Consider the following 101221-nt stretch of genomic DNA (forward strand, 5'->3'; position numbering starts at 1 on the left):
GACGCTGGCAACAGCTCCTTTTTGCGAACCCGGAACTGGCAACGTCCGTGACGGGACTGGCGGAAGACCGTGACGGCAATGTTTGGCTCAATGGATCGAAAGCCATCACCCGCGTTTCTTCGAGTGAGATCGCGAGTGCGATAGCAGATGCGACACACCGCATGGCAGCGCAAGAGCTTCACGAAGGCGAGTTTCGCGGCTCCGATAAGTTTTACTTTTCTCGTAACTCAGCACAGCTGGATAGAGAGGGCAAGCTCTGGTTCGCAACTGCGAATGGGCCCATCTATATCGACCCCAAGCGCTACCTCCGCAGCACCCGTCTGCCTGAAGTATCCATTCTCGGAATCGATTCAGATGGACGCGCGATTGACAATGCACGTGTTCCGCCCAATCCAAGAACAATCGAGATTCGGTATTTCGGCATTGATCAGGCCGATCCTCAAAATGTGGTTTACCGGTATCGATTAACAGGCTTGGATCCAGCGTGGCAACAAGCCAGCAGCAGAGCGGTGGCGATCTATACGCACCTGCCCCCGGGCAAGTACCGGTTCGAGGTGATGGCCTCCGATGGCGATGGACGGTGGACTGAACCCAAAGCTGCGTCGTTCGTAGTTATTCCCAGCGCCTATCAGACCTGGTGGTTCGACACGCTCTGTGTTGTCGCTGGTCTCTCGTTGATATGGCTGGGCATGACAATTCGCGTGCGCTTCGTCTCGGACCTGGTACGAATGCGGGCCGAGGAGCGGGCCGATGAACGAATCAGGATCGCGCGTGAGTTGCATGACACGCTGCTGCAGGGCGTGCAGGGACTTCTGCTAACGTTTCACGTCGCTGCGGATAAGCTGGCCGGTGACGTCGAATCGAAGCCGGTTCTGGATAGGGCTCTCGTTCGAGCAGAGCAGATCGTCGAAGAAGGACGGAATCGCGTGAGCGCCCTGCGAGCCGAGCATCTTACGGATGGAGAACTGCTCAGCTCTTGGCAGAGCCTATCCCGCGATCTGAACACCGCTGCCGTCTTCTTTGTGGCCCAGAGGAAAGGATCCGCGCAGGAGCTTCAGCGAGAGGTGATGGACGAACTGTACTACATTGGTCGTGAAGCTGTGACGAATGCGTTTCGCCACTCCCAGGCTGGGAGGATCGAGGTGGAGTTGCGGTATGCGCGTTCAGATCTCACGTTCAGCTGCAAAGATGATGGCGTGGGGTTTGAACGCTCGAGATGGCAGTTCTCGCACGAGAGAAGTCATTGGGGGATTCGTGGGATGATCGAGCGCGCCGAAGTTCTTGGGGCGGAGTTTCAGTGCGCCAGCTCTCCTGGCCAGGGAACTCTGATTACGGTGCGCATCCCGTCACGCCGCGCGTACGTTGACAAACGGTCACGATGGAAGCGCCTGGTCCGTCGCTCGAGTCTGAACCCGAACAACAGATACTCGAAGTAGGGGTCCTGGTTTAGCCGGTCTCATTACCAGAAAATCGCCGGCTCTTGTTCGAGGAGGGCCGTCACCTTCACCAGGTCGCCATGCGCGTTTGCCGCAAAGTCTGCACGAGTGTCGCAGCAATCTGCGGCTTGGCCGTGGGCGGAGTGTTGTTCTGCATGCCTGTTGCATGCACGGTTTGCTGGGTCAGCATGGCTGTTCCGAACACGGCCGTCGCAACCTTTGCGAAGTCCTTACGCGACTGTTCACTCATCCGTTCCCTCGGAGGAGAGTTCATCATCTCCCTAGTCGCCAACTTAACCGGCATGCGACAGCCGCGCTTCTTTCAGACTGCTTTTTCGAGTGATCACCTGTCATGGATTAAGCCGCCCACGATTGGAGGTGGCTAGCGCGTGGCGGCGATCACCACGCAAACGCTCCGCTCTCATAGCGGTCCACGCCCCGAAGAAGTCAGCGCCAGTGCTTTGATCGAGAGCGTGCTGTAGATCTACCAGGGTGACCGATCAAGCCAAAAGTTCAGTGCGGTATTTTGGAGCGATGGCCTTGACCTTCTCCAAGAACTGAGCCATCTGGTTTTCGCTCAGTGCTAGAGGAGCACTTGTGCGTGTCGCAACGGGTACTCCAACTTCTTAAAAGAACCTGTCGTTGCCAGCCGGTGAGCATATACAGAGCATCCGGACGGGCATTGAAGATGTGTTGTGGAACTGGTGAGGAACGTTCGGCGAGCTTACTGCCCGCAATCTCTGCAACGCGAGTCGATCCTTTGACAGCGATAGCAAAAGCGAACGGCATCGTCCTTCTATCCGAAGAGGAGACCGCGAAAAGGCTGCCTCATTATCCCGGGATCGGTGCAAACCCCAGTAAAGCGGAATAACCAAGATCAGGTTGGTGAGTTTTGGCTGCTCTGAGGGTCGCCATCGAGGCTAGCCTCAGGGCAGCGCAATCTCTTACTTGCTCGCGCTGGAAATCGCTTCCTTTTGGTAGGTTGCTAGAAAAACGTCCAGGAGCGTTTCTCCTTTGTCCACTGCCGCACTTCCGCCGGCCATGACGATGTCTATGTCGCAGAACCGCCGGGATCGAGAAGTTGTACATGGAAGTGCCAAGCACGATCTCATCGGCGCTAATAAGTTCCGCAATCAACTTGTTAGAGAGATGCATAGAGCTGCCGCCATCTCCGCCGTATGCTGCTCCTCGGCTGTATAGGCCCCGAAGATCCATGGCAGATCAATAAACGGAAGATGGGTCTTCAGCAGATCACGATCCACCACCTTCGCTCCGCTATGCGTCTTGGTCCACGCCTCAACAAAAGTGGTCGTAAGCCGCCGGGAAATGGAGTACTCGCCCCGCGGACTTGTTTCGATTCGTAAAAGATGTGGCATGTCAGCCTCGATTCTTTGGCCTGCGTGATGTGAGCCCGCTGCTTCCGCGGACGTAACCTGCGTTCAAGGAAGTTAAATACTGCAGCTCCTCGCGAGGACATGCCCGTGTTCCAGAGCAGAAGACCCTTCGATGCTTAAATTCAGCCTGCACCCTGGCGCGTCCTCGGCGTATTCTAATGTCGAAGAATCTTGACGTCGAGTAAACTGTCCGTTGGTGTGAGTGTCGCCAGCATAGGAGTGCCAACTCTTCGAATGTTAGGGCTGCGAGTGCGGCTACAGAGGAGCAGCGAGCGCGCCACTGCGCGATGTTGCTTGATGTCAAGGCAAATGCTCTGTAGCATGCGCATGTGCGTCCGAGTGATGACGGTCAACGCGGACAGCACAAGATCGGCAATACGGTCCCAAGGGGCGGCTGCGTTTGATCAAGGAGAGTCTGAGGTCGTTCGCGGGCGTGCTGTCGGGCTACGCGCTTGCGCTGGCGCTTGTCGGCGTAGCGCTGGGGCTCTCACTCTCTCTGGAAGTGAGGTTTGGAAACCCCTTCTGGCTTCTGTTTCCTCTGGCTGTGGGTGCGAGCAACTGGTTCAAAGGGCGTGGGCCTGGGTGGCTGGCAACGGGCCTGAGCATGGTTCTGGTCCTGTACTACTTCATTCCTCCGCTACGGTCCCCACAGATACGGCGTGAGGATATCCCGTTCGCCCTGGCCTTCGTGCTAATACAGGTGCTCGCCAATGTGGTCGTCACATGGCGCAAAAGGACGGAGAAGTCCCTGGCTGATGCGAATAGTGCGCTCACGCGCCAGATTCGCGAACGGGAACGTGCAGAGGAATCGCTGCAGTTGGCGCGGACTGAGTTGGCGCGTGTGACACGCATCACCACTATCGGGGAGCTGGCCGCCTCGATCGCACATGAAGTGAATCAGCCCATTGCAGCCGTTGTGGCGAATGCGGATGCGTGCGTGGCATGGTTGAATAGCGAACGTCCAGATCTTATCGAGGCGAAATCAGCGGCATCGCGCGCGGTCCAAGGCGCCACCCGCGCCTCTGAGGTGATCAGTCGGATTCGCTCGCTCATCAGCAATACCCCTACCAATCGCGAACCTGTCGATCTGAATCAGGTGATCGTGGAGATGTTGGCGCTATCGGGGGACCAACTGCAACGGAACGAGATCAGGGTAGTCACTGATTTGGCCCGGAATCTGCCGCTCGTTCGGGCAGACCAGATTCAACTCCAGCAAGTGATTGCGAATCTCGTTTCGAATGGAATTGAGGCGATGAGCCAGGTAAGCGGGCGGCCTCGCCGGCTGACGGTGCATACCTCGATGGAGAACGACACACGTGTCTACACGAGCGTGGCAGACACAGGGGTTGGTGTGGCGACTGAAGCTATGGCGAAGCTCTTCGAGCCCTTCTTTACGACACGCGCGCAGGGCATCGGGATGGGACTAGCGATCAGCCGGTCGATTGTTGAGGCGCATGGCGGACGGCTCTGGGTGGAGTCTGAGTTTGGCCAGGGATCGACCTTTGCTTTCACGATACCGGTCGGTGCTGGAGAGGCCGGATGAAAGAGCCCGATCCGATCGTGTACGTCATTGATGATGACGCACTCATTCGCGCTGGCATGCAGAGCCTCATCCGATCAGTAGGACTCCGGGTGGAGACCTACGCTTCGCCAGCTGATTTTATGAAAGCGAAGCGGCCAAATGCGCCGGCGTGCCTGCTTCTGGACGTGCGCATGCCCGGGGTAAGTGGGCTTGAGTTTCAGCGTAGCCTGGCCGAATCGGATATCGCCATCCCGATCATCTTCATCACCGGATACGGCGACATCCCCATGACTGTGCGGGCGATGAAGGATGGGGCGCGTGAATTCCTGACCAAGCCTGTACATGGACAAGACCTGCTGGATGCCGTACAGAAAGCGATTGCGTATGACCGCGAACTGCGGGCGCAGCAAGCCGAGCTCGCGGACTTGCGCGAGCGCTTAGGTTCGCTGACGCCACGCGAGAGGGAAGTGATGCATCTCGTCGTGGCAGGGCTGCTGAATAAACAGATCGCGGATGAATTGGGTATGAGCGAGCTGACGGTGAAGACTCATCGTGCACACCTCATGGAGAAGACGCGTGCTGAGTCGCTGGCGCATCTGGTGCGGATGGTCGAAAAGCTGCGGTCGGCCCAGCGGAAGTGATCAGCGGTCTCGTCCTAAAGCAGGATGGGATTGGCGTGCTCGAGCGGGTAGCCTTGGTCTTGTCGAGGGCGAAAGCAAGCGACAGACTGGACGGTTATCATGGGCGAGCACATTCAACGGATCGGAGTCATCGCCATCGTGGACGACGACGAAGATCTTCGTGAGGCGCTCCGCAGTATCCTGAAGGCAGCAAGCTTTGCGGTCGATACGTTTCCGTCGGCGGAGGCGTATTTGAAGTCGCCTCACCAAGCCGATACCAAATGCCTTGTTTTGGATATCCGCATGCCAGGGATGAGCGGCATCGAGCTACAGGCGCGCCTGCGCGACCGCGGCGACGACATCCCTATCGTGTTTATCTCCGGCCATGGGGACGCGGCCATTCGCGACCGGGTGATGAAGGCGGGCGCTTCTGGATTCCTCAGAAAACCGGTCCGCAGCGATGCCTTGCTGAACGAAATTCATCTGGCGCTCCAGCGAAAGCCGAAAGGCACAGCCGCGGGAACGTAGAGGCAGGCAGCGGCTTCAGCCCTGGTTTGGGGCGTTCGGTGCCGTCGGTGCCGAGTATTCGTTGGCAGGACACACCTGCTCAGAGTCTGAGCGCCTGAGGCAAACAACTTGCTTTGGGTTGGCGATGATCCCCGCAACGTTGCCCTGATCCAATGCGAGTGACGATTTTGTCTGCTCCTGCTCAACCCGCAACCGTTCTTCAAACGTATGGAATGCGAGGTCAGCCGTGATCGAGATGATTTTCCACCTGTGGTTTTTGCTTTATGCCTATGACACCCTCACGACCTGCCCTCAAGACAGGCCCCACGGTCGTCTACTCCAGCAAACCGTTCGCGGAGGCATGCGCGCGACAAGGAGTTCGGCGCGACAACTCACCCGATGGAGCGTTCAAGCATAGTCGTGTCCGTTTAGGCCTTCAGCTTTGGCCTGAAGCTGCTCACATCATCGCCGCCCACTGTGCTGCCGTCCTGATCTGATCTGTACGGGTTGCCGTGGAAGTTCTGGGGGAGCAATGAGTCACGAATCGTCCAAGCCGCGCGATCTGCAAGCTCTGTCGAAGTATCGCCCCGAAGTTGCTTTTCCTTTGCTGACGGAGGAAATGGTGCAGCGCTTACGGGCTTATGGCACGGTAGAACACGTCACCGCAGACACCCAAATTTTCGCAGTCGGGCTGCGTCAGGCCGACATGTTTGTCATCCTGAAGGGCACGGTACAAGTCTTTGCCCTTGACGAAGACAACAAGCGAACACTGGTCGCAACGCAGCGCGCGCACGAGTTCACCGGCGAGTTGGATTTGATCACCTCGCGCCACACCGTCGCGAATGGGTATGCAGCCACGGATTGCGTGCTGCTACGCGTGCGACATGCAGAGCTGCGCGAGGTGATGGCTGCGGAAGGTGACATTGCCAACCTAATACTTCGAGCGGCGATCTGGCGGCGCATCGCTTTGATCGAGGAGTCTGTTTCGGACATCGTGTTGCTTGGCGAAAGCAAGGATGCGCGCACCATTGAGCTACAGCGGTTTCTGACGCGAAATAGTCAACCTCACCGGCTAGTGAAGTGCACGGGGCGCCTTTCCGGAGAGGAAGACTGCGGAGTGAACGGAGGGGAGTGCAATGCATTCCCGGCTGTGGTGCTGGCGGATGGCACGGTCTTACGGCGTCCGAGCATAGCGGTGCTTGCGGATGCACTTGGGATTACGGACGCGATCCAGCCTGAGTCCACATATGACGTGGTCATTGTCGGCGCCGGCCCGTCCGGACTGGCAGCAGCTGTGTACGGAGCCTCGGAAGGCCTCTCGATCCTTGTTGTCGAGGGGATCGCGCCAGGCGGACAGGCCGGCACAAGTTCACGGATCGAGAATTACCTTGGCTTCCCAAGCGGAGTATCGGGCCTCGAACTTGCCACCTGTGCACAGATCCAGGCGCACAAGTTTGGCGCACGCATGGTGGTTTCCCGTAATGTCGTGTCGTTGCAGCAGGCGCATGGCTGGCACCGACTGGAGCTCTCTGATGGCACCGCCGTCCGCTGTCGTGCCGTTGTGATCGCCACGGGCGCGGCCTACAGCACATTGGCGTTACCCAGATATGACCGCTTCGAGCACCGCGGGATTCACTATGCCGCGACCGGTATGGAAGCGAAGCTTTGCAGGAATCGTGAACTTGTAGTCGTAGGTGGAGGAAACTCCGCAGGGCAAGCAGCCTTGTTTCTCTCCACCTCCGCTACGCGTGTGCATCTTGTGGTGCGACGTGACTCTTTGGCAGCCACTATGTCGCAGTACCTCATCGCGCGGATCAAATCCTCCTCGCGCATCACGGTGCATACGGAAACTGAGGTGGACTTCCTCGACGGGAACGCCTCATTGGAGCGCGTCGGCCTAGTTAACCGCCGGACAGAGGAGCGGCAGGTGTACATGGTGGAGAACATGTTTGTCATGATTGGTGCACGGCCAAACTCAGCATGGTTGCAGAACATAATAGCTCTCGACGAGAAGGGGTTCGTGCTGACCGGAAGTACACACGGGTTTGAAGAGAGCCCGTACGCGACAAACGTGAGAGGAGTCTACGCGGTGGGTGATGTGCGTGCCGGATCGGTGAAGCGAGTTGCGTCGGCCGCGGGCGAGGGATCTGCTGTCGTAACAGATATCCACCGTTATCTTGCAGAGCAGGCCGAAAAAACGAATCAGCTCAACTCAGCACTAGACACTTTTCCTTCCTGGACAGTGAATCACAATTCGGGAAGCGCCCACTCGAATGCGTGCATATCTTGACGTCAAGGACTACCGGACGTAACCTGATTTTGCGGCAAGGGCCGCCCTTGGCAAACGCTGTCAAATACCTGTCTCGAGATTGGTGCCGGGCTGTCAACTGGTGCCGTTTAACTCCGCCCCGATCATCCACCACAAGGAGAAACAAATGCCAGCAGTGCTGATGGTCCTTACTGGAGCCACGGTTTGGACGATGAAGAACGGCTTCCCACACCCAACAGGCTTCTGGTCGGAGGAGTTCGTAGCCCCACACCAGAAATTCACAAAGAATGGATTCGCGGTACATGTTGCAACCCCCGGCGGTGTCAAACCCACCGTGGATCCACTCAGCTTCAGTGTGGCGTACAACAACAATGATCCGGAGTCGGTCACCGCGCAGAAGAAGTATTTGATGGATGTGGACAGCTTGCTGAGTGCGCCGTTGCGCCTGGAAGACGTAAAGTCCGAAGCCTACGATGTGGTCTTCCTGGTTGGGGGGCACGGCCCGATGCAGGACATGGCCGTACATCCCACTGTCGGCAAGCTCCTCGCACAAATGCTGGACAATCCGAGCAAGATAGTTGCCGCCGTTTGCCACGGCCCAGCCGGCTTCCTCTCCGCACATCGCGAAGATGGAACATGGCTCTTCAAGGATCGCCAGCTAACCGGATTCAGCAACGAGGAAGAGAACCAGGCGACTTTTGCCGGAAATGCTCCATGGCTCTTGGAGGACCGCCTCCGGTTGGCAGGCGCGCGGTACCTGTCGCTACCGGCATGGACGCCGCACGTCGTCGTCGATGGGAACCTGATCACAGGGCAGCAACAGGTCTCAGCTGGGGTGACTGCGGACGCCGTACTGAAACAGCTAAGGGTCGGTGTTTAACCTTAAGTTCATGTGTCGAGAAGCGGGTCGAGGGCATGTAAGCTTCGACCCTTTTCCACAGTTCAAGACTCAGACGCTCTGAGCTGATTGCTAGCGATGCCTCTTCACCGCCGCTTGTAAGAGATGTGATATAGCTTAGAGATATACTTGACGTCAAGACTAACTTGCAAAGGAGAGCTAGTGGCTGACCAGAGCGTGCTGACTACCGAACACCGATTCACCATATTCGAACAACTGAACCAGCATCAGCGTCGTATCGACACCCCTTGGGGACGTGAGTCCGTCGACAAATACCTGGACCTTTACTGGCCGGAGGGAAGCTTCGTTGTCAACGATCTGCGTCATTCGGTCTTTACAGGAGCCGAAGGCTTGAAGCAGATGTTTGACTATGCTCATAGTGTCTTTCCGCTGGACAAGTGGTTTCATACTATGGGGTGTTTCGAAATCGAGGGGAATGGAACGTTTGCAACGGCACAGTGGCGCTGGTGCGTGAACTGGAAGGCTGAGGGCCAAGGAGTAGTTTCGACTGGCACCTACCGGGACAAGTTCGAAAGGCGAAATGGCATATGGAAATGCCTGGAACGTGTATCGGACATAGATCCAAACTGGCCGGCAGCCCTGTTCCAGCCCTGGATAGATCGCGGCCACGAGACATTCCGCGCTTCCTGATGCTCATGCGAGCAACGCAATAGCCACATCGGCTATCTAGGAGAAACGATCGCCGCTGCTCTATGAATGTGTATCGGCGGCGGTCGTTCTTCTTTTCTCAACAAGCCTGCACGATCAGGGTTGAACAACGGAACGGAGGACGACCTCGCCCACGTTGACGTCGTTTGGCTGTTCCAGTACATAGGCGACGGCATGCGCTACTGCTTCAGGGCGCATAGCGAAGTTTTCGGCTGCTCTCTTCAACTGCTCTTTCGTCTCCAGGCTCCTCACGTGGTCACTGAAAGCCGTATCGGTAAACCTGGTGAGATCACGCTTACTCGTATCTTTCCCGCCAGTTCTTGTCTTAGGCCGTCAGATATCGCCAGAACAGCTGCTTTGGTAGCCGAATAAACGACTTGATTGGGAACTGTCTTCCGGGCTGCTGTAGAACCAGTGTGAATAAAATATCCAAACCCTTGCTGGCGAAATACAGGGAGAGCAGCAGCAATCCCGAACAATACGCCCTTAAGATTTATGTCAATCATGCGCTCCCAATCATCCACGGCAAGGTCATCCAAGGGTCCGATTGGCATTGCACCAGCATTGCTGAAGAGCGCATTGAGGCGACCGAAGGTTTCCTGCGCTAGCGCCACCAGAGCCTCCAGGTCTGCTCTCTTGCTTGCGTCCGTGACTCGATAACGTGCATGACCGCCCTTGGCGACGATGTCTTCAACTACCTTCACCAGTTGTTCTTCGTGTCTCGCCCCGAGTACTAGCTTTGCTCCCATTTGAGCGAGATAAAGGGCTGTCGCCTGGCCGATCCCGCTGTCGCGCCCGTAATCGCTACCATCTTGCCGTTTAGCATTGATCCCCCGGTTTACTAGATGCACCGGACCTCGCTAAGCGTCAGCTTTCTGTGCTCACGCACGCATCAGTTTGTCCATGACTCACAACGCTGCGTTCATCCGTAAGAAACAAACCCTTCAGCCAGACGCGAGTCATGTGACAGTCGCTGAAGATACTCCGGAAGAGACGACGTGCAGCAGATCACTACCGGAGCGTTTCGGTGTAGATGGGATTGCAGGTATTGGCGATGATGGGATGGTGCTCGGGAGAGGTCCTTCGATCTCTCCCGGGCCGTTCCTCTTGGTGTTTGCCCAAGTCACTAAAAGATCGCGATAGCGTCGATCTTCGGCTGGTCCGCAGAACCGACCGTGAACTGGATGTTGATGGTGTTCTTGCCATCCGGAGTTGCGGAGAAGTTCTGTTCGATCGCCTTATTAGTGGCGCCGGCGTTTGCGAGGATGTCGAAGTCGGTGAGCTTCTGGACTCCATTGATCAGCACGTTGAATTTGCGTTGTCCGGCAGAATTCCAATAGGTTTCCGCAAAATGTAGCTGGACAGTGTAGGTACGTCCAGCCGTCAGTCCGCCGACCGTGTAGGTCATGGCTCCATACCGTTCCGTCTGGTAGACGGCCTGTGGTGGCACTGGGGAAGGGATCAGCGAAGTGTCAATGGTGGCGGAGACAGGCGTCGCGACTGTGCCGCCGGTGAAGTCCACATCGGCGATCCATGTGCCGGCAGCATTGCCCCCAGTGTTGATATAGATGGGCGCACCGCTGGCTCCTCCCGCAGACTGTGTCGTAGCAGCGGCTTGGTTGGACGAAGCGGACTCTCCCGCAGAGTTGGCTGCGCGCACGATGAAGTAGTATGTCGTGGAGCCGGCCAGCCCGGTGACTGCGACATTTGTGACGGTGACATTGGTTGCCAGACGGTTGGATGAGGACGGGGTGAAGCCGCCGGTCGTGGAGTAGTAGATGTTGTATGTCACTCCGGATGTGCTGCTGGCGCTCCAGCTCAGGTTGATTTGGCTGGTGGACGAAGCAGTGGCCGTCAGACTGGTGGGCGCGGCCGGTGCGGCAGGCGGAGGAGTGATGGTGCTGGTGCCACCACTCAGGCTGACGCTGCCGAACTCACTGCTGATGCTGCCCGCGGGTACTGCCAGTGTGTAGCCATCACTGAATGCAACAGAGATAGAGCTGGTGCCAGGGTTGTAGGCGCTGTGGGTCACTGCGCCAGTGGTGGGGTTTCTGAAGACGGAGTAGAGCGGCGTATTGGCTGTGACGTTATAGTTGACCTGACCCAGGCTGAGCAGCTCGTTGAGCCAGTAGTATTCATGCGCGCGCGTCTCGCCGTCGAAGGTATAGGTGGTATTGTTCCACTGGTTCAATGCGTCCAATGGATTCACGAAAGCTTCAAACTCCTCCATCAGATCTGGCCAGTCCGGGCCGACACTGTTCCCATTGGCGGCGTACAACTCGTTGTAATTGCGCTGCACGTATGCGGGATCGCGGCCCAGGTACATAGAGCCGCCGGTGAAGGGAAGGAATTCAATGCCGTGTTCGAAGTCTGGCTGCGCGCCGAAGAAGGTGCCGGTGTCGCCTTTACCGTCGAAGACATTCGCAATCGTGGTGTGGTTGAAGCCGGCAGGAAAGCTAGGCACCGGGCCGTCATTGAACCAGTAATCCTGCACCGAGTTTGTTTCTAGCGTGTAGAGCCAAATCCCGGTGTCTCTCACCTGCGTATTGCCAGTGGCGGCACCGTAAAGGATGAGGCCGACCCATGCGTTGACCGCTTCCGAGCTTGACTCCTCGTTTACGCCATCGCCAAAAGGTGCCTGCCCGGACGCCCACGCGTGGCCGCCATACACATCGAAGTAGCGCAGGTAAGGGTATTGACTGCTGCTGCGATCGGTATTCGCGATGTCCTGCCGCAACTGTTCCACCATGCCACCCCAGTTGTTGCTGGCAATCCAGTTGGGGTCTGTCAAGCCAGTGAGAGCAGCTGCATGGATCCAGTATCCGTAATGAAAGTGATGGTCATTCAGAGCGTCATTGGAGCCGTAGCTGGCAGGGTAGCCAATCAGCGTGCCCCAATTACTGTCGTAGTAGAAGAGGTCAGAGCTCTTGCCAGCAGGTGCCTGAAACCACGACTGCATCTTGGCTTCAAGCGTACTGCGGAAGTTGTTCAGGGCGTTGGTATCGCCGGCTGTCACTGCAAGCGGCAACAACTGACCGATGCGGCCAAACTGTTTGCCCAATCCATAGGTGTCGTCGGCGCCGAAGTGGTTCGACTCGCTGGCCACGCTGTCCAGCAGACCCGTTAGTGTGGCTTTGTTGAACCCGGTGGTGGGCGGCAGGAAAGGCAGCACGCCGTGGTAGGTGTCCGTTGTCGTGAAGCTTGTGGAGTTGTGCACCTTGAGCGTGCCGCGCGGGCTGGCGTAGGTGTAGGCCGTGTTGGCGCCGCCGCTCAGAGACGAATATTGGTGCGGGTAGAGCGCCATCAGGAAGCCGGTTTGGGTGCCTTCCATTGCCTGCGTGGAGACAACATAGTTTGTAGTCACGGCGCTGTTGGCGGGGTTATAGCTGAAGCTCACCTGTGTGTTGGTGGGAAAGGAGAATGCATAGCTGGCAAAGGTGCTGAGCGCCGCCTGGCTGGGCAGCAGTGCGAGCGAGAAGTAGTTGTGTCCGCCGGGCAGGTTGCAGGTGAGTGTGGCGCTGCCGATACCAGACCACGTGCCACCGGTGGGGCAGAACAGGCCGTAGTTGTTGCCCCCGATGCTGACGCCGAGCGTGGCGCCGTTCTGGCTGAAGACGGTTGGCTGTCCGGAGAAGGTGACGACCGGTGCAGAACCGTTGGTGCGGATATAGACGAAGGGGAAGCCGCGACCCGTGGTCGCCGTCATCGCAGGGCCCCACGAGAAGTCGACGGACCAGTCATGGGCGGCGCTGACGTTCACCGCTGAGGCATTCAAGCCGGTGACGCCAACCGTCAGGTCGTTTTGGAACGGCTGGTAAAAGTAGTTGCCGCCATTGATGACGCCGTTGTAGTAGCCCAGCTTCAATCCATTCGCGTTGCTCTGCATCGCAAGTGGCTGCGGGATCATGTACACAGGGCCGCCGTTTGACAGAGTACCAAGCGGGTTCCAGTACTTTGAAGTCCAGAACTTGTGCGTGGGCACGGGCCCAGTGGTGGTCTTGTAGACAGTGGATTGCGGTGCTGTCTGGCCGGAAGGCAGAGCCGTCGTGTAAGAACCCGCTCCTACGGGGACAGTCTGTGCGAGCGAAGGCGCGACGGCACATAGCAGGAACAACGCCAGGTACGCGACGAAGCTGGAGGGCCGGAGACGAATCGGGAGAGACATGGGGGAGGGGGCTCCTTCGGATGCTCACTTCCTTGCTGTGCCTGTCGAAACGCAGCGGCAAGGTGGCTGCGAGCTTACAGAAGGCTGCACGTGGCTTGTCAAGTGTTCTCGTAACAGTTTCATATATATGTGTGTATCCGCTGAAGCGTGCTGGATGATTGCACTGAACCGTGGGCAGACGATTGTCCCAGCCACCCATCGAGCACATGGAGAAGCAGCCGAGGAAGCCGTCACCTCGCCAGCCGCTCACCTCGCCGATGTGGCTGACCGACCAGAGCCGGACGAGCGCTGACCGGAACAGACACATGCGTAGGAACGAGAGCTAGCTGGCGAAGGCACGCTGCATTGAAAGCCGGGCGTTCCGAAGCGTGTCGATTGGATTGCTGGTGGGGTAAAACTCCATGGCGATCCAGCGGTGGTATTTCAGTCGGGCCAAGGTGCGGTAGACGTTGGAGTAGTCGATCTCGCCGGTGCCTGGCTCGTGGCGGCCTGGCACGTCTGCGACGTGGATAAGACCAATCCAGTCGATGTTGTTCTCGATCTTCTCAATCAAATCCCCGAACGCGCGTTGCTCGTGGTAGAGATCGTACAGGACCTTGAGATTTGGGCGATTCACTGCGCGCGCAATTGCAAAGGCGTCCGTCACGGTCTGCAAATAAATCGTAGGGTTCTCCAGTGGATCGATCGGTTCGATGACAATCTCGATGTGCGCCTCAGTGGCGAGGGTGGCAGCACGCGTGAGATTTGTGATCGCCGTCTGCTGTTGAGACCCCATGCTGAGTCCTCCTACTCGAGGTCCGGAGAGAAGAATGACTTGGGGACAGCCGAGCGCCTCTGCGGACTGCAAATGTGCCTTGAATTGAGCAAGGAACGCGTCAGTATCAGCGGGAACCGCAAAGCCTGCCTGAACGCCGCTCATTGCATCCACAACAAGTCCTAGGGATCTGAGGCGAGTGACAAACTGGCGATGCTCAGTGGGCGACCAATGGTGAAATTCGCCAACAAGCTCGACCCCCTGGTAGCCTGCGGCAGCCACTATCTCTACCGCGTGCTCGAACGGCGCTATCTTCGTCAGCGTCCAAAGCATGCATGATGTGCGCACTCGGGGCGCAGGGGTGGTGCCGTGCGCGAAGCGAAGCGCCGTGGATGTGAGGACTCCCTGCGAAAGCAAACGACCGAACTGGCGACGATCCATTGATGCACCACTCCTCTGCGGCTCAGGCTCATCGGCCCACACGCGAGCATACGAGTTGCACGGCTGGAAGTGTATGCGAAGTCTCATCGCGTGGCGCATCTTCACATGGTGGGAAGCAGAATGGTGAAAACGGAGCCGCTCCCGGGTGTGCTGCTGACCTCGAGGTGTCCTTGATGGGCTTCGACAATTGCGCGACTGATGGCCAAGCCCATGCCTGTCCCGCCAGCGACGGAGTGACCGGCTCTGCCACGGTAGAAGCGTTCGAAGATCAGCGGCTGTTCCGAAGGATCGATTCCGTGGCCCTGGTCTGTCACGCTGATGGTTACCTCATCGCGCGTGCGACCAGCAGAAATGGTGATGGGCGTGCCCGGTTCGGAATACTTAGCCGCGTTCTCCAGCAAGTTGCAAAGAACCTTCGCCAGTAGATGCGGATCGACTCTCACTGCGATGGACGGGATGATGTCCTTTCTGACAGTGTGTTGTTCCTCCACCCAGGCGCATGCATCGAGCGCCCGTTCGATCAGATCACTGACCGGCGACGGAGCGATACGGAGCCGTACGCTGGCTGCATCGAGTCGTGCCATCTCGACCGCCTCCGCAACCAGGCGGTTCATTCGGTCGCACTCCTCATCGATGATGGAGAGCAACTCATGGCCATGCTGCACTGGCAGCCCGGACTGCAACAGTGCAGTGGCGGCCCCTTTGATCGATGTGAGTGGGGTTAGCAACTCGTGGGTGACGGAGTCGATCATCAGGGCTCGTAGACGCTCATTCTCTTTCGCCGCTTCTCCGCGAGCTAGCGTATCGAGTGCCTGGACGCGATCGATCGAGATACCCACCAATCCGCCGATAGCATCGGCGGTGGCCATGGAGAGGCCGACATCTCGCAGAAGTAAAAGCCCGGTCGCCCGCACCCCGGAGCGGACCGGGATCCGGAGAGTCGAGCCCTCAGTGTGGGCCCTGGGCAGGGATTCGACCAGGTTGCGAAGCTGCAATAGCTCGAGCCTCGAGAGATCGAAATCGCCGGCCGGATGCAGGCCGTCGCCCTCCGCGAGAAATAAAACGGCACCACGCGCACCCGCGACGTTGGCGACTGCTGCCGGGATGAAGGTGAGCAGGGAAGCGACGCCATCGGTCTGCATCAGTTCGCTGCTGAGACAGAAGAGAATCTCCAACTCGCGGCGCTGCGCTTCGGCATCCGCAGCCTGCTCGCGTGCACGCTCTGACAGGCGGCTTGCGATCACGGCTGTTGCGAGGAAAGCGAACAGGGCAAGCCAGTTCTGGGGATCGCTGATGGTAAAGGTGCCCACTGGGGGCAGGAAAAAGAAGTTATAAAAAGCTGTGGCTGCGATCGCGATCGCAACGGCATAGCGCAGTCCCCATTCGGCTGCAAGCACCAGGATAAAGAGCAACAGTGTCAGTGCGACTGTCGTCGGGTTCACGTGAACCCAACGATGATAGACGAGCACAATCGTGCCTAACCCACCGATTGCTAGGGCCCAGCGTGCCGTCGTCGCTCTGCTGCCGGAGTGCATGGCGCGATTGTACGGCTGGTCCGTTGTCGGACCGGCAGCAGGTGGCGGTGCAGGTAAGATGGGGTGACTGGGAGCTACATGTGAAACGCATTCTCGTCGTCGACGACGAACGGCAGATCGTGCGTATGCTGCGGGCTTCGCTTGAAGCTGCAGGCTATGACGTAAGCACGGCTGAGAATGGCGTGAACGCGTTGTCCGCGATGCGCACGCAAGGTTCTCCGGACCTGATCGTCACGGACCTCGCGATGCCCGAGATGAATGGCCTGGAACTGACCCGCGCAGTACGCCGGATCACGCAGGTGCCGATCATTGTGCTGAGTGTGCGCGACAGCGACGCGATGAAGGTGGAAGCGCTCGACGAAGGTGCTGACGATTACCTGACGAAGCCGTTCAGTGTGCCAGAGCTGCTGGCGAGGATCCGTGCGCAGCTACGCAGGGCAGACTCCAGCGGTCTGAGGGTGTCAGCCCGCATTGAACTGGGTGAGTTCAGCATCGATGAGGATGCTCACATCGTGGAGGTGCGAGGAGTGGCTGTTCACCTGACGCCGAAGGAGTTTGATCTTCTACTGCTGTTCGCACGCTCACCCGGCCGCGTGCTCACCCATAAATCGCTGTTGAAAGCAGTGTGGGGCCCCTCTGCGGAGGGTCAGCCTGAGTATCTCCGAGTTTTAATCGCAGCTCTTCGCAAGAAAATCGAAGTGCCGAACGGCACGAGATATATCCATAGTGAACCGTGGGTCGGCTACCGTTTCGACCCCAGGTCATTGCCCAACGAATTCTGATCTACCCCTCTTTATGAACTCTTAACGGCTTCTCTACGGACTTTCAACGACCACTGCTTGTTGAATCAGTAGCGAGGTCGTAATGAAACTCCCCTTGATGATCTTGTGGCTGTTGTTCGGCAGTGCGGACCCATACTTTGCACAGTCGGTCAACGCTCAATCGACGTTGACTGCGGAGCAGCGCGATGCAGAGATACGAGAGTTGCACCAGCAGCTGAACGCCATCTCTGCCCGGCTGAATGCGCTCGAGAGCACCGCGGCGCCAACTCTGCCCCCTGGTACCGCTTCTACATCGGCTAAACCAGAGACGCCGAGCAGCGTGTCGACCCTGGCGGTTGAGGATCGTTCAAATCTGGCTTTTCTCCGAGGAACGAACCTGAGCTTGGGGCTCGACGGCTATTACGGGTATAACTTCAACTCGCCGACTGGCCGCGTCAACCTGCTGCGCGCTTATGATGTAACCTCAAATAGCTTCAACATTAACCAGGCTAGCATCATCATCGAGCATTTGCCCACACCTGCCGAACGCATGGGCGGACGTCTGGACCTGCAGTTCGGACAAGCTACAGAGACGCTCCAAGGATCCCCTGCCAACGAACAACGTCCACAGGTTTGGCGGAATCTTTTCCAGGCTTACGGCAGCTATCTGGCGCCGGTCGGTTCGGGATTGCAGATAGACTTCGGAAAGTGGGCTAGCTCGCTTGGGAACGAAGGCAATTACACCAAGGACCAGATCGCGTACTCACGTGCTTACAGCTTCTATTACTTGCCGTTCTATCACACGGGCATGCGCGCGAGCTATAACGTCACGACGAAACTCAATGTGGCGTACTGGCTGGTGAATGGTGCAAACGACACAGAAGACCTGAACGGCTTTAAATCGCAGGCCTTTCTGTTCACTATCAAGCCTTCCAGCACTCTCAGTTGGAACGTGAACTACTACTTCGGACAGGAAGCCCGGGATGTGCAGGCCACACTCAATCCAGGTCTGCCGTCTTCTCCAACGCAGCCTGGGCTGCCAGCGCAAAATATTTCGCCTGCTCCGAACGGCCGTGAGCATATCTTCGACACGTATGCGACCTGGGCGCCGATCAAGAAGCTGACACTCGTGCCAGAGGCTGACTTCGTTGTGAGCCGGACGTTTGCTGAGCAGAAGCCCGGGCGTGTTGCCATCGGCAGCCTCGCGGCGAAGTACGCCTTACCTTACAGCTCAAACATTGGGGCGCGGTTCGAGTATCTCGATGATCGTGGTGGCCTGTTTAGTGGATCGACTCAGGCATTGAAGGAAGGCACGATTGTGCTGGACCATCTGCTCGCGCCTTCCTTCCTGATTCGCGGAGAATACCGCCGAGACTTCTCCAACCAGCGCTTCTTTCTGACGGACAGACCCAGTGTCCTGTCTCAGGCACAGACAACGGCCACTCTCGGGCTCGTCTACTGGTGGGGTACAAAGCAGGGTAGTTGGTAAGGAGAAACCGATGGTGGACGTAATCCTGCTCGTTTGCCTGGCGCTTTTTTTTCGTGTTGGCTCTGCTCTACATCCGTGCCTGCGCTTCCTTGAAAGGGGACCGGCGATGATTCTGAACGTCAGCCTGCTCGGACTCTCATTTTTACTCCTGCTCTATCTCTTGTACGCCTTACTTCGCCCGGAGAAGTTCTGATGTCATTGAATGGCTGGTTACAGATCGTGCTGCACATGGCTTGCGTGTTACTGCTCGCCAAGCCGATGGGAAGCTATCTCACCCAGGTATTCGAAAGACGCAAGACATTTCTTGACGTATTTCTTCTGCCCTGTGAGCGCGTTCTGTACCGAGTCACGCACATCAACCCTGAGCACGAGATGCGCTGGACAGAATACGGTGCGTCGATGCTCGTGTTTAGCGCAGTCACCCTACTGCTGACTTATGTCGTTGAGCGTTTACAGCAATGGTTGCCGCTAAATTCCCAGCACCTGGCCGGTGTGGAGCCAGTGCTTGCGATGAATACTGCCATTTCATTCACAACGAACACGAATTGGCAGAGCTATACACCGGAAACCACGATGAGCTATCTGACACAGATGCTCGGACTGGCCACCCATAACTTCTGGTCGGCGGCGGTCGGCATGGCGCTGGCGATCGCGTTCATCCGCGGCATTGCACGGCGCGAGACGGATCGCCTGGGAAACTTCTGGGTCGACCTCACACGCGGCTCGTTCTGGGTGTTGCTGCCGATCTCGTTCGTCTTTGCGCTTGCGCTTGTGTCGCAGGGGGTTGTGCAGAACTTCCGCCCCTACGACACGGCCACGTTGGTCGAGACGCAAAAAGTCATGGGCGCCGACGGTAAGGCCGCACTCGTCGCGACGCAGACCATTGCGCAAGGCCCCGTTGCTTCGCAGGAGGCAATTAAGATGCTCGGCACCAATGGTGGAGGATTCTTCAACGCCAACAGCTCGCACCCGTTTGAAAATCCCACGCCGTTGTCGAACTTTCTGCAAATGCTGTCCATCTTCCTTCTGCCTGCCGGGCTCGCAATCACGCTGGGACAGATGGTCAGATCTCCTCGGCATGGATGGGCGGTATTGGCTGCCATGGTTGTGTTGTGGGCTGGCGGAGTTGCGACCTGCTACTGGGCAGAGGTGCAGCCCAACCCTCTTCTGCATGGAGTCGATCAGCATGTGTCGCTGACGCAGTCCGGCGGAAATATGGAAGGCAAGGAGGTGCGGTTTGGCATTGCGAACTCAGCCCTTTTCGCTACAGTGACCACGGACGCAAGTTGCGGTGCGGTGAACAGCATGCACGACAGCTTCACACCGCTCGGCGGCATGGTTCCCATGGTGAACATCCTGCTGGGCGAGATCGTCTTCGGTGGAGTGGGTGCAGGGCTCTACGGAATGCTGGTGTTCGTCATCATGGCGGTGTTCATCGCTGGGCTTATGGTTGGCCGCACGCCGGAATACCTGGGCAAGAAGATCGAAGCCTTCGATGTGCAGATGGCAATGCTCTATCTCCTGATCTTTCCGTTCGTCATTCTCGGCTTTGCTGCGGTCGCCGTGCTGATGCCAAATCTCGGACTCAGCAGCCTGACGAATCACGGTCCGCATGGACTGGGCGAAATTCTCTACGCCTACACGTCGGCAACGGGCAACAACGGCTCCGCCTTTGCGGGCTTGAATGCGAACACGCACTGGTTCAACGGTTCGCTTGCAGCAGCCATGTTCATCGGACGCTTTCTCATGATTGTGCCGATGCTGGCAGTGGCCGGTAGTCTCGCGCGCAAAAAGATCGTACCTGCGTCTGCTGGTACGTTCCCGGTTACAACGCCCCTATTCACGGTCTTACTAACGGGAGTGATCCTGATCGTCGGTGCTCTGACCTTCTTTCCTGTGCTGTCGCTCGGTCCCATCTTGGAGCATTTGCTGCTCCGTGCCGGCCACACCTTCTAGGGGATCTCAAGGAGAGATCACGTCTATGTCTCCACACGCACATCGCCGCTCGCTGGCTGATCGCAGGATTGTGCAGCGCGCCGCTCTCGATGCTGTCCGCAAGCTGAATCCACGGCTCATGATGAAGAACCCTGTCATGTTCGTCGTCGAGGTGGGCAGCATTCTCACCACGGGCCTACTGATTGCAGAGCGGGTAGGGCATCGCGGTCACTTCGGCTTCAATCTGCAGATCACATTGTGGCTGTGGTTCACCGTCCTCTTTGCAAACTTTGCGGAAGCAATGGCAGAGGGACGTGGGAAGGCGCAGGCCGATGCGCTGCGAGCTGCAAAGTCAGAGACGGTTGCGCTTCGGATTTCGGGTGAGCGCCTGGAGGAGGTGCCAGGCTCGCAGCTCCGTGTTGGTGATCTGGTGCGAGTTGCCGCAGGCCAACTGATCCCTGGAGACGGTGAGGTCGTGGATGGTGTCGCATCCGTGGACGAGTCGGCAATTACCGGCGAATCGGCGCCCGTGATCCGTGAAACTGGCGGTGATCGCAGCGCAGTCACGGGGGGGGACGCGTGTGCTGTCCGATGTGATCACGGTCAAGATCAGCTCGAATCCAGGAGAAACGTTTCTGGATCGCATGATCGCGCTGGTCGAAGGAGCAGAACGGCAGAAGACACCGAACGAGATCGCTTTGAACATCCTGCTCGCCGGGCTCACCATCATTTTTCTGCTCGCAGTTATCACGCTCCAGCCATTCGCCATCTACTCGGGCGCACCGCAAACCGTGTTCGTGCTGATCTCGTTGCTCGTCTGTCTGATCCCTACCACGATCGGTGGACTGCTATCAGCCATCGGCATCGCCGGTATGGATCGATTGGTGCAACACAATGTGCTCGCCACCTCCGGCCGAGCAGTGGAGGCTGCAGGCGATGTGAACACGCTGCTGCTCGACAAGACCGGGACCATTACGCTTGGGAATCGCCAGGCAGCAGAATTTCTCCCCTCGCCGGGAGTGAGTGAAGAAGCCCTGGCGGATGCTGCACAACTCTCGTCGCTTGCAGACGAGACGCCCGAGGGCCGATCTGTTGTCGTGCTTGCTAAGCAGCGCTTCAACCTGCGCGGCCGCGATCTCGCCGAGGTGAACGCTCACTTCGTGCCCTTCTCGGCAACGACGCGTATGAGTGGGATAGAGGTGGAGGGCCGCAGCATTCGAAAAGGTGCCGTGGAGGCGATCGCGCGCTATCTCCAGCAGCACAGATCATCGTTGCCGGCAGAGGTGCGGAGCACGGCGGAATCTGTCGCCAAGACAGGCGGAACCCCGTTGGTGGTTGCGGAGAACGGTCGCGCACTCGGCGTCATTCACCTGAAGGATGTGGTCAAAGGGGGCATGCGCGAACGCTTCGACCAACTGCGCGCGATGGGCATTCGCACCGTGATGATCACCGGTGACAATCCGCTCACCGCCGCAGCCATCGCTCGGGAGGCCGGAGTGGATGACTTTCTGGCCGAGGCGAAGCCGAAAGACAAGATGGACCTGATCAAGCGCGAGCAGGCCGACGGCAAGCTTGTCGCGATGACCGGCGATGGCACGAATGACGCGCCAGCGCTTGCCCAGGCCGATGTGGGTGTCGCCATGAACTCCGGAACGCAGGCCGCGAAGGAGGCGGGCAACATGGTCGACCTGGACTCGAATCCGACCAAGCTGATTGAGATCGTTGCGATCGGCAAGCAGCTACTCATGACTCGCGGTGCGCTGACGACGTTCTCAATATCAAACGACGTGGCGAAATACTTCGCCATCATCCCCGCCATGTTTGCGGGTGTCTTTCCCGTTCTCAACGCGCTCAACATCATGCGTCTGCACAGCCCGGAGTCGGCCGTGTTGTCGGCGGTGGTCTTCAATGCGCTCATCATCGTCGCGCTGATTCCGCTTGCTCTGCGTGGCGTCAGCTACAAGCCACTCTCGGCGGCTGCATTGCTGCGCCGCAACCTGCTTGTGTACGGGCTCGGCGGCATCGTTGTCCCGTTCGTCGGGATCAAGCTGATCGATGTCGTACTCACCGTTCTCCGTCTCGCCTAGGCATGGACACCATGAAAGCTCATCTGATTTCAGCCATTCTCTACACGATCGTCACGGCCCTTCTGCTGGGCATCGCATATCCGCTTGCAGTCACAGCGGTCGCGCACGTCGCCTTTGCGAACAAGGCGGATGGTCAACTCATTCGCGATCACGGCACCATCATCGGCTCGGCCATCATCGGCCAGCCATTTACAGGGACGGGCTACTTTCACAGCAGGCCATCTGCAGCCGGCACCGGCTACGATGCCTCCTCATCCTCGGGATCGAATCTGGCCCAGACGAACAAGGTGCTCATCGGTCGCATTACTGCCAGCGTCTTGACTGAGGGCCACGGAGATGCAATTCCCATCGACCTTGTAACAGCATCGGGCTCGGGTCTTGATCCGGATATCACGCCTGCGGCGGCGTTCTACCAGGCTTCTCGCGTTGCGCGTGAACGTCATCTGCCGGTTGAGCAGGTTCGTGCGCTGGTCGATTCCCGAATCACGCCGCGCCAGTTTGGCCTGCTGGGAGAGGCGCGCGTCAACGTGCTCGCGCTCAACCTCGCCTTGAAGGCTCTAGCGGAAAGTGCTGGTCCTCAGGCCAGGTAATCGGATGACACGGGCGCTTCGAGTCGACTCGGCCTCCGAGACTTACAATGGTGCCGCACCGCGCAATGCGCGCCCGGAGACTGCATGAAGCTTTCGCCCCTCTGTTCTTTTCTCTTGATCGCGGCCATGGCCGCGTTCGCCTCTCCCTCGCAGGCTGCTGATCCAATGCGTGTGAAGACAGACAAGGGTGAACTGCAGGGGAAGTTCTCGGACGACAGTCAGGTCCGCATATTCCTTGGTGTGCCATACGCCGCTCCGCCGGTTGGGCCGCTTCGTTGGAGGCCGCCACAGCCGGCAGGGAAGTGGAAGGGCGTTCGGAGTGCGCAGAGCTATGGCAGCCGCTGCATGCAGGCGAATGCGTTTGCGGACATGGTCTTTCACGATCCTGGACAAAATGAAGACTGTCTGACGCTCAATATTTGGGCGCCGAACAGCGCGAGCGAGGGCGCGAAGCTCCCGGTGATGGTCTGGATTTACGGTGGCGGCTTTTACGCAGGCAGCACGTCGGAGCACCGCCAGGATGGCGACACCTTTGCGCGCAGGGGCGTAATTCTCGTCTCCATGAACTACCGCTTGAACATCTTCGGCTTCTTTGCGCATCCTGCACTCGCCGCAGAATCGCCGCAACACGCGGCAGGCAACTATGGCCTGATGGATCAGGCCGCCGCGCTGCAGTGGGTGAAGCGGAATATTTCTAAGTTCGGCGGAGATGCCAGCAACATCACCGTCTTTGGCGAGTCGGCGGGCTCCTTCTCCGTCAGCGCGCAGATGGCGTCGCCCATGGCGAAGGACACGCTCGCGCACGCAATTGGCGAAAGCGGCGCCGCCTTCTCCCGCGGCACGCTGCCGTTTCCAACACTGGCTCAGGCCGAAGCTCGCGATGAAGCCTTTGCGCGCGATGTGCTCGGTAAGACGTCACTCGCTGATCTCCGCGCGATTCCTGCGACGGATCTGGTCAAGGCCATCGAGACGCAGAAGGCTCCCGGTGTTCGCTTCAATCCCGATGTCGACGGCGAGTTCCTGCCCCAGTCGGTGCCTCTGATCTTCGCTGCCGGCAAGCAGGCGCATGTTCCGCTGCTCGCCGGATGGAATCGCGACGAAGGCGGTCCACCGCGCGAAACCGTGACCCTTGATACCTATCGCCAGACCGCCCAGAGCATGTGGGGTCCACAGGCGAGCGACTTCTTGAAGGACTATCCTGCGACTACCGACGAAGAAGCGCGCCGCGCTGCTGCCGATATGGCGGCCGATCTGTTCATCGCGGCATCGACGTGGGAGTGGATCGACGCGCAGGTGAAGACCGGGGGCGCCCCCGTTTACCGTTACCGCTTCGATCATCCCTCGCCAGGAGACCGCTACCACCCCGCGACCGCTGGCGCATTCCACTCAAGCGAGATCGAGTATGTCTTCGGCAACCTGTTCTTTCGTCCCGCTGCGCCGTGGAAGGACGAGGACTACAAATTGTCTGAACTGGTGCAGAGCTACTGGATCAACTTCGCGCGCACCGGAAACCCGAACGGCGCCGGCGTTCCGGAGTGGCCCGCCTACAATGCTGCCGACAACTGGCCAGTAATGCATCTGGACGCAACGCCAGAGGTCCGGCCTGATACCACGCGCGATCGGTACCTCTTCCTGCGCACTGCCACCCCAACCGCACTCCCGAAATAGAGGAGCGGCCCGTTCCAATCGCATTCATGCTTCCGAGCAGTACGTCATGCTACGATTTTCTTGATTAGTGCGGGAACTTGCTGCCTGCTGATCCTGGAACCCAACCCATGAACTCTGCAGTGAAGACGCGCCGTGCGAAGCTCTCCGTTGTGCTTCCCGTGGCTCTGTTTGTCTTCCTGCTTGCGTTTGCTGTCTTCGGATGGGGCCTCCATTCGAAGCTCTCGCTCTACAAGATCGACGCGCAGTCTTCCTCGCAAACACCTGTCGCCAAGCTGCTCTCCGAGCGAGAGCGTGCGAGCGTAAGCGCGACCGCCGAGCATCTTCCTGTGCCGCCGGTGACAAGGCGTGCGGGCGCATGTGCTTGTGCGATGTTTGTCATTCCCGAGCTGCTCGTTTCTGATGCCTGGCGTCGTGAACTGGCTCCGTCAAAGCAGCAATCTGTCGTGCGGAACGGTCCCGCTCTGCTCCGACCTCCTCCCGCCCTGGGCTAGCCGCCTGCGCAGCTCTCGCTTAGCCGAGTGGCCGCGTAAACCGCTCCTTCGTTACGCCTGAATGCCAGTAGTCCGCCTGGGCTCTCTTACGGCGATCCTGTGCGCTGCCTCTCCACGGCTCCGCAACGGGATCGATCGTCAGCAGATTCGCAGATCGCGCTGGCCAGAACGGAATAGGTTGCGTGCAAATGCCTGTCTTTCGAGTGTCGCAAGCCCTCGTCTCGTCTCTCGTCGTCACTGTGGCATTGGCTGGCTGCAAGGATCGCAGCGCTGTAGCGGATACAAGCAGTCAGCCGCCCGCGGCAGTGGTTTCTCCAGTGCAGCGCGGCAATATATCGCACGTGCTCAGTCTTGCGGGTCAGTTCCAGCCGTACCAGCTGATCGATGTGCACGCGAAGGTGTCGGGCTACGTACGTCGTATCTACGTGGACATCGGAGACCGGGTCCACGCGGGCCAGACGCTCGCCGTGCTCGAAGTTCCTGAGCTGAATGCGCAGTACCGCGGCAGTCAGGCGCAACAGCAGCGTAGCCGCGAAGAGATCACCGTCGCCGAGCACGAACTGAGGCGCGCGAAGGCGACGTACTCTGCAGTCCAATCCAACTTCCAGCGCCTCGAGCAGGCATCCAGGGCTCAGCCTGGCATCGTTGCGCAGCAGGAACTGGATGACGCCCGCGCCAAGTCGGAGAGTTCGCTGGCTCAGATGGACGCAGCGCAGTCCAGCCTCTCGGCAGCACGCCGGCAAGCAGACGTTGCTACGGCCGATATGGAGCGTGTCGGTGCACTGCAGTCTTATTCTTCTGTCACCGCTCCGTTGAACGGAGTGGTGGTGTGGAGATACGCCGACACCGGCGCTCTGATCCAGGCAGGCACTGCTTCCGAGACGCAAAGCCTGCCGCTCATCAAGCTCTCACAGAGCGATGTTCTGCGCTTGCGGCTGCCAGTCCCGGAGGATGCCGTCGGCTACATTCACAACGGCGACACGGTGCAGATTCGCGTGGATGCACTCCACCGTTCCTTCACCGGGAAGATCGTTCGTTTCACCCGCAACATCAGCCTGGATACCCGCACCATGCAGACCGAGGTCGACGTTCCGAATGCCGACCTGAGCATCGACCCCGGCATGTACGCCAACACTTATGTGCAGCTCGCACATAAGGAGAACGTACTGACGATCCCTCTGCTTGCGGTTGAGCGCAATGACGGTGCAACAAGCGTGCTGGTGGTCGATCGCGACAACCGCGTGCATCAGCGTTCCGTGGAACTTGGCATTCAAGGCTCCCGACTAATCGAAGTCACGAGCGGTCTCAAGCAGGGTGACCGCGTGGTCTTGAATGGCGGCGGCCGCTTCGCAGATGGCCAGACCATCACGCCACGTGATGAGGTGCAGCCAGCCAGCGATGTCACGCATGAAGAAGGTGGCATGACGGACCCGCAATCCGGGGAGGGAAGGAACTCATGACGAAGTTCGCTCTCCGCTATCCGTTCTTCATCCTCATGATCTCGCTCATGGTGCTCCTGGTCGGCGTGGTTAATGTGATCTCGATGCCGGTCGATCTGTTCCCATCAATCGACATCCCCGTCGTGGTGGTCGCCACGTTCTACTCCGGCATGCCCCCACAGCAGATCGAAGCCGACATCACCGACACCTTCGAGCGCTTCTTCACGCTGGGTGCCAACATCGACCACATTGAGTCGCGGTCCCTCTCCGGTGTCAGTCTGATCAAGATCTACTTCCGCCCCGGCACGGATGCGAACTCGGCCCTCAGCAACATCTCGAACCTGGCCATGGCTGATCTGCGGCGACTGCCTGCCGGCACACTGCCCCCGGTCGTGCTCGGCATGACCGCGTCGAGTCAGCCAATCTGCCTGGTTACGCTGAAGGGTGATGGGCTGAACGAGACACAACTGAAGGACTTGGCACAGTTCAAGGTACGAAATCAGATCGCGAATGTGCCCGGCGCCTCCGTGCCCCAGCCATTTGGCGGTCGATATCGCCAGATCCAGATCTACGTCGATCCGCTGAAGCTGGAGGCTCACAACATGAGCCTGATGGACGTGGTGAAGAGCGTCAACGAATCCAACCTGATCCTGCCCGCGGGTGATGTGCGCATCGGCACGAAGGATTACAACCTCTACGCAAATAGTCAGGTTCCCAGCCCGCAGCAGATCAACTCGATGCCGCTGCGCTCCTCCGGCAATGCATCGGTGCTGGTCGCCGACGTCGGACATGCGGAAGACTCGGGCGCCATCCAGACGAACATCGTGCGCATCGATGGTCAGCGTTCGGTGTATGTTCCCATCCTGAAACAGGCTGGCAAGAGCAACACGATCCAGATCGCCAACGGTATGCGTGCCGCCATCCAGCGGCTAGTCGATATTCCGCCCGTGCTGCGTACAGCCGTCGTGTTCGACCAATCGGTATTTGTAAAAGGTGCGATCAGCAATCTCCTCAAGGAGGCGCTGATCGGCCTGGCGCTTACCGGGATTATGATTCTGCTTTTCCTGGGCAGTCCGCGTGCGGCCGCAGCATCTCTGCTGTCGATTCCGATGTCGATTTTGCTTTGCCTGGTGGTGATGAACGCATTCGGTGGCACCGTGAACACCATGCTGCTGGGTGGCGTCGCGCTGGTGCTCTCAAGACTCATCGACAACTCGGTGGTGGTGCTCGAGAACATCATCCGCTTCATGGAGGAGGGATTCAGTCCCGAGAACGCCGCAGCCGATGGCGGAACTGAAGTCTCGCTGGCCGTACTTGCGGCCACCGTGGCGACCTCGATCGTGTTCTTCCCGGTCTTTCTCCTCAACGGAGTGAGCCGCTATCTCTTCACCGATCTGGCGCTCGGAGTGGTGATCTGTATCTTCGCGTCATACTTCTTTTCCATGACGCTGGTGCCGCTGTTCTGCGCCAGGTTCATCCACCTGCACGTGCACGAAGCGAAGGTCCACAGCCGGAGCGTCTTCCAGCGTGTGGTCGATCGCTTCAACATCGGGTTCCAGCGCCTGCTCGATCGGTATGAAGCGTTGGCTTATCGTGCAATGCGGCGGCCCGGCGTCACCGCAGCCATCCTGCTGGGTAGCACTGCGCTGGTTCTCATTGTGCTCACCCCGATCCTGGGACGCGCCTATTTCCCTCGAACCGATCCGGGGCAGTTCGTCATCAACGTGAAAATGCCAAGTGGCACACGGATCGAGCTGAGCGACCAATACGTCGGCCGCGTTGAGGACGAGATACGCAAGGTCGTCCCAGCGCATGACCTCGGCATGATTGTGTCGAACATCGGCATCACGCCCGACCTGTCCTCGATCTACACGCCGAACGCATCCATGGACACGGCTTTCATTCAGGTCAATCTAAACGAAAATTACACAACTGGCAGTTACGCATACATCGATCAGGTCCGCCGTCGCCTGTCATCTCGAATGCCGGAGGTCCAGACCTACTTCCAGGCAGGTGGACTGGTCGACTCTGTCATCAACCAGGGACTTCCCGCGCCGTTCGATATCCAGATCAGCTCGAACGACCAGACTGCAGCGTATGCGAAGGCGCAGGCCATCGCTCAACAGCTGCGGCAGCTCTCGAGTGTCGGCGATGTGTACATCCCGCAGGACCTGAAGTACCCCGGGCTGCAATTGAACATCGATCGCGAGCGCGCCAGTCTGATCGGCCTATCCCCGAAGGACGTCGTGGACAACGTGATCACCGCGCTCACATCGAACGGCGTCATCGCACCCAGCTACTGGATCGATCCGCAGACCGGCAACAACTATATGCTCACCGTCCAGTACTCAACCCAAAGGATCGGGCACATGAACATGGAGGAGTTCCAGAACATACCTTTGCGTGGCGAAGGCCACACTGGTTACACACCACTGCGCTCCGTAGTCTTCACCAGAGAGATCGATACGCCGACCGAGGTCGACCATTACGGACTGCGTCGCGTCATCGATGTCTATGTCCAGCCGCGCTCGGAGGCGCTCAATGGCGTCAGCACACAAGTGCAGCACATCCTTGACGGCGTTCAAAGGCCCAAGGGCATGCGGATCAGCATCAACGGTGCAGTGCGCAGCATGACGGATTCATTTCAGCGCTTCGGCATCGGCCTTGTGCTTGCCATTGCGCTGATCTATCTCGTCCTCATGGCGCAGTTCGCCTCCTTTCTGGATCCGTTCATCATCCTGATGGCGATTCCACCCGGACTGGCCGGCGTGGTGCTCATCCTTCTTGCGACCGGATCGACGCTGAACATCATGTCGCTGATGGGCGTGATCATGATGACCGGCATCGTCGTTTCTAACTCCATCCTCATCGTCGAGTTTGCCGGATCACTACGCGCTCAGGGCAAGTCACTGCTGGACGCTGTCGTGCAGTCTTGCAAGATCCGCATGCGGCCGATCCTGATGACCTCACTTGCTACGCTGCTTGGCATGATTCCCATGGCACTCGGCCTGGAGGCGGGCAGCGAGCAGTACGCGCCGCTTGCTCGTGCGCTGATTGGCGGCCTCGCCGTCTCTGTCGTCGTCACCATGTTTCTGGTCCCGGCTGTGTATCTGCTGGTGCATGGCCAACGTTCAGGGCCGATCCAAACGTCAGCGCTGCCGGAGGAGGTCTAGCATGCGAAGCATCACGCGCGCTTTGGTCAGCGCCGGACTCTCGATCACCTGTGCGACGGCCGCACTCTCACAAGCAGCTGATCCGCCAAAGCAACAGGCTGCAGCGCAGGTCGTTCCATCACCCGCGCGTCCGCCCGGCACACGCTTGACCCGCGGCGATGCGGAGCGAATGGCACTCGCAAATAATCCGCGCGTCAGCATCAGTCACCTGCTCACGCTGGCGCAGCATCAGGTGGTGCGTGAGGTGCGAGCAGGAGAACTTCCACAACTCACTGGCTCGATCACGGCGCAGGACGCGAATCAGGCCAGCCGCGTCTCTTCTGGCTCTCTGTCCGCATCACGTCTCTTCACTCGCGTGGGTGGCGGCGTCAGCATGTCGCAACTCATTACCGATTTCGGACGAACCAACAATCTGGTCGCTTCCTCCAAGCTGCGGGAGCGAGCGCAACGTGCCAATGAACTCGCCACGCGTGAGGACGTCATACTCGTCACGGACCAGCTCTTTTACGAGGCGTTGCAGGCAGAGGCATTGCTGCAGGTCGCTGCGCGCACGGTCGCTCTGCGGCAAACCACACAGACTCAGGTGAGTGAGCTGACGAAGAACAGCCTCCGGTCCACCCTTGACCTGACGTTTGCGAACGTCAACCTGGCGCAGGCACAGCTGCTGCAGCTCGACGCGCAGAACAATGCGGCGGCCAGCATGGCTTCCCTGGACGAGGTGCTTGGCCTGGATCACCCCGTCCCTTACTCGCTGGTGGACGAGATGACGCCGAATCTGCCGCCACCACCGGATGAGACCACATTGCTGGACCTCGCGATAAAACAGCGGCCCGACCTGCAGTCGCTCGACCTCACGCGTCAGGCGGAGGAGCGCTTTAGCCGCGCGCAGGCAGACCAGCATCTGCCCACGTTGACTGCGCTTGGCACCGTAGGAGGATCGCCCGTGCGGCCGGACCAGTACTACGTGTCGAGTTGGGAGGGTGCAATCGGGGCGAATCTGAGTATTCCGATCTTCTCCGGCTTCCTCTATTCAGCAGAGTCGAAGCAGGCCAGGTACCGCGCCCAGGCTGCGGGCCAGCAGACGCGCCAACTGAAAGACAGAATCGTGCGCGACGTGCAGACCGCTTGGCTTGACGCGAACAACGCGTTCCGGAGAATTGCTGTCACCGAGCAGCTGCTCAATCAGTCCAACCAGAGTCTCGCCCTCGCCCAGACCCGCTACCGTCTCGGTCTCTCGTCCATCGTCGAGCTGAGCCAGGCGCAGTTGCAGCAGACGCAGGCTGAAATCGCAAACACGAACGCCCAGTACCAATACCGCTCCACCTTGGCTGCACTCAACTTCGAAACTGGAGTGCAGCCTTAGAGGCGAGATCGCCGATTCGATGTTTGGATCCGTGATCATCGAATCCCGCCGAGGGCCACATTAGCAGGCGGACAAATGGCGGCGCGCTCGCTCCAAGCGCAGCCTCTCCTCCCGCACAGACCCGGCACTCGGAAAGAAGTCCCAGTTGGAAACCACCGCGAGGCGAACTACACTCGCGTTTGCTTCGGGGGTGTACTGATGGACGAGTCCAAAATCCTGCGCGACACGATGGGAACGTTGGACCAGTTCCAGATTGAGATCCCCTCGTGGGGCTTCGCGAATACTGGAACACGGTTCGGCAAATTTCTGCAAGCTGGCGCTGCCACGACGCTTGAGGAGAAGTTCGCCGATGCCGCCGAGGTGCACGCACTCACCGGGGCTACGCCGCAACTTGCGTTGCACGTGCTCTGGGATGTGCCAGGTGGGCTGTCGGACGCAGGTACGATTCGCCGATTGGTTGCGCGATATGGAGTGCGTGCTGGCTCCATTAATCCCAACCTGTTCCAAAATCAGGAGTACAAACTCGGTTCCATCTGCAATCCGGACCCCGGCATTCGGCGCAGCGCGATTGATCACCTGGTCGAGTCGGTGCGCATTGCCAGGGAGCTCGACTCCGCGGATATCTCGCTGTGGATCGCGGATGGGTCGAACTATCCCGGCTCCCAGAGCATTCGCAAGCGAATCTCTTGGCTGGAGGAGGCGATGGCTGCGACCCATGCGGAACTTGCGAAGACACAACGCATGCTGATCGAGTACAAACCGTTCGAGCCGGCCTTCTATCACACGGACATTGCAGACTGGGGCATGGCCGTGCAACTGGCACAGTCCGCCGGCCCGCAGGCGCGCGTGCTCGTCGACACGGGACACCACTATGCCTCGCAGAACATCGAGCAGATCGTCACGTGGCTCCTCCACCTCCGGCTGCTGGGAGGCTTTCACTTCAACGATCGCCGCTATGCTGATGACGACCTCACACTCGGTTCGATCGACCCATACCAGATCTTCCGCATCTTCCATGAAATCTTCATGGAGCCGGATCGCAGCCAGGTTGGGCAGATCGCGTACATGATCGACCAGAGCCACAATCTGAAGGGCAAAATGGAAGCGATGGTGCAGACGGTCGTTGCCGCGCAGGAGCTCTATCTCAAGGCAGCTCTGGTGGATCGAGAACGTCTTGCAACCCTGCAGTCTGAGGGCAGAATCGTCGAAGCCGAAGAGTGCCTTCGCTCCGCATTCTGGACCGACGTTCGTCCGGCTGTCGCCGAATGGCGCTCCAGCCGTGGGCTGCCAGTCGACCCCCTGGCAGCGCTCCGCGACAGCGGGTATGTCGCACGCACTGAGCGCGAACGCGGCGCGAGAAATGCCGCACTGTTGACGACGTATGCCTGATCCCAGTCCGCAGATTTGTTTGTGCTTGGGACCACCGTTATCATGTGCTTCACCGCGCGGCGACTGAATGCCGCGCTCGGCACCCAGCAGAAAGCAGGATGAGTATGTCCGCCAGTCTCGCTCGCCCTCACATAGAGCTCGCGCACCTCGAAGACCGCTGGGACGAAAACGTCGCGCGTTCAATGGACGAACCGGAGCTGTTGCGTTACCGCTCCAACCTGCTTGGATCCGATCTGCGCATTACAAACTTTGGCGGAGGCAACACCAGTTCGAAAGTACAGATGTCCGACCCGCTGACGCGTGCGAAGACGACCGTGCTTTGGGTGAAGGGAAGTGGCGGCGATCTCGGCAGCATCAAGCGTGAGGGCTTTGCGACTCTGTACCAGGAGCGACTGCTTGCGCTGGAGCAGCAGTACGCTGGCGCGGACCGTGAAGACGAAATGGTGGCGTTCTATCCGCTGTGTACCTTTGGGCTGAACCCGGTGGTCGCCTCCATCGATACGCCTCTCCATGGATATCTGCCCTTCTCGCATGTCGACCACCTGCATCCCGACTGCGCAATCGCCATGGCAGCCGCAGCGAACGGTCACGAGAAGATGCAGGAGTTCAATCAGCAATATGGCCATAAGCTGGTCTGGGTTCCCTGGCAGCGGCCCGGCTTCGAACTGGGCCTGATGATGAGACGCGCCGTGGAGCAGGAGCCCGGCTGCGATGGCATCATTCTTGGTGGCCACGGCCTCTTCACTTGGGGTGACACACAGCACGAGTGCTACCGCAACACGGTTGCTGTCATCGACCAGATCACAAGCTTCATCGAAGCGCACGTCGCGAAGAAGGGCCCCGCAATTCTTGGCGGCAGCAGGCACGAAGCTCGCGCGGACCGCAGGGAACTGGCCACGACGATCCTGCCATTCCTTCGTGGTCGCATCGCGCAGCAGAAGCGGATGATCGCGACGTATTCAGACCAGCCGGATGTGCTCGAGTTTGTGAACTCTGCAGACGCAGAGCGGCTCGCTTATCTCGGAACTAGTTGCCCGGACCATTTCATCCGGACTAAGATCCGTCCGCTCTACGTACCATGGAGACCTGCATCGGGCATCGACTCGCTGAAAACCGAAATAGATCAGAGCCTGCGCACTTATCGCAAGGAGTACGGCGAATATTACAGCAAGCATCGCGTGCCGGACTCACCAGCCATGCGTGACCCGAACCCGACCGTGATCCTCATCCCGGGCATTGGGATGTTCAGCTTCGGCAAGAGCAAGCCCGAGTCGCGCATCACCGGCGAGTTCTACATCAATGCAATCCACGTGATGAAGGGTGCGGCTGCGCTCGAAGAGGGTGAGCCGGCATCGCGCGTACCGCAGTGTGGCTCGGATGCGCTGGCAGAAGCGTTCGAGGTGTACACCAACTATGTCGCGCTGCCCGCAGCGGAGGCCTTCCGCATTGAATACTGGGCTCTGGAAGACGCGAAGATCCGCCGCCAGCCAGCAGAAAAGGAGCTCAGCCGTCACATCGCACTCGTAGTCGGCGGCGGCAGCGGCATCGGGCGTGAGGTTGCGCGACTCGCAGCAGAACGTGGCGCACACGTCGTGATCGCGGACCGCGACATCGCGGGTGCAGAGACCATTGCTGACGAGATCATGGAGACGGCGGGCAAGGAAGCCCTGATCGCCGTCTCCGTAGACATTCGCAGCCGCGATTCGATCCAAGCCGCGGCGCAGCGCACGGTTGAACAGTTTGGTGGAGTCGATCTGCTGATCAACACTGCCGCGCTCTTCCCCTCATCGCCAACGGGCGTGATCTCGGACGAGCAGTGGGCGCTCACGTTGGAAGTGAATGTCACCGCGAATTATCTGCTCGTCGAGGAAGTTGGCAAGCTGCTACGCGAGCAGGATCTCGAAGCGAGCGTCGTGCTGACGAGCTCTGCGAATGCGGTCGTGCCCAAGCGCGGATCGGAAGCGTATGACGTCAGCAAGGCTGCGCTGAGTCACTTGATCCGGGAACTCGCAGTCTCACAGGCCCCAAAGATCCGCGTCAACGGCATCAGCCCTGCCACGGTGGTGAAGGGCTCGACCATGTTTCCCCGGGATCGCGTCATCGCGTCTCTCAAAAAGTACAGCATCGCATTTGAAGAAAGCATGACCGACGATGAGCTGCGCACGCTGCTGGCGCGCTTTTATGCGGAGCGCACACTGACACACCGGCCCATCGATCCGGCGATCTGTGCAGAGGCGATCCTCTTCCTCGCCGGGCCAAAATCCCCGTGCACAACAGGGCACCTGATTCCGGTGGACGGCGGTCTGCCCGAGGCTTTCCTGCGCTGAATGCGAGCCCGCGCCCGAGTGCCTTTTGGTCACGGTCGCTCCTCAGCGTGGCTTCTGCCTTGGTGCCTTCGCTTCGCGCAGCCCGCACATCAGCATCTGCCACACGTCCTCATATTTCTCGTCGAGGCCTCGCTTCAACCATTCGCTGGCGTGCGCCGGATGGTGAAAGCGTGATGTGGCAAACAGCAGCGCCTCGCCTGTCGCCCGCGGGTCGACTTTGCGGAAGCTGCCTTCCTTCACGCCCGAGCGAATGACGGCCGCGATCAGCTCGACCAACTCCTGAACATGAGCGATGACCACGGACTCCGCATCAGCTGCCAGAATGCGGTACGCCGCGAAGAGCTCTGGGTCGTCCTTCGCCCGGCGCCGCTTCACCGCGATCAGCGCATCCATCAGCCTTCTCAGTTGCTGTGGTGCGGGGCCAGGTTGGGCAGCAATAACGCGCAGTGGCGGCATTGTTGCTTCCGCCCAGCGGCCCACAACCAACTCCCGCAGTTCTGCCTTGCTGCTCACATGCCGATACACTGCCGCATGGCTCACCCCAAGTGCGCGGGCCACGTCGACTACCGTGGCCTTCCCTGGACCAAAGCGGCGGACCACATCTTCCGCCGTGGACACGATCTGCTCGCGCGTCAGTGGTAAGTCTGCGTTGACCTTTGCCGCCATCAGTGTTGAACCGCTGTTGCGCCGATTCCGTCCAGCTCCTCCAGCACGTCCGTGGATAGAGTCAACTGCGCCGCGGCCAGGTTCTCCCGCAGATGCGCGACCGACGATGTCCCCGGAATCAGCAGGATGTTGGGCGACCGATGCAGCAGCCACGCCAGTGCCACCTGCATCGGCGTTGCCTGCAGCCGTGTCGCAACCTCAGACAGCGTCGAAGATTGCAGCGGGGTAAAACCGCCCAGTGGGAAGAACGGCACGTACGCGATGCCCTGGCGATGGAGTGAATCGATCAGCGCGTCGTCCTCGCGGTGCGCCAGGTTGTAGTGATTCTGCACGCACACGACGGGTGTGATCGCCTGCGCCTCAGCAACCTGAGCGGCCGTCACATTGCTCAGCCCGATGTGCTGGATCAATCCCTGCTGCTTGAGTTCCGCGAGCGCCCTCACCTGCGGCGCAATGCTGCCCTCCTCCGTCCCGTGGCCGGATCCAATCCTGCGAAAGTTCACGATCTGGAGCGCATCCACGCCCAGGTTGCGCAAATTGTCATGCACACCGGCCTTCAGGTCCTCTGGGGAGATCGCTGGCTGCCACGACTTGTCCGCAGGACGGCGCGCCCCGAGCTTGGTCACGAGAACCAGGCCTGCAGGGTAAGGGGAAAGCGCCTCCCGGATGAGCTGGTTCGTGACACGCGGGCCGTAGAAGTCGGACGTATCGATGTGGTTGACGCCTGCAGCCACAACCTCGCGCAGAACTGCGAGCGCCGCTTCGTGATTCTTCGGCGGACCCCAGACGCCGGGGCCAGCCAGCTGCATCGCACCGTAACCCATCCGGTGCACCGTGGTCGAAGTACCGGGAAAAGTGAACTGCCCGCCAAGCCTGGTCTCTGTCATGTGTTGCTCCTTTCTACCTCAAGAGTTTCTAGGCTATTCCACAGTGGTGACAGATGTCAAAAAATGAAACCACGCAACGGCAAGCATCCGTGATCCACGACACGGCAGGCACCAGCCCCTTCGGCAGCTGAAAACGTAGCTGAAGAAAGTACGAACTCGAGAGTCAACTAGGGACTGCTATAGGCGAAGGCTAGTACCTTTCACGATCTGACATTCTGCAGCGGCTGTGCATCTCAACGGGTAACTGCGGTACTTGTCGGTACCTTTCAGGAGGCAGTCGCATCATGCAGTGGGTTTTCTTTCCCCGACGCGGCAAATCTGCGCGTGTATTCCGTCCCAACCTTCATTCCAGCTCAACCTGTGCTGCACTTCTCGCATCGCTCGCTCTCGTCAGCGTTGCCACACCCGCCATGGCCCAGGCCATCTACGGCAACATCAGCGGCACCGTGCATGACGCCTCTGGTGCTGTGATCCCGAATGCGACGGTGCGCATCACGGACACCTCCAAAGGCACCACTCGGACACTTCAGGCAAACGGAGATGGCCTTTACAGTGCAGACCAGTTGATCCCGGACCCCTACGTTGTCCATGCTGAGGCGCCGAACTTTACCGCTGCCGATTCCGCCACCATCACTGTGGTGGCCGATGCGACGCAGCGCGTGGATATGACCATGAACGTCACCGGCGCAAGCCAGACCGTGACTGTCACAGCGCAGGCAGCAGCACTGCAAACGGATCGCGCGGATGTCGCGCAGGTTCTCACCGGGCAGACCGTTCAGTCGCTTCCCAGCGTCAATCGCAACTTCACCCAGTTCGAGCTGCTGACCCCCGGCGTGCAGCGCTCTGCCTTCAACATCGGCCCGACGGAGAACCCGCAGGGCTCGCAGGCAGTCGAGATCAACGGCGCGAACTACGGCACCACTGGCTGGATTCTCGACGGAACCGACAATCGCGATCCGGTGCTCGGCATCATCGTTATCAATCCAACGCTCGATTCGATCAGCGAAATGCGTGTCATCTCGCAGAACTATCAGGCAGAGTTCGGCGGCGCCATCGGTGGCATCATTACAGCGCAGACACGCTCTGGCAGCAATCAGATCCATGGGGACGCATTCGAATACCGGCGCAGCGATGCGCAGCAGGCAAGGGACCCGTTCACCCAGTACGCGCGCGACCCTGTCACGAACCGCTACATCCCCAGTTCTCTCTACAACCAGTTCGGTGGCTCCGTCGGTGGCCCGATCCGCAAAGATAAGGCGTTCTTCTTCCTGGATTACCAGGGCACGCGCCAGCGCGTAGGCACCAGCCTGCGAGAAAATGTGCCGAGCGCGTTAGTGCGTAGCACTTGTCTCACCGGCGGCGCTTGCGATCTCACCGAGTACACCACTGCCTCCCTCTACAACCCCGTCACTCGCCAGGTCTATCCGGGTGGCATTCTCCCGGCGGGCGCTGCCTCGCCTCAGGCAATCGCGCTGCTGCGGGCGCTGCCTGCGCCGAACGCACCGGGAATCACCAACAATTACGTTGCCTCCGGCAATGGCATCAATAACAACGATCAGGCAGACATTCGTCTGGATTGGCAGACCACGCAGACCGTTCACACCTTCGCGCGCTATGACTACGCGAACTTTCGTCTCACTGGCACGCCGGTGTTCGGTGCTGCTGGCGGACCGGGCTTTGGGCTGGGAAACTCCACCGGGCGTGACAACGTGCAGAACCAGAACGTCTCTGCAGGTTTCGACTGGGCTGTACGTTCCAACCTGCTCACCGACTTCCGCTTTGGCCTGCTGAAGTACCACGTCGCCGAGAACAAGTTCGACGCCGGCACCGCACCAGCGCTTGCTGCCGGCATTCCAAACTCGAACACTGGCGTTTTCGGTACAGATGGATCACCCACCATCAACATCACCGGCGACAGCAGCATCTCGCAGTTCGGCACACAGGGCTGCAACTGCCCCTTGCTCGAGAGTGAGCAGGTCTTCCAGATCGTCAATAACTGGACGAAGATCGCTGGCAATCACAGCTTCCGCTTTGGCGGCGATGTCCGCTATGCAGAGAACCTGCGCAACGCCAGCGACTACAACCGCACTGGGCAGTTCACGTTCGGCAATGGCAGCACGCAGAATCCCGCAGACAAGGCGAGCACTGGTCTCGCGCTCGCGTCGGTGCTGCTCGGCGATGCGGAGCAGTACCAGCGCTTCGTCGTCTACGACCAGAACGCCATCACTCGTCAAAAGCGTGGCGCCTTCTATGGGCAGGACACCTGGCGCATCACGCCGAAGCTCACCTTGGACTACGGCGTCCGCTGGGACCTGATCTTCCCGGAGACCGCAACCGACCGTGCAGGCGGTGGCTTCACGTACCCGTTCGCCGGCTACACCCAGGTCGTCGGTGTGGGCGTCGGTACCAACGGTGGCGAGAAGACGGACTATCTCAACCTGGCGGGTCGCTTCGGGTTCGCCTACCAGGTGCGCAACGGCACCGTGATTCGCGGCGCAGTTGGGCAGGTCTATGACGATGTCGGCTTCTTCGGCACCATCTTCGGAACGGTGCTCTCACACAACACGCCAGTCCTGACGGCGCAGAACATTGCGACCAACAACAGTGCAGGGTCGGCTCCCGCCACCACGCTGGCCACGGTCCCCGCGCCTCCGGGCCCGTTTCTCATTCCGGCCAATGGTCGTATCCCGATGAGCAATGGAATCGGTTACGAATTCCGCCCCAACCGCCTCTATCTACCAAAGGTCGATCAGTACAACCTCTCCCTGCAGCAGCAGATCACCAGCAATCTCACGACTACGCTGGCCTATGTCGGCAATCTTGGCGAGCGTGTCTACCCAGGCGAGACCTTCGGGTGGGACATCAACGAGCCGGTGCTGCCCACCACCCCAGCACAGCTCGGCAACAGTACGGCCCGCCGGCCCTTCTATCAGCGGTTTTCGCAGCCATACAACGGCTCCATCGTGCAGTGCTGCGACACCACTCTGACGTCGACCGCTCCGGCAAGCCGCTCCTCCTACAACGCTCTGCAGGCGGTGATCGAGCAACGCTTCCACAGCGGATTCCAATTGAACGCGAACTACACCTGGTCGCGCGCCTTCAACTACGCGAACGATGCAGCGTTCAACCAGTACCGCCGTTTCAGCTACGGTCAGTCCGATACGAACCGCGCGCACCAGTTCACCGCGAGCGGCACGTATGAGCTGCCGGTCGGCAAAAACAAGCGCTACCTGAACAAGGGCGGTCTGCTGAATTACGCCGTCGGTGGCTGGACTCTGAATGGCACCACCACATGGCAGAGCGGCTTGCCGTTCACGCCTACTTACAACGAATGCGGGCAGGATCAGGATCTGGACAACAACCCGGGCCAGACCGGCGCCAGCAGTGACTGCCGCCCGGACAAGACCTTCGGACGGCTCGCCACTGGCGTGTCATCATTCGATCCCACCACCCACACCCGCCGCTTCTTCACGCCTGTCGCCCCCTTGGCGTTGAACGGCGCGCAGAGTGGACCGTTTGCCCGCCCGGCATTCGGCACCTTTGGCAACGCTGGCAGGAACACGTACTTCGGCCCCTCGCAGTACTTCGCGGATGCGTCGCTCTTCAAGAGCGTCCCCATCACGGAGCGCGTGCAGGCCCAGTTCCAGTTCCAGGTCTTCAACGTCTTCAATCATGCTCCGCTCGGCTTCTCGAGCGGCAGCTCACCCCACTGCATCGACTGCTCTGTTACCTCGACAAACGCGGGGCAGATCACCTCGGTCGATCCAGCGGTTAGCGGAACCGGGCTGCCCTACATGCGCCAACTCCAGTTCGCCGCTCGCTTCAACTTCTAACCCCGATGTCCGTGGCTCGCGGCGACGCTCATTACAAAGCGTCGCCGCGAGACTTTGGCGTCACCTTCCGTGCCACGCGCAGGGCATCCTCCACTACTTTCTGCACGCGTCGCTCGCGCGCCTCCGGGCTCTGGTAGTAGTAGATCGCCATTAGCTGCCCTCGCCTCTGAACATCCGTCATCGCCTCCCAGCCTTGCGCTGCTTCGGGCACGCGTCGAAACGCCACCTGCAGGATCGGTGGCAGCGACCGCTCACCATCCATCGCCAGCAGCATGCGTTCCGCTGACTGCTCCGCTCGGCGCGCACGCGCCTCTGCGCTCTTCGGTTCAGCCACATGCTCGCAAATGTCCTTGCGATACGAATGGCTGAGCGCCGCAAACCAGCGTGACAATGCTCGGTCCTGCTTCAGCAGTCGCGCCAACTCTGCCGGAGTCTCCACAGCACGCTCCTCCAGGTCCGGTTCAAGCGTGAACTCGGCCAGGTCACCAACCGCGGCGTGTCCCTCCCGCTGCATCGTCTTGTTCACCAGCACCACGTACCCGCTCTCGGCTGAGCCGAACAGCGAAGTCCGAAATGCAAAGCCGTTGACCGTGCCCCGCACCCGCATCCCGCGCCGCTGCTTCCACACCGCCGCCGGATCGAACGGCACACGTGCCGTAACCCAGCGCAGATTAGTGCCATCCGGGGTCAGCACTGCGCGGAATCTCTGCTGCGTACTCATGCGCGGCAGCCTACCACGCCATCTTGCGTTAGCATGAGCGGCATGGTTCGCCTCTCCCGCCGCGTGGTTCTGGCGCTGGCTCCGCTCGCCCCGCTCATGGTTCGCACCTTGCTCTCACAAAAGACATCGCGTCGTCCGCTGCTTTACGCCGGCACCTACACGCATGACACCGGCCCCGGCGGCGAGTCCGACGGTATCCATGTCGCCGAGTGGCACGAGTCCACCGGCACGCTTGCTCCATGGCATCGTGCCGTAGCCACAGTCGACCCATCCTTTCTCGCGGTCCCGCCCACGGGTGAGGCTCTCTTCTGCGTCAACGAGGCAGAGACCATGCCGGAGCCCGATGGCAGCAAGGGCGGCTCCGTCAGCGCATTCCGGCGTGACCCGAACAGCGGCAGCCTCACGCTTGTGAACCACGTGCCGTCGTTCGGCAGTGACCCATGCCATCTCACGACCGATCGCGCCGGTCGCGTCGTCTATGTCGCGAACTACACCAGCGGCTCGCTTGCGTCCTACCGCGTCGAAGCAGGGCGGCTGGTCGGCCCGGTCAGCCACATCGCGTTCCCCGGCCATGGTCCGGACAAAGAGCGGCAGGACCACGCGCACACTCATTGCGTCACGCTTTCGCCCGATGAGCGCTACCTGCTCGTCAACGATCTTGGCATCGATAGCATCCTGGTCTTCCGCACCGACCTCGCGACTGCGAAGCTCGACGAGCCGATCTTCCGCTGGCACGCAAAGCCCGGCTCCGGCCCACGCCACACCCATTTTCATCCGAACGGCCGCTGGGTCTACTCCGTCAACGAACTGTCTGCGACCGTTGACGCGCTCGCCTGGGATGCGTCAACGGGCCACCTCTCCTTGTTGTCAGAGGTCTCCATTCGACCATCTGGCGCGAGTGGACATAGCAAGGCGGCAGAGCTGGCCATTGACCGCAGCGGTCACTTCCTCTACGCATCCGATCGCGCCATTAACGATCCTGCGGACGACGCGATGGTTGTCTTTGCCATCGATCCCGGCAGCGGTGGCTTGCACTTCGTGCAGCGGCTGGCCAGCGGCGGACGCAACCCGCGCAGCTTCACACTCGACCCCTCGGAGCGTTGGGTGCTGGTCGCAAACCAGGACTCGCAATCGGTCGTCGTCTTCGCGCGCCATCCGCAGAACGGACGCCTCACTCCGACCGGCCGCAGTTACAAACTGGGCGCACCCGTCTGCCTGCTGTTCGTCTAGACGACCGACGCGTTCGCGTCAGGAGAGATATTCGCGCAAAAACGGATCGTCTGAGTGGACGAGATCGTGCGTACTGCCGTCGAACACCAGCCGTCCGTCGTTGAGCACCATGAACGTCGTCTCGCGATCCGCTTCGCCCGCCGGCAGCGGCACCATGTCATTGCGCTCACGATCGAAGACATGCGTGGCCAGCGTGAATGCATCCTGCAGACGATGCGTGATCAACAGTGAGCTGGTGTGGTACACATCCCGCTGCTTCATGATCAGCGCGATGATGTTCGTCGACGTGATCGGGTCGAGGCCGCCCGTCGGGGAGTCATAGAGCAGCAGATTCGGCTTCGCAATGATCGCGCGCGCAATCGCCACTCGTCGCCGCATGCCGCCTGAGAGTTGCGAGGGCAGCTTCTCCATCGTGCCGTCCAGTTCGACGAAGCGCAGCGCCTCTTCCACGCGCTGATCAATCTCTTCATCTGGCACGTGCCCCTCGATCAGCCGGTAGCCCACGTTGTCGCGGATGTTCATCGAGTCGAACAGCGCGCCCTCCTGGAACACCATGCCGACGTAGGCGCGCAGCGCGAAGATGTCGACCTCGTCCATGGCCGTGATCTCGTGGCCGAAGATGCAGATGCGTCCGCTGTCGGGCCGGATCAGCCCGTTCGCCAGCTTCATCAGCACGCTTTTGCCGCTGCCCGCCGGCCCCAACAGCAGCCGCGTCTCGCCCGGCTTCACTTCGAAAGAGACGTCCTTCAGTATCTCGTTGCGATCGAAGCGGATCGACACGCGGTCGAACAGAACCGGCACAGCATCCGGCTTCGGCTTGAAGCGCTCAATCGCGATCTCTTCGGCAGTGGCAGGCATGGTCGGCGCTATCGCCCGAAGATCCCGATCATCGTGCGGCTGATGATGAAGTCGATCACGATGATCAGCACGGACGCCACGACCACGGCCTGCGTCGTCGAGCGGCCCACACCTTGCGTGCCGCCGCGCGTGGACATGCCGAAGTAGCAGCCCACCGACGCGATGATGAACCCGAAGAAGATCGGCTTGATCAGCCCCTGGAACACATCCGCATACACCAGCGACTGGTACGCCGTGTGGAAGTATTGCGAGCCGCTCTGGCCCAGCAGAAAGACCGAGACGAACGCACCGCCCAGCGTGCCGACCGTGTCCGAAACGATAGTGAGGAAAAAGTTCATCACCACCGTCGCGACCATGCGCGGTACAACGAGCTTCTTCATCGGGTCGGTGCCCAGCGCTCGCATGGCATCGATCTGCTCGGTCACCATCATCGAGCCGAGCTCCGAAGCCATGCCGGACGCATTGCGCCCCGAGATCATCAGCGAGGTCAGCACCGGCCCCAGCTCTTTGATCATCGATAGCGACACCAGCGTGCCGGTCAGCGCCGTCGCGCCGAAGGTCGCCAGCGAAGACGCGGATTGCAGCGCCAGCACGGCGCCCGTAAAGAAGCCCGTCAGGATGACGATCGGGATCGAGCCCACGCCGATCAGATCGGCCTGCGTGAAGATGTCATTGACGTAGTGCGGGCTGCGAAAGATGTTCGTGATCGCCCGGCCGGAGAGAATTGCGTAGTCCTGAACAGAGCTGACGCTCTTCCGGGCAAAGCTGTCGAGCGAGCCGAAGGGCATGGCGGCATTGTAACGGGAGCCGCGCCTGACTTACTCCTTGGACTTCTTCCGGATTTCGATCGAGAGCCGTTTGATCTTCTGATTCAGTGTGGAAAGCGGGATCCGAAACTGCTCTGCCGCCTCCGTCTGGTTCCAGTTGCAGCGCTCCAGCTTGTCGATGATGATGCGGCGCTCGATGTCTTCGAGGATGTCGAACAGGGAAGCATTCGCATCGTGCTCGAGCAGGGAAGCCGCGTAGGACCGGCCCGTGAGCTCCCCTGGCAGCACATCGAGCGGGATGACCGCCGTGCGCGACAGAGCCACGCCGCGAGCCATCACGTGCTCCAGTTCGCGCACGTTGCCCGGCCAGTCGTAGTCCATCATCGCGCGCATTACCTCGGGCGCAAGGCGGCGCGTCTCGAGCCCGTTCTCCTCGGAAAATTGTTCCAGGAAGTGGCTGGCCAGCGGAGCTATGTCCTCACGCCGCGAGCGCAGCGGCGGCAGTTCGATCGTCACCACGTTCAACCGGAAATACAGATCTTCACGGAACCGGCCATCGCGCACCGCCTGCCGCAGATTCGAGTTGGTGGCCGCCAGAATGCGCACATCCACCTGCACCTCCTGCACGGAGCCGAGCGGGCGGAAGCGGCGGTCCTGCAGCACGCGCAGGATCTTGGCCTGTGTCTCGAGCCCCATCGTGCCGATCTCGTCCAGAAACAGAGTGCCGCCGTTCGCAATCTCGAACAGGCCCTTCTGCGCAGCGTGCGCCGAGGTAAAGGCCCCCTTCATGTGGCCGAAGAGCTGCGACTCCAGCAACTCCGCCGGCAGCGCGCCGGTGTTGATCGGCACAAACGGCTTGTCCCGGCGCGGAGAGTTCGCATGGATCGCCTTCGCGATCACGTCCTTGCCCGTCCCCGTCTCGCCCTGGATCAGCACGGTGAACCGCGATGGCGCCACCTGCGCGACCAGGTCGAGGATGCGGACCATCGATTCGCTCTTGCCGATAATGTTTTCGAAGTTGTAGCGCTGCTTGAGCGCGCGCTTCAGGTGAACGTTTTCTTCTTCCGTGCGGTGCTGCGTGATCGCCGCACGGATGTCGGCCAGCAGCTTCTCGTTCTCCCACGGCTTCTGGACGAAGTTGCGCGCGCCTGCCCGGATCGCATCGACCACGTTCGTCACCGTGCCGTACGCGGTGATCATGATCACCGGCAACTGCGGGTGGCGCTCCAGGATGCGCGGCAACAGGTCGATCCCGTTCTCGCCCGGCAGTGACAGATCAAGCAGCACCAGATCATAGGGCCGGCGGTCCAGCTCATCCAGACCCTTCACACCGTCGGCCGCCATGCCGATGGAGTAACCCTCAAGCGCCAGCAGCGTCTCGAGCGACTCGCGGATCGCCGCCTCGTCGTCAATGATCAGGATGCGTGCGCCCTGCGTGTCAGTGGAGGTCGCGGATCGGGCCAGCGTAGAGGTGCCTTCAGACATGCAGCGGTTTCCTTACAGCAGGGAATTCGAGGTGGAAGGTGGTGCCCTGGCCGATGGCGCTCTCGACCTGAATGCGGCCGGCATGTTCCTGGATGATCCCGTAAGTCACGGCCAGCCCCAGCCCGGTGCCGCGCCGCTGCTGCGCATCGGGCGCATTCTTCGTCGTGAAGAACGGGTCATAGATGCGCTGCAGGTGCTCGGGTGCAATGCCGGAGCCCGTGTCCGTGATCCTTACCGCCACGCGCCCATTCACGACAGTTTCCACCCGCAGCGAGCCGCCCGCATGCATCGCGTCGCGTGCATTCAGGAACAGATTTAGAAAGACCTGCTGCAGCTTGCCCGCGTTCCCCGCAATGCGCGGCAGCTCCGACGACAGGCGCACATCCACTTGGACCGCCGACGTCTTGAACTGGTGCTCCAGCAGCGTGAGCGTGTCGCGAATCACGCTGTTGAGGTCGATATCTGAAAATTCGGTCGAGCCGGTCCGCGAGAAATTCAGCAGGCTGTTCACGATCTCTGACGCGCGGAAGGTCTGGCTGGTGATCCGGTCGAGCAGCGGCGCAAGCCGCTCGTCGCCACGCAACTGCTTCGCCAGCATCTGCGTGTAGCTCGAAATCACCGCCAGCGGCGTGTTCACTTCGTGTGCGACGCCCGCCGCCAGCAGACCGATCGAGCTCAGCTTCTCCGCCTGTGCCAGTTGCGCTTCGAGCTGCATGCGCCCGGTAATGTCATCGACCAGGATGATCCGGCCCACGACCGAGAAGCTGCGCGACACCAGCGGCGCAATCGCGATATTCGCCGTACGCGTCTCACCGGTCCGCATGGGCAAATGGAACTTGTACAAATTGTGGACGCCCGGGTCGTCCTTCACCCGGTGGAACTCGGCCATGAACTCCGGCGGGAACACTGCGCTCAGCGGCTGGTTCAGCACATCCACCCGCGGCAGCGCGAACATGACCTCCATCTGCGCATTCCAGCTCTCCACCGTCTCATCGAGCCCGATCGCCAGGATGCCGACGTTGATCGACTCGACGATGTTCTCGTTGAACTCCTTTAGCCGCTCATATTCGCTGACCTTCTGCGCCAGCGACGCGTAGAGCCGCGCGTTCTGGATGGCGATGCCGATGTACGACGCCAGCGACTCCAGCAGCTCGACATCCTCGGAGGAGAGGAAGTCTCCGGACGTCGTGCGGCCCAGGCCAACGACGGCGATCGTCCGCTGCTGCACGCGACAGGGCAGGTAGTAATGCAGGTCGAGCGCCGCCGCAGCGCGCCGTTCGGACTCGCTCAGGTGCAAAGCGTTCTGCGGATTCTCGAGGAACAGGTGCGAGGTGGCTGCCTCACGGTGGCCAACCTCCTCCGGATGCGGGCTGGTCGCCAGCCGCAGGAAGCCTAGGTCGAGCGCACGCGCCGCTTCGCTGCCCGGTTCCACCCCCGGATTGAATCCGCTCGCCGCCGCCAACGTGTAGTGATGACGCGGCCCGTCGATGAACAGCGCCACGCGGGACACCAGCAGCGTTCGGGTGAGCCGGTCGGTTACGGACGCAAGCACCGCGTCCAGGTCCGTCTCTGAACTCAGCCCGCGCCCGAAGTCGATCAGCGTCTGCCGATAGTCGTAGCGCTGCCGGTCAAACACCCGGTCCACGCGCCCCTGGATGGCTCGCTTGAGCGGGTCGAACAACTGCGCCGTAATGATGATCGTGACCACCAGGCCCCAGGCGCCAAAGCTCGGCAGCTTGGTGTGCACCACCTCGGCAAACAAGCCGACTGCGCCGAAGTACAAGCCGATCAGCGCCGCCGTCGCCAGCGTGTACGCCACGCCCCGCTTGAAGATCAGGTCCACGTCCATCAGTCGGTAGCGCACGATGGCCCAGGAGAAGGTCAGCGGCAAGAAAGCGAGGCACAGCCCGGAGATCTTGTTCAGCACCGAGGGCGTCGGCCAGTCGGCCAGGTACGGCACCACGTAAAGCACGGTAAAGGGGATCACCGCCATCAGCGTCCCGCGCGTCAGCCACTTCAGTTGCTGCCGCCGCAGCGGGTCGTGCGTCCGCCGGTACTGCACCAGGAAGACGATCGCCGCGAGCACGTAGTACGCCGCCAGGTACCCGACCGCGATCTGGTCCAGCCGGTGCAGCAGCACCTCTGTGGCGGACCAGTAGAGGAATGCAGTGGCCTGTACTCCAATGACAATGGCCGCCGGCAGGTAGATCAGGCCCAGCAGCCGGCGGGGCAGCGTCGGGCGCTGGCTCCGCCCCCGATCCTCGGCAAACACCAGCGCGAAATGCAGGAACAGTGCCGGCTGCAGCGCCCCGGCCAGGATGTTGCCCCAGTAAATCGTCCAGTCAAACGCATTCAGCTTGCCCGTGGCATGGAACGCATACAGCACGAACGAAAACAAGCAGAAGACATAGAAGTGCGTCGAGTGCGGGGCCGTCCAGCGGCGGAACAGCACATACAGGCCGATCAGCAGGTACACCAGCGCAACCAGCCGCAACCCTTGGTACTGGGTCCGGTCCTGCGTGACCAGGATCACCGGTACATCGATCCGCACACCGGAGCGCTGCAGCGAGTAGTCGATCCGGCGGTAGGCGCCAGTGCGGTACCACTCCCGCACCAGGCTCGGCAGCCGCAGGGTCGGGGTCGCGTGCGCACCCGCCGTCAGCAGAATGTCGCCCGGCTTGATGCCCGCAAGCTCGCCCGGACTGCCGGCCGGCACGCGTTCCGCCTCAAGGCCCCCATGCGCTTCGACCCACCAGACCCCGTCCGTCGGCTTCTGGTACTCCGCGTCCTTCACCAGATTCAGGCCAGCAAAGATCGTCGCCGCCAGCGTGAACACTGCCAGCAGCAATACCGTCACCCGGGTTGGAAACGAGCGTTCCATGCGCGCGCGAAGAGTGAAAAGGGGTGCCTTCAGTGTAGAGCGAAGCACGCCGCTTGCCAGCCCTCATCGCTTCACCTTCGACCAGGGATCGGACTGTTAAGTCATGCGAAAACAAGGGTTGCAGTGCAATGCAACGACGCAGCCCGTCTCGCCAGGACGCGGCAAATGCGCCACACTTCCGGGAAACAGTAGTCATCTATGAGCCTGCATAGGTTCCCCTTCACACCGTCTCGCTTCCTACTCGCATCGCATCACCTCCGAGAGGACTGACCGCTTTTGGAACCGAGTGTCCACAAACGTGCATCCTTCCAGCGAGATTCGCTTCCTATGTTGCAGGTAGTTGAATAGCTTGAACGTTTGCATCTGCTTTATGCCTGAGGGTCCTCACCATGTCTCATCCCCGGCTGTTGCCTGAACTCGCTCCGCCCGCCCCGAAGGCATCGGGAAGTGGGCGTCGCAGCCAGGCCGCTTCGACAGCCGGTGGACGCCCTCCTCTCGCCACGACGTCCTCTGCAAGCCCTTCTCTCGCCAGTTGGATCAACACCCTGGGCGAGACGGCTCGTGAGGAGTTCGTCAGCATCCGGGACGCCAGCATGCACCAGCCTGCCCGGATGCGCTGCCTGGTCGCTGGCGACGGCCCGTCGCTCCTGCTGCTGCATGGTTTGCTTGGCACAGCGGATGCCTGGGGCACCGCAACGCAAAACCTCGGCACTACCTCCACGGTCTATGCCCCGGATGCCCTGGGAATCGGCGGCTCGGACCGCGTGCCCGCGCTCGACGTCAGCCTGACCGCCACCGCCGATCGCATGATCCAGTTGATGGATGCCCAGCGTCTCGATCGCGTGGACGTGGTCGGCACCTCGCACGGCGGCTCGGTCGCCCTCATGCTCGCGGCCCGTCATCCAGAGCGGGTCCGCAGTCTCGTCCTGCACGCCCCGGCCAACCCCTTCTCCGACATCGCCGATCCGCTGATCCGCTTCTACAAGAGCGCTCTCGGCCGCTGGTTCGCCTCCCGCATCCCCACCGTTCCTGCCGGCGTGCAGTCGCTCGCCCTTGGCCGCATGTACGGCGACGCCAGCCGCGTCCGCTCTGGCTCACTCGAGTGCTACATCCGCTCCCTCCGCATCCCCGGTACGGTCGAGTACGTGCTCAGCATCCTTGATCGCTGGCACGAGGACATGGCGGCGCTGAAGGCAGTTCTGCCCCGGCTGCGTGCGGTTCCCACACTCCTGCTCTGGGGCGATCGTGACCGCGCCGTTAGTCTCAGCAGCGCCGAGCGCCTGACCCGCCACTTCGACCAGGTCTCGTTGATCGTCATCCCGGGCGCCGGCCACCTGCCGCATGAGGAGGTCCCCGCGCCCTTTGCCACCGCCATCCAGAGCTTCTTGGGCGGCCAAAAGCGCGTCGACCCTCATCCCAACCGGATGCGACTCGTCGCCCGGCACGGCGCCACGCTCTAGGCCAGCCGCCCAGCGGTCTTTGCCGCTGGCTCGAAGACATTCGCCCCGACGTGTACTCTGATCGGGCGTACGCGGCCCGTTCAGGCACAGTTCTGAGCGGCTGCATCCCACTCTCGTCACATCTCAACAGCAGATCAGGAGGGTTCCCTTGAACCTCATCGCATATCGCACTCGCTCTGGCCGCATGGCCTCGTTCCTGCTCGCTTCAAGCCTCGCCTTCGGCATGGCCGCGCCGCTTGTCCTGGCCCAGACCGCCGGACAGGACCTCAAGAACGCTGGTCACGAAACTAAGGATGCGACCAAGGATGTCGGGCACGGCGTCGCCAGGGGCACAAAGAAGGTCTTCCACGCGACCAAACATGGCACCGAGAAGGTTGCAGACAAGACCAAGGAAGGCACCGAAACCGGCTACGACAAGACCAAGGAAGGCACCGAGGCCGGCTACGACAAAACCAAGAGCGGCACGAAGCACGTCTACCATTCGACCAAGCGCGGCACCAGGAAGGTCGTCCACAAGTCGGCGCGGGCCACGGAACACGCAGCCGACAAGGCAGCCGACAAGACCACCCCGCAGTAGTCTTGGCTACTCGGCCAGGTAGGCGCCGCGCCGGTGAAAGCGCGGATCGGTCAACTGGTCCAGCATGAACTGCGCCACATCCGCGCGTGAGATGTGGCGGCTGCTCGAGGGCAGTGCATCCGGCAGCACGCGATACGTCCCCGTCGGCTGGCCATCGGTCAGCCGCGGCGGACGCACAATCGTATAGTCCAGGTCACTCGCTGCCAGCAGCCGCTCCTGCGCACGATGATCGGCGGCCATGTGCCGCAATGCCGTCGCCCGCAACGCTCCATACAACATGTTCCAGATCGGCGCCTGATAGCGGCCTGCCGGATGCAGCGAACCGGCTGCGCCCAACGCCACAATCCGCTCCACAATGTGGAAGTGCATCGCGTTCAGGATGAGCGGAATGGCCCGGCTGAGCAGGGGCTCTGGTTTGCGGGTGCGTGCGCCCAGCGCCGAGAAGACGGCTCGTTGCCCGTCCATCGCATCGCCAACCTGCTGCGGATCGAACAGATCGCCGGCCACTATGCGCAGCCGGTCTTCCGGCATCAGCGCCTGCGGGTCGCGAACAAACGCGGTCACCTGGTGGCCCCGCTCCAGAGCGCCTTTCACCAGCAGCCGTCCTACCCCACCAGTGGCGCCAAAGACTATCAGCTTCATCCGTGATCCGCGTACCGCACAGCAAGGCCACTATACAGTGCGGGTTGCAATGCGCAGTTCATGTGCGCACGCTTCCGCCCGAGGGAGCATCCACCCGGACAACCTGCTCACCTCAGTCACATCCCACCAAACAGCGAATCACCACGCAGCATAATCATCGCAACATAGCGAAAGGGAAGAGGCATGGCATGGCGGAACACATTGCGTTGGATAAAGTGGAGTCGACCCTTACCGATCTGATCGAAACCTTGCGGGATGGCCATGAGGGTTTCCTCGAGCTTGGTCAGCGACTGACCGATCCTGCGGCGCGCCGTTTCTTCCTCGAAGAGACGCAAATGCGCAGCGAGTACGCCGGCGAACTCGAGAACGAGCTGCACCGCCTGGGCGTTAAGGACGTCAAGGCCAGCAGCTCAACGATGAACAAGGCACACCGCTTCTGGGGCGAGATGAAGGCCAAGCTGGGCGGCGGCGATCACGCGCTGCTCGACACAGCCGAGCAGGGCGAGGATGTCGCGAAGAAGGCCTACCAGAAGGCGCTTGAGCAGGAACTGCCCCTGCCCATCCGCGAGATGCTCACCCGCCAGCAGGAGCACATCCTCGGCGTGCATGATCATGTGAAAGCACTCCGCGATCAGACGAAGAAATAGCACTCGTAACAGAACGAGTTGCAATCCGGCCGGGCGGATGCCTTTCTTAGAGCGTGTCCAGCTCGGCCGGCCTGCGTCCGGCCACAAAGAACGCGATAAAGCCGAGCAGCAGCACGACGGTCTCCACGTGCGTGGACTGCTGGTGCAGGCTGTCGAAGGTGGCGCGCGCCGGACTCGACTCCGGCAGCGCGGCCACGCTGCCACCAGCCGAAGCCTGTGCCGTGTCCATCCGCGGGCTGATCGAGAACTGCGAGTACGCCGTCAGCAGGATCATCACCAGCACCAGCGCCGCCTGCGGCACCACGCTGTGCCAGCGCAGCCGTCGGCCGCGTAGCAGCAGGGCGCTGCAGGCCAGGAACACCACCCCGCAGATCAGCCCCATGTAATGCACGTGGCGCAGTGTGCCGCTCACCACCAGCCCCGCCCCGTGAATGCCCTCCGCGGGGTTGAGAAACAACGGCGGCAGCGCGCCAAACGAGATCGCGGCAACTTGCACAAAGAGAACCAGGGCACCCAGCCACAACCCCAGGCTGAGCAGGGACACGGTGAAGAGCAAAGTTCGCAGGCCTCGCATAACTCCAGAATACGCAACGTAGCGCGACACCAGTAGCTGGACTCCGTACTAGGGCAGCCCCACGGCTCTCTCGCTCAGGGTTCGTTCTCTGCCGCGATCGAAAGCCTTCCGGCTGAGGACAAGCGCGCTTGCCGTCACCTGACTTCACCGATCCATGTAGTTCAGGATCGGCCCAAGCAGGTACGCCACAAAGAAGCCGCTGCTGTAGATGATCGCTGAGCCCCAAAGCAGAGTTCGGCTCAGCTTGCTGACCTCACCGCACGTTGTTGGATCCTCAGCGTCACAACTCTCTCCGTTCCGCAGCCGCGGGGCGATAACGTAGGTCATGACGAAGCTGCACGCGATCAGCGCTTGTCTTGTCCATAAGCATTACCTTATGTATGATCCAGCCACACGCGCATGAATCAGGCCGACACCGTCTTCAAAGCGATCGCACATCCTGCCCGGCGGCAGATCCTGTTCCTGCTCGCGCGGTCGCAGTACTCGGTCAAGGAATTGACCCGAGCGTTCGCCATGTCACAGCCGGCCGTGTCGCAGCACCTGCGCGAACTGCGCAACGCGCGGCTCGTCACCTCGGATCGGAAGGGAATCGAGCAACGCTACAGGCTGACCGCCGATCCGCTGAAGCTCGTCTTCGATTGGTCCTCACAATACAAGCCGTTCTTCGATCCCGCTGGACACGCGTGGGCATTCAGCGAGGCGGAGCCAGTCAAAAAGAAGAGGACATCCCACCATGGCCGTTAAAGGGTCTGTGCCAGCTCGCGGCGTCATCGTGCCGCACCTTGTAGTTCGCCACGCGGCCGAGGCCGTGGCGTTTTACGAAGCCGCTTTCTCTGCGGCTGTCTTATATCGCTCGCCGTCGCCCAGTGGCGCGGGTGAGCACGTTCACCTGAAGATCTGGGACTCGCTTGTCCAGGTCTCGACCGAAGAACCTGCCCAGCGTGGCGAGCGTGCAGAAGGTGCATTGCTCGCCTCACCCGAGACACTCGCCGGATCGACATGTGTCTTTCAGGTCGCGGTGCCAAACGTGGATGAGGCATACAAGCGCGCTGTGGATCGTGGTGCCAGTCCTGCGCTCCCGCCCACTGACATGTTCTGGGGCGATCGCTACGGCTGGGTGCGCGATCCGTTCGGCCATGTCTGGGCACTGACAGAAGTGAAAGAAGAGCTCACGCTCGAGGAAGTCACGGAGCGGATGCGCCGATTAGCAACTCGATGAATGAAGGGACCTGACTATGAAAACGTTCAGCCTGGCCATGCTTCTTTGTACTCTGCCGCTTGCGGCGCAGACCCCATCCGCCAACTCACCCGCCGCTGGCACTCAGCCCGCGAGCACGCCCGATCCGTGGCAGTCCCTGCACTTTCTCGAGGGGACGTGGGAGGCAAAGACCAGCGCAGCGGCGGGGCCGTCCGCTAGTGGGCGGTACACCTTTATCCGCGAACTTGGAGGCCATGTCCTCGCCCGTCACAGCACCAGCGACCCGAACTGCAAAGGGCCCGCGAGCTTCGACTGTGCGCACGGTGACCTGCTCTATATCTTCCAGGACAGTCCCGGGCAGCCGCCGAAAGCCATTTACTTCGACAACGAGGGTCATGTCATCCACTACGGCGTGTCACTCACCGCGCCGGAGACCGTGACCTTTCTCTCCGAGCCCTCACCCGGCCCGCAGTTCCGTCTTGTTTATGAGCGGCAGGGCACGGCCATGACTGGCAGGTTCCAGATGCGCATGCCCGGACAGAACGATTGGCGCTCGTACCTGGAGTGGGCCGGCAGCAAGGACTGATCTGCTCGCTGCCGTCCGTGCCCTGACCTACGGCCGCAGGTTCGACGGACGCCCGGTCAGCCGCTCAATCCGCTTTGCGATCGGCGGATGCGTCGAGAACAGGCCCGCAAAGTCCGAGCCCGAGAGCAATGGCTGCACGATGAACAGGTGCGCCGTCGACGGCGTCGCCTGCATCGGCAGTCGCTTCGAGTACATCTCGAGCTTCTCCAGCGCGCTCGCCAGCGCATACGGATTGCCCGTCATCTGCGCGCCCGTCGCGTCCGCCTCGTACTCGCGCGAGCGCGACACCGCAAGCTGGATCAGTGTCGCCGCGATCGGCGCCAGGATCAGCATGAACAGCGCGCCGATACCCCCGCCGTCACGATCCCGGCCCCTGCCGCCGTAGCCGCCAAACAGCATCGCGAACCGCCCGGTGTGCGCCAGGATGGTGATCGCGCCAGCCAGGGTTGCGGCAATCGAGCTGGTCAGGATGTCGCGATTCCGCACATGGCCCAGTTCATGGGCCAGCACGCCGGCCAGCTCCTCGTCGTTCAGGAGGCGGAGGATGCCCTCCGTCACCGCGACGGAGGCATGCTTCGGATTCCGCCCGGTTGCAAAGGCATTCGGCGAGTCGTTCGGGATCACGTAAATCTTCGGCATGGGCAGACCGACACGCTGCGTCATCTGCTCGACTACGTTGTAGACCCGCGGCAACTGCTCGCGCGTGACCGGCTGCGCCCGATACATCGAGAGCGCCAGCTTGTCCGAGTAGAAGTAGGAGAAGAAGTTCATCGCGACGGCGATGCCAAGCGCCAGCAGCATCCCATTGCGGCCGCCGAAGTGCTCACCCAGCAGAACCAGGAACAGCGTCAGTGCGGTTAGCAGCAGCGCTGTCTTGAAGGTATTCATCGAAACCTCAACTTTCAGCACCAGACTACCCTGCGGTCAGCTCTCGAGCCCGGCGCCGATTTTTAGACGCACCAGCCTGCAGCCCGTTGCGACGCAGCCTGAACAGCCACGGCGAGTCTATGCGCAAGGTGAAAAGCAGAAGGCCCTGCCACATGGGCAGGGCCTCTCTGGTATCGCAGATCCAACCTTAGAACGTGAAGCTTGCCTTCAGCTGAATCAGGCGGGGTGACGCATCGCCGCCCAGGAACGCGCCGAGGATCGATGTCGGCGTACCCACCGTGCTGGTGATCGTGCCAATCTGCGCGTTCACATCGTTCGTCGGCTGACCGAAGTTCGGATGGTTGAACAGGTTGAAGAACTGTGCACCCAATCGCAGGTTTCCTGCTTCCAGCCGCGGGATATGGAAGCTCTTGGTCAGGTCCATATCCGTGTCCGTGTAGCCGGAGCCGCGGAACTGGTTCCGCCGCTGCTGCGAAAAGTCGCTTGCATTGTCGAAGTAGGCGTAACCGAGGGAAGAGTTGCCAGGGGTCCCCAGCTGGCACGGACTGTCGACAGCCTTGGCGCCAGCGCACGTGTGCGAGAAGCCCTTGTTCACAAGCTGCTGTGCAAACAAGCTGCCCGTGTAATTCTGCGGAATGTTCGAGTCGATGATCGTGAAGGGAAGTCCGGTGCTGTGGAAGACGGTACCCGCGATCTGCCAGTTACCGGTCAACCACCCGGGGCCGAAATGGCGCGGAATGTCGAGAACGTAATTGGCGCTGATGTAGTGCCGGATATCGTAATCCGCATTGCCGTAATTGGCTGACAGGTTGTGCGGATCCTGCGGATTGGTTGGGTTGCCGCTGAACGCGTCGAAGCCACCGTTCGAGACCTCATCCAGCGCGTGACTGTAGATGTAGTTGAACTGCAACTGCAGGCTCTTCTGCTGACGGCGCACCGTCACCAGGGCTCCGTTGTAGTTCGAACTGGCTGCTGTCGCGACCTCCGTGACGGCTGCGAAGGAAGGCTGCGGCGCCGTGTCCGGAAGATTGCCGAAGCCGTACGCATTCACGCCGCCGTTCAGGACCGGCTCGTGGTACCCATGGTTGCCGACGTAGGACGCCGCAACCACGGTGTGCGCATCGATCTGCTGCTCGAAACCAAGTGTGTAGGTCTCGTAGGTCGGCAGGCTGATCCGATGGATCGTCGATGTGTACGCCGGGGCCTTGAAGCCGATGCCAGCCGCCGCAAGACTATTGAAGCTCGCATTGCCCGCATAGCTGTTCCGGAAGGCTGCATTGGAGTTCGCTGCTGCCTGCTGCCCACTGTCGGCCAGCGCAGGATCCAGCGTGTAGCGTCCGCGCAGGTAGAACTGCACGTTCGTCGGTGCGTTGTTCAGCAGGTCGCCGGCAATCTGCCCGGGGAAGGTATCAGCAAAAATGCCAAACCCGCCGCGAATCGTCGTCTTCGAACCGGGGCCAAACGGCTGATACGCGAACCCAAAGCGAGGTTCATAGCCGACCGGCTGCTGCGCAGGGAAGGCCCGGTGCCGGCCAGAGTTGATGAGCTGGTTGTAAGGCGTATCGCCGCTGGTGTTGCTGGCCAATGCGCCGAACTCGGAGTTCAGGTTTGAGAACGCATTCAGATGGGACACGGGGTTGGAGTTGTGCTCCAGCCGCAGTCCCAATGTCACGTTCAAGTTGCGCGTCGCCTTCCAGGTGTCCTGGATATAAGCGCCCATGCCATAGAGCGACACTGGCTGCGTGTTGCGCTCCGGAAAGTTCTGGCGGAAGCGCGTCAGCAGTCCGGCGCCAAAGCTCTCTTCGGTCGCGTAGGCCTCCGGGGTAACCGCGCGCACCGACGGACCGTAGTCGGTGATGTTGTCGCGGCGAATCGACCAGCCAACCTTGATCGTGTGTGCGCCGTGGCTCATGCTCAGATCGTCAATGAACTGATACCCAGTGACATTGCGGCCCTGGGGGAAGGCGTAGTTTTCGCCTCCTGGCAAACTGGCCAGGCCGTTGTTCGCCAGGTCACCCGTCAGGAAGACCAGGGTGAACGGAACGACCTCATTCGCCTTCGCCTGCTGCGTGTTCGTGAAGATCGCGCGATAGTAGGCGGCCGCAAAGACGAACTGGTTTGTGACGTTCGGAGAGAAGCTGTGCGTCTCGCTCAGTTGTCCTTCATAGGAAGGCTGAGGGCTCGCCGCGTTGAAGACCGGGTTCAGCACACTCGTGAAGGTCGGCTGCGTGCCTTTGTCCATCTTGAAATGACCGAACAGGCGATCGTTCTGGCCGAGGTTCTGGTCGATACGCCCGGACATCAGCCACTCAGAGGCGAAGTTGCTTGCCGTTCCGTTGTAGATGACAGCGTTCGGATCAGCATCGTCCGGGGCAGCATTGGCAGCGCCGGGAGCGCTGTTGTACAGGTTGAAGATGCGCTGGTAGTACGGCACTTCTGACGGGTAGTTCGCCGCGACTGTGGCCAACGTGCTCTGCTGGAATGCGGGCGACGGCGCGTATACGGTCGCGCGGGAGGGGATGATGACACGAAGCCCTTCAGTATTGATGAAGAAGAAGGTCTTGTCACGACGAATGGGTCCACCAATCGCTGCCGCCCACTGGTTCGCATTGACGAACTGGCGTGGCGTCTGTTCACCCCGGGGCGCATGGTTGTTGAACCAGTCGTTCGCATTCATGATGCGACCGTTCCACCAGTAGGTCAGGTTGCCGTGCAAAGCATTGGAACCGGAACGGGTGATCTCGTTCACCTGCGCGCCACCCAAGCCGCCGAACGACGCGTCGTAGGCGGGGCTTGTCACGGACACGCTGGCGATATCGTTATTGCCGAGCAGCAGGTTCGTCGCGCCGGAGTTGTTCAGATTGAGGTAAGGATCGTTCTCGTACGAGCCGTTCGAGGTAAACGTGTTCGAGGTCGCCGGCAGACCGAAGGAAGAGAAGTTGCCGTACCCGCCCTGGGTGTTCATCACCGAGCCGGGGGCCGTCTGCGCCACAAAAGTCACGTCGTTGCCAGGGTTTGGAAGCTGCTGCACCGCCTGCAGATCGAACGTCGTGCTGATCGCGGCATCTTCTGTATGGAGCAGCGGCGCCGCCTCGGTAACCTCGATCGTCTGCGCGCCACCGCCCACGTTTAGCTTGACGCTTCCGTCCGTCGTCTGACCGGCAGCCACATTGAACTGCGTGCTCGTGGTCTGGAACCCGGCGCCGGACACGGTGGCCGAGTACTGTCCCGGCTTCACCAGCGGGATCCGGTACGCTCCCGAGGCGGAGGTGGTCACAGTCTTCTGCTCGCCGGTAGCGAGACTTTTCAGCTCAACCTTGGCATTCGGGATGACTGCTCCACTCGCATCCGTAATGGTGCCCGACACATCGCCTGATACAAGGGTCTGGGCCGATGCGATGGGAGTGTGCAGCGTGGCGGAACCGAGAATAAGGGTCGCAACCGCGAGAATGCTGCTCGCGCCGCTGTTCCTGAAGCTATTCCGCAGAGAGCTCAACGAAGACAAAATAAAATCCTCCAAATAGCGATATCGCTTCAGGGGCACGTCGCGTGCCAAATCAACTTTATTGGGCTCAGTAACTTATCAACCGGCTCCTTTCTGGGTAACTCACTCGTTAATAACTACTTATACTAACTCGGAGGCCGCGGCTCTTGGTGTGCTGAATCGGCCGCGCAATGCAGCTATACGGGAATTTGTAGACCACCTTTCGCAAAACGGAAGCTGAGCTGAACGTTCGACTTCCCCCAAAGGTTGGCCCGTTGACTGCAAATCACTGAGTCAGGAAGAGTTGCCTCACGAGGTGGATTTTTTTGCGGAGGGCAGTCGCGGAGGTCTGTCAATTGCACATTACGGTCACATGAAGAGTCGGAAACCGCTCAACTTCCTCCTCCGGGGCCGCTTGCATGGGTCCCTCGCGACCGCGCTTCTCCCACTGTCCATCATGGCAACCGTCGGCGCCGGTTCGCTCTGGTCGCAAGCCACACCGACGAGCGGCGCAATCCAGGGCTCCATCACCGATCCGTCCGGTGCGGCCGTTCCGAATGCCCAGGTCACGATTCTCAATACAGCCACCGGCAATACCCGCACTCTTACGACGGATTCAGCCGGCCTCTACAACTCAGGATCGTTGAACCCGGGCCAGTACGCCGTCACCGTGGTCGCTCCCGGCTTCCAGAAACTGCAGTCCACCGTCGCGGTGAACGTCAATGTCATTTCTGGCGGCAACTTCAAGCTTCCCGTCGGGCAGAACAGCCAGACCGTCACCGTTCAGGCTGGCGCAGTCCAGGTCAACACCGAGCAGTCGAGCGTTCAGAACACCCTCACTACCCAGCAGATCGATACGCTGCCGGTAAACGGTCGCAACTTCCTCGACCTGGCGCAGCTTGAGCCCGGCGTTCAGCTCCAGAGCGGCGAGACCTTCGATCCCACCAAGGCGGGCTACTCCGCGCTCTCCTTCAGCGGTCTGGCCGGACGCACCACGCGCATCCAGCTCGACGGCCAGGACATCACCGACGAGACCGTCGGCACGACCATCTTCAACGTGTCGCAGGGCGCCATCGATCAGGTGCAGATCTCCCGCTCCACGCAGGACATCACCGGCGACATCACCTCCACCGGCTCGGTGCAGGCCGTCACCCGCTCCGGCACCAACCGCTTCCACGGCAGCGCGTTCTACAACTTCCAGGATCACTCGGTTGGCTTCGCTACCGAGCGTGGTGTGGACACTCCGTTCCAGCGCAACCAGTTCGGCGGCAGCATTGGCGGCCCGATCCTCAAGGACAAGCTGTTCTTCTTCGGCAACATCGAGCGCGTCAAGCAGGACACCGGCACCATCAACACTGTCGGTCCGCTCTTCGCCAGCATCGGAACGCAGTACCCGTTTGTGCCGTCGCCCTTCCGTGACACCTACTCGACAGCGCGGCTGGATTACAGCGGCTGGCACGCGATCCATTTCTTTGCCCGCGCCAACTACGAAGTGAACTCGGCGGTTTCGGCCTTCGGCAAGGGCTATTCGATCTACGCCAACCGGGACAACACGCCCGGCATCGCTGGTGGCGCGGACTTCTCGACCGCGCACACCACCCACAGCGTGCGCGTCAGCTACGAGAAGTTTCACAACCTGATCGGCAATGCGGTGAGCAGCTCGAACACCTACTACGCCGTTCCGGGTATCGAGTTCTACTACGCCGCGCAGGGCCTCTACAGCGGTCCCAACTACCTGGCCCCGCAGCAGACCTACCAGTCCGACAAGCAGTTCCGCTATGACGGAAGCTGGGTCAAGGGTGCACACAACATCCGCTATGGCGGGGGCTTCAACCGCATCCTCGGCGGCGGCTTCGCCGGCTTCTTCAGCCTGGCGCCGCGCATCTCGATCAACAGCGGCAGCCTCACGGCCGGCGGAGACGAACACAACCCGCTCGACTATGCGCCGTACGGCGTCATCCTCGGCAACGGCCAGGGCTACTTCACCGAACTGCCCGGATTCGGCGCTCCCGCTGGTGGTCAGGGCGACTGGCGCACCTTCGCGTACGTCGCGGACAGCTGGAAGCTCCGTCCCGACTTCACCTTGAACTTCGGACTGCGTTGGACGCGCGACACGGGTCGCTCCGATGCAGATCTCGCCCCCATTCCATGCTCCGTGGTGGATACCTCGCTCACCGGCTACAACCCGTGCGCATCTTCCAGCGATCGGCTGCTCGATCAGTTCGGTCCGGGGCTCGGGGCGCGGGTGCGCCAGCCGAACTTCGACATGGGTCCGCAGCTCGGCTTCGCCTGGAGCCCGGGTGGTACGGGCAAGACGGTGATCCGCGGCGGCGTCGGCGTCTACTACGAAAACTCCGTCTTCAACAACGTCCTGTTCGACCGGCCGTTCAAGCTTGCGCAGGGCCGCTTCTATGCGACCAAGGCGCTGTGCTCCGCCTATGGCTCCACCTCCTACACGCTACCCGGCAGCAATCAGGTGATTGACGTCACGGACCTCTGCAACGAGCCGATCTCACAATCCGGGCCGGCCTTTGCTGCCTTGCAGCAGCAGTACCAGCAGGCGACAACCGCCACCGGTGGCATCTCGCAGAATGGCGATTACGTCGGCAACACGCTGGCTATTCCGACAGCAGCCGGCTATGCCGCGTATGCCCCGAACTACAAGACCGCCTACTCCACCCAGATCAACCTGGGCCTGCAGCGTGAATTGTGGCGCGGTTCTGTGCTGAGCGTCGATTACATCCACGCCGTCACCAATCACATCGAGCAGGCCATCGATACGAATCACGTCGGCGATGCCCGGTATTTCGATCCCGCTGCTGCTGCATCTGCCATCGCAGCAACGCTGGGGGGCGCCAATAAGAAGAAAGCTGCATACGCCTCGATCGAAGACGCCATCTCTGGCGGCCTGACGATCTCGGACTTCGCCAAGAATGGCCTGGACTCTGGTGTGCAGTTCAATGGTGGATACCCCGGATACGCGCAGAGCGATCCGACTGATCCGACCAGTCCGTTTGTCGGATCAATTGCCTTCCCTGGCATCAACAAGCAGGTCGGTCAGGGCTGGTTCCAGTTCCCGGGCGGTCGCGCCGGTTACGATGCCTTCCAGGTGAACTTCCGCCAGCAGGCCAGCCACCCCGCACCCGGGATCGCCTCCTCGAACTTTGAGGCTTCCTACTCGCTGTCGCGTGAGGTCAACACGACCACTGGCGGTTCGGATTCGTTCTTCACTCCGAACGCCTGGGATTACAGACAGCCAACCCGGTTCATCGGACCTGGCCAGCTCGATCGCACCCATATCTTCTCCTTCGGCGGTTCCGCTCTGTTGAAGTACGGTCCGCGCGTCGGCGTCATCGGTCACTTCTACAGTTCGCCCGCCAGCAACCTGGTCATGGACACCACAACAGGCGGCACAAGAGGCCAGATCTTCCGGAGCGACTACACGGGTGATGGTTCGATCGGTGATCTGTTCCCGGGCACAAACCCTGGAGCCTTCATGCGCCAGTACAACCAGAAGAATCTGTCCAAGCTGATCGACCGCTACAACAACTCGTTGGCGGGCACCCTGACCCCCGCGGGGCAAACCCTGGTCAATAGCGGGTTGGTCACTGCTGATCAACTCTCCCGCCTCAAGGGAGTCATGCAGCCGGTTAGTATCGCCCCGGGGAAGACGCTGCGGAACTATCCGTTCCGTACGCTCGACGCGAACTTCACCTACCCCATCAAGCTGAAGTGGATCTCAGAGACGGCTACGCTCGAGCCAGGCGTCGCCATGTACAACATCGCCAACTTCGGCAACTACACACTCAACAACTACGATCCTGAGCTGCTGATTGGCGCAGGCGACTCCAACTACCCCAACGGTCCGTTCGATTACAGCGTCAAGGACCAGAACCGCGTATCCCGCGGCTCCGGCACCTTCGACCAGGGCGACGCCCGCTCGACCGAGTTCCAGCTCCGCTTCACATTCTAAAGAGCGATCTGGAAGTCTCTGCACAAGGGGGAGGGCGAAAGCCCTCCCCCCTTGTTTTTTGCATTTGACACACGCGCGGTTCCAATATAACGTCTCCGCCGTAGTCAAATATGTAACCGCGGAGTGTCGTAAATGTCTAAGCTTCTGCTGATGAGCTGCGCCCTCGCCACGCTCTCCATCGCCTCCTTTGCCCATGCAGAAAGCGTCGGATTCTGCGAGCAGTTGCAGCACTCCGAGTTCGAAGAATGTCAGGCCGAGTACAGCGGCTGCCTTTCCTCGGGAGCAACCTCTTCCACCTGCTCGCAAGCGCGCACAAACTGCGTCGCGCAGTCCCAACGGGATTACCAGGCTTGTGTCAGCGGATGCGAGTCGAAAGGTGCATGCAACGGCGGAATGGGCGTCGGCATGGCTGCCGGCCTTCCCGCAGCCCGGATGCTGACTGTCAGACTTCCACAATTGAAAGCGCTGGAGTAGTTTTCGCGCTCTGAGGGCTGGCGCGGATCGTCTCCGCGCCGACTCCCTTAACTCTCCCAGCGGGCCACCGTCAGCGGCTCAGCGCCCGGCGAATCACGGCTTCGAGCGCCTGCTTGTGAGCCGCGTACTCCACCTCACCCACATTGCCGCGCGCGCGATCGGTTTCGAGCGCAAACAGCTCTTCCTTCAACGACGTCAGCAACAACTGGCGCTGCCGCTCCGGATCGGGCTCCGCCGGCAGACCGTAGCCGCTCTGCGCCTGCACCGCGCCAACATACCCGGACTGCGCAGGGACGGGCTCTGCCGCAGCGGGTGCGTAGGCCGGGCTCTCGGGGCGGCTTGCGTAGTTGCTCATCGGCGCTGCCGGGGAGGGCGCCGCCGGCGAGCCGTAACCCGTGTCGGTCGCAGCCTCGTCCTCAGGATCGCGAGGAGAGCGGCGCAGGAAGATCGCTGCCCCAATCACAAGAATCAGCCCCACCCCGGACAGGATCCACCACTTGTACTTGGTGAGCGGGTCGGGCGTATCGATCGGCGTCCCCAGGCCGCCGCCTGGACGAGTATCCTGCGCCGCGGTGCCTCCGCCGGCCTGGCCTGCAGCACCCGGCTGACCCGCGCCACCATTCTGCGCGGTCTGCACATCGCGCGGCAGCGAGCCCGATCCCGAGACCGTGAAGCCGAGCGCCTGCGTCGGGCTGACATTCTTCGCGACAAACGTCTGCGCGTTGATGTCGTCATTGATCGGCTGGTACGGGGTCGATGGGTTGGGCCGGAAGGTCATGCTCTTCGGCAACATCACGACCACGTTGTCCGCCGCCCCGGCCAGCTTCGGCGCAAAGCTCGCGCTGCCGGAGTAGGGCAGGCTGTAGCTGACCTGGAACTGTGTCTCCCCCGGCCGCAGCGGGAACAGGTAGGCGTAGTGCCCCTTTTCGCCCATCGGCGCGGGCGAAGACGCGACCGGCATGCCGCCCGGCCCCATCGCCGCGGCGCCCTCCACCTTGGCATCCGCCGGCAGGTAGATCTCGTACGAGTGATTGGAGAACTGCGTCCGTGGCGGCGTGGAGTCGTTCTTGACAAAGTAGCTCTGTGTGACGTGCAGCCCCTGCGGGTCCGTCTCCACGCGGATCACGTTCGCTTCCGTCGTGATGCCCGGCACCGTCGCCGCCACGTCGTAGACCTGCACATCCACGTTGTTGGTGCCCGGAGGCGCAGGCTGGAAGTAGCTAGCCTTCTCGTGGTCGACGCGGATCAGGTGCATGCCCTGATCGGGCACATCGATGGAAAACTTGCCGTGCGCATCGGTCTTGGTGCGCGCCGTCTCCTGCATGCGCTGCTGCAGCGAGATCAGGATCACGTCATCGCCGGCCGAGGGCTTGTTGATGGTCCCGTCCGTCACCGTGCCGGTGATAGAAGCCGCGAGCAGGGAAGGCGCGAGCCCGAGTGCGGTCAGCAAAGTGGAAGAAAACAGCAGCGTTCGTCTCATGTTGATTCTGCCGTTAAGGATACTGCGAATGCCCGGGCCCGGAGGCAGGAACTTCGACCCGGCGTCCCGGCGGCTTGATCCGGCGACCAAAGAGACCTGACTGCCCGCAGTTCCGCTGCTGGCTCCCCCGGCTCCTCTATCTCCGGAGCCAGCCCGTTCGTCAGCCATAGATAGCGTCGGTTAGCCCACGCACGCGGCATGATAACCAATCGCTACAACAAGGGCTCAAAAAGACACAATAAGGGTGACGAATTTGCTCCATAAAAATGCGTTGGAACAGGCAACCCGCTGGTCTGAATCCATGCAGCAATGTTCATGAGGGAACTGTTCGCTCGGGTAGACCGATCGTGACGGGCCGCATCTACCCAGAGAGAGGACTGCATGAGCCCTGGGTATTTGAATGAAGCAACGGCCTCATTCCCCCGCCGTCTCCCCGATCCGCTGTCGCGATTGCAATCGGCCACCGCGCAACTGATCGCGCTGCTCGCTCCGCTCCGTCTGCCCGGGACTGACCCATCACTTGCCACCTTATCTGCGCTTGAGCGTGCGCTCGACCAGCGCGTCATGGAAGCGGGCGGGACGGCTCTGCTGCTCGGCGAGTCCGAAGCCGCGAAGTCTCGCTTTCTGCACGCGCTTCTTGATGAGCCACCACACAGTCGCGCTGGAGAACCGACGGGGGCGAGCCGCGTGGCGCGCTCCGCCTGCACCTGGATCACCTATGGCCGCGAGCCCGCCGCGCTCGTCACCACGGGCCGCGGCCGCACCACCAGCCTGCGCCCGGCGCAGCTCCCCGGCTATCTCGCCAACCAGTCGCGCGGCTCCATCGCGCAGCCGGTCGTGCTGCGTTCCCCCAGCGCTGCGCTTGAGGCGGGTCTGGTGCTCATCGATGCGCCACAGCTCACACCCGACACCTCCGGCTTCCTCGAGCGCACTGCCGAGGCGCGTGCCCAGGCCAATGCCATCCTGTTTCTCATCGAAGCAGGCCGCGCTCCTACCGAAGCCACGCTCCGTGTCCTTCGTGCGCTGCGGCCGCGCGACTTCCTCTTCGTGCTTGAAGCGCCGCCGCCCGATGCAGCCAAGTCCGGCGCAGCCGGATCCCGCCGTGCCGCCGCCATCGAACTCGAAGAGCGCCTCGCGGCGTTCACGTTATCGCAGTACGGCGGGGTCCGCGATCCCCAGGTGGTGACGCTGCCCGCGCGGACGTCGAGGGATTCGAACGAGGACTCGGCAGCACCCGCAGCTGCCCATCGTGCGATGCTCGAGCGCGCCAGCGCCCTATGGCAGACCACCGCGGCGCACGATGCAGCTGCCGCCGCGCATCGACTCCTCGAAGAGCTGAATGCCATGGTCGACGGCTCCGGCATTGCGCTGCGCACGCGTGCGAGACTGCTGGCCGCCATGCCAGAGCTGCGCGAGCTCGAACAGCAGATCGCCGATGCAGCAGCAGAGCTGCGCGACGCCCCCGTCCCCCTGGCCGGCAGCCCGCCGCCAGCCCCCGCACCCGGACCCACTCTGGTCCCCCCGCAGCCGAGCGACCCGGCGTCCCTCCCCGACTCTGCAGAACCCACCGCTGCGGCGCCTCTGCTGACAGCCGAAGCCTCTGAGCCAGCCCCGGAGAGCGCTGCCGTCTCTAATGCGTCCGGCTCGCCCGACGCGTCGACCCGGCCCGATGCGACCCTCAGCCCACGCGTCGAGGTCGCGGACGCCACAGCCCGCCCACGCCAAGAGGACCAGCCGCGGCCCACGCCACCTGTCGCCGCAGCGCCCTCAACCACAGCAGCCATCACACCTGCAGCAGTGAGCACACCATCCGCCGCACCCACGGCAGATGAGGTAACCGCGGCAGCCTCGTCTTCGATCTTCGTCAGGCTCGCAGATTCAGCGGCTGCTTTGCGCTTCCGTTCGCACGACGATCCGCATCCTGTGCCGAACGCATTGCTGCGCTTCCGTCCCATGTTGCTCGCTGCCGTAGCACTTGCCATTCTGTGCGCTGTGCTGCTGTCTATCGCGCTGCGGCATCACGCATCGGCTCCTGCGCCCGCTCCCGCCGCATCCGTTGTGCAGCCATTGAGCGCTTCCGTAACGCCGACGAAGCAGGTCAAGCCACATCGCCGCCATCGAAGCTCCCGTACACACAAGGCCGCCAGCCCTGCGCCGGCGCAATAGATCGACACACGCTGCAAAAGAGAAGGGGAGCCGGATGGCTCCCCTTCTCCTTTGCAGCGTCAAGTACGTTTAGCGCGATGCGGTCGTTGTCACCGGCGTGAGCTGCATCGGCCGGGTCAGCCCGAACGTCAGCTCCGAGCCTGCGGGCAGCACGGCTGCTTCACGGTTCCTCAGGATGTGCGTCGTGGTCAGGCCTGCGCCCACCACCGTCCCCACTGCCGCCCCGATCGGGCCGCCAAAGACTGCACCGCTCGCTGCACCCGCGCCTGCACCGATGGCGTACTCCGTGCCGATGCGCTTCGGTTCGTCGCGTGTCTCGATGGTGCCTTCGCTATTCACCTTCGTGTGTGAACCGCGCGCGGTCAGGCTGGGTACAGCAGTGATGCTGTAGCGCATGCCGTCGGGCAGTGTCACTTCGCTCGCCAGCAGCCGCATGGTCGCTGGACCCGCGATGCGGCGGCCGTAGTCAGCATGCACGACGCGTCCATGCACCACGGAGCCGGCCGGAATGATCACGCGCCCATTCTGCATCACGTCCTGCGTCACCTGTGCGGTAAAGAGCGTGCCGGTGCCGTTCTCGCTTGAGGACAGCTCGCGATCGAGTCGCGTGTGAATCGCTGTGCCTTCCACAAGCTGATTCGCCGGGATCGAGACGGCGGTCACGATATCTGCATCGGGATCGGACGCGGTCGCGCTGCGCCGCTGCAGACTCGGCGCCGTCGCCGCGGAAGAACCACCGGTCACGATGTCTTCGTCCGGATTTGCCGCACTCCGGCCCGTTGCATTCCCGTCCGCCGCTTTCACCGCAGGCATCGCCGCCGACGGCTTCGCTACAGGTGCGGGAGCTGCGGCCACCGCCGGGGGCGGTGTCACCTCGGGCGCTTCGGTCGCGCGGATCACGTCCGTGACCGGCGGCTCGGAGGTTCCTTGGTACGGGCTTGGTTTTCCTGCGCTCTGGGCCATTGCAACACCGCCCAGCAGCGCCAGCGTGGCCCCGGCAAGCATCCTCTTCGCTACGTTCGAGGTCAGCTTCATCTCGTCTCTACCCCCACCCACTCTGAATCTCTTAGGTCACCACTGGCCAAAGCCGCACCAGCAGAACTGCAACACTGGACACAGCCTAGCGGAAGAAGTTGTGCCTGCCTTGCGATTGAAAGGCCGCGTACCAGCGCGGTTACCCGGCTGCCGTGCTCTCGTGCTTGGGAGCGCTTCCTGCCTCGCCCGACGGCAGTCATTCTGCTTTGTTAGACTTGCGGTGTTGCGCCTTTGCCGGCCGCGATCGCGTCTCACGCCGGCGGGCCTGAACGAAGCACGTGCCACCCTACCCTTGTCTAGGACCCAGCCCATTCCCATGAGTGACCCGAACGGATGAGTGAATGGATCAGCATGATTGGTGGCGTCACCGGCGAACCGATCCCGGTAGACCGCCGCCCCAGGCTGCAGGACCGCTTGCACCACCACATCACTAGGAGCGATATGACGGAGATTGCGCAGATACGCGCGCGGGAGATTTTGGACTCGCGCGGCAACCCCACTGTTGAGGCGGACGTGGTGCTCACGGACGGCACCATCGGCCGGGCGGCCGTCCCGAGTGGCGCCTCTACCGGTGAGCATGAAGCCGTTGAGCTGCGCGACGGCGACAAGTCGCACTACCTCGGCAGGGGCGTGCTCCAGGCCGTCGAGAATGTCGAGAGCATCCTCGAGCCCGAGCTCAAGGGCATGGACGCGTCCAACCAGCGGCTGCTTGACGCGACGATGATTTCGATCGACGGCACAGAAAACAAGGGCCGCATCGGCGCCAACGCGATCCTCGCCGTCTCCATGGCCGCGGCGCGAGCGTCGTCGCTCTCGCTCAAGACACCGCTCTATCGCTACCTCGGCGGCGTCAATGCCTGCATCCTGCCCACCCCCATGATGAACATCATCAACGGCGGCGCGCACGCGGACAACAACGTGGACTTCCAGGAGTTCATGGTGATGCCCGTCGGCGCGGAGCGCTTTGCCGATGCGCTGCGCTGGGGCGCGGAGATCTTCCACACGCTCAAGGGCGTGCTCAAGAAGCGCGGCTACAACACAGCCGTCGGCGATGAGGGCGGCTTCGCTCCTTCGCTGAAGTCGAACGTGGAAGCGATCGAGGTCATCCTCGAAGCCATCACGCAGGCCGGCTTCAAGCCGGGCGAGGATATCGCGCTCGCGCTCGATCCCGCGGCCAGCGAGTTCTTCGACAAGTCCGCCAACGCCTACGTCTTCAAGAAGTCGGATAAGAGCCAGAAGACAAGCCAGGAGCTGGTCGACTACTGGGCTGACTGGGTTCGTCAGTACCCCATCATCTCGATCGAAGACGGCCTCGCCGAGGACGACTGGCAGGGCTGGCAATACATGACGGAGAAGCTCGGCAGCACAACGCAGCTCGTCGGCGACGACCTCTTCGTGACCAACACGGAGCGTCTGCAGCGCGGCATCGATGAGGGTGTCGCCAACTCCATCCTGATTAAGGTCAACCAGATCGGCACCGTTAGCGAGACGCTCGAAGCCATCGAACTCGCGCGCCGGTACGGCTACACGTCGATCATTTCGCATCGCAGCGGTGAGACGGAAGACACGTTCATCGCCGACCTGGCTGTCGCCACCGGCGCGGGCCAGATCAAGACCGGTTCGGCATCGCGCACTGATCGCATTGCCAAATACAACCAGCTACTGCGGATCGAAGAGGAACTGGGCCAGGCGGCTGAGTTTCTCGGTATCGAGTCTGTCAACTGTGACGAATAGCGAAGCGCGCGGCCCGTGGCTGCGCCGGAAAAAGGTGTTCTGATGAAGGTAGTCTCCTCCGCGCTCTGCGGAATCCTCCTCGCGCTGCCACTGGGCAGCGCTGTTGCACAGACCGGGTCCAGCACAGCAGGTGCTGCATCCACCCCGCACCAGAGCGGCGCCACCCCGGCCTCCCCGCATGCGGCGTCGCCCAGCGAACGGTCGATCGGCACGCTCGATCCGAACGCGCCCCCGCCGCCGGCTCACCCCATCACGGCCGCGCAGACCAAGCAGCTGCTCGATCTGATGCAGTTCAAGAAGACCGAAGATCGCAACTGGTCGCAGATGATCACCATGAACAAGCAGGCCGCGCCCTTCATCCCGAATGATGTGTGGACCGACGTGCAGAGCGGCATTGATGGCATCGACTACAGCGCCCTCGTGCAGCCGATCTATGCGCGCTATCTGTCGGAAGACGACGCCACCAAGGCCCTCGCCTTCTACAGCACGCCCGCGGGTCAGCGCGTGCTCCAGGCCATGCCGTCCATCCTTGGCGAGAGCGCTGCTGCCTCGCAGCAGAAGGGTCGCCAGGTCGGCCGCGATGCAATTGAGAAGCACCGCACGGAGATCGAAGCCGCGCAGAAGAAGTATCAGGAAGAGCACGCACCTGCAGGCGGTCCGGGTAGCGCACCGGGCGCTGGTCCGGGCAGCGGCGCGGGAGCAGGTGCAGGAGCAGGCCCCGGATCAGGCGCTTCCTCGGGCAGCGGCACGAGCTCTGGCTCCGGAAAAACCACCACCAAGCCGCAGGGCACCGCCACGAAGCCGCAGTAGCATCCGCATCAGCAACCACGGCCGCCGCGAGCGCATGCTCCGGCGGCCGTGCTCTTTTGGCTCGCGCACTCTGCTGTACCATCGAGCGTGAGCGCGCACTATGCGCATCAGCGCAATAAATCTGCAACAAGGGGACACAGAACGCCGCATGCCGAAGCCGCTTGTGTTGGCCATTCTGGATGGTTGGGGCTATCGCGCGGAGACCGCGGCGAATGCCATCGCGCAGGCACGCAAACCGAATTACGATCGGCTGCTGCGTGAGTTTCCCAACACACTTCTGCACGCGTCCGATCACTTCGTCGGCCTGCCCGACGGGCAGATGGGCAACAGCGAAGTGGGCCATCTGAACATCGGCGCCGGCCGTGTCGTCTCCATGGACATCACGCGCATCGACGCCATGATCGCGGACGGATCGTTCTACGAGCACCCGGAGATCGTGAAGGCGATCGACCGCGCCTGCGAAAGCGGCCGCCAGCTTCACCTGCTCGGCCTGCTCTCCGACGGCGGCGTTCATTCGCAGCAGGCGCATCTCGAAGCGCTCCTGCGTGCCGCGAAGATGCGCGGCGCAGAGCGTGTCTTCGTGCACGCCTTCCTCGACGGCCGCGACACGCTGCCCACCAGCGGCGCCGGTTACCTCGAGCGGCTGGACCGCGCGACGCGCGAACTCGGTGTCGGCAAACTCGCCACCGTGAGCGGCCGTTACTACGCGATGGATCGCGATCGCCGCTGGGAGCGCGAGCGCCTCACCTTTGACGCAATGGTGAAGGGAACTGCCGAGGGCGGCGCGCATGCCGACGCCATCGCTCGCGTCAAGGAGAGCTACAGCCAGGGCGTCACGGATGAGTTCGTCATCCCGTTCGTCGTCAGCGATGCGGCGGGCGCGCCGGTCACGCGCGTGCGCGACGAGGACGTCTGCATCTGCTTCAACTACCGCGCCGATCGTGTGCGGCAGATCACGCGCGTTCTCGCACGCGAGAGCGGCATCACCGCGAACGGCGGTCGTGAGCTCCCTGGCGCCGACGATCTCGACAGCACCATCCCGCGCTTCGAGGTGCCGAAGAACCTGCACTACCTCTCGATGACGCAGTACGACAAGCAGTTCAAGGTCCCCATGATCCTGCTGCCCGAGTCCATGGAGAACCTGCTCGCGAACTGCCTGGCTGCGGCCCAGATGCGCAACCTGCGCGTCGCCGAAACGGAGAAGTACGCACACGTCACCTACTTCTTCAACGGCGGTATCGAGAAGGAGTTCCCCGGTGAAGATCGCCAGATGGTCCAGTCACAGAAAGTCGCGACCTACGATCTAGCACCCGCGATGAGCGCTCGCGGCATCGCCGATGTCGTCACCAAGGCAGTGGCAGATACAGCCTTCCAGTTGATCGTCGTCAACTTCGCCAATGCCGATATGGTCGGCCACTCCGGCAAGATGGAGCCCACCATCCGCGGCGTCGAAACCGTGGACGCCTGCCTCGGCCAGCTTCACACCGCGCTGCGTCAGACCGGCGGCTCCATGCTGATCACCGCAGACCACGGCAACGCAGAGATGCTGGTCGACCCGAAGAGCGGTGGCCCGCACACGGCGCACACTACGAATCCCGTACCACTCATCCTGGTCAGCGGCGACGCCACGCGTTATCGACTGCGCGACGGCGGCTCACTCCGCGATATCTCGCCCACCGTGCTCGCGATGCTCGGCATCCCGCAGCCTAAAGAGATGAGCGGCGCAGACCTGCGCATTCCGCTGCACGCAATCTAGCGGCGCGGCTTCGCCGTGTCCAGCAGTGTTAGCTCGCGCGTGAACGCCGCTAGCGTGCGCTCCTTCAGCCGCGCCGTCTCGAGTCCACGCCGCTCCAGTGCCTGCTCCAGGCGCCGCACCGGATCCACTTTGCTGTCCAGCGGCCACGGCTTGCAGTCGATCAGCGTCGGCCCAACGCCCCGCCGCGCACGCTGGATCGACTCCTGCGCCACGCGATACACCGCCACCACATCGTTGCCGTCAACCGGAATGCCGTAGATGCCCAGACGCTCCGTCTGCGCTGCGTCGCTCAGGTCGCTGTCCGCTGTGCTTTCGATCATGAACACCACGCCCAGCTTGTGCTTTGCCGCATAGGCGAGTGACGGTGCAAGCGCGTCAAGCGACGTGATCCCCGGTCCGCTGAAGACCAGAGTCGCTCCCTTTTCTTCGCGCCGTGCCATCGCATATCCCGCGGCTACGGCGAAGCGTGCAGCCGCCGTCGGTGCGCTGGCCAGCACGCCCACCAGCGGGGGACCGCCTGCCTCGGCTGACAGCATGCGGCGCAACGCATGGCCGCGCGCCAGCGCCGCCAGCTGATCCCCAGCTGTCGGCATTACCGATTCCTGGTTGACCAGATGAGTCACTGTGCCAGTGACGATTGCCTCGCGCGCCACCAGCGGCTTCGCGCTTTCGCGCAAGCGGTTGCGGCCGCGCAGCAGGCGTGTGCGCAGCAGCGTGGTGTACAGGTGCCTCAGGCGTTCGTCGGGAAGCAGTGGGTGCGGAGTGGCGGCCTTGGCCGCGCCGGCCGGGGTCGGCATCTGGTTGGATGTGTCCTGCAGTCAGGATGAATTTCGTCGAGCAGTGCCGATTGTAGCGCGAGCCCGGCGCGTGTCGAATGCCGTTCGGCAGTGCGTGGCAGAGAGAGTGCCACAGGAGTCGCGCGCACGCAACGCGTGCTTTTCAACAGAAGTGTGCATAAGGCTGTGCACAAGCGCTGACGTCTGCGCATGCAACCCAGTGTTCATGATGCTTTGCACACTCTGCACTGGAACTGAGGCAGCGATTTTGTACGCCGGCCATGAGCGTGTCACGCATCATCCTGCGTGCTGTAATCAGCCTGAGCCGTCACGGGCTCACGTGCTGTAATCGGCATTGATCGCCACGTACTCCCGCGTAAGGTCGCACGTCCAGAAGCGGCACTGGCCATCGCCAAGGCCAAGCTCCATCCGCACCGTAAACTCCGGCTGACTCAGGTAGCGATGCGCGGCCTGCTCGTCGAAGCCCGCAGCTCGGCCGCCACCTTCGCAGATCAGCAGCTCCCCCAGCCAGATCGACACGCGCTCTGCATCCAGCGCTGCGCCCGAGTAGCCCGCCGCCGCGATCAGCCGCCCCCAGTTCGGATCGTTGCCGGCCCAAGCCGTCTTCACCAGCGGCGAGTGCGCAATTGCCTTCGCCACCCGCAGCGCATCCGCATTGGACACAGCCCCACGCACCTCAAGCTCGACCAGGTGCGTCGCGCCTTCGCCATCTTTCACGACCTGCTTCGCCAACGACGTGCAGATCTCGCGCAGCCCCTCCGCGAAGTGCCCAGCGTTCGCTCGCGTCAGTGCCGCGCCCGAAGCGCCACTCGCCAGCAGCAGCACGGTATCGTTGGTCGACGTGTCGCCATCGATCGAGATCCGGTGAAAGCTCGTCTCGACCGCCTGCTCAAGCAGCTCCTGCAACAGCGCGGGCTCCGCCGCCACATCGGTGAAGATGTAAGCGAGCATCGTCGCCTGCGGTGCGCCCGCAAGCTGCGGGTGAATCATGCCCGCACCCTTTGCCATCCCGGCGATGCGCACCGGACGTCCCTCTACGACGAGGTCCGCAAACGCCGTCTTCGGTCGCGTGTCGGTCGTCATGATCGCGGCCGCAACGCTCGCGAAGTGTTCGCCGGTGCTCCCCGCAGCATCGCGCAACCCAGGCAGCGCAGCGCGCACCTTGTCGACTGGCAGCGGCACACCGATGATGCCGGTGGACGATGGAATCACCTCATGCGCCGCGCAGCCGAACACATGCGCCGCAGCCTGGCAGCAGGCCATCGCGGCCTCGCGGCCGGCCTCACCTGTCGCGCAGTTCGCGTTGCCGGCATTCACCAGCACCGCACGCACGCGCCGCCCGCTCGCCTGCAGATGACGCGCGCCGATCACCAGCGGCGCAGCCTGCACTCGATTCGTGGTGAACATCGCAGCAGCGCTCGCGCCACCCGGAGCGGCAAGGATTGAAAGGTCAGGACGGCCGCTCGCCTTGATACCGGCACGCACCGAACCCCAAAGAAAACCACGCGGCAACAGCGCGTCAATGTCCATCTCGCTCTTACTCTAGCAAGTGTGATGAGCACTTACGATCAAGCAGACAGCTTCGCGGACCTGCGCCATGTCTCCGTCGCGCGCGGAGAAGCGGTTGTGCTCCACGATGTCAGCCTGCGGCTCGGTCGGGGTGAGCATGCGGCCATCCTCGGGCCGAATGGCTGTGGCAAATCGACGCTGCTCAAGCTGCTCACGGCAGAGTGCTATCCGCTCCCGCAGTTCGGTTCATCCATCACGCTCTTCGGCCGGGAACGCTGGGCCGTCCGCGACCTGCGCCAGCACCTCGGTGTTGTGCTCACGGATCTGCCCGGACCCAGCACCGCACACGCCACTGGACTCGAAGCTGTCCTCTCCGGCTTCTTCGCGAGCGCGGCACTGTGGCCGCACCTCGTCGTTACCGCCGACATGCGGGAGCGTGCAGCGGAATCGCTCGCGCTCATGGACGTCACGCATCTCGCCGAAAAACGGGTCGGTGACATGTCTGCCGGCGAAGCGCGTCGCATCCTCATCGCGCGCGCTCTCGTCCATCGTCCGGAGATGCTGCTGCTCGATGAGCCCACCAACGCGCTCGACCTTGCTGCCCAGCGCAGCCTGCGCGAGACGCTTCGTGAACTGCTGCGGCAGGGAACTGGCCTGCTGCTGATCACCCATCACCTGCCCGACATCCTGCCCGAGATCGATCGCGTGATCCTCATGCGTGACGGACGCATCGTCGCCGACGGAGCGAAGCGCGATCTGCTCACCCCGGCACGACTCAGCGCTCTGTTCGGCCGTGAACTCGATGTCGTCGAGCGCGACGAATACTTCCACGCGCTCGCCTGATTTCCGCTGCTCTGAAACGTTGGGAACAGGCCGTGAATGCTTGTCGAAACACGTTCCCGGCCCCTCTTGACGTGCCCCCGGGAGAGACGTTAAGTTGTGGATACACGGGAAAGGAGGATGATCCGACGAATGAAAAATTCTGATGGTAGTTGTTCGATCAGTGCACGTGAGGTGACTGAGGCTTAGGGCGCGCGCGCTCTAGACCTGGCGAACATCCCTTCGATTTCGCTGAGGCCCACTTCATACTTCGCTCGCCAGATTGGGAGGCGGTCGGAGGAAATTGAGAAGCGTGCACGCCTCAGGTCAACTCAACCAGATCACCGGCCAAGGGCCCGCCGCCAGCGATGGCAGCGGGCCTTTTGCTTTTTCTGCCGACCCCGTTTCAAGGAATGCCATCCCATCAATGTTGGTCCACTCCCTGCGCCAAATCGCACGAGTGCAGCGTCTCCGTTTGAAGGAGGGTTGCTCTGCGTGAGGATAGGGAAGTGACACAGGGACACCATGAAGCTGGGTGATGCGATGGGGCAGCGCGTGGAATGCGAAGCGCGCATGCTCGATCTGAAGAAGCGGCTCATTCGCAATGCGCGCGTGCAGGAGGGCGAGCAGCCGGCTGAGGATCCCCAGAACCTCCTCGACGACGTCGATCGCACCGCGCTCCGTCTCGTTGAGCTCATTCAGACCATCCACCGCACCGCCTGTGCCACGGTCTTCGACGAGAACAACTCGCTCGCAGACGTCATCACTGAGCGCGACGTGCTCGGCCGCAAGCGAGACCTGCTGATCGCCGTAGGTGACGCGGCCACCGCCGGACTCGAGCACCTTCACCGCCCGGAACCGCACTTCGTCCCCGCCATCCAGGTCGGCCGCATCCATCGCCACGTCGACCAGCTCTCGAAGCGCTACCGCGAGATCGACTCCCGCATCCAGGAGCTGAGCTGGCGCACCGACGTGCTGTGAGCATCCGGCATTCATTTACGGCACCGCGCAGGCTACTGCGCGCCTGCTGCCGACCATAGCGCTCGCGCGAGGAAGGGAAACTCCTGCGGTGGCGTGTCGCGTGGCAGGCTGAGCAGCTTCTGAAGCATCACATCGCGCATCTCCGGAGCGAGCGACCGATCGGCGTTTGCAAGCGACGACCTCACCACGTCCGCCGTGTGATCCGTGCCGTAGACGGGCGTCCCGGGCTGCTGCCTCCATGATTCAGAGAGCGGGCCCGCATCCAAACCGTCGAAGCCCAGATCATTCAGCAGCGCGATCACCATCTGCTTGGCCTTCGCGTCATCCCCAGCAACGGGAAGCGCAATCCGGTTCTGCGAACCAGGTGGCAGGCCGCCATGCGCAAGGCTGTACGTGGTGATGTTGTTGAACACCTTCGTCACCGGACGACCGAGCACGCGCGACGTCCACTCGCTCTCCGTAAGCCCACGACCCTCGAGCTCATCGATGACCCCATCGCGCATGGAATAGTAGTTGCCGGTATCGAGGATCGGCGTTCCCGGGGGTAGCTCGCGCAGCAGATCCTTCGGAAGCAGCGGAACACTCTTCATCGGAATCGTGACCACCAGCAGGTCCACGCCCTTTGCCACCTCCGCGATCGCAACCGGCGTCGCCCCGGTCTCCGCTGCAACCTGCGAGAGTGTCTCCGGCCCGCGCGAATTTGCAATCTGTACCGTGTGCTGGAGCTTTCCAAAACTCTTGGCCAGTGTGGACCCGATGTTGCCCGCTCCGATGATTCCGATCTTCATGTCTTTCCCTGCCTTCATGTCTCTGCCTGCTTCGTAAGATGGGTCGTGGAGTACAACGACCGTTTTCCGTCTAAAGCGTAGATGGGGAAACGATCGTTGTCGATTCAGCGAAACGTGTTTATTCTGTGAGTGCCGAGAAAAGCGCAACCATGTCCAAACAAGCGATGATCGCGGAGAAGGAGCGCTCTATCGTCCTCGCTGCGCGTGAGAGCTTCCTGCGCGACGGCTTCGCTGGAGCCTCCATGGATGCGATCGCGCGCTCCGCCGGCGTCTCGGTCAAGACCATCTACAGCCACTTCGCCGACAAGAGTGAACTGTTCAGCAAGGTGATGGTCGCCGCCTGCACAGACCATCTCCTCTCCGGCGAGACTCCCTCCGACACAGCGCTTGCCGAGCTGTTCCCGTGGTTTGCCAGGGCGACGCAGCGGGGCCTTTTTGACGCTGGCATTGACTACCTGCGCCACCTGCTCTCTGACGATCAGCTCTCCCTCTACCGCGTCGTCACCCGCGATGCGGACCGCTTCCCGGAGTTGGGCCTGCACTACCACCAGAACATCGCTCGCGGCAGAACCGGCATCCTGGTCGCTTGGTTCCGGCGCGCCGTTCGCACAAATGGCTGGCCCAGGCGGGATGCAAGGCACGACGCTGCTCTTTACGAAGCCCTGCTCCGCGCCGGCATCTATGAAGAAGCCCTCCACGGCCTACTCCAGGTGGACCCCGCCGCCATCGATCGGCAGGCGCGCGCCGCCTCGCGAACCATGTGGAAGCTGCTCACCACCTCCTGCGGATAACGCCCCTGACCGGCACTCCCGCTCTGCGCGCGGCGGTACACTGAGGGCATGGATCCACTCGTCATCGCGGGCCGCGCGTTTCAGTCGCGGCTGATCGTCGGCACCGGCAAGTACAAGGACGGCGCAGAGACGCAGCGCGCCATCGAAGCCTCGGGCGCGGAGATGGTCACAGTGGCAGTGCGCCGCGTCAACCTCGACCGCTCGAAGGAGTCGCTGCTGGACTTCATCGATCCGCAGCGCTACTTTCTGCTGCCCAACACCGCCGGCTGCTACACCGCCGACGAGGCCATCCGCGCCGCGCGCCTCGGCCGCGAGGTCGGGCTCTCCGACTGGGTGAAGATCGAAGTCATTGGCGACCAAAAGACGCTCTACCCCGACGTCCAGGCCACGCTCGAAGCCACCCGCGTCCTCGTCAAGGAAGGCTTCACCGTCCTGCCCTACACCTCGGACGACATCGTCTTCGCCAAGCGCCTCGTCGACGTCGGCGCAGCCGCCGTCATGCCGCTCGCCTCGCCCATCGGCAGCGGCATGGGTCTGCAGAACACCGCCACTCTGCGCATCCTGCGCGAGATGATCACGGAAGTCCCGCTCATCGTCGACGCCGGCATCGGCTCCGCGTCCGAAGCCGCGCTGGCGATGGAGATGGGCGCTGACGCAGTGCTCATCAACTCCGCTATCGCGGGCGCCAGCAATCCCGTGCTCATGGCCGAAGCCATGCAGCACGCCGTGCTCGCCGGGCGCGAAAGCTTCCTCGCCGGCCGCATGCCGCGCAAGCTCTACGCCACCGCCAGCTCGCCCGTCGAAGGCGTTTCGCGCGTCTGACACACAGGCCACCGCCTCGGCACTGCTGCACAACGACTGGCACAGGGTAGACTCCTCCCATATGCGCGTCTTCGGCATCGACTGCGGCACAGAGTGCACCGGCTACGGCGTCGTGGAAGTCGTGGATACGGCGCGCACGCCCCGCCTCCGCGCTCTCGCTGCCGGTGGCATCGTCCTCTCGAAGCGCGACTCGCTCCCCGTCCGGCTTGCCCGCGTCTACGCCGAGCTCACCGCCCTCATCTCGCTGCATCAGCCCGCCGTCGTCGCGATCGAGGACGTCTTCTTCGCTGCCAACGCGAAGTCCGCGCTCAAGCTGGGCCACGTGCGCGGCGTCGCGCTGCTCGCAGCGGCAAACCTCGGGCTGCCGGTAGCCGAGTACGCCCCACTCAGCGTCAAGTCCGCCGTGGTCGGCTACGGCCTCGCTAAGAAGGAGCAGGTGCAGTTCATGGTCGCGCGACTGCTTGAACTCGAACGCGAACCCGAGCCGGCCGACGCCGCCGACGCCCTCGCCATCGCCATCTGTCACATCCACACTGCACAGACCCTTCTGCAGCAGCAGCCGGTCCCGCCCGTGCGCACCGCGCCCGTGCTCCGGCCGCGCGTGGGGGCCTGATCCATGGCCTCATTCCCCCGGCTCAGAATCGCGGTGCTGCCGCTCTGCCTGCTCGCCACTGCAGCCTCCGCGCAGGACAGCCCCGCAGCACAGCCCACCCCTCCCGTACCGGCGTCCGCCGGAAAGTCGCTCGCGACCATCGAATTCCACTTCGAGAACCAGCAGCTCCGCCCGCCCACCTACACCCTCGTCGTGCATGAGGATGGCTCTGGCCAGTACCGCGCCGACGCCAGCCCCGCGCTGCCGGACGATCCCGCGGCCCTGCCCAGCGAAGCCGCCGACCGCCCCATCCAGCTCACCGGGGCCGTCACCCAGCGCATGTTCAAGCTGGCTCGCTCGCACAAGGACTTCGCCACGGCCTGCGACAGCGGTGACGCCAGGATCGCCTTCACCGGCAAGAAGCTGCTCACCTACCAGGGCCCTGACGGACACGGTGCCTGCACCTTCATCTACTCGAAGGATCAGCAGATCGAGTGGCTCGCCTCCGAGATGCAGGCCATCGCGGCCACCCTGAACGAGGGCCAGAAGCTCGACCTGCAGCACGAACATGGCCGCCTCAGCCTCGACGCGGAGCTCGAAACGCTCGAAAGCATGGTCCAGAACGGTCAGGCAGCCGAGCTCGGCACCATCGCGCCCACCCTGCTTGCCATCGCGCGCGACCCGGCCGTGCTCGAGCGCGCGCAGAAGCGGGCACGTCACCTGCTCACCATCGCCGACGCAGCCGCCTCCGCCCGCTAGCACGCCTGTTGTGTGCTCACGCACAGGCCGATACAGTTCCCGCTCTGCCCTGAGCGACATTCGCTACGATGATGGGTTCCAACTGTGTTGGCCCGGCGTTTCTGCACAACCGCGCCTGGTCCGGAGGGGTCCAGCCATGGGCAAAGGCCGCCGCGTCACCGCCGTTCTGCTGTTCCTGCTCGCCACCTTGGTGGTCCTGCTGGCGCCGCATGCCCTCCGAGCGCAGGAGACTGGCGCCGTCGTCCGGCTCAGCTTCGTGCAGGGCACTGTCTCGATCGCGCAGGGCGACAAGACACAGTTCCCCCAGGCCCAGGCCAACATGCCGCTCTTTGCCGGCTACTCCATCAGCACCGGCGAAGACGGGCAGGCAGAGGTCGAGTTTCTCGACGGCAGCGTCGCCCGCCTCACCCCGCAGAGCCGCCTCGATCTCATCCAGCTGCCCCGCAGCGGCACAGAGGGCGAGCCCACCGAACTGGCCCTCGGCTCCGGCCTCGGCTATTTCGAACTGAACACGCAGTACGGCCAGCGTTATCGCGTGCGCTTCGCTGACGACACGGTCAACCCGGAGCAGAACTCCATCTTCCGCATCAGCCTCGACCAGGCGCCGGAGCTCGCCGTCTTCGCCGGTACCGTCCACGCCAAGGCCGGCAACGGCTTCGACCAGTCCATCGAGCAGGGAAGCATGGTCACCTTCGCAGCGGACGAAGACAGCCAGGTGCAGTTGTCACCGCAGCTGCGACAAGAATCCTGGGACCAGTGGAACCAGGATCGCGACGACCAGATTGCCCGGCAGGCCGCGCAGCAGACCAGTGCGCGCGAGGAGTCCGGCGCGCCCGACCAGCCCGGCTGGGACGACCTCGACGCCTACGGCAACTGGTACCCCGTCGAAGGCTACGGCGACGTCTGGGCCCCCAACGAAGAGCCCGCCGGCTGGGACCCCTACGGCAGCGGCTACTGGGCCAACTATCCGGGCCTCGGCTTCACCTGGATCTCCGGCTACCCCTGGGGCTGGCTCCCGTACCAGTGCGGCGCGTGGAACTACTGGTCCGACTTCGGCTGGGGCTGGATTCCCGGTGAGTGCGGCCTCGGCTGGCAGAACACCATCGTCATCCGCAACGCACCCTACGGCTACCGTCCGCCGCCGCGCCCCATTCCCGCCGGCAACGTCGGCACACGGCTCTTCGCCATCCACCGCGCTCCCGTGCGTGGTCCCGGCGGGGTCCCCGTCGCCCAGCCCGGCAACGGCGCTGGCAACCATCACACACCGCCCGTCCGCGTCGGCACCCCCACTCCCGGCCCGCGCCCGGTCGCAGGCGGACCAGTCGTCATCGGCGGCCGCGCTGTCTCACCGCTTCCCGTGCTCGGCGCCGGCCGTGGCACGCCTGTCGCGGTCCATCGCGGCAACGAGGATCGCAACCCCGACGGCACCGGCCTCTTCAACACCACCGGGGTCAGCCGCTACGCTGGTGGCGGCATCGCTGCGCCGCAAGAGGGAGCAATCGCGCCCGCCCCGGCACGTCCCATCTACCAACATCCCATCGGCCAGCAGCCCGTCTACCAGCGTCCCCTCGGCAACCCGCAACCCATGGAGCGTCCCGGCATCGGCGTGCCCAACCGCGGCGGTACGCTCCCGCCACGCGTATACCAACCCACGCCACGCGCCTACGAACCACCCTCATCCCCCCGCACCACCGCGCCCCCACCACGCGTGATGGCCCCGGCGCCCCCGCGCGTCACAGCCCCACCACCCATGAGCGCGCCACGTCCGGCCCCCAGCGCCCCAGCCCCTGTGCATGCCCCGGCCCCCAGCGCACCCGCGCCCGTAGGCCACCACTAGGCGCTTAACCCGATCAAGAGAGCGCATAGCCTCTACTTCGCTGCCTGACTCCATGGCTGCGCGGAATGAGCCATCGCAGACGAGTCCTCGAACTTCGCGCGGTTCTCCGCGATCGTTTGCTTATTTCGGGCAGCCCACAGATGAAGAGGAACCAGCGCAGCGCGCAGCGTCTGGCCGAGCTCCGTCAATTCGTAGTCCACGCGTGGCGGAACACTCGGAAACAACGTCCGTGTGACGATCCCATCCGCTTCGAGCCGCTTCAGCGTCAGCGTCAGCATCCGTTGCGAGATGCCGCTCACCCGCCGTCGAATTTCGTTGTAACGCAACTCACCCTTCGACAGGGCGCCCACCACCATGATCGTCCACTTATCCCCAACGCTGGCCAGGACATCCGCAAGCCCCTTGCAATCGGTCGCTGTGAGAGATCCCTCAGGAACAAAATTGTTCGTTTCGCTCAAGAAAGTGCCTTCTTGTGGAGATAGATCGCGCACTCCATAGTAGCGCTACGAACAGGTTGTTCGCGCCTCCTTGCTCAAGGCCGGCTACGGACAAATCCTGCGGAAAGGAACCATGCCACGTCTTCTGGTTGTCGAAGCAAGCCCCCGAGGAAACGCCTCTATCTCCCGCAATCTCGCCGCGAAATTCGTCCATACCTGGAGAGGCGCGCATCCCGATGGTGAAGTCATCTCACGCGACCTCGCCCAAATGGATCTGCCCTATGTGAACCTGCCCTGGCTGCGCGCAAGCCTTACGCCGATCGAGAAGCACACACCCGAGATGCAGGCCGTGCTCGTGCTCTCAAACCAACTCGTCGACGAGTTACTCTCTGCGGATCACATCGTCATCAGCACGCCGGTCTACAACTACAACATCCCTGCCAACCTCAAATCCTATATCGATCACATCGTGCGCAAGGGTCGTACCCTCGGCATGGCTGGCGATGGTCTGGTGCACGGAAAGGTCTGCACCGTGTTGGTGGCCTCCGGCGGCGTCTACACCGAGGGCTCGCCGATCCGCGACCGTGACATCGCGACCACGTATCTGCGACTGATCCTGAAAGTCATCGGTATCGAAGATGTCACGTTCGTGGCCGCCGGCGGAAGCAAGGTCGTGGACCTTGGCGAAAAGTCCCGTGAAGAGTTCCTGGCCGCATTCGAGCCCGCTCTCCGCACTGCGGCCACCATGTAAGCGGCCCTCGCGCCAACCAGTCTGGCCGTGTTCCGGCAGGACAGTCACATGCGTCGACACGGACGAATCTCCATAGGAACGGATCACCGGGTCGCGCGCTTGTATTGCACCCTTGGCAAAGCTTCCAGCACCTGCTGGAAGCTCTCCTTTGGCTGCCCGTAAGCAGTAAGAACCAGGTCAAGCTGATACCACCCATACGCGTTCGGATCGTTGCCCAGCTTCGCGTACTGTTCGTTGAAGTATTGAATCTTCTCCTGTCCCACGGGCACCGGATTCGGAAGGTGCGATTCGATCTGACGGAACTCAGCGATCAGATGGTCTAAGTAGGCCGGGTCATGTTCCCGCCACCAGGCCACTGCGATGCGGTTCGATTGGATCTCCTCTTGATAAAAATCCTCGTCCGCCTTGAAGGATTCGCCCTTGAAGTTCTCGTGAGTGACCAGCATCCTGTTCTGCACCCAGTGCCCAAGCTCGTGCGCGAAGAAGAATCGGTAGAACATATCGCGGAACAGAGCCTCGCCTGACGGCTGATCAGACGTCAGCTTCGCCCAGCGCTCGATACTCTGCTGCACGGGAGGAGGCAACTCACGAAATCTGCCCTCGGTTACAGTCCGTTTCTCGTAAAACGAAAAAGGAGGAGTGGTGTAGATGCGGATCGTTGGTAGTGGCTCGAACGCCGAATCGGCTACGCCAGGTACGTGAACCCGACTCTGAAAATCCGCGGCTATCGCGTTGAGAGCCTGCAGGTCAGCGTCCTGAGACCATCCGCAGAACGGTGTCAGAAGCCCCAGAAGCGTCAGCCAGAAGTATCGATGTACCCTCATCATGGTCACAAACTACGGTACGAATCACCTGAGTCCAAGCGGTTTCGCTCGCATCTGTCCGGGAGATATCAACGCCACGGCGCGCTTGTCACGCGTCGTTCACGGAAGCGTCTGCCCGTTCATGTCGCACTTGAGTCCTCCGAGTGCCCGAAACACCCCAGCCATCGCATCCAGCCCCACCGCCTCCGCCCGCACACTCGCATCCAGCGCACCCGCATGCAGCGCAGCCGTGATCGCCTCACCTCGATAGCCCGCATTGCGCAGGTTGTTCGCCCACGTCTTGCGCTTCTGCGCGAAGCTCGCGCGCAGAAAGGGCACGAACTGCTCCGCCTCCACGCCCAGCTCCGCAAAACGCGGTCGCGTGCGGAAGCGGAACACACTCGAGTGCACCTCCGGCCGTGGCGAGAACGCCTCCGGCGGCAGCGTGAACAGCATCTCCAGTTCGCCATAGAGTTGCAGCGTCGCGCTCAGCACTCCGTAGTCGCGGGAGCCCGGCTTCGCGGTCGCGCGCTCCGCGACTTCGCGCTGCACCATCAACACCGCGCGGTCGATCGCCGCATGGTGCGCCACCAGGTGCAGCAAGATGTCCGACGTGATGTAGTACGGCAGGTTGCCGACCACGGCCAACCTGCGCCCGCGCTCCGCCGCCAGCGCGGTCAGGTCGACTGCGAGCACATCCGCGTGCCGCACCTCCACCGTCGGCTGCCCGGCAAACTCCACTAGCAGCGCGCCGGCAAGCCCCGGGTCGTACTCGATCAGCGTCAACTGGCCGGCCGTGCGCGCCAGCAGCCGCGTGATCGCCCCGCGTCCCGGCCCGATCTCGACCACCGCATCCTGCGCAATCTCGCCCAGCCCGGCCACCACCCGGCGGCACGCGTCTGCATCCACCAGGAAGTTCTGTCCGAGCCGCGGTTTCTTCTGCATGGGGTCGATCGGATCCGGCGCGTCGCTCTATCTTAGGAACATGCAGTACCCTCGAGCGCGATGTTGGCATCGAATGAAACGCTCTAGAATCACACTCTGAGAGTAAAGCAGGGAAGCCGGGCCAGTGCGTGCATCCCCCGCGCGCGCAGACTCGATCCAAGCAGATTTTGTGCGGCAGAAAGGGCGGGGAGCCGGATGCATATCGTCTACGCGGCGTCGGAGTGCGTGCCATTCGCTAAGACTGGTGGCCTGGCCGACGTAGTGGCCGCCCTGCCACGTGAGCTGGTGCGCCAGGGCCATCAGTGCACCGTCTACCTGCCGTTCTATCGCCAGGTGCAGAAGCACACCACGGAGCGGCGCGTCGTCGTCCCCAGCATCACCATCCCGTTCCACGGCTACAACCGCTTCGTCACCGTGCTCGACGGCGGCATCCGCGGCGGCGTGCAGTACTACTTCCTCGACTGCCCGGAGCTCTTCGACCGCGAAGGCATCTACGGCGCGCAGGGCAGCGAGTACAGCGACAACGCCGAGCGCTTCGGCCTCTACAGCCGCGCCGTCATCGAAGCGGCCAAGCAGATCGCCATCCCCGACCTCTTCCACGCGCACGATTGGCATGCGGCGCTACTCCCCGTCATGCTGCGAACCGTCTACTATTTCGACCCGGTGCTGCGCAACGTGCCCTGCCTGCTCACCGTGCACAACGCCGCGCATCAGGGGCTGTTTCCCGCCAGCATCGTCGACCGCCTGGAGCTGCCGCCCGAGACCTACACCGTCGACGGTCTCGAGTTCTACGGCCAGGCGAACTTCCTCAAGGGCGGCATCATCTACGCCGACACGCTCAGCACCGTCAGCCCCCGCTACGCGCAGGAGATCCAGACCCGCGAGCTCGGCGCCGGCCTCGAAGGCGTCCTGCAGAAGCGCTCCGCGGACCTGAAGGGCATCCTCAACGGCGTCGACTACGACGAGTGGAACCCCGCGACCGATCGCAAGATCGCCGCCCACTACACCCCCGAGCGCATGACTGGAAAACGTGACTGCCGCCGTGACCTTTTGCACGCCTTCGGCCTCAAACCAGCGGAAACCACCCCGGTGCTCGGCATCGTCTCCTGGCTCTCCACCCAGAAAGGCTTCGACCTCCTCGCCGAGATCATGCCCGAGCTGATGACCCGCGACCTCGTCATCGTCGTCCTCGGCACAGGCGAGACCTACTACGAAAACCTATTCCGTACCCTCCAGGAACGCCACCCCGGCCGGATCGCCGTCAAGGTCGCCTACGACGAGACGCTCGCCCACAAGATCGAGGCCGGCGCCGACCTCTTCCTCATGCCCTCGCGCTATGAGCCCTGCGGCCTCAGCCAGATCTACAGCCTCAAGTACGGCACCGTGCCCGTCGTCCACGCCACCGGCGGCCTCGACGACTCGATCGACGAGTGGAACCCCGCAGCCCAGACCGGCACGGGTTTCAAGTTCTACCCCTACCAGCCGGCCGCCTTCCTCGCCGCGCTCGACCGCGCCTTCGCCGCCTTTGCCGACAAGACCGGCTGGGCGGTCCTGCAGCGCAACGGCATGTTGCGTGATTTCTCGTGGCGCGAGCCCGCCGGCGACTACCTGCGGCTGTACGAGGAATGTGTGCGACGTCGGTCGTAACGGGGAAGAGGGTAGAGGGAGCCGGTCTAACCAGGCTCGACCTTCACTTACAGCTCCAGGTAATGGCTGTCATACCATTCGACTGGCATGACTTATCGCTCTACTTCGAGCTTCGTGCAGTGCGGGGAGCCGGTCGGGAGACCGGCTCATCCAAAGCTTTAGTTCTGATCTCGTAAGTGGCTCTTCTGCAAGCCGCCTCCGGCCACAACAGCCAAGGGACTCTTCACCTGCTGCTGCGCCTTCCGCTTCGACCCGATCCGGAACCCGCCCTCTGTATAGCAGCGGCATGCGTCCAGGCAGTTCGCGCAAAAATCGTGCCGGCACTCATTGCAGCGCAGCAGGCTCTTGCGGTTCAGGCTCTTCTGGCAGTGATGGCAGATGGAGACGGAACGACCCTTCATCAAGTACAGCTTCTTGGTGTCGCCGGCGGGGGTGCGCGTCAGGTCCAGGGAGATCATGGCAACTCCATTCAAACGTGGAACTTGGTCGATGTCGCTCACCCTAGGGTGGGGCATCGAGTACCACGGAGGCAGCATTACCAACGTCCCTTGCGCATGCCGACGTACTCTTGCCAGCCGACGTGCGCCCGGCAGTAATCAGACGTGCAATCCCCCGCGCATCCGCCTCGCGCGTGGCATCCTATTCACACACAAGGAGATATTCCAGCCATGCAAGTCAAATGCGCACATCGGAAGTGCATGTGTGTCGTGCCCGAGGCAAAGCCATTCTGCAGCGACTGGTGCGCGTCGAACGAAGCAGACGAGGCAGGGTCCTGCGACTGCGGTCACCCCATCTGCGAACAGCTCTACCACCGCAAGGTCGCGCGCGCCTGACTCGTCGCCGCGGATGCCGGCGAGCCCACCACAAGCCGCCGTCGCAACGGAAAGTTTGCCGTGGGCATCCGTGAACGGTACTCTTCAGCAGGCAGCAGACCCCGTTCCGCTCAGAAATCAGGACTTAAGTGCCGGCCACCTCGTTCCGCTACAGAATCCTGATCGTTGACGATCATCCCGTGTTGCGTGAAGTGGGCAAGGCTCTCCTGGAGTCGCAGGGCTACGAAGTCCTCTGTGCCGGCGATGGCTTCGAAGGTCTCATCGCCCTCCGGCAGTCGCTTCCAGACATCATCATCTCGGACCTCCGCATGCCCAACATGAGCGGCTTCGAGTTCCTCTCGGTCGTCCGCCGCCGGTTCCCGCTCATCCCGGTCATCGTCATCTCAGGCGAGTTTGCCGGCGTCTCCGTGCCGGAAACCGTGCTCGCCGACGCATTCTTCCCCAAGGGCGGCTTCAAGCCCGAGGAGCTGTTTACCCGGATCGCCGCTCTCGTTCACGAACTCCCCACGCGTCCCAGGGCCGGCAAACCGAACCAGGCTGCCGTCTGGGTGAAGAACGATAAAGGAACAGTCGCGGTCACGTGCTCGCAGTGTCTGCGCACGTTCCCCGTCTCTGCCGCGCGCAAAGGCGATAACGAGGCCGAGTGTGACTTCTGCTGCTGCATCATCCGCTTTCAGATCATCGGCGATCCCGCACTCATCGGGACGTACGAGGCTCTGAAGTCCGTTCCGGTGCCGGTGACCGCAGCATCCGGGCCAGCAGATCCCGTCGCCTGACATCAGCCCCTCGGTCAGCTACTGCTGCACAACCCTCGCCTGCCCCCGAAACCGCAGATACAGCGGTATGCCTGCCAGGATGATCGCTGTGCCGATCAGCGAATTCCGCGGGCTGCTCAGGAACGTGTAGATCAGCAGCACCGCCGCCACCGCGATAAACAGCAGCGGCAGCACCGGGTAGCCCCACATCCGGTACGGCGTCTCCGGGCTGCGCCGTCGGTGCACAAAGATCGTGCTCGCCGCGATCATGTAAAACAGCCACTCCGCAAAGATCGCCAGCTCAAACAACTGCTGAAACCGCCCCACCGCCAGCAGCAGCAGCGTGCTCAGCGCCGCCTGCACCACCAGTGACGGAGCCGGCGTGCCGAACCGCGGACTCAGCTCCGCAATGCGCGAAAAGAACAGCCGATCCCGCGCCGCCGCAAACGGCACGCGCGCGCCCGACATCACTGTGCCGTTCAGTGTCACGAAGATGCTCAGCGCCATCCCCGCCGTCACCAGCGTCGCTCCGCGCGCGCCCAGCACCAGCGCCACCGCCGCCACTGCCGGCCTCGGCGACGCCGCCACCGCCGACGCGGGCAGCATGTACTGCACCGCCGCATTCACCGCCACGTACAGCGCGCCCACAACCCCGATCCCCAGCAGCAACGCCACCGGAATCGTGCGCTCCGGCCGCCGCACTTCGCCCGCCACCATATTCAGATCGTTCCAGCCGTCGTACGCCCACAGCGCCGCAATCAGCGCAACCATGAATCCGGCGAAGCCGCCCTGCGCGCCCGGAAACACCGTGCGGAAGTTCGCAGCACTACCCTGTGTGCTCAGAAAGCATGCGCCCGAGATCACCACCACCAGCAGCACTTTGAGCGCCGTGAACACCACCTGGAAGTTGGCCGCGCGGCGGATGCCGATGTAGTTCAACCCCGTCATCAGCCACGTCACGGCAATGGCGAACAACTGTGACCACGCAATCGGCAGCGGCGCCCGTATCGCCAGCGCATCGAGCCCGTGCAGGGCAGGGAACACAGCCAGCGTGCGTGCCAGCCCGATCGTCACCGTCGCAATCGACGCAGGCTTCGCGACCGCAAACCATGTCCACATGTAGAGAAACGCCGGCAGGTCGCCATACGCGCGGCGGATGTACACATACTCGCCGCCCGCTTCGGGCATGCGCGCCGCCAGCTCCGCATACGTCATCGCGCCGAACAGTGAGAGCAGTCCGCCCGTCAGCCACGCCAGGTACACCAGCGAAGCATGCCCCACCGCCTGCATCATCTCCTGCGGCACAAGAAAAATGCCGCTGCCGATCACCGTGCCGACCACGATCGCCGTCGCCTGCCCCAGCCCGAGCACCCGCTCCAGCGGACGGCGCGCCCGCTCTGCGCGTTCGTGTTCGACGGCCGTTACCACACGCACCGGTCCTGCGATGGCGCACACTCCTGCTTGGTTGAGTTCCGAACAGAGTAGCCTGCCCTCGCTCGATCGCTCAGCGAAATCACGCGGCTGCTCTTCCGCGCCCTGCTCTCTCCCCGTCTGACGTTCCGCCGCTCAGATGTACTTCTTCTCCTTGTGCCAGTCCGCCGGATCCACCCAGTGCACGCCGGCACCCGGCTTCGGATCACGCAGCACGTAGATGTTCCGGTTCTCGTACGGCATCGCGTACGGATGCTCCATCCGGCCCACGATCTCGACTGACCTGAAGCGCTTCCGCAAATCCTCGGGCGGATCGTCGATCACGGCGATGATCACCTGTCCCGTCGCGCCGTGCGGCCCCCACATCCAGTAGCTGTTGTGCCCGCTGATCGCCACCGGCAGACCAAGCCCCGTTCCGAGGAAGTTGATCGCGCTCGCCTCGCCATAGTTCGAGCAGAAGATCGCCGCCTGCGCGCGATCCGCAGGCGACAGCGAGTGATAGATCCGGTCCACCTCGCCTACCTCCTCCTGCCAGCCGAAGCGGTCCGCATAGAACTGCGGAAAGTCGCTCGTCCGCAGCCGCTCTGTGCTGCCGCTCTTGCCCCGCAGGTGCGTGCGCTCCGTGTAAGCAAGCCACTGCTGTGGTGCCAATATAGGCAGCACCATCGGCGTGATCAGCACCGCGCTCACGGTCAGCAGGCTGGCATACGTCGGGATCAGCCAGCCCGTGCTCCGCCTCTGCCGGAGCGCCTCCCAGCACACACCGCCTGCCGCAAACAACAGCGGATACACCGGCGCCAGGTAGTAGTCCTTCGCATCGCTGGCCCGCATCAGCACCACGAATGCCAGGTACGCAAACCCCGCAAAGCGCCACATCCGCGCCCGCGGACTCACCAGCAGCCACACCAGCCCCGCCCCCCACAGCACCAGCGCCAGCGGGTTCAGCATCTTGATCTGCGCCCCCACAAACCCCGGCAGCGACAGGTCGACGTTCTTGTGCTCCACCTTGCCGTTGTGCAGAAACTCGAGCGTCGGCCAGCCGTTATGCATCTGCCACAACAGCAGTGGCATTCCCAGCAGCACGATCAGCACCACCCCCACCGCCGCCCCTCGTGTGAACACGATGCGCCGCTCGGGCGTCAGCAGCAAGCCGATCAGCAGTGCCACCAGGAACACAGCCATGCTCGGCTTGTTCTCAATCCCCAGCCCGCCCGCAACGCCGAACAGCCACCACCAGCGCTCGCTGCCGCCGCGTATCAGCATCAGCAGCGCAAACACTGCCGTCATCCAGAACACCGGCTCGAACGAGTTCATCGACAGAAAGCTGTCGAGCGCGAGAAACTCCGGCGCCAGCAGCACACCCAGCATCCCCAGCACCTGCGCCGCGCGCCGACCGCCCATCGCCCAGCAGATCATCCCGGTCAGAAACAGCTTCGCCGCCCCCGCCAACGCGCTGAACATGCGGATGCCCGCCAGCGACTTGCCAAACAGCGCCACCGCCGCCCGCGCCTGCAGCGCCACGATCGGCCCATGATCCACGTAGCCCCAGTCCAGGTGCTCACCGCAGATCAGGTAGTACAACTCGTCCCGGAAGTAGCCCCACCCCAGGTGCGCCTGCCACACATTCGCGGCCACATGCACCGCGAACTTCACCGCAGCAAAGGCCACCGCCAGCCAGATCGCCTGCCGCAGCACCAGGCTCTCTTCATCGGCGCCCTGTGCGGGAGCGACGGCATCGACTGCAGGCATGGACATCCTCTCTTTCGTCAGCCAACGACCTGGGCCAAGATCAGCAGTGCGAACTACGGCCACAGCCGCGCCACGGTTCCGTCGTTCGAGCGAATCCTATCGCCAAACCCGGCCGCTCGCCCGCGAAAACGAGTGCTATGCTGTCCGCCGATGGCCACCTTCTTCCTCAAGCTCGTTCCGGCCCACCTCCGTCGCTGACATGACACCGGCCGAACTGGCCCTCATGCAGCAGCACGCCGCCTACGTGCGCCAGCACTTCAACGCCGGCCGCGTCCTCGTCTACGCTCCGGTGATTGCTCCCGATGCGCCCTTCGGCATGGGCGTGCTCCAGGGCGAAGACGAGCCGAGGCCCACCGTATCCTCGACGCCGACCCGACGATCCTCGCCCACCTCAACACCCGCGAGAGCTGGCCCTTGCGCCTCGGCGGGGCACGCGCCCCGCAGGCCTGGCTCCTCCGGTTTGGCCGCACCCCGCTATCGATTTTTCTGCCATTTGCAACCGGATTGAGGGTAGTGACTCAGTTTGAAGTGTTTCCAAGAAGTTGGAGAACCATGAGGCGGCGATTGCGCTGCACTTTATGCACTACAACTTCTGCCGCGTGCATAAGACGGCGATGGAAGCGGGGTTGGCTCATCACGTCTGGACGGTGGAAGAGCTGGTTGCCATTTTGCCCGAGCCGGTTGCGAAGAAGCGCGGCCCTTACAAGAAGAAGTAGGATTCAGTCGGGGCCGCTGGGGGCTGGGCCCTCCCGTAGACAGACCGGATGAGTCTCGTACGAGTCGGGCAAGGCGTTTGATTCCGGTGTAGCAACCCGGCAACGGGGATCAGCCCCCAACCATTTCAAACTGAGTCACTACCGGATCGAGCACACTCTTGACAGCCCCGTGCACCCGGCACCATACTTCTGCCGTTTTGCTGCGGGAGGCAATCGTTTCTCTCTCCCCGCAAGACCTTCCACGTCGAAGACCGGTCGCCCCGTCGCGGCCGGGACCCGGGTCCTCTCACCACCGAAAGCGAGTCTTGCCCCCATGGCTCTCACCACCTCCGCCCGCCTCCTGTGTTCGGCTGCGCTGCTCGCCGCCGGCATCGCCATCTGCACGCCCACCGCCGCCCGCGCCCAAAGCTGGAACCTGCAGTTCAGTGACGAGTTCAACGGCGCAGCCAACTCCGCGCCGAATGGCAACAACTGGACGTACGACACCGGCGGCGGCGGCTGGGGCAATGGCGAGCTCGAGATCTACTGCGCCCCCTTCTCGAGCGCCGCTCCTTGCAACGCCAGCCAGTCCAACATCTATCAGGACGGCAACGGCAACCTCGTCATCCGCGCCCTCTACAACAACGGCACCTGGACCTCCGGCCGGATGAAGACCCAGGGCAAGCAGTCCTTCCAGTACGGCCGCATCGAAGCCCGCATGAAGCTCCAGGCCGCCGACGGCTTCTGGCCCGCCTTCTGGATGCTCGGCAGCAATCTCTCCTCCGTCGGCTGGCCCCAGGCCGGTGAGCAGGACATCATGGAGTGGGTGCAGAGCTACGGCGCCGGCACCACCTCGTCCACCGTGCACGGCCCCGGCTACTCCGGCGGCAATGGTATCGGCAGCCGTTACACATTCCCGAACGGCGGCCGCATCGACGACAGCAGCTACCACACCTACGGCGTCGTCTGGTCGCCCAACCAGATCCAGTTCTACCGCGACAACCCGGCCCAGCCCTACTTCACCGTCACGCCGTCCAGCATCCCCAGCGGCGATCAGTGGGTCTACAACAACCCGTTCTTTGTGCTCTTGAACTTCGCCATCGGCGGCGGCGGCTTCCCCGGCAACACAGACTCGAGCACCCCCTCCACCGGCACCATGCTCGTCGACTACGTGCGCGTCTGGCAGTCCTCGACCACCATCAACACCGGCGTCTACTACACCGTCGCGAACCAGAACAGCGGCGCCTGCGTCGATGACACCAGCGGCGCCACCAGCAACGGCACCGCCGTCCAGCAGTGGGCCTGCGCCGCCGGCAGCTCCAACCAGCAGTGGCAGCTCACCCCGACAGACAGCGGCTACTACCGCATCTCCAGCCGCAACGCCGCCAGCGAAGTCTGGGACGTCACCGGCGGCGCCTCCGCCACCTCCAGCGGCACCAAAATCCAGCTCTGGGCCTACGGCGGCGGTAACAACCAGCAGTGGATGCCCGTCTCGCTCGGCAACGGACGATACAAGTTCGTCGCCCGCAACAGCGGCCTCTGCCTCGACGTCCCCGGAGCCTCCACCGCCAACGGCGTGCAACTGCAGCAGTACACCTGCAACGGCACCGCCGCCCAGGCCTGGATCCTCACGCAACAGCCCTAGTCACGAATGCACTCCGCGCAAAGAGAGAGGGCCCCGCTTCCGCGAGGCCCTTGTTCTTACGCTGTGCCAGCACTTACGCCACCGAGTCCAGCTCCCGCACCGCTGCCGGCGGCAGGTGCAGTGCCGCCGCTGCCAGGTTCTCGCGCAGATGTTCCAGTGAGGCTGTGCCCGGAATCAGCAGCACGTTCGGCGATCGCTGCAGCAGCCAAGCCAGTGCGACCTGCGCCGGTGTCGCATCCACCAGCGTTGCGATCTCATCGAGCACGGGTGACGCAAGCCGGCCTGGACCGCCCAGCGGATAGTACGGCACGTAGGCCACGCCGTGGCCGAGCAGGGTATCGATCAGGTCCTCGTCAGCACGATGCTTCAGATGGTGCTGGTTCTGCACGCAGACGATCGGCACGATACGGCGGCCCTGCTCATACTGCGCATGCGTCACGTTGCTCAAGCCGATGTGGTGGATCAGGCCCTGCTGCTGCAACTCCGCAAGCACAGTCAGCGGCTCCTCGACCGGTGCATCCGCCGCAAGGTGCGGCGGACCGACACGCAGGTTGACGACCTCCATCCGCTCCAGCCCCAGCGTCTTCAGGTTGTTGTGCAGTGACTCAGTCAGTGCTTCGCGGCTGTACGCCGGCCGCCACGCAGCGCGTTCACGGCGCAGACCCAGCTTCGTCACGATCACCAGCCCGGCAGGATACGGGTGCAGCGCCTCGCGAATGATCTCGTTCGTGATCTGCGGACCGTAGAAGTCCGCGGTGTCGATGTGATTCACGCCCGCCGCGACTGCCTCACGCAGCACAGCGATCGCTTGCTCCCGGTCCTTCGGTGGCCCAAAGACATGCTTGCCCGCAAGCTGCATCGCTCCGTAGCCCATGCGGTGCAGCGTGATCGTGGTGCCAGCCAGCGTGAAGCTGCCGCCGGCAGCAATGGAATCAGCATTGAGTTGGTCTGCGTTTGCGCTCACCCTGCTGTTCTACCGCTTGCCGGCTTGTCGCGGGGAGGGCCTGAGTTGCACATCGCGGTGCTAGGCCGACTTACTTTCATGCGATCGACACGCCGTCCTGATCACGAGCCCCGGGGTCATCCTGATCGCAGCTTCTGCAGTCGCACGGCGCGCCTAACTCGCCGTGCTATTCGCCTCATCGACGATCACCACTGCCTCGACGTCGAGGGACACCGTGGTCTCGATCTGCACCAGCACCTCGGCAGCTTGGACGGCCCCCGCGCCCTCCGGATGGAAGTGCGCATAGATCGCCTCCGCCACCTTCCGCGCCACCACCGACGTCAGCGCCTCGAGCGACGCCTGCTCCACCGCGCGCTGCGACCCAAAGTGCTGCACCAGCCGCGTCCGCGTCCGCGCACCCACCCCGGGGATCTCCATCAACTCCGACTGCCGGTCGCGCATCTCGCGCCGCTTGCGGTGGTACGTGATCGCAAACCGATGCGACTCATCCCGGATCCGCTGAATGAGGTGCAGCACCGGCGAGCGCCGGTCCAGCACAATCGGCTCGTCCTCCTGCCCGTACAGGTAGATCAGCTCTTCGCGCTTCGCAATCGACGCAATCGGCTGCGTCGTCACGCCCAGCTCTTCGAGCGCCGCCGCCGCCGCATGCAACTGCCCCACGCCCCCATCGATCAGCACCAGCGACGGCATCTCCCGCGGCTCGCGCCCATTCGCCGCCGGAGCCGCCGCCGTCGCGCGCGTCTCCGCATCGCTCGCCCGTTCGATCTCCTCGCTGGTCGCGCCGCTCAGGATGCGCCGGTACCGCCGCCCCACAATCTCCCGCATCGCCGCGAAGTCATCCACACCCGACACGGTCTTCACCTGGAACTTGCGGTAGTCCGCCTTCTTCATCGCGCCGTTCTCCCACACCACCATCGACGCGACCGTCTCCGCCCCCTGGATGTGCGAGATATCGAAGCACTCGATCCGCCGCGGCAGCTCCGGCAGCATCAGCAGATCCTGCAGCGACTCCTGGATCGCCTTCTGCGACGGCTGCAACACGCGAAAGCGCTGATCGTAACTCTGCTTCGCATTCTGTCCGACCAGGTCCACCAGCGACCGCTTCTCTCCACGCTGCGGCGCCAGGATCTCCACCCGATGCCCCGACCGCTCTGCGAGCAGCGTGCACAGCGCATCGCGATCCGGAAAGTCCACCGGCAGCAGGATCGACCGCGGCACATACTGCTGGTCGATATAGATCTGCTTCAAGAGCGCCGAGAAGAACACCGGGGCAGAGAACTCATTCGCCTTCGCCGCGGCGGGCTCGGCATCCGCCTCCAGCAACTCCGGCAGATCCTCCCAGAACAAGTCGCGCCGGTCCACAATCTTCCCGCCGCGCATGTGGAACAGGTTCACCGCCAGCATATCGTTCTCGAAGTGATAGCCGAACACATCCACGTCATCATTCTCTGCCGTCGCGATGCGCTGCTTCTCCTGCACCTGGTCGACCGTGATCAGCAGGTCGCGATACTTCGCCGCCAGCTCGAACTGCTCTGCTGCCGCCGCTGCCTCCATGCGCTGCTCAAGCGACCGCCCCAGCTCCTGCTGCCGTCCCTCCAGAAACATCTGCGCATCCCGCACCGCCTCGCGATAGATCTCCGGCGTTGTCAGCGTCTCCACACACGGCCCAAGGCAGCGCTTGATGTAGTACTGCAGGCAAGGCCGCGGATAATACCGTCGCAGATCCAGCTTGCAGCTCGGCAGCAGGAACGACCGGTGCAGCAGATCGACCACCCGGTGCGCCAGGTTCCCCGGAAAGTACGGCCCGTAGTACGCGCCGCCATCCTTGCGCAGCCGCCGCGTCACGAACACCTTGGGATAGCGATCGCCCAGCGTCAACTTCACATACGGATACGTCTTGTCGTCCCGCAGCAGGATGTTGAACCGCGGCTTGCGCTGCTTGATGAAATTGTTCTCGAGCGCCAGCGCCTCGTGCTCGTTGTCCACCAGGATGTACTCGACATCCACCGCCTCGCGCATCAGCGACCCGGTCTTCCGGTTCGCCTGCGACGACTCCAGCAGGTACGACCGCACCCGCGACCGCAGGTTCTTCGCCTTGCCGACGTAGATCACCTCGCCCTCGGCGTTCTTGTACAGATACACGCCAGGCTGCGCGGGGAGAGTGCGGATTTTCTGTTCGAGGTCCATGCCGGAATGCCGCCGCCGGACCCGCGGGCATCGCTCTCGAATGCGTGCCCGGGCCCGAGCCACTCTTCAGTTTACTTCGCTCCCGTGTGACCCGGTTCTTGGCCGCCGGCGTTGCGTAAGAACTACACCCGTGGTTCCAGCGAATCGAAATGTACAATCGTAAGTTGCTCAGGGTATGTAGCTTAGATTTGGCGAAACGCTTTGGCACGCCTCGTGCATCCTATTCGCAACGGAGAGGTGTGCGGCGGTCCTCCCCCGCCTGCCCTGGCACCCACTCGCACTTGTGTACTCGCGGCGATACCGCGAGGAGGAGAGACTTCTTTGAGACCACAGATGCACCGCTACATCCAGACCACGGGCGTCGCCACTGCCGCCCTCGCTCTGCTGCTCGCCAGCGGCTGCTCCACCAAAAACTACGTCAAGAGCCAGACAGCCCCGATCGTCCAGAAGACGAACGAGCTCGATGACCAGACCGCGAAAAACAATCGCAGCCTGCAAGATCTGAACGAGCGCTCCACCACCGGCATCACCAAGGCGCAAAGCTCGGCCGACTCCGCCCAGCAGAATGCGCAGCAGGCCACCACTGCCTCCCAGTCCGCGCAGCAGAGCGCGCAGGAAGCCGTCAACCGCGCCGACTCGCTGTCCAGCGCCATCAGCAACCTCGACAGTTACAAGCAGATCGGCAACACCTCCGTCACCTTCGGCTTCAACAAGAGCGTGCTCACCAAGAAGGACAAGGAGCAGCTCGATCAGCTCGGCCCGCAGTTGTCCTCCGCTCGCGGCTACATCCTCGAGGTCACCGGCGGCACCGACTCCGTCGGCAGCGCTGCGTACAACTACGAGCTCAGCCAGCGCCGCGCCGAAGCCGTCGTCCAGTACCTCTCCTCCAAGTTCAACGTCCCGCCGCACAAGTTCTACCTCATCGGCATCGGCAAGGATAAGGAAGTCGCCTCGAACAAAACCGCCGCGGGCCGCGCCCAGAACCGCCGCGTCGAGATTCAGGTGCTCTCCAACATGCAGCAGGGCAACGCAGCTCCCGCAAGCGGCAACCCGTCCTAACTCGGAATTCAGTCCCGCTCGCTTAGGAGTGAGCGGCTGGCTGATAGGTCAAGAGGCTGGAGCCATGCTCCAGCCTCTTGACGTTTCCCACCACCTCCACCGCGCGCCGAGGTCCGCACCCGACCTCGGCATTCCGGAGTCCGCACCAACGTCCGCGCCCGAACCTCCGCGCCAAAAGAAAAGAGCCGGGCATTGGTGCCCGGCTCTCCCCCTTCTACTCCGTTGCCTCTTACTGCGGCTGCTGCGATCCGCCCGAACCCGAGCCGGAACCGCTGCCCGATCCAGACCCGCTGCCGCTGGACCCGGAACCCGAACCGCTGCCCATCGACCCGCTGGAACCGCTCGACCCGCTGCCGCTCGAGCCGCCGTGCTTCTTGTGCTTCTTGCCCGTCGAGCCGCTCTGCGACATGTCGCCACCGGAACCACCGGAGCCCATCGTGTCCGAGCTGCCGCTCGTCCCCGACGTCGAACCGCTGCTGCCCGAGTTGGAGTGATGCTTCTTCCCGCTGGTCGCGCCCGTGGTGCCCTGGCCGGACTGCATCGAGGGATCCGACGAGCCGGAGCTTTGCGAACCCTGCGAGGAGCCGCCCGTCTGGGCCACGCATACGCTTGCAACCAAGCAGAGTGTGGCTATCGCTGGGAGCTTATAGAACCTCATGGAAGGTCCTCCTTGCCTAAGTGAGATGCTGGATCAGTCACTGTGACAATGCTTTTGTGTGCACAGCTACCAAGGGAAAACCACAGTTTTGCCCAGTCAGAATGCAGTCATAACGAATACCGTCTACTCTGACTTACATGCGCTCGCGCGCCGCCCACAGGCCGAGTCCCGGGTTCGCTATATAGAAGACGTCTTCGTTCTCCACGTGATTCCATCCATGCTCCAGCCGCGCCGGATCGTAGCGCCGCAGCATCGCCTCCGGGTCGCCGTACGCAAAGCCCGCCTGCTCCACCTCATCGCGCTTCAGGTGTCCCGGGCACCACACAATGCGGAACCGCCCCTCCGACGAGCCGTGGATCAAATGCGCCGCCGCGCTCAGGTCATGCGCCAGGTCGGGGTGCTGCTTCACGGCTTCGATGGTCGCCGCCGTGCCGTGGTACCCGTAGCGTCGGATCAGTCCATCGATGGTGCGATCCTCGCCGAACTCCTTCACGCCCGGCGCCACAATAATCAGTTCGCCGCCATCGGCCAGCGCCATCCGCGTCCGGTAGATCGCCTTGTTGCCCAGCCACGTGCTCTGAAACTCGTGCGGGTCCAGGTACACCACCACCTTGCGCAGCGGCTCCACATACTCGAAGTTCACTTCGACGCTCAGCTCGGCGGCACGCAGAAAGCAGCTCTCGTCATCGCCCACAAACAAGCCGCGCACCACCGTGCGGCCGTCCGCCGTTCGCCCGATCACGGTCAGCACGTAGACGATCGGCAGCGCGCCCAGGAAATGATCGGAGGCATAGTTCAGCACGCGCCGCACCGGGTTGTCGGCGCGCCCCATGATGCGCTCCATCCCGTACACCGCGCCCAGGTAGTGGCTCCGGTTGATGCTGTCCGCGCCCCCCGTGCCCACCAGGATGTTCTTGTTGTAGTTCGCCATCCCGATCACTTCGTGCGGCACCACCTGGCCGATCGACAGGATCAGGTCGAACCCACCCTCCACCAGCAGGCGGTTCACCTGCGCCGGCCACGCGTAATCGACCGCGCCCTCGGACTGCTCGCGTACGAACGACGCCGGCACCTCGCCCAGCGTCACGATGTCCGTGCGCCACCGGTGAACACGGAACAGCGACGGTGGCATATCGCCGAACATGCGCCGCAACTGCTCCTCGCCCATCGCCGCATGCGTGCCCAGCGCGGGCATCACGCACCGCATCCGCTCGCCATAGTGCTGCCACGCCGCGCGCGTCAGGTCGCCGGCGCGGGAGTGGTAGCGGGTCTGGTCCGGCGGCACCGCGATCACGCGCTCGCGCGGGCCCAGCCGCTCCAGGCATCCAGTCAGCAGGGTCGCCAACTGCGCCGGGCTCAGCTCCGCGTCCACGCCACCCTCCGCCAGGTAAAGACTCATGCGGCGATCCTTCGTGTCAGCGGCTTCGCACTCTGCATAACGGCTTGGATGATCCGGCTCACGCGAGCTCCGCGCGCCGCAGTCCGGGCGCCAGTGTCGTCAACAGCAGCAGGCCCGTCAGGTACGCGCTCGCGGCAATCACAAACAGCGTCGCGTAGCTGCCCGTCACCTGCAGAATCCGCCCGATCAGCGCCGCAAACAGCACGCCCGCCGCCGAGCCGGCCGCCATCCCGATCCCCACCACCGCCCCCACTGCGCGCTTGGGGAACATGTCCGATGCCGTCGTGAACAGGTTGGCCGACCAGCCCTGGTGCGCCGCCGTCGCCAGACCCAGCAGCAGCACCGCGGTCCACGCATTGTTCGTCCGTCCCGCGAAGAACACCGGCACCGCGCAGCAGGCGCACAGCAGCATCGCACGCAGCCGCGCCCGCTCGATCCGCATCCCCGGCCGCGCAAACAGTGACGGCAGATAGCCGCCCCCGATACTTCCAGCCGCCGACAGGTTGTAGACCACGATCAGCGGCAGCCCCAGGTGCGCCAGCCCCAGGTGAAATCGCGCGTCCAGAAACTTCGGCATCCAGAACAGGTAGAAGTACCAGATCGGATCGGTCAGCAGCTTGGCCACTGCGAACGCCCACGTCTGCCGATGCCGCAGCAGCTCCGCCCACGACGTTCGTGCCGCGGCCGCCTCCTCGCCCTCCGGGTGCGTCACCGTCACTGCTTCTTGTACTGGCTCTTCTTCGATCAGCGCCAGCTCGGTCACCGAGACGCGCCTGTCCTCTTCGGGGCGGCGGTACTTCAAAAGCCACCACAGGATCCAGAGCAGGCTGAAGGTGCCGGTCGCCAGGAACGCAGGCCGCCAGCCGTAGTGCAGCGTGATCCACGGAATCGCCGCCGGGGCCAGAATGGCGCCGAGGTTCGCGCCCGAGTTGAAGATGCCCGTCGCCAGCGACCGCTCCCGCTGCGGAAACCACTCCGCCGTCGCCTTCACGGCAGCAGGGAAGTTGCCGCTCTCGCCCAGCCCGAGAAAGAAGCGCGCCACGCCGAAGCCGAACGCGGACCGCACCAGCGCATGCGACATCGCGGCCGCGCTCCACAGACCCATGATGACGACATAGCCGATGCGCGTGCCCAGCCGGTCCACCATCCGGCCCGCCACCACCAGCCCCAGCGCGTACGCCAGTTGAAACGCGCTGACAATGTAGCCGTACTGCTGCTCGTTCCAGCCGATCGAGTGCTGCAGCACCGGCGCCAGGATCGACAGCACCTGCCGGTCCATGTAGTTGATGGAGGTCGCGGCAAACAGCATGGCGCACACCGTCCAGCGCACCCGTGAGTGCGCCGGTCGTGTCCCGATCCCGATTGCCGGCGCTGCCACTCGCACTCCTCCGCACTCGCACCGCTTCCGGTGCATTGCCTCGCGCTGCCGACACGTCCGCTTCTGCCGCAGCCGCTAGCGCACCTGTCAGACAGCTTGACGAGAGCAGGGTCGCAGTTTGCCCGTCCGGCTCAGCACACGTCAAGCCCCAGAGTTCCCCACGGAGCAGGAACCGTGCGCGGATGTGTCAGTAGAGGCCTGTTTGCGTACCAAATTGCGCATTTGCGCGAACAGTCCGCTCCGCGGCTCTATCTCATGCAGGATGTTGAACTTAGGACGGCTTTCATCCGAAACTTCGCCCCCGGACCGCTCGCGCGAACACAGGCTCTGCGCACAGCTCTTGCGCCGCCGAAGGGCCGTATGTGATTGAAAATCAATCCCGGGACAGCTCCGTATCCGCCAGAACACTCTGCACCCGGATCAGGTGCTGCCGCATGGCCGACCGCGCTCCCAGCG

79 protein-coding genes and 2 pseudogenes are annotated in these 101221 nt (G+C 62.4%); 47 read left to right on the forward strand and 34 right to left on the reverse strand.

What is annotated here, in order from left to right; genetic code table 11:
- A partial coding sequence (locus tag AC5IJH_RS06960; RefSeq protein ID WP_491902087.1) for an ATP-binding protein occupies positions 1-1436 on the forward strand: 1436 nt, incomplete at its 5' end.
- Positions 1437-1503: 67 nt separating this feature from the next.
- On the opposite strand, the gene AC5IJH_RS06965 is transcribed toward AC5IJH_RS06960, so the two are convergent.
- Both AC5IJH_RS06965 and AC5IJH_RS06970 read right to left on the reverse strand, forming a co-directional pair.
- A complete protein-coding gene (locus AC5IJH_RS06965) occupies positions 1504-1686 on the reverse strand; it encodes a hypothetical protein (RefSeq protein WP_491902088.1) in 183 nt (60 codons plus the stop codon).
- Between the two features lie 883 nt (positions 1687-2569).
- Positions 2570-2812, reverse strand: coding sequence for an NAD(P)H-dependent oxidoreductase (locus AC5IJH_RS06970; RefSeq protein WP_491902089.1), 243 nt, complete (start codon positions 2810-2812; stop codon positions 2570-2572).
- A gap of 451 nt (positions 2813-3263) precedes the next feature.
- Between AC5IJH_RS06970 and AC5IJH_RS06975 the strand changes: the two genes are divergently transcribed.
- The 6 genes from AC5IJH_RS06975 to AC5IJH_RS07000 all read left to right on the forward strand — a co-directional run bounded on the left by AC5IJH_RS06975 (position 3264) and on the right by AC5IJH_RS07000 (position 9297).
- On the forward strand, positions 3264-4373 hold the full coding sequence (locus AC5IJH_RS06975; RefSeq protein WP_491902164.1) for a sensor histidine kinase: 1110 nt from the start codon (positions 3264-3266) through the stop codon (positions 4371-4373).
- Positions 4370-4993 carry a response regulator transcription factor gene (locus tag AC5IJH_RS06980; protein ID WP_491902090.1) on the forward strand — a complete coding sequence of 208 codons (624 nt, stop codon included), beginning with the start codon at positions 4370-4372 and terminating at the stop codon, positions 4991-4993. The genes AC5IJH_RS06975 and AC5IJH_RS06980 overlap by 4 nt, the downstream gene beginning before the upstream one ends.
- 99 nt (positions 4994-5092) lie before the next feature.
- Positions 5093-5500 carry a response regulator gene (locus AC5IJH_RS06985; RefSeq protein WP_491902091.1) on the forward strand — a complete coding sequence of 136 codons (408 nt, stop codon included), beginning with the start codon at positions 5093-5095 and terminating at the stop codon, positions 5498-5500.
- A gap of 511 nt (positions 5501-6011) precedes the next feature.
- The gene (locus tag AC5IJH_RS06990; RefSeq protein WP_491902092.1) at positions 6012-7769 is read left to right on the forward strand and encodes an FAD-dependent oxidoreductase; all 1758 of its coding nucleotides are present in this window, start codon (positions 6012-6014) and stop codon (positions 7767-7769) included.
- A 190-nt stretch (positions 7770-7959) separates the two neighbouring features.
- The gene (locus AC5IJH_RS06995) at positions 7960-8628 is read left to right on the forward strand and encodes a type 1 glutamine amidotransferase domain-containing protein (RefSeq protein ID WP_491902093.1); all 669 of its coding nucleotides are present in this window, start codon (positions 7960-7962) and stop codon (positions 8626-8628) included.
- Between the two features lie 180 nt (positions 8629-8808).
- Positions 8809-9297: a nuclear transport factor 2 family protein gene (locus AC5IJH_RS07000; RefSeq protein ID WP_491902094.1), complete on the forward strand. Its 489-nt coding sequence runs from the start codon at positions 8809-8811 to the stop codon at positions 9295-9297.
- A 266-nt stretch (positions 9298-9563) separates the two neighbouring features.
- Here the strand turns inward: AC5IJH_RS07000 and AC5IJH_RS07005 are convergent, their stop codons facing one another.
- From AC5IJH_RS07005 to AC5IJH_RS07020, 4 genes are all read right to left on the reverse strand, one after another.
- The gene (locus AC5IJH_RS07005; protein ID WP_491902095.1) at positions 9564-10166 is read right to left on the reverse strand and encodes an SDR family oxidoreductase; all 603 of its coding nucleotides are present in this window, start codon (positions 10164-10166) and stop codon (positions 9564-9566) included.
- Positions 10167-10441: 275 nt separating this feature from the next.
- Positions 10442-13480 carry a glycosyl hydrolase gene (locus AC5IJH_RS07010; RefSeq protein ID WP_491902096.1) on the reverse strand — a complete coding sequence of 1013 codons (3039 nt, stop codon included), beginning with the start codon at positions 13478-13480 and terminating at the stop codon, positions 10442-10444.
- A gap of 322 nt (positions 13481-13802) precedes the next feature.
- Entirely contained in the window at positions 13803-14675 is an 873-nt protein-coding gene (locus AC5IJH_RS07015; RefSeq protein ID WP_491902097.1) for a TIM barrel protein, read from the reverse strand.
- A gap of 101 nt (positions 14676-14776) precedes the next feature.
- Positions 14777-16210 (reverse strand): sensor histidine kinase, encoded by a 1434-nt coding sequence (locus AC5IJH_RS07020; protein ID WP_491902098.1) that lies wholly within the window; start codon positions 16208-16210, stop codon positions 14777-14779.
- Positions 16211-16251: 41 nt separating this feature from the next.
- Here AC5IJH_RS07020 and AC5IJH_RS07025 point away from each other — a divergent pair, with 41 nt between their 5' ends.
- The 13 genes and pseudogenes from AC5IJH_RS07025 to AC5IJH_RS07085 all read left to right on the forward strand — a co-directional run bounded on the left by AC5IJH_RS07025 (position 16252) and on the right by AC5IJH_RS07085 (position 34922).
- Positions 16252-16992, forward strand: coding sequence for a response regulator transcription factor (locus AC5IJH_RS07025; RefSeq protein ID WP_491902099.1), 741 nt, complete (start codon positions 16252-16254; stop codon positions 16990-16992).
- Between the two features lie 202 nt (positions 16993-17194).
- Positions 17195-18460 (forward strand): outer membrane beta-barrel protein, encoded by a 1266-nt coding sequence (locus AC5IJH_RS07030; RefSeq protein WP_491902100.1) that lies wholly within the window; start codon positions 17195-17197, stop codon positions 18458-18460.
- A gap of 10 nt (positions 18461-18470) precedes the next feature.
- Entirely contained in the window at positions 18471-18653 is a 183-nt protein-coding gene (kdpF, locus tag AC5IJH_RS07035; protein WP_491902101.1) for a K(+)-transporting ATPase subunit F, read from the forward strand.
- Positions 18653-20416, forward strand: a complete 1764-nt coding sequence (kdpA, locus tag AC5IJH_RS07040; RefSeq protein WP_491902102.1) for a potassium-transporting ATPase subunit KdpA — start codon at positions 18653-18655, stop codon at positions 20414-20416. Before kdpF ends, kdpA begins: the two co-directional genes overlap by 1 nt.
- Positions 20417-20441: 25 nt before the next feature.
- Positions 20442-22482, forward strand: a pseudogene (gene kdpB, locus AC5IJH_RS07045) (potassium-transporting ATPase subunit KdpB).
- A gap of 11 nt (positions 22483-22493) precedes the next feature.
- Positions 22494-23072 carry a potassium-transporting ATPase subunit KdpC gene (kdpC, locus tag AC5IJH_RS07050; RefSeq protein WP_491902103.1) on the forward strand — a complete coding sequence of 193 codons (579 nt, stop codon included), beginning with the start codon at positions 22494-22496 and terminating at the stop codon, positions 23070-23072.
- 84 nt (positions 23073-23156) lie between these two features.
- Entirely contained in the window at positions 23157-24740 is a 1584-nt protein-coding gene (locus tag AC5IJH_RS07055) for a carboxylesterase/lipase family protein (RefSeq protein WP_491902104.1), read from the forward strand.
- 107 nt (positions 24741-24847) lie between these two features.
- Positions 24848-25231, forward strand: a complete 384-nt coding sequence (locus tag AC5IJH_RS07060) for a hypothetical protein (RefSeq protein WP_491902105.1) — start codon at positions 24848-24850, stop codon at positions 25229-25231.
- 188 nt (positions 25232-25419) lie between these two features.
- Positions 25420-26691: an efflux RND transporter periplasmic adaptor subunit gene (locus AC5IJH_RS07065; protein ID WP_491902106.1), complete on the forward strand. Its 1272-nt coding sequence runs from the start codon at positions 25420-25422 to the stop codon at positions 26689-26691.
- Positions 26688-29843, forward strand: a complete 3156-nt coding sequence (locus AC5IJH_RS07070) for an efflux RND transporter permease subunit (RefSeq protein WP_491902107.1) — start codon at positions 26688-26690, stop codon at positions 29841-29843. The genes AC5IJH_RS07065 and AC5IJH_RS07070 overlap by 4 nt, the downstream gene beginning before the upstream one ends.
- 1 nt (position 29844) lies before the next feature.
- Entirely contained in the window at positions 29845-31206 is a 1362-nt protein-coding gene (locus tag AC5IJH_RS07075; RefSeq protein ID WP_491902108.1) for a TolC family protein, read from the forward strand.
- A gap of 198 nt (positions 31207-31404) precedes the next feature.
- Positions 31405-32595: a sugar isomerase gene (locus tag AC5IJH_RS07080; RefSeq protein ID WP_491902109.1), complete on the forward strand. Its 1191-nt coding sequence runs from the start codon at positions 31405-31407 to the stop codon at positions 32593-32595.
- Positions 32596-32699: 104 nt separating this feature from the next.
- Entirely contained in the window at positions 32700-34922 is a 2223-nt protein-coding gene (locus AC5IJH_RS07085) for a bifunctional rhamnulose-1-phosphate aldolase/short-chain dehydrogenase (protein WP_491902110.1), read from the forward strand.
- 42 nt (positions 34923-34964) lie between these two features.
- Here AC5IJH_RS07085 and AC5IJH_RS07090 read toward each other — a convergent pair whose 3' ends face one another.
- Positions 34965-35588, reverse strand: a complete 624-nt coding sequence (locus AC5IJH_RS07090; protein WP_491902111.1) for a TetR family transcriptional regulator — start codon at positions 35586-35588, stop codon at positions 34965-34967.
- Entirely contained in the window at positions 35588-36475 is an 888-nt protein-coding gene (locus AC5IJH_RS07095; RefSeq protein ID WP_491902112.1) for an aldo/keto reductase family oxidoreductase, read from the reverse strand. The genes AC5IJH_RS07090 and AC5IJH_RS07095 overlap by 1 nt, the downstream gene beginning before the upstream one ends.
- A gap of 410 nt (positions 36476-36885) precedes the next feature.
- Here AC5IJH_RS07095 and AC5IJH_RS07100 point away from each other — a divergent pair, with 410 nt between their 5' ends.
- On the forward strand, positions 36886-40308 hold the full coding sequence (locus AC5IJH_RS07100) for a TonB-dependent receptor (RefSeq protein ID WP_491902113.1): 3423 nt from the start codon (positions 36886-36888) through the stop codon (positions 40306-40308).
- Positions 40309-40339: 31 nt separating this feature from the next.
- Here the strand turns inward: AC5IJH_RS07100 and AC5IJH_RS07105 are convergent, their stop codons facing one another.
- Positions 40340-41029: a YdeI/OmpD-associated family protein gene (locus AC5IJH_RS07105; RefSeq protein WP_491902114.1), complete on the reverse strand. Its 690-nt coding sequence runs from the start codon at positions 41027-41029 to the stop codon at positions 40340-40342.
- 42 nt (positions 41030-41071) lie between these two features.
- Here AC5IJH_RS07105 and AC5IJH_RS07110 point away from each other — a divergent pair, with 42 nt between their 5' ends.
- Entirely contained in the window at positions 41072-42259 is a 1188-nt protein-coding gene (locus AC5IJH_RS07110; protein ID WP_491902115.1) for a lactonase family protein, read from the forward strand.
- 18 nt (positions 42260-42277) lie between these two features.
- Here the strand turns inward: AC5IJH_RS07110 and AC5IJH_RS07115 are convergent, their stop codons facing one another.
- From AC5IJH_RS07115 to AC5IJH_RS07130, 4 genes are read right to left on the reverse strand one after another with little or no spacing between them, the layout of a single operon-like run.
- Positions 42278-43117, reverse strand: a complete 840-nt coding sequence (locus AC5IJH_RS07115) for an ABC transporter ATP-binding protein (RefSeq protein ID WP_491902116.1) — start codon at positions 43115-43117, stop codon at positions 42278-42280.
- Between the two features lie 8 nt (positions 43118-43125).
- Positions 43126-43905, reverse strand: coding sequence for an MlaE family ABC transporter permease (locus AC5IJH_RS07120; RefSeq protein WP_491902117.1), 780 nt, complete (start codon positions 43903-43905; stop codon positions 43126-43128).
- A 30-nt stretch (positions 43906-43935) separates the two neighbouring features.
- On the reverse strand, positions 43936-45369 hold the full coding sequence (locus AC5IJH_RS07125) for a sigma-54-dependent transcriptional regulator (RefSeq protein ID WP_491902118.1): 1434 nt from the start codon (positions 45367-45369) through the stop codon (positions 43936-43938).
- On the reverse strand, positions 45362-48250 hold the full coding sequence (locus AC5IJH_RS07130; RefSeq protein WP_491902119.1) for an ATP-binding protein: 2889 nt from the start codon (positions 48248-48250) through the stop codon (positions 45362-45364). The genes AC5IJH_RS07125 and AC5IJH_RS07130 overlap by 8 nt, the downstream gene beginning before the upstream one ends.
- Before the next feature lie 389 nt (positions 48251-48639).
- On the opposite strand from AC5IJH_RS07130, the gene AC5IJH_RS07135 reads away from it, so the two are divergent.
- Both AC5IJH_RS07135 and AC5IJH_RS07140 read left to right on the forward strand, forming a co-directional pair.
- A complete protein-coding gene (locus AC5IJH_RS07135; protein ID WP_491902120.1) occupies positions 48640-49710 on the forward strand; it encodes an alpha/beta fold hydrolase in 1071 nt (356 codons plus the stop codon).
- Between the two features lie 148 nt (positions 49711-49858).
- Positions 49859-50287, forward strand: a complete 429-nt coding sequence (locus AC5IJH_RS07140) for a hypothetical protein (protein WP_491902121.1) — start codon at positions 49859-49861, stop codon at positions 50285-50287.
- Positions 50288-50293: 6 nt separating this feature from the next.
- Here the strand turns inward: AC5IJH_RS07140 and AC5IJH_RS07145 are convergent, their stop codons facing one another.
- Positions 50294-50929 (reverse strand): NAD(P)-dependent oxidoreductase, encoded by a 636-nt coding sequence (locus AC5IJH_RS07145; RefSeq protein ID WP_491902122.1) that lies wholly within the window; start codon positions 50927-50929, stop codon positions 50294-50296.
- 188 nt (positions 50930-51117) lie between these two features.
- Here AC5IJH_RS07145 and AC5IJH_RS07150 point away from each other — a divergent pair, with 188 nt between their 5' ends.
- Positions 51118-51576: a PA2169 family four-helix-bundle protein gene (locus AC5IJH_RS07150; RefSeq protein ID WP_491902123.1), complete on the forward strand. Its 459-nt coding sequence runs from the start codon at positions 51118-51120 to the stop codon at positions 51574-51576.
- Between the two features lie 46 nt (positions 51577-51622).
- Here AC5IJH_RS07150 and AC5IJH_RS07155 read toward each other — a convergent pair whose 3' ends face one another.
- Together AC5IJH_RS07155 and AC5IJH_RS07160 are read right to left on the reverse strand one after the other, a co-directional pair.
- Positions 51623-52150 carry a DUF4149 domain-containing protein gene (locus AC5IJH_RS07155; protein WP_491902124.1) on the reverse strand — a complete coding sequence of 176 codons (528 nt, stop codon included), beginning with the start codon at positions 52148-52150 and terminating at the stop codon, positions 51623-51625.
- 144 nt (positions 52151-52294) lie between these two features.
- Entirely contained in the window at positions 52295-52477 is a 183-nt protein-coding gene (locus AC5IJH_RS07160; RefSeq protein WP_491902125.1) for a hypothetical protein, read from the reverse strand.
- A gap of 72 nt (positions 52478-52549) precedes the next feature.
- On the opposite strand from AC5IJH_RS07160, the gene AC5IJH_RS07165 reads away from it, so the two are divergent.
- The 3 genes from AC5IJH_RS07165 to AC5IJH_RS07175 are packed head-to-tail and all read left to right on the forward strand — an operon-like array spanning position 52550 to position 53934.
- On the forward strand, positions 52550-52894 hold the full coding sequence (locus AC5IJH_RS07165) for an ArsR/SmtB family transcription factor (RefSeq protein ID WP_491902126.1): 345 nt from the start codon (positions 52550-52552) through the stop codon (positions 52892-52894).
- Positions 52884-53369 (forward strand): VOC family protein, encoded by a 486-nt coding sequence (locus AC5IJH_RS07170; RefSeq protein WP_491902127.1) that lies wholly within the window; start codon positions 52884-52886, stop codon positions 53367-53369. Before AC5IJH_RS07165 ends, AC5IJH_RS07170 begins: the two co-directional genes overlap by 11 nt.
- 16 nt (positions 53370-53385) lie before the next feature.
- Complete coding sequence (locus tag AC5IJH_RS07175; RefSeq protein ID WP_491902128.1) at positions 53386-53934, forward strand: hypothetical protein; 549 nt, start codon at positions 53386-53388, stop codon at positions 53932-53934.
- A 27-nt stretch (positions 53935-53961) separates the two neighbouring features.
- On the opposite strand, the gene AC5IJH_RS07180 is transcribed toward AC5IJH_RS07175, so the two are convergent.
- Together AC5IJH_RS07180 and AC5IJH_RS07185 are read right to left on the reverse strand one after the other, a co-directional pair.
- On the reverse strand, positions 53962-54822 hold the full coding sequence (locus AC5IJH_RS07180; RefSeq protein WP_491902129.1) for a zinc metalloprotease HtpX: 861 nt from the start codon (positions 54820-54822) through the stop codon (positions 53962-53964).
- A gap of 187 nt (positions 54823-55009) precedes the next feature.
- Positions 55010-58327, reverse strand: coding sequence for a carboxypeptidase-like regulatory domain-containing protein (locus AC5IJH_RS07185; RefSeq protein ID WP_491902130.1), 3318 nt, complete (start codon positions 58325-58327; stop codon positions 55010-55012).
- Positions 58328-58763: 436 nt separating this feature from the next.
- Here AC5IJH_RS07185 and AC5IJH_RS07190 point away from each other — a divergent pair, with 436 nt between their 5' ends.
- On the forward strand, positions 58764-62279 hold the full coding sequence (locus AC5IJH_RS07190; RefSeq protein WP_491902131.1) for a TonB-dependent receptor: 3516 nt from the start codon (positions 58764-58766) through the stop codon (positions 62277-62279).
- Positions 62280-62429: 150 nt separating this feature from the next.
- On the forward strand, positions 62430-62753 hold the full coding sequence (locus AC5IJH_RS07195; RefSeq protein WP_491902132.1) for a hypothetical protein: 324 nt from the start codon (positions 62430-62432) through the stop codon (positions 62751-62753).
- A gap of 70 nt (positions 62754-62823) precedes the next feature.
- On the opposite strand, the gene AC5IJH_RS07200 is transcribed toward AC5IJH_RS07195, so the two are convergent.
- Complete coding sequence (locus tag AC5IJH_RS07200) at positions 62824-64233, reverse strand: carboxypeptidase regulatory-like domain-containing protein (RefSeq protein WP_491902133.1); 1410 nt, start codon at positions 64231-64233, stop codon at positions 62824-62826.
- Between the two features lie 381 nt (positions 64234-64614).
- On the opposite strand from AC5IJH_RS07200, the gene AC5IJH_RS07205 reads away from it, so the two are divergent.
- Entirely contained in the window at positions 64615-66399 is a 1785-nt protein-coding gene (locus AC5IJH_RS07205; RefSeq protein WP_491902134.1) for a hypothetical protein, read from the forward strand.
- 69 nt (positions 66400-66468) lie between these two features.
- Here AC5IJH_RS07205 and AC5IJH_RS07210 read toward each other — a convergent pair whose 3' ends face one another.
- Positions 66469-67434 (reverse strand): TraB/TrbI/VirB10 family type IV secretion system protein, encoded by a 966-nt coding sequence (locus AC5IJH_RS07210; RefSeq protein WP_491902135.1) that lies wholly within the window; start codon positions 67432-67434, stop codon positions 66469-66471.
- Between the two features lie 441 nt (positions 67435-67875).
- Between AC5IJH_RS07210 and eno the strand changes: the two genes are divergently transcribed.
- From eno to gpmI, 3 genes are all read left to right on the forward strand, one after another.
- The gene (gene eno / locus AC5IJH_RS07215) at positions 67876-69168 is read left to right on the forward strand and encodes a phosphopyruvate hydratase (protein WP_491902165.1); all 1293 of its coding nucleotides are present in this window, start codon (positions 67876-67878) and stop codon (positions 69166-69168) included.
- 42 nt (positions 69169-69210) lie between these two features.
- Positions 69211-69978, forward strand: a complete 768-nt coding sequence (locus AC5IJH_RS07220) for a DUF2059 domain-containing protein (protein ID WP_491902136.1) — start codon at positions 69211-69213, stop codon at positions 69976-69978.
- Between the two features lie 148 nt (positions 69979-70126).
- Complete coding sequence (gpmI, locus tag AC5IJH_RS07225; RefSeq protein WP_491902137.1) at positions 70127-71734, forward strand: 2,3-bisphosphoglycerate-independent phosphoglycerate mutase; 1608 nt, start codon at positions 70127-70129, stop codon at positions 71732-71734.
- Here gpmI and AC5IJH_RS07230 read toward each other — a convergent pair.
- Both AC5IJH_RS07230 and argJ read right to left on the reverse strand, forming a co-directional pair.
- A complete protein-coding gene (locus AC5IJH_RS07230) occupies positions 71731-72531 on the reverse strand; it encodes a thiamine pyrophosphate-dependent enzyme (RefSeq protein WP_491902138.1) in 801 nt (266 codons plus the stop codon). The genes gpmI and AC5IJH_RS07230 overlap by 4 nt on opposite strands.
- A 315-nt stretch (positions 72532-72846) precedes the next feature.
- Complete coding sequence (gene argJ / locus AC5IJH_RS07235; protein ID WP_491902139.1) at positions 72847-74061, reverse strand: bifunctional glutamate N-acetyltransferase/amino-acid acetyltransferase ArgJ; 1215 nt, start codon at positions 74059-74061, stop codon at positions 72847-72849.
- Positions 74062-74085: 24 nt separating this feature from the next.
- Between argJ and AC5IJH_RS07240 the strand changes: the two genes are divergently transcribed.
- Both AC5IJH_RS07240 and AC5IJH_RS07245 read left to right on the forward strand, forming a co-directional pair.
- Positions 74086-74883 (forward strand): ABC transporter ATP-binding protein, encoded by a 798-nt coding sequence (locus AC5IJH_RS07240; RefSeq protein WP_491902140.1) that lies wholly within the window; start codon positions 74086-74088, stop codon positions 74881-74883.
- A gap of 501 nt (positions 74884-75384) precedes the next feature.
- Positions 75385-75840, forward strand: a complete 456-nt coding sequence (locus AC5IJH_RS07245) for a DIP1984 family protein (protein ID WP_491902141.1) — start codon at positions 75385-75387, stop codon at positions 75838-75840.
- A 32-nt stretch (positions 75841-75872) separates the two neighbouring features.
- Here the strand turns inward: AC5IJH_RS07245 and AC5IJH_RS07250 are convergent, their stop codons facing one another.
- Positions 75873-76646, reverse strand: coding sequence for an NADPH-dependent F420 reductase (locus AC5IJH_RS07250; RefSeq protein ID WP_491902142.1), 774 nt, complete (start codon positions 76644-76646; stop codon positions 75873-75875).
- 131 nt (positions 76647-76777) lie between these two features.
- Here AC5IJH_RS07250 and AC5IJH_RS07255 point away from each other — a divergent pair, with 131 nt between their 5' ends.
- From AC5IJH_RS07255 to AC5IJH_RS07275, 5 genes are all read left to right on the forward strand, one after another.
- The gene (locus tag AC5IJH_RS07255; RefSeq protein ID WP_491902143.1) at positions 76778-77419 is read left to right on the forward strand and encodes a TetR/AcrR family transcriptional regulator; all 642 of its coding nucleotides are present in this window, start codon (positions 76778-76780) and stop codon (positions 77417-77419) included.
- Positions 77420-77467: 48 nt separating this feature from the next.
- A complete protein-coding gene (locus tag AC5IJH_RS07260) occupies positions 77468-78241 on the forward strand; it encodes a thiazole synthase (protein ID WP_491902144.1) in 774 nt (257 codons plus the stop codon).
- Between the two features lie 61 nt (positions 78242-78302).
- Positions 78303-78854: a crossover junction endodeoxyribonuclease RuvC gene (ruvC, locus tag AC5IJH_RS07265; RefSeq protein ID WP_491902145.1), complete on the forward strand. Its 552-nt coding sequence runs from the start codon at positions 78303-78305 to the stop codon at positions 78852-78854.
- A 3-nt stretch (positions 78855-78857) separates the two neighbouring features.
- Positions 78858-79592: a hypothetical protein gene (locus AC5IJH_RS07270; protein ID WP_491902146.1), complete on the forward strand. Its 735-nt coding sequence runs from the start codon at positions 78858-78860 to the stop codon at positions 79590-79592.
- A gap of 136 nt (positions 79593-79728) precedes the next feature.
- Positions 79729-81429 (forward strand): DUF6600 domain-containing protein, encoded by a 1701-nt coding sequence (locus AC5IJH_RS07275; protein WP_491902147.1) that lies wholly within the window; start codon positions 79729-79731, stop codon positions 81427-81429.
- 32 nt (positions 81430-81461) lie between these two features.
- On the opposite strand, the gene AC5IJH_RS07280 is transcribed toward AC5IJH_RS07275, so the two are convergent.
- A complete protein-coding gene (locus AC5IJH_RS07280; protein ID WP_491902148.1) occupies positions 81462-81887 on the reverse strand; it encodes a winged helix-turn-helix transcriptional regulator in 426 nt (141 codons plus the stop codon).
- Between the two features lie 112 nt (positions 81888-81999).
- Between AC5IJH_RS07280 and AC5IJH_RS07285 the strand changes: the two genes are divergently transcribed.
- Positions 82000-82617, forward strand: a complete 618-nt coding sequence (locus AC5IJH_RS07285) for an FMN-dependent NADH-azoreductase (protein WP_491902149.1) — start codon at positions 82000-82002, stop codon at positions 82615-82617.
- A gap of 83 nt (positions 82618-82700) precedes the next feature.
- Here the strand turns inward: AC5IJH_RS07285 and AC5IJH_RS07290 are convergent, their stop codons facing one another.
- Both AC5IJH_RS07290 and rsmA read right to left on the reverse strand, forming a co-directional pair.
- Positions 82701-83450, reverse strand: a complete 750-nt coding sequence (locus AC5IJH_RS07290) for an ImmA/IrrE family metallo-endopeptidase (RefSeq protein ID WP_491902150.1) — start codon at positions 83448-83450, stop codon at positions 82701-82703.
- A gap of 90 nt (positions 83451-83540) precedes the next feature.
- Positions 83541-84365, reverse strand: coding sequence for a 16S rRNA (adenine(1518)-N(6)/adenine(1519)-N(6))-dimethyltransferase RsmA (gene rsmA, locus AC5IJH_RS07295; RefSeq protein WP_491902151.1), 825 nt, complete (start codon positions 84363-84365; stop codon positions 83541-83543).
- A gap of 195 nt (positions 84366-84560) precedes the next feature.
- On the opposite strand from rsmA, the gene glgA reads away from it, so the two are divergent.
- Positions 84561-86012 (forward strand): glycogen synthase GlgA, encoded by a 1452-nt coding sequence (gene glgA, locus AC5IJH_RS07300; protein WP_491902152.1) that lies wholly within the window; start codon positions 84561-84563, stop codon positions 86010-86012.
- Between the two features lie 158 nt (positions 86013-86170).
- On the opposite strand, the gene AC5IJH_RS07305 is transcribed toward glgA, so the two are convergent.
- Positions 86171-86470, reverse strand: a complete 300-nt coding sequence (locus AC5IJH_RS07305) for a hypothetical protein (protein ID WP_491902153.1) — start codon at positions 86468-86470, stop codon at positions 86171-86173.
- Between the two features lie 503 nt (positions 86471-86973).
- Here AC5IJH_RS07305 and AC5IJH_RS07310 point away from each other — a divergent pair.
- Positions 86974-87621 carry a response regulator gene (locus AC5IJH_RS07310; protein ID WP_491902154.1) on the forward strand — a complete coding sequence of 216 codons (648 nt, stop codon included), beginning with the start codon at positions 86974-86976 and terminating at the stop codon, positions 87619-87621.
- An 18-nt stretch (positions 87622-87639) separates the two neighbouring features.
- Here the strand turns inward: AC5IJH_RS07310 and AC5IJH_RS07315 are convergent, their stop codons facing one another.
- Both AC5IJH_RS07315 and AC5IJH_RS07320 read right to left on the reverse strand, forming a co-directional pair.
- On the reverse strand, positions 87640-89028 hold the full coding sequence (locus tag AC5IJH_RS07315) for an APC family permease (RefSeq protein WP_491902155.1): 1389 nt from the start codon (positions 89026-89028) through the stop codon (positions 87640-87642).
- Between the two features lie 138 nt (positions 89029-89166).
- The gene (locus AC5IJH_RS07320; protein WP_491902156.1) at positions 89167-90780 is read right to left on the reverse strand and encodes an ArnT family glycosyltransferase; all 1614 of its coding nucleotides are present in this window, start codon (positions 90778-90780) and stop codon (positions 89167-89169) included.
- Positions 90781-91313: 533 nt separating this feature from the next.
- Between AC5IJH_RS07320 and AC5IJH_RS07325 the strand changes: the two are divergent.
- Positions 91314-91496 (forward strand): annotated as a pseudogene (locus tag AC5IJH_RS07325) (IS1 family transposase); the annotation flags it as partial.
- Between the two features lie 313 nt (positions 91497-91809).
- On the forward strand, positions 91810-93120 hold the full coding sequence (locus AC5IJH_RS07330) for an RICIN domain-containing protein (protein WP_491902157.1): 1311 nt from the start codon (positions 91810-91812) through the stop codon (positions 93118-93120).
- A gap of 73 nt (positions 93121-93193) precedes the next feature.
- On the opposite strand, the gene AC5IJH_RS07335 is transcribed toward AC5IJH_RS07330, so the two are convergent.
- Together AC5IJH_RS07335 and uvrC are read right to left on the reverse strand one after the other, a co-directional pair.
- The gene (locus tag AC5IJH_RS07335) at positions 93194-94084 is read right to left on the reverse strand and encodes an oxidoreductase (RefSeq protein WP_491902158.1); all 891 of its coding nucleotides are present in this window, start codon (positions 94082-94084) and stop codon (positions 93194-93196) included.
- A gap of 153 nt (positions 94085-94237) precedes the next feature.
- Entirely contained in the window at positions 94238-96271 is a 2034-nt protein-coding gene (uvrC, locus tag AC5IJH_RS07340; protein WP_491902159.1) for an excinuclease ABC subunit UvrC, read from the reverse strand.
- A 321-nt stretch (positions 96272-96592) separates the two neighbouring features.
- Here uvrC and AC5IJH_RS07345 point away from each other — a divergent pair, with 321 nt between their 5' ends.
- The gene (locus AC5IJH_RS07345) at positions 96593-97330 is read left to right on the forward strand and encodes an OmpA family protein (protein WP_491902160.1); all 738 of its coding nucleotides are present in this window, start codon (positions 96593-96595) and stop codon (positions 97328-97330) included.
- 229 nt (positions 97331-97559) lie between these two features.
- On the opposite strand, the gene AC5IJH_RS07350 is transcribed toward AC5IJH_RS07345, so the two are convergent.
- From AC5IJH_RS07350 to AC5IJH_RS07360, 3 genes are all read right to left on the reverse strand, one after another.
- Positions 97560-97949, reverse strand: coding sequence for a hypothetical protein (locus tag AC5IJH_RS07350; protein ID WP_491902161.1), 390 nt, complete (start codon positions 97947-97949; stop codon positions 97560-97562).
- A gap of 172 nt (positions 97950-98121) precedes the next feature.
- Positions 98122-99387, reverse strand: coding sequence for a nickel-dependent putative hexonate epimerase (locus AC5IJH_RS07355; RefSeq protein WP_491902162.1), 1266 nt, complete (start codon positions 99385-99387; stop codon positions 98122-98124).
- A 58-nt stretch (positions 99388-99445) separates the two neighbouring features.
- A complete protein-coding gene (locus tag AC5IJH_RS07360) occupies positions 99446-100801 on the reverse strand; it encodes an MFS transporter (protein ID WP_491902163.1) in 1356 nt (451 codons plus the stop codon).
- Positions 100802-101221: the final 420 nt, after the last annotated feature.

Source organism: Candidatus Dedyshia acidiphila (assembly GCF_051025295.1).
GTDB lineage: Bacteria > Acidobacteriota > Terriglobia > Terriglobales > Acidobacteriaceae > KBS-83.

What these genes read in the sequence shown, in the direction of transcription:
- AC5IJH_RS07220 (WP_491902136.1), top strand. Translation starts at nt 69,211, where the DNA reads ATGAAGGTAGTCTCCTCCGCGCTCTGCGGAATCCTCCTCGCGCTGCCA.
- AC5IJH_RS07195 (WP_491902132.1), top strand. Translation starts at nt 62,430, where the DNA reads ATGAGCTGCGCCCTCGCCACGCTCTCCATCGCCTCCTTTGCCCATGCA.
- AC5IJH_RS07130 (WP_491902119.1), bottom strand. Translation starts at nt 48,250, where the DNA reads ATGGAACGCTCGTTTCCAACCCGGGTGACGGTATTGCTGCTGGCAGTG.
- AC5IJH_RS07120 (WP_491902117.1), bottom strand. Translation starts at nt 43,905, where the DNA reads ATGCCCTTCGGCTCGCTCGACAGCTTTGCCCGGAAGAGCGTCAGCTCT.
- AC5IJH_RS07250 (WP_491902142.1), bottom strand. Translation starts at nt 76,646, where the DNA reads ATGAAGGCAGGGAAAGACATGAAGATCGGAATCATCGGAGCGGGCAAC.
- AC5IJH_RS07075 (WP_491902108.1), top strand. Translation starts at nt 29,845, where the DNA reads ATGCGAAGCATCACGCGCGCTTTGGTCAGCGCCGGACTCTCGATCACC.
- AC5IJH_RS07155 (WP_491902124.1), bottom strand. Translation starts at nt 52,150, where the DNA reads ATGCGAGGCCTGCGAACTTTGCTCTTCACCGTGTCCCTGCTCAGCCTG.
- AC5IJH_RS07085 (WP_491902110.1), top strand. Translation starts at nt 32,700, where the DNA reads ATGTCCGCCAGTCTCGCTCGCCCTCACATAGAGCTCGCGCACCTCGAA.
- eno (WP_491902165.1), top strand. Translation starts at nt 67,876, where the DNA reads ATGACGGAGATTGCGCAGATACGCGCGCGGGAGATTTTGGACTCGCGC.
- AC5IJH_RS07305 (WP_491902153.1), bottom strand. Translation starts at nt 86,470, where the DNA reads ATGATCTCCCTGGACCTGACGCGCACCCCCGCCGGCGACACCAAGAAG.
- AC5IJH_RS07020 (WP_491902098.1), bottom strand. Translation starts at nt 16,210, where the DNA reads ATGCACTCCGGCAGCAGAGCGACGACGGCACGCTGGGCCCTAGCAATC.
- AC5IJH_RS07205 (WP_491902134.1), top strand. Translation starts at nt 64,615, where the DNA reads ATGAGCCCTGGGTATTTGAATGAAGCAACGGCCTCATTCCCCCGCCGT.
- AC5IJH_RS07285 (WP_491902149.1), top strand. Translation starts at nt 82,000, where the DNA reads ATGCCACGTCTTCTGGTTGTCGAAGCAAGCCCCCGAGGAAACGCCTCT.
- argJ (WP_491902139.1), bottom strand. Translation starts at nt 74,061, where the DNA reads ATGGACATTGACGCGCTGTTGCCGCGTGGTTTTCTTTGGGGTTCGGTG.
- AC5IJH_RS07200 (WP_491902133.1), bottom strand. Translation starts at nt 64,233, where the DNA reads ATGAGACGAACGCTGCTGTTTTCTTCCACTTTGCTGACCGCACTCGGG.
- AC5IJH_RS07145 (WP_491902122.1), bottom strand. Translation starts at nt 50,929, where the DNA reads ATGAAGCTGATAGTCTTTGGCGCCACTGGTGGGGTAGGACGGCTGCTG.
- AC5IJH_RS07170 (WP_491902127.1), top strand. Translation starts at nt 52,884, where the DNA reads ATGGCCGTTAAAGGGTCTGTGCCAGCTCGCGGCGTCATCGTGCCGCAC.
- AC5IJH_RS06965 (WP_491902088.1), bottom strand. Translation starts at nt 1,686, where the DNA reads ATGAGTGAACAGTCGCGTAAGGACTTCGCAAAGGTTGCGACGGCCGTG.
- kdpC (WP_491902103.1), top strand. Translation starts at nt 22,494, where the DNA reads ATGAAAGCTCATCTGATTTCAGCCATTCTCTACACGATCGTCACGGCC.
- AC5IJH_RS07330 (WP_491902157.1), top strand. Translation starts at nt 91,810, where the DNA reads ATGGCTCTCACCACCTCCGCCCGCCTCCTGTGTTCGGCTGCGCTGCTC.
- AC5IJH_RS06970 (WP_491902089.1), bottom strand. Translation starts at nt 2,812, where the DNA reads ATGCCACATCTTTTACGAATCGAAACAAGTCCGCGGGGCGAGTACTCC.
- ruvC (WP_491902145.1), top strand. Translation starts at nt 78,303, where the DNA reads ATGCGCGTCTTCGGCATCGACTGCGGCACAGAGTGCACCGGCTACGGC.
- AC5IJH_RS07320 (WP_491902156.1), bottom strand. Translation starts at nt 90,780, where the DNA reads ATGCCTGCAGTCGATGCCGTCGCTCCCGCACAGGGCGCCGATGAAGAG.
- AC5IJH_RS07360 (WP_491902163.1), bottom strand. Translation starts at nt 100,801, where the DNA reads ATGCACCGGAAGCGGTGCGAGTGCGGAGGAGTGCGAGTGGCAGCGCCG.
- AC5IJH_RS07245 (WP_491902141.1), top strand. Translation starts at nt 75,385, where the DNA reads ATGAAGCTGGGTGATGCGATGGGGCAGCGCGTGGAATGCGAAGCGCGC.
- AC5IJH_RS06985 (WP_491902091.1), top strand. Translation starts at nt 5,093, where the DNA reads ATGGGCGAGCACATTCAACGGATCGGAGTCATCGCCATCGTGGACGAC.
- AC5IJH_RS06980 (WP_491902090.1), top strand. Translation starts at nt 4,370, where the DNA reads ATGAAAGAGCCCGATCCGATCGTGTACGTCATTGATGATGACGCACTC.
- AC5IJH_RS07055 (WP_491902104.1), top strand. Translation starts at nt 23,157, where the DNA reads ATGAAGCTTTCGCCCCTCTGTTCTTTTCTCTTGATCGCGGCCATGGCC.
- kdpF (WP_491902101.1), top strand. Translation starts at nt 18,471, where the DNA reads ATGGTGGACGTAATCCTGCTCGTTTGCCTGGCGCTTTTTTTTCGTGTT.
- AC5IJH_RS07070 (WP_491902107.1), top strand. Translation starts at nt 26,688, where the DNA reads ATGACGAAGTTCGCTCTCCGCTATCCGTTCTTCATCCTCATGATCTCG.
- AC5IJH_RS07115 (WP_491902116.1), bottom strand. Translation starts at nt 43,117, where the DNA reads ATGCCTGCCACTGCCGAAGAGATCGCGATTGAGCGCTTCAAGCCGAAG.
- AC5IJH_RS07015 (WP_491902097.1), bottom strand. Translation starts at nt 14,675, where the DNA reads ATGGATCGTCGCCAGTTCGGTCGTTTGCTTTCGCAGGGAGTCCTCACA.
- AC5IJH_RS07275 (WP_491902147.1), top strand. Translation starts at nt 79,729, where the DNA reads ATGGGCAAAGGCCGCCGCGTCACCGCCGTTCTGCTGTTCCTGCTCGCC.
- AC5IJH_RS07150 (WP_491902123.1), top strand. Translation starts at nt 51,118, where the DNA reads ATGGCGGAACACATTGCGTTGGATAAAGTGGAGTCGACCCTTACCGAT.
- AC5IJH_RS07080 (WP_491902109.1), top strand. Translation starts at nt 31,405, where the DNA reads ATGGACGAGTCCAAAATCCTGCGCGACACGATGGGAACGTTGGACCAG.
- rsmA (WP_491902151.1), bottom strand. Translation starts at nt 84,365, where the DNA reads ATGCAGAAGAAACCGCGGCTCGGACAGAACTTCCTGGTGGATGCAGAC.
- AC5IJH_RS06990 (WP_491902092.1), top strand. Translation starts at nt 6,012, where the DNA reads ATGAGTCACGAATCGTCCAAGCCGCGCGATCTGCAAGCTCTGTCGAAG.
- AC5IJH_RS07135 (WP_491902120.1), top strand. Translation starts at nt 48,640, where the DNA reads ATGTCTCATCCCCGGCTGTTGCCTGAACTCGCTCCGCCCGCCCCGAAG.
- AC5IJH_RS07060 (WP_491902105.1), top strand. Translation starts at nt 24,848, where the DNA reads ATGAACTCTGCAGTGAAGACGCGCCGTGCGAAGCTCTCCGTTGTGCTT.
- AC5IJH_RS07160 (WP_491902125.1), bottom strand. Translation starts at nt 52,477, where the DNA reads ATGACCTACGTTATCGCCCCGCGGCTGCGGAACGGAGAGAGTTGTGAC.
- AC5IJH_RS07180 (WP_491902129.1), bottom strand. Translation starts at nt 54,822, where the DNA reads ATGAATACCTTCAAGACAGCGCTGCTGCTAACCGCACTGACGCTGTTC.
- AC5IJH_RS07230 (WP_491902138.1), bottom strand. Translation starts at nt 72,531, where the DNA reads ATGCCGACCCCGGCCGGCGCGGCCAAGGCCGCCACTCCGCACCCACTG.
- AC5IJH_RS07125 (WP_491902118.1), bottom strand. Translation starts at nt 45,369, where the DNA reads ATGTCTGAAGGCACCTCTACGCTGGCCCGATCCGCGACCTCCACTGAC.
- AC5IJH_RS07065 (WP_491902106.1), top strand. Translation starts at nt 25,420, where the DNA reads ATGCCTGTCTTTCGAGTGTCGCAAGCCCTCGTCTCGTCTCTCGTCGTC.
- AC5IJH_RS07355 (WP_491902162.1), bottom strand. Translation starts at nt 99,387, where the DNA reads ATGAGTCTTTACCTGGCGGAGGGTGGCGTGGACGCGGAGCTGAGCCCG.
- AC5IJH_RS07165 (WP_491902126.1), top strand. Translation starts at nt 52,550, where the DNA reads ATGAATCAGGCCGACACCGTCTTCAAAGCGATCGCACATCCTGCCCGG.
- AC5IJH_RS07095 (WP_491902112.1), bottom strand. Translation starts at nt 36,475, where the DNA reads ATGACAGAGACCAGGCTTGGCGGGCAGTTCACTTTTCCCGGTACTTCG.
- AC5IJH_RS07175 (WP_491902128.1), top strand. Translation starts at nt 53,386, where the DNA reads ATGAAAACGTTCAGCCTGGCCATGCTTCTTTGTACTCTGCCGCTTGCG.
- AC5IJH_RS06995 (WP_491902093.1), top strand. Translation starts at nt 7,960, where the DNA reads ATGAAGAACGGCTTCCCACACCCAACAGGCTTCTGGTCGGAGGAGTTC.
- AC5IJH_RS07260 (WP_491902144.1), top strand. Translation starts at nt 77,468, where the DNA reads ATGGATCCACTCGTCATCGCGGGCCGCGCGTTTCAGTCGCGGCTGATC.
- AC5IJH_RS07010 (WP_491902096.1), bottom strand. Translation starts at nt 13,480, where the DNA reads ATGTCTCTCCCGATTCGTCTCCGGCCCTCCAGCTTCGTCGCGTACCTG.
- AC5IJH_RS07110 (WP_491902115.1), top strand. Translation starts at nt 41,072, where the DNA reads ATGGTTCGCCTCTCCCGCCGCGTGGTTCTGGCGCTGGCTCCGCTCGCC.
- AC5IJH_RS07090 (WP_491902111.1), bottom strand. Translation starts at nt 35,588, where the DNA reads ATGGCGGCAAAGGTCAACGCAGACTTACCACTGACGCGCGAGCAGATC.
- AC5IJH_RS07105 (WP_491902114.1), bottom strand. Translation starts at nt 41,029, where the DNA reads ATGAGTACGCAGCAGAGATTCCGCGCAGTGCTGACCCCGGATGGCACT.
- AC5IJH_RS07240 (WP_491902140.1), top strand. Translation starts at nt 74,086, where the DNA reads ATGAGCACTTACGATCAAGCAGACAGCTTCGCGGACCTGCGCCATGTC.
- AC5IJH_RS07270 (WP_491902146.1), top strand. Translation starts at nt 78,858, where the DNA reads ATGGCCTCATTCCCCCGGCTCAGAATCGCGGTGCTGCCGCTCTGCCTG.
- kdpA (WP_491902102.1), top strand. Translation starts at nt 18,653, where the DNA reads ATGTCATTGAATGGCTGGTTACAGATCGTGCTGCACATGGCTTGCGTG.
- AC5IJH_RS07210 (WP_491902135.1), bottom strand. Translation starts at nt 67,434, where the DNA reads ATGAAGCTGACCTCGAACGTAGCGAAGAGGATGCTTGCCGGGGCCACG.
- glgA (WP_491902152.1), top strand. Translation starts at nt 84,561, where the DNA reads ATGCATATCGTCTACGCGGCGTCGGAGTGCGTGCCATTCGCTAAGACT.
- uvrC (WP_491902159.1), bottom strand. Translation starts at nt 96,271, where the DNA reads ATGGACCTCGAACAGAAAATCCGCACTCTCCCCGCGCAGCCTGGCGTG.
- gpmI (WP_491902137.1), top strand. Translation starts at nt 70,127, where the DNA reads ATGCCGAAGCCGCTTGTGTTGGCCATTCTGGATGGTTGGGGCTATCGC.
- AC5IJH_RS07255 (WP_491902143.1), top strand. Translation starts at nt 76,778, where the DNA reads ATGTCCAAACAAGCGATGATCGCGGAGAAGGAGCGCTCTATCGTCCTC.
- AC5IJH_RS07100 (WP_491902113.1), top strand. Translation starts at nt 36,886, where the DNA reads ATGGCCCAGGCCATCTACGGCAACATCAGCGGCACCGTGCATGACGCC.
- AC5IJH_RS07190 (WP_491902131.1), top strand. Translation starts at nt 58,764, where the DNA reads ATGGCAACCGTCGGCGCCGGTTCGCTCTGGTCGCAAGCCACACCGACG.